Below are 113,620 nucleotides of genomic sequence, written 5' to 3'. Positions count from 1 at the left end.
ACGGTGACGCCGATGTAGGTCGATAGCTGACGCACCGCTTCGTCCCGTGCATCGAGCAGGTCGTTGGGCTGCTGGCCATTAGCCGAAGCGATCGCGATCGCATTGTTCAAGCTGCCGATGCTGCCTGCAAGACGGTTGACCTGATCGGTAACCGCCGCCATTTGCTTGTTGGTAAAGTCGTTCTGCTCGGTCAATCGATCAGAGACCGTATTGAATCGACGCGCCAGGCCTTCCGCCTCCGCCAGTACCAACTGACGCGCAGGGATGTTGGACGGATCCTCCGCTGCCGTTTGGAAGGCCGAAAAAAACTGCTGCAACGAAGGCGTAATACCCGTCGTGCTGCCGGCCAGAAGCGAATCGAGCTGGTCGATCTGGCTTTTATAAGCTTCGACATCGCTACTTAACGAGGTGCTGCTGCGCAGCTGGCTGGTCAGAAACTCACTGTAGCTCCGGCGAATCTCCACCAGCGTCGTACCCGAGCCAACGTAACCCGCCCCACTGAACTGAGGAACGCGGGTAGCCTGGGATGCGTCCTGCCGGCTGAAGCCGGGAGTATTGACGTTGCTGATATTGTGGCCGGTGATCGACAGCTGGCTTTTGCTCGCGCTCAGCCCCGACAGGCCAATGTTCAGTAGGTCAGCCATGATTAGCCTCTAGTCCGTACCGCAGGCGCCGAACTCGCGTCGGCGATTGTCTGATATGTCTGCACTTTGCGGGCGATCTGGTTGATTTTGCTCGCGTATTGCGGGTCGGTCGCGTAACCGGCTCGCTGCAATTCCTTGACGAAGCGTTCGGAGTCGCCGGACGCACTGGCCACCTGAATGGCTGGCTTGTAACGATCGTTGTTCTCCAGCAACCGGACGTAGTCATTGAAGCTGTGCTCGAACGAGTCATACGCTCGGAAACCTGCGACCTGCTTGGTCGCCTTGCCATTCACGTACTCGGTGGTAGTGACCTTCGCGGCTTCACCTTCCCAACCAGTGGACTTGATGCCAAACAGGTTGTGGCTGTTTGTGCCGTCCTTCTGCTTGATGATCGATTTGCCCCAACCGGTTTCCAGCGCGGCTTGTGCGACGAGGAAACGTGGCTCGACGCCAAGGCGCTTGGCCGCTTTTTCCGCCATGGGCAGCATGGTTGCGATGAACTCGGCGGGTGAGCTGAAGCGCGTCTTGCTCGGTGCGCTCGGGACGGTCGCCTCCACGCCGTTGATGATCAACGGCGCGTCCGTGGGCGCCGCGAACGCGGTGGCCGGCTTCCAGTCGATGTTGACCAGCGGCTGAACGACACCGCTCTGGTTGGCCTGTTCGCTCTGGGAATTTGTGGTCGCAACCTCCTCCGACGCACGTTCGGCCAGTCGGCCCGGCAGCGCTAGACGACGCTGGTTAAGCAGCTGAGAATCATTGCGCGTCGGGTCCACTGGAGCAATCTTCGAGTTAGGGTTGCTCGACCACTTCGCGCCCTCGGTCTGTGCCACCTGAGCGAAGGGATTCGGCTTCTCGCTGGGCTCCTTCTGTTTGGCCAGCTGGCGGACCAGTACATCGGCCAGGCCAATGCCACCGCCCTCCTTCGACAGGGTCACGGACAGCTGCTGATCATGCATGTCCTGGTACTGCTTGCTCGCCTGGCTGTTCAACGGGTTGTCCTGAGCGATGACCTCAGTGGCCGAACGCATCGACTTGAGCATCTCATTCATGAACAGGGACTCGAACTCCTGCGCGACCTTGCGCACGTTTTCGGCGCCGTCCCGATCCTTGCCCACCTTGAGCTGGTTCAGACGATTCAGGTCGGAGTAGCTGCCACTGTCAGGCGTGCGGCGCCCGAGCCCCAGTCGATTTTCCATCGGGTCGTCCTCAGATCACGATCAGGTCGGCTTGCAGTGCGCCGGCTTGCTTGAGGGCTTCGAGGATAGCCATCAGGTCGCTGGGCGCTGCGCCCACCTGATTCACCGCTCGAACGATTTCATCCAGCGTGGTGCCTGGACCGAACTTGAACATCGGTTTGGCTTCCTGCTCCGCCTTGATCTTGGAGTTGGGCACAACCACCGTCTGCCCGTCCGACAGCGGGTTCGGCTGGCTCACCTGTGGGTCTTCGGAAATGGTTACCGTCAAACTGCCGTGCGTGACGGCAGCCGGCTGAACACGGACGTTCTGGCCGATCACGATGGTGCCGGTACGCGAGTTGATGATTACCTTGGCGACTGCTTGACCCACATCGACTTCGAGATTTTCCAGGATCGACAGGTAATCGACGCGCTGGCTCGGGTCCAGAGGCGCGGTGATACTCACCGAGCCGCCGTCGAGCGCCTGGGCCACGCCTGGACCGAGCAGCTCGTTGATATGGTCGACGATGTTCTTTGCGGTGGTGAAGTCCGGGCGGTTGAGGTTCATGGTCAGCGTCGTGCCCTGATTGAACGCGCTCGGCACCGGCCGCTCGACCGTCGCGCCACCGGGGATGCGGCCGGCAGACGGAATGTTGACGGTTATGCGCGAACCGTCCGCACCGCCAGCATCGAAGCCACCCACGACGAGGTTGCCCTGAGCGATGGCGTAGACGTTGCCGTCGATACCCTTCAGCGGTGCCATCAGCAGGCTGCCGCCGCGCAGGCTTTTGGCATTGCCAATCGACGAAACGGTGATATCGATGGTCTGTCCCGGCTTCGCGAAGGGCGGCAGATCGGCGTGAATCGACACGGCCGCCACGTTCTTCAACTGAACATTGCCACCCGCCGGTACCTTGATGCCGAACTGCGCCATCATATTGTTGAAGGTCTGCACCGTGAACGGCGTCTGGGTGGTCTGGTCGCCGCTACCGTTAAGGCCGACCACCAGGCCATAGCCGATCAACTGGTTGCTACGAACACCCTGGATGGTGGCGATGTCCTTGAGCCGCTCGGCTTGGGCCGGAATGGCAACCAGGCACAGCAAGGCAACTACGATCGAGCTGAACAGTTTCATTACCTGCACCTGCTTAGAACGGCCACAACGGGCTGATGAAGAAACGATCCAACCAACCAGGCTGGCTAGCATCAGCGAACGCGCCGGTACCGGAATATGTAATGCGCGCATCGGCGATACGGGTCGATGGCACAGTGTTGTCTGTGGCGATATCGTCCGAACGCACCAGGCCGGCAATCCGCACCAGCTCATCGCCCGTGTTGAGCGTCATCCACTTTTCTCCGCGGATCGCGAGGATACCGTTGGGCAGGACGTCCGAGACGGTCACGGTGATCGAGCCCGAGAGGCTGTTGCTCTGCCCCGCCTGACCGGAACCGGAAGTATCTCGAGATGCATCGTATTCGGCGCCCAGGCTCATGCTGTTGCCTGTGAGCGGATTGGCCATCGAAACGGCCCCGCCGAACAGCGAGCCGAGGCCGATATTGGCACTGCTGTCCTTGGAAAGTTGTGAGCTGGCGTTCTTGCTCGCCTGCGTCTTCTCGTTGAGGGTGACGGTGATGATGTCCCCGACCCGATACGCCTTGCGATCGTCGTACAGATTGGTTTCGAAGCCCGCCTGATAGATCGCACCGTTGTTCTGCGCAGCCGGGAGCGGCGTACGCGGCAACACTGGCGCGTAGTAGGGATCATTGGCCTTGGGCGCAGGCGCCATGCAGCCGGACAGGATCACGACGGGCATCAGGGGGAGGACGGACAACAAACGGCGCATATTCACCTCAATCCAGCGGCTAACAACTGTTACAGCTGCTGGGTTACGAAAGACAGCATCTGATCGGCCGTAGAGATGACTTTGGAGTTCATCTCGTAGGCGCGCTGGGTGGTGATCATGTTCACCAGTTCCTCGACGACGCTGACGTTGGAGTTTTCCAGTGTGTTTTGCAGTACGGTGCCCAATCCGTTGAGGCCGGGAGTGCTGACCTGTGGCGCGCCACTGGCAGCCGTTTCCAGGAACAGGTTGCTGCCCATGGCCTGCAGACCTGCCGGGTTGACGAAGTCGGCGGTCTGCAGGTTGCCGATGATCTGCGGCGCCGGGTTCCCGAGCGTGGTCACCGATACGGTGCCGTCCTCGCCCACGGTGAAGGTCTGGGTTTCCGGTGGCACGACGATGGCCGGCTCCAGCGCATAACCATTGGAGGTCACGATCTGGCCGTCGGCGTTCAGATGGAAACTGCCGTCACGGGAGTAGGAAACGGTGCCGTCCGGCAACAGAACCTGAAAGAAGCCGCGGCCGTTGATCGCCATGTCGAGCGGCTGCTCGGTGGTCTGCAGGCTGCCAGCGGTGAACTGTTTCTGGGTTCCGACGATGCGAACACCGGTACCCAGCTGTAGCCCTGAAGGCAACTCGCTGTCCTGAGTGGATTGGCCGCCCGGCTGCCGACGAATCTGATAAAGCAGATCCTGAAACTCGGCACGGTCTTTCTTGAAGCCCGTCGTCGAGACGTTGGCCAGGTTGTTGGAAATGGTGGTCAGGTTCATGTCCTGAGCGGACAAACCGGTCTTACTCACCCACAGTGCTGGAAGCATGTTCTTCTCCTCGTACGCCGGAATTCGGGCGCGACGCGTTGTTTACTAGCTGATCTGCAAGACTCGGGCCGCAGCGGCACCATCTTCCTCGGCAGTGCGCATCATTTTTATGTGAAGCTCGAACTGCCGGGACAGCGACAGCATCGAGGTCATCTCAGCCACCGCATTGACGTTGCTTGCTTCAAGAAAGCCCGAGGTCACGCGCACCGCGGCATCGGCCTCGACGGGCTGCGCATCTTTCATTCGAATAAGCCCGTCAGTGCCCTTCTCCAACTGCTTCGGATCGGGGTTGACCAGCTTGAGACGATCGACCGTCACCACCACGTTCGGATCTTCGCCAAGCGCTCGAATGCTGATGGATCCATCGGCGCCGATTTCAACTTTCTCTTCCGGCGGCACGGCAATCGGCCCGGCATTGCCGAGCACCGGCAAACCATCGCCGGTCCTGAGCATGCCAAGCGTGTCAATGTTCAGGCTGCCAGTGCGGGCGTAGGCCTCGCTGCCATCGGGTGCCTGCACCGCGATCCAGCCGTCGCCTTCGACTGCCACGTCAAGATCCCGACCGGTTTCTTGAAGCGTGCCGGAACTGAAATCCGTCCCCGGACGTTCGGACATCGCATAAACCCGCGCTGGAAAGCTGTCACCAAAAACCTGCATTGAGCGTGCTTGTTCGAAATCGCGTCGGAAGCCCGTAGTCGAGATGTTTGCCAGATTGTTGGCATGCGCCTGTTGGGCGCGAGAGTTCTGGCTCGCCCCCGTCATTGCCACATAGAGCATCTTGTCCATGGAACCTCCGTAATACGCTAATTGACGCCAATTGCATCTGTACAAAGAGATTCAGCAAGACACATGCCAATCAAACTAAATAAATATAACCTATTGAAAAATAATAAAATTTCCCCATTAAAAAAGGCCCCGAAGGGCCTTGGAAAAGCGAGGCGGCAGTTTCCCGCCGCCTCTACTGAACACCTGTCAGCGCAAATTGATAATCGTCTGAGTAATTGCACTCTCGGTTTCGATGGTCTTGGCGTTCGCCTGATAGTTGCGCTGCGCCACGATCAGGTTGACCAACTGGTCCGACAGCTCGACGTTTGAATCCTCGAGAGCGCCGGCCTGTAGCGACCCCAGCGTGCCGCTACCTGGAGGGTTGCGCACCGGCTCACCGGATTCGAACGATTGCACCCATTGTGTCTTGCCAACGGGAGTCAGCCCTTGAACATTGGCGAAGTTAGCCAGAATGATCTGGCCTTGCACCTTGGATTGGCCGTTGGTATAGCGGGCGAAAATTTCCCCACTCTCACTGATTTCGAGGCCCGCCAGCTCGCCGGTGGTGTAACCGTCCTGGCTTACGCTATTGACTGCGAACGCACTGGCGTACTGGGTCGAACCACGCATATCGATCTCCATGTTCAGCCCCGCGGCTGGCGCCGCGTTGTTCAGCGACCAGGTCCCGTCAGTGTTCTGAAGAGCAGGCTGCCAGCCGGCTATCGCGGTGCTACCGCTGGCCGGGGTTAGCAGGCTTCCGGTTGGGCTGAATTCAAGTGCCGTCGTGCTAGGCACCGTGCTATTGACCGGATCGGTCGGGCTACGCCCATCCACCAGCACATGCATCTGCCATGTATTGGCGGTGCCGGTTTTGACGAAATATTGCGTCATGACGTGGGCATTGCCCTGCTCGTCATAGATGTTCGTCGACGTCGATGAGTTATAGCTCAGAGGATCGGCTGGATCGAACGGCGTGTTTGCCGGCTCAGTGTTGGTCGAATTGAGGTTGAAACCTTGAGTGACCTTAGTAGTAGCCTTCGGCTCCTGGCTGGAGGTCTGAATTTTCAGATCACTTACTTGCCCGGTCTGAATATTGCCGTTGCCATCAACCGAATAACCTTGAAGGTTGTAGCCGAAGTTATCGACAAGATTGCCTTCCTTATCCGTGCCGAAATAGCCCGCACGGGTATAGCTCAGCGCACCGTTATTGCTGACTTGGAAAAAGCCGTTGCCATTAATCGCCAAGTCCAAAGCATTCTGCGTGTAATTGACGTTGCCTTGGTTAAATTGCTGCGACACGTTGGCCAGCAATACACCACTACCCTGCGGATTCTTGCCTGTACCGAGCACCGAAGAGGCGTAGACATCAGCAAACTCCGCGCGCGACTGCTTGAAACCTACAGTGCCGGCGTTGGCAATGTTGTTACCCGTGACATTAAGGTCTTTGCTAGCGGCACGCATGCCGCTGAGGCCAATATTGAACGACATGAAATACTCCTGTTACCGGGTGTGCCGGTACTTACTGACCAATAACCTGGACTTGCGACAGCCCGATGCTGCCTACACCGGCCAGGTTGAGCATCAGCTCACCGCCGTTCTGTCCGAGAGTGACGCTGTCTACGTTGGCGGGAAGCATGGTATAGAGGCCCTTGGTCTCGCCTTCGTAGGTGGCTTGTGCTTCGAATCGGTAGGTTCCCGGCGGCAAGGTGTTGCCGCTCGAATCCTTGCCATCCCACATGAACGAAACGTTGCCGGCTTCCTGCTGCCCCATGTTGATCCGGTTCACCACCGTACCGGCGCTGTCATAAACGTTGACCGATACGTTACTGCTGCTAGTGGGTAGTACCAGGCTGGCCTTGAAGGTTTCGCTGGTATCAACCACCGCCTTGTCTGTTGGCACAATTACTTTGCGACCAACTAGCGATGACGCCTGTAGCGCCTGGGATGACTGATACCCCGACAAGATGGTTTCCATGCTCGAGTTCAGCTTTTCAACCCCTTCAACCGTGCTGAATTGCGCCAATTGCGCAATGAACTCGCCGTTTTCTTGAGGCTCCAGCGGGTTCTGGTTGTTCAATTGAGTCACCAGTAGCTCGAGAAACTCGTTCTTGCCGAGATCGTTGCTTTTTACTTCGCGATCCTGGATCTGATATTGATCAAGTACCGAACCGGTACCGCTGACGCCGCCTGTTGTGCTCATGGCAATCTCTCGTAAGGGTTACTGGCCCAGGGTCAGAACTTTCTGCAGCATGGTCTTGGCCGTGTTCATCAGCTCGGCGTTAGTCTGAAACGAGCGACTCGCGGAGATCATGTCCGCCATCTCTTCCACCACATTTACGTTCGGGTAATACACATAACCTTCTTCGTTCGCGGCTGGATGATTAGGCTCGTAGCGCGCCTGCAACTCGCTTTGGTCCTCGATAACGCCGAGCACCTGTACACCAGCGCCGGCCTGATCCTGTTCAGCGAAAAGTGACTGATCCGGCTGTCCGTTGGCGTTCTGAAGCATGGTGGCAAATACCGGGTGGCGCGCACGATAGGTTTGGTCAACGCTGGACGAGACTGTCTCGGCGTTGGCGATGTTGCTGGAGATAGTGTTCAGGCGAGTGCTTTGGGCACTCATACCACTACCGGCAATATTGAATACGCTGCTAAGGGACATGAGCTCCGCTCCTTTTATTCGCCACGCAGGGCGCTCATGAGCCCCCTGAATTTGCTATTGAGCATGGTAAAACTTGCTTGAAAATCGATGGCGTTCTTGGCGTAGGCGGCTTGTTCTACCTGAGCATCGACGGTGTTCTGGTCTAGAGAAGCGTGCGCGGGGGTGCGGAATCGAAGGCCCGGGTCCGCAATCTCCATGCCCTCAGCAGCAATGTGCTTGTTGCTGGTAACGGCAATACCGAACCCGCCTTGGTTTTTGCTGTTCTGAGCGGCAAGAACAGCGCTGAAATCCAGGTCACGAGCCTTGTAGTTAGGCGTGTCGGCATTGGCGATGTTATTGGCCAGCACCTCGGCACGCTGTGATCGAAACCCAAGCGCTTTCTCGTGAATACCCAGTGCACTATCAAAACTGATGCTCATGATCTGGCCCTCTGCCGGATACAAGTCTGCTTAGCAAAACAGCAGCAAAGGCCGTGCCATAAATTCAATCTATTGATTTATAAGGACTTTAACCAAGGCGGTCACGAGCAAGCGTCAAAAGCGGCAAGCCTTTTCCAGGCTTTGCCGCCTTCTTCACTCGTAACCGACAGATTTCTGCCGCTACCTCGTCGCGAATCGGGCCAGGTAGCTATTTCGCTTTATAGATGATGCCCGGACTGCACTGAACCATCTGATATAGCTCGGGGAGTCCGTTCAGCGCTTCGGACGCACCCAGAAACAGGTAGCCGCCAGGCTTTAAAGTCGCGTGGATACGCTTGAGAATGTCTTTCTTCACGTCTGCGGAAAAATAGATAAGGACGTTGCGGCAGAATACAACGTCGAATTTTCCGAGTACCGCGTAACTGTCGAGCAGGTTCTGCACACGAAATTCAACACGACTGCGAATAGCCGGCTTGACCACCCAACGGCCAGGCGTCTTGACATCGAAATAGCGCTGCAGTCGCTCGCTGGATAACCCTCGAGCAATAGCTAGGCTGTCATATTCAGCCGCTTTGGATGCGGCAAGCATAGTCCCCGACAATTCGGTGGCCACGATCTGTACAGCCGGCTTCGGCTGGCTAGGACTGCTGCGCTCGTATTCGTCGATGGACATCGACAGCGAGTAAGGCTCCTGCCCCGATGAACAGGCCGCCGACCATATGCGCAGGCGCTGACTTGGCGCGCCTTTCAACAGCTCCGGCAGAATACGATTTCTAAGCACCTCAAACGGATAAGTGTCGCGAAACCAGAGCGTTTCGTTGGTCGTCATCGCATCCACGACCTGCTCGCGCAGACCACTGCGTGGCTGGGCCTGAATCTTCCTGACCAGCTCCCCCAGACTCTTGAGCCCTTGCTGCTCCATCAGCTTATTCAGCCTGCTGGACACTAGATACTGCTTGTTTCCGCCCAGCAGGATGCCGCAAGTCTTCTCTAGGAATACTCGGAACTGATCAAAATCCGGATCACCTGACACTAATAATGCCCACCAGTCGTATTGAGAGGACGACGCCTCAATTGTTATCCGAAGTCCGGATCCGTTCTATTACTCGGTTGGCCAGATCGTCCGCCTGGAATTTGGCAAGAAAATCGTCGGCGCCGACTCGCTTGACCATGCTCTGGTTGAACACGCCGGAAAGCGAAGTATGCAGCAGAATATGCATATCACGCATTGACGGATCTTGGCGCACCTCGGTGGTCAGCGTGTAGCCATCCATCTCCGGCATTTCGATGTCGGAAATCATCATCACGAATTCCTTCGATGGTTTTTTACCGTCTGCCACCAGCTTTCTCAGGTAGGTCAACGCCTGACGACCATCGTTTTGTGCCACAACCTCAATCCCCAGATTCTGTAGACAACGAATAATCTGTTTTCGCGCAACAGAAGAGTCATCGACGACCAAGACCCGGCTGATGGACGCTTTGCTACTGGTTTCCTCGTCGACAATGCCAACCGACAGCTGCTCGGATACAGGCGCCACCTCTGCCAGAACTTTTTCGACATCGATGATCTCAACCATTTGCCCTTCCACATGGGTCACGGCAGTCAAATAATGATCATGCCCAACACCTTTCGGAGGCGGCAGGATAGCCTCCCAGTTCATGTTGACGATTCGCTCGACGGAGCGCACCAGAAAGCCGAGCACCTTGGTGTTGTATTCGACAATGATGGCGAAGCTGTTCGGCAAATCCTGTAGCGCCGGTTTCCCGGTAGCAAGGGACAGGTCGAGAATGGAAAGCGTATTGCCTCGTATGTTCGCGACCCCACGAACAACCGGACTCGACCGTGGCATGACCGTCAACCGCGGGCACTGCAAGACCTCTTTGACCTTGAATACGTTGATGCCATAGAGCTGCTTGTCGTCCAGTCGGAATAGCAGCAGCTCTAAGCGATTTTGCCCGACCAGCTGGGTACGCTGGTTAACCGAATCCAATACACCGGCCATGCCAGTTTCCTCTTGCGTGCAAAATGAGCGTCAGCTGCCATGCAAGCTCGGGCTAACGGCACGTCCCTTGCTTCTGCCATGACATGAGCAAACAGATGACTTTTTTCCGGCGTCCATGCAATACGCTTTTCCGAGCGATCCTGTTACCGGTTTTGTGCGGGCTGAGCCAATTTGCTGACTCGGCTAGCGTGACACGGCCTGAACAGCTTATCGACGCGACCCGCGAATTTCTTGAGCGTGAAGTGACCGACTATTTGCAGCGTAGTCAAATTCGAGCGCGCCATGAGATAGAGATCAATAGGCTAGATCCGCGTCTGCGTCTGGCGGCTTGCGACCGCTCATTGACGGTCAAGCTCGAAAGCCCCGCGCAGCCGGTCGGCCGCACCACTTTGCGGGTCAGTTGTGAAGGCGCTGCACACTGGTCCGTTTTTGTTCCGGCACAGGTCCATTTGTTCCGCGAGGTAATTGTCGCTCGACGCCCGCTGGCCCGTGAAAGCATTGTCGAGCTGGCGGATGTTGCACTGGCCGAGCGGGACGTTAGCTTGCTAACTCAGGGTTACCTGACCGCGTTCGATCAAGTGTTGGGTAATAAGATTACCCGTAGCGCCCTCCCCGACCAGGTGCTGCCGCCCACTTATATTTCCGCTGCCGAGATAGTCCGCAAAGGCGATCAGGTAGTAATCAGTGCGAAAAATTCGACGATAAATGTCAGAATGCCGGGCGAAGCGTTGTCCGATGGCGCACTCGGCACCCAGATTCGGGTCAAAAACCAGCGATCAGGACGAACGATCAAGGCTCGCGTAATTGGTCCTGGTCAGGTGGAAGTCAATATGTAGCCGAAAGCTGACTGTCGACGCTGCCACTGTCAAAAAAAGGCTAAAGTTTTCTGTAGCATTGCCGAAAAGCAGGCAAGCGTCCTGACTTATTCGAGGTTTCGATCATGGCTATCGATTTCAACCGGCCCAACAGTGCCGTCAATTCAACAAATAGTGGACGCAGTGCCAGCGTCCAGAACACCGAACGCCCAGCGGCTCAGCAGGCGCCTGCTGAAGCATCGAAGAGCAGCAGCGCAGCGGTATCCGGCGAGAGCGTCCAACTAAGCCCGGAAGCACAGCGCCTTCAGCAAACCACGGAGCAGCTGAATCAGCAGCCCGTCGTTGATCAGGAACGTGTAGCTCAGATCAAGCAGGCTATCGCCGACGGCAGCTATCAGGTAGATGCTCAGCGAGTAGCATCGAAGTTACTGGCGTTCGAAAGCCAACGTTGAGTCTGGCGGTAGAAGGTAGCCAGGCGTCAACGCGTTAGAGGCCACTATGCAAGATACCGAATTGCTTCAGCAGCTCGTCGATGATATCGGCACCGCCCGTAAGCTTCTTGAGCTCACCGACGCCGAATACCAGGCACTTGCCGAGCGCGATCTCGCAAGCCTGGAACAGCTGCTCACGCAGAAGCAGACGCTGCTGGCGTTATTGAGTCAGCATGGCTCCCTTCGCAGCCAAACGCTTGCCAAGGCCCAGTTGAGCGCCGACAAAAGTGGGCTATCGACATTTGCCGCAAGCTCGACGGTAGGCGCCGAGATTGTTGAGCAGGCAGAAAAACTTGATGGAATTCTCCAAGCTTGTCGAAGTGCCAATGAGCGCAACGGCAGGCTCATCCGCGTCAATCAAAATGCTGTTGGAAGCATGCTGCAAGTATTGCAGGGCACCAACCAGACACCCGATCTCTACGATCGGCGAGGCGCTGCTGCCAGAAGCGCCAATCATCGCCCGCTCAGTCAGGCTTGAAACACGCGCAGCCACGTAGAGTCAAAATGCTATCATGCGGCTGACGTCGTTACATGCCGGAGAGCAGAGCTAAGTGTCTAATCCCTTTACCGAGGATGAAGGTCCCCAGCCTCCTCAGATACTCAAAACCGTAGGCGAGGTTCATACGAACCTGCGGCTCCTGATGGATAATCGAATACCGCTGTTGGTTCGCTTTGCCGAACGCAATCAGCGGTATCAAACCTATTTGATCGAGGTAAACCGCGAAAAAGGTTGGATTGCCTTAGACGAGCTGATACCCAGCGATGGCGAAAGAATGATGACCGCCGGAGAGCCGTTTCAGATCGAGGGCTATTACGAGGGCGTACGTATCGCCTGGAGTAACGAGCACGCTGCGCACCTTGGCGAACTGGACGATGCACGCTGCTACTGGATTCCCCTACCCGACCAGGTTATTTATCACCAGCGGCGTAACGCTTACCGCGCCCACCTGAGCGGACAGCCTATCGTTGCCGAGCTGAACGGCAAAGCAATCAAAAAGCCTCTTGAAGGCAAAGTGCTGGACATGTCGGCTACTGGCTGCAAGCTGAGCTTTCAAGGCAACGTACAAAGCGGGCTACAAACGGGCCGTGTGTACGAGCAACTGTCTGCCAGACTGCCCTTCGGCACCATTACAACCGCAGCCGAACTACGACACGTTATCTTCGACGAGAAGCTGGACTTAACGTTTTGCGGGATGCGCTTCTATCGCATTAGCGGCCTGACACAGCGGCACATCGAGCGATTCGTCTATCAACTCCAACGTGAAGCACGACGAGACCAAGCAAGCGACCGTTTTAGCTGACGCAGACCACGCGCTCCGTCATCTATCGTGCGACGAGACGTCACCGCAAGCGCTTTAGTACCCAACCAGCCGAGCCGAATCGCCCCTTACTGGGATCGATGCATCTTAGCGCTCCCACTGCGGCCTAACGGCAGTCATAACCGACAGCGACGGCCACCGCTTCACTCACGTGAGAATTGGTGTCCCAGGCGAGGTTCGAACTCACAACCTTCCCCTTAGGAGGGGGACGCTCTATCCAATTGAGCTACTGGGACGCACGGGCGGCAGCATGTTAGCGAGCCTTGGCCCATTTGTCATGCTCGCTGCATCGCCGACTCATCAGCCAAATATCGAATTGCCGAGAGCGATCGCGAACTAATCGACGATATTGCAATCTGCACGACAAAGTTTCCCGGCATCATGCAAAGCGCATGAACACTCACAGCTAGCGACCTATAAGTCTTTGTAATATAAGGGATTTTTTTCTAAAAATGCTGGCACGGCGAATGCTTAACTTATCCAGACCATTACGCGAAGGAGACGCCGATGCTACGCCTAACCTGCCTGTTCAGCACCGCGGTTCTGGCTGCAGTCGCCTCAATCCAGCCGCCAGACGCGATGCATGCCCCAGATTATTTACCCGCGACGTTGAAGCAGCCCAGCGCATTAACTACTCAAAAGCTGTCAGCCCCGGCGCAAATCATCAGCCAGGAAGTGAGCAACCCTGTACAGCCGCAACGCTGGATCTTCTAGAGATCCGTTTTAGCCGCCACAGGTTCCATCGGAGATAACAAATGTCTATTTATGGTTGCTTCTTCCTCTTTTTCAGCGTTGTCTGCGGTGCGCTAAGCATCGGTATCAGTCTCCCAGAGCCCTGGGGTGCGCTTGTTGACGGAGGCGCCGTGCTTTTTGGAATGCTTTTTGTCATATCCCTAGTGCTTGGACGACGGATCAAATTCGACCCCATCTTGCGCTAGTAGCGGCGGTTTTTCGGCTAGATCAGCGGTAGGTCACAGTAAAGGCTATTTGCCACCACTGAAATCCTTTACTGATTATTTTGTCGTCGTATAATTGACGTCATTAAGTCGTCTAGCATCTTTTTTGTAGGTCGTGGAACAGCAAGCGCTGTTTGGTGTCAGACCGGTGACTAGAACGGCAATAAGCCACCATCGCCCACCTGACTAACCGGTTTACTATGCGCCCAATGAAGCAGGCAGTTTATTCCAGCCGCACGGCTGACAAATTCGTGGTTCGGCTACCAGACGGGATGCGCGAGCGTATCGCCGAGGTTGCACGCAATCATCATCGCAGCATGAACTCGGAAATCATCGCCCGGCTGGAGCAAAGCCTCCTTCAGGAAGGTGCGCTCGATGACGATTCGGCCATGCGTCTAGACAGTCCGGAACTGACACTTCACGAGCGCGAATTGCTTCAGCGTTTTCGCCAGCTCGCCCACCGGCAACAAAACGCTCTAATTTCATTGATCGCGCAAGATACCGAGTCCGCAAAGGACGAAGACTGACATTTGCCGGTAGCCTGCGGCAGGTTTCAAACGCCTCGACTTCAGTCGGGGCGTTGTTGTTTGTTTAACTTGGCAGGCTGAGTTGCTACCCAACGCGTCTGGAATGCCTCGCCCTCGTCTTCCCAATGACCGAGCGGCATCTACGATTTGAAAAACCTGTATCACATCGATACAGGCATCATTCTCAGCGCAGCAGGCGTGGCGATAAGCAGAGCGTTTCGCCTAACCTACAAAACTCAGCAGTACCCCCGCCGCCACCGCCGAACCAATCACCCCTGCCACATTGGGCCCCATGGCGTGCATGAGCAGGAAGTTCTGCGGATTCGCTTCGAGCCCTACCTTGTTTGACACCCGCGCTGCCATTGGCACGGCCGATACGCCTGCGGAGCCAATCAGCGGATTGATCTTGTTCGAACTGAACATGTTCATCACCTTAGCCATCAGCACGCCCGCAGCGGTGCCTCCGCAAAACGCGACCATCCCGAGCAATAAAATCCCAAGCGTCTTCATTTGCAGAAAGGCTTCGGAAGACAGCTTGGAACCCACCGTCAGCCCCAACGCAATGGTAACGATGTTGATTAGTGCGTTACGTGAGGTGTCAGCCAGGCGATCAACCACACCAGATTCACGCAACAGATTACCAAAGGCGAACATGCCCACCAGCGGGGCTGCATCGGGCAGTAAGAAACCAACCATCAAAGCAAGCATGAGCGGGAAGACTATCTTTTCCGCCTGCCCGACATGGCGCAGCTGCGTCATGACGATGGCGCGCTCTTCCTTGGTCGTCAGCGCGCGCATGATCGGAGGCTGGATCAACGGGACCAGCGCCATGTAGGAGTAGGCAGCCACGGCGATCGGACCCAGGAGATGCGGCGCAAGCTTCGCAGTGACGAAGATTGAGGTCGGGCCATCGGCACCTCCGATGATGGCGATCGAAGCCGCCTCACGCAAGGTGAACTCCATACCCGGAATCCCCATCGCCGCCAGCGCCAACGCACCGAGCAGGGTGGCGAAGATGCCGAACTGCGCCGCAGCGCCGAGCAAGAGGGTTTTGGGGTTTGCCAGCATCGGACCGAAGTCTGTCATCGCCCCTACGCCCATGAAAATCAGCAGCGGAAACACGCTTGTCGGCAGACCGACTTCGTAGAACAGATGAAGGATGCCAGCACCCTCGGCCATGTTCGCGACCGGAATATTGGCAAGCACGCCACCAAACCCGATCGGGATCAACAGCAAAGGCTCGAACCCTTTGCGAATCGCCAGATAGATCAATGCCAGGCACACCACGATCATCAGCAGCTGACCGGGCTCCAGGTGATACAAGCCGGTGCTGTGCCACAGCTTGAGCAACTTATCCATGCAGCACTCCTTAAGCGATGGTCAGCAGGCTATCGCCTACGGACACCGCATCGCCGACCTTGACGTTCACACCGGAGATGGTGCCGGCCTTGAAAGCACGGATTTCAGTTTCCATTTTCATGGCTTCGAGGATGATCACGAGATCGCCCTCCTGCACCAACTGACCGGGCTGTACGAGCACCTTGAAGATATTGCCAGCCAGCGGTGCGGGCTGAGGCTCGCCCGCGCCAGCGGCAGGTGCGGAAACGGTTGCGGACGTCGCGCCCGGCATATCACCGAGCGGCTTGAGTCCCTCGATGTCGCCGCCTTCGTTGACCTGCACGACGAATGACCGACCATTGACCTCGACGGTATAGACCTCAGGGGCGCCAGGCTCGCGTGGCGCCTGCTCGCTACCAGTTGGCATTGGCTCGAAGGCGGCAGCATTGCCCCGGTTCTCGAGAAATTTGAGACCAATCTGAGGAAACAGCGCGTATGTCAGAACGTCGTCAATTTCATCCTTAGCCAGCGTAAGGCCTTTGTCCTGCGCCAACCCTTTCAGCGCTGCAGTCAGCTTGTCCATTTCCGGTTGCAGTAGATCGGCAGGACGGCAGGTGATGACTTCGGAACCATCGAGCACGCGCCGCTGCAGTTCGGTATTGAAAGGGGCCGGAGCAGCGCCATACTCGCCCTTTAGGATGCCTGCAGTTTCCTTGGTAATGGACTTGTAGCGCTCACCGGTCAGCACGTTGATTACCGCCTGAGTGCCGACGATCTGCGAGGTCGGCGTTACCAGCGGGATGAAACCGAGGTCTTCACGCACACGAGGGATTTCCGCCAGCACCTGGTCGAACTTGTCGAGGGCACCCTGCTCCTTCAACTGACCTTCCATATTGGTCAGCATGCCTCCTGGCACCTGAGCGACCAGGATCCGTGAATCGACGCCCTTGAGCGTACCTTCGAACGCGGCGTACTTCTTGCGCACCCCGCGGAAATACGCAGCGATTTCTTCCAAAAGCGCCAAATCGAGCCCTGTATCGCGCTCGGTTCCTTGGAAAATCGCCACCACCGACTCGGTCGGCGAATGCCCGTAGGTCATCGAAAGTGAAGAAATCGCGGTATCGACATTGTCGATCCCCGCCTCGACGGCCTTGAGAATCGCCGCGGTCGAAAGGCCTGCCGTCGCATGACACTGCATATGAATCGGAATGGACAGGCTCGCCTTCAGCCGCGTGACCAACTCGTAGGCCGTATATGGCGTAAGGATGCCGGCCATATCTTTGATCGCCACGGAATCGGCGCCCATGTCTTCGATCTGTTTGGCCAGATCGACCCACATTTCCAGGCTATGCACCGGACTGGTGGTGTAGGAAATAGTGCCCTGGGCGTGCCTGCCCTGCCGCTTGACAGCGCGTAGCGCAGTTTCCAAGTTGCGCGGATCGTTCATCGCGTCGAACACGCGAAACACGTCGACTCCGTTGACGGCCGCCCGCTCGACGAACTTCTCCACCACATCGTCAGCGTAATGCCGATAGCCGAGCAAGTTCTGACCCCGTAGCAGCATCTGCTGACGGGTATTAGGCATCGCTTTCTTAAGTTCGCGAATACGCTCCCAAGGGTCTTCACCGAGATAGCGAATGCAGGCATCGAAGGTTGCGCCGCCCCAGGATTCAACCGACCAGAAGCCAACCTGATCGAGCTTGCCGGCGATCGGCAACATGTCTTCCAGGCGCACACGAGTGGCGAGAATGGATTGGTGGGCATCACGTAGCACCACATCGGTGATGCCGAGCGGCTGTTTTGCAGAAGTCATGAGCGGGAACTCCTTGTTCTGAATCACCCGCGACGTGCGCGGTGCTGATGAATAGCGGCCTGAATGGCTGCAAGAACATCGGCGTCCATTTCAGCCGTGACAGCGGTCGACTTAATGGAGGCAGGCTGAGGCGTCGGCGCGCTACCAAAGCGGCCGATCATGAAAGACATCAGACGGATGCAGATAATTAACAAAACAAGGAAAAGGAAGACGGAACCTAAGCCGAACAGCATAAGTTCGACACCTTCAAGCAGGAGTTCGCTGGGGGTCATCGGGTTTCCCTTTAATCAGCAGCTCGGGCCGCCTGTTATTCGCATCGGGTTCAAAGCTTCGCCGGAGCGAAACTTACAAACAGTAGCCCGAATAACAGGCGCAAGGCAACGCCAGGTCGCCGCAGTTGGCAGGGATCAGAGGAGAAAAAGAGTCGCCAAGCCGAGAAAAATAAAGAAACCGCCACTGTCGGTCACAGCTGTGATCATGACGCTGGAACCCAGCGCAGGATCCCGGCCCATACGGGCCAGCGTCACGGGAATAAGTACGCCCATCAATGCGGCCAGCAGCAAATTGAGCGTCATCGCTGTGGTCATCACGACCCCCAGGGACCAACTGCCGTATAGCCAATAGACCACGATACCGATAACGCCGCCCCATATCAGGCCATTCAGCATGCCGACACCTGCTTCCTTGCGCAGCAAGCGAGCGCTATTACCGGTCCCCATCTGATCCAGCGCCATCGCCCGAACAATCATCGTGATGGTCTGATTACCAGAATTACCGCCGATGCCGGCAACTATCGGCATCAAAGCGGCCAGCGCGACCAGTTTCTCGATCGAACCGTCGAAAAGTCCGATTACCCGCGACGCTATAAAGGCGGTGATGAGATTAACCGCCAGCCAGGCCCAGCGGTTACGCAATGACTTCCAAACCGATGCGAAGATATCTTCCTCTTCGCGCAGGCCCGCCATGTTAAGCACTTCACTCTCACTTTCTTCGCGGATGAGGTCGACCATTTGGTCGATGGTCAGACGCCCGATTAGCTTGCCGCCTTTGTCCACTACCGGGGTGGAAACCAGGTCGTAGCGCTCAAACGCTTGCGCCGCCTCGTAGGCGTCCGCATCTGGATGGAAGGTTACCGGATCGCTAGCCATGACCTCTGAAACGTTCCGCTCCGGATCATTGACCAGCAAACGCTTGATCGGCAGGACACCTTTGAGTACGCCGTCGTAATCAACGACGAACAGCTTGTCGGTATGCCCCGGCAATTCCTTCAGGCGCCGCAGGTAGCGAAGAACCACTTCAAGGCTCACATCCTCGCGGATCGTGACCATCTCGAAGTCCATCAACGCCCCTACCTGATCCTCTTCGTAGGACAGCGCCGAGCGGACACGCTCACGTTGCTGCGCATCAAGGGTTTCCATTAACTCATGCACGACGTCGCGAGGCAGTTCTGCGGCCAGGTCCGCCAGCTCATCGGCATCCATTTCCTTGGCCGCCGCAAGGAGCTCGTGATCATCCATGTCGGCAATGAGCGTCTCGCGGACCGCGTCGGAGACCTCAAGCAGGATATCGCCGTCGCGGTCCGACTTAACCAGCTGCCATACCGTCAAACGATCATCGAGCGGTAGCGCCTCGAGGATGTGGGCGATATCCGCAGGGTGCAGCTCTTCCAACTTGCGCTGCAATTCGACGAGGTTCTGGCGATGCACCAGGTTCTCGACCACCGCCTGGTGCTGCCCGTCCTGGCTCTGGCGATGAGCCAGGTCTTCCACGATCTTGTGGCGATGTAGCAGCTCGACGACTTGCGCCAGACGATCCTGGAGACTTTCTTGCGGCTTTTTTACTTCTACTTCAGTCATGGCGCACTCCACCCCCAGCGGTCGGAGCGCACCAGGGGATCAATCATTCGAAACGTGATTGGCAAGCGAGAGTTTTGTACGACTACTGGGCAAATCCATGAAGGGGGATCCAGAAGCCCAAAGGGGCAGACCACGTGATAATACCACCGCAACCGCCAAGCCAGACCACAAATGCAGGCAATACAATTGCTTGCATCGAAGCCCTGAGAGGCAATCGCCTGTTATCAGTGTCGACGCATTCACGTTGCGAGAAGGCACGACTGCGTGGCAAGAAATTATTGGCTAGGCTGGTCCGACCCATCGTCAAGGAGGACGACTATGAACAAGCTATTCGCCGCAAGCTGCTGTGCCCTGCTTTTCAGCACTACCCCAACGTTCGCGACCAGCGTCTATCGCTGCGTCGATGAAGCAGGCAAACTCACGTTCAGCCAACAGGGCTGCCCAGTGAATCAAACCGCTCAGATCCAGGAGGCGTTAAACCCAACGCCAAGTTCCGGTAAAGCCGTACCCATGGCCAAGCTAAGAGCGCAACGCAAACTCTCCAAGGAACAAGCAGTCAGAGCGCTTACCGTCGTGGGCGAGCAGGACGACGGATGCGGAAACCGTCTTACAAGTAATGCGAGGCGTAATGCGATGATCAGCCAGCAGATCCGTCCCGGCATGACTCGCGCAGACATCGAAAGCACCTTCGGCACGCCCGACACTGTCACAAGTCGCAATGGACAAGTGCAATATCGCTACAGTAGCGACAAAGGCCGGACGCGAACCGTCAGCTTCGACGAACACGGCTGTGTCGGCGGCAAGCGTTGAATCGAAAACAAAAAAAAAGGCCTGCATCGCTGCAGGCCCTTTTCCGATTCTGGTGCACTCAGGAGGATTCGAACCTCCGACCGCTCGGTTCGTAGCCGAGTACTCTATCCAGCTGAGCTATGAGTGCATGGGCGCTTGATAAACCAGATCACCGCTGGTCATAACACCGAACAGCATTTCTGCAGCTCGTTGCAATATGGTGCACTCAGGAGGATTCGAACCTCCGACCGCTCGGTTCGTAGCCGAGTACTCTATCCAGCTGAGCTATGAGTGCACTGAGGGTGCGCATTATAAGTTTGTAAATGTGTTGGTCAAGCTCTTTGATTCAATGATTTTCCATCAAACCACAACGCCCAAACCGACTCAAAAACCTATTATGCAAAATGGCGGAGAGGGGGGGATTCGAACCCCCGACACCCTTTTGAGATGTACTCCCTTAGCAGGGGAGCGCCTTCGGCCACTCGGCCACCTCTCCGCAACACGGGGCGCATGATACCCATCTTCGCCCCGCTTGCAAAGCCAAAAATCACATAAATATTAATGGCTTGGTTCTTGATCTTTTTCTTTCTGGATCCGTTGATAAATCTCCTCTCGATGCACCGCTACCTCTTTGGGTGCATTTACTCCTATGCGCACTTGATTTCCTTTGACACCCAGCACAGTGACAGTCACATCGTCACCCACCATCAGGGTCTCTCCGACCCGGCGAGTCAGAATCAGCATTCCTTTCTCCTTAAAAACGGATTCAATTCAGTAAACAGTCTGCAAAGATAAAAACGGATAATGTTCCGTGAAACATCGACCCTAGAGCCGTTCACCAGCTATTGACCAGCAGGGGCGACTCTAAAGTTCCTTTTTGCCCCATCTAATCGACGGAAGGCGCGAATTAGTCGCAATTCTGCCGAGTCACTCCCCTTTCCCGGCGGGAGCATCCAGTTCGAACGCGGTATGTAGAGCCCGCACCGCCAGCTCCAGATATTTTTCCTCGATTACTACCGAGACTTTGATTTCCGAGGTGGAGATCATCTGTATGTTGATGTTTTCCTTCGCCAGCGCCTCGAACATCCGGCTGGCGACGCCTGCATGCGAACGCATGCCGACGCCAACTATCGACACCTTGGCAATATCCACATCGCCGATAACTTCCCGAGCGCCCATATCCCGCGCAATGCCTTCGAGGACTTGCAACGCGTTATGGTAGTCGTTCCGGTGAACGGTGAAGGTGAAATCCGTGGTGTTATCGTGCGCGACGTTCTGCACGATCATATCGACCTCGACGTTCGCCGCGCTGATCGGGCCGAGAATCTTGAAGGCCACCCCGGGCGTATCCGGCACACCACGAATGGTCAGCTTGGCTTCGTCACGATTGAAAGCGATGCCGGAAATGATGGGCTGTTCCATGGATTCCTCTTCATCAAGGGTAATGAGGGTCCCCGGACCCTCTTGAAAGCTGTGCAGCACGCGCAACGGCACACTGTATTTGCCGGCGAACTCGACGGCGCGGATCTGCAGCACCTTGGAACCGAGACTCGCCATCTCGAGCATTTCTTCAAACGTGATTTTATCGAGGCGCTGAGCCTTGGCCACAACGCGAGGATCGGTTGTGTAGACGCCGTCGACATCGGTATAGATTTGGCATTCATCCGCCTTCAGCGCAGCGGCCAGCGCCACACCGGTGGTATCCGACCCGCCACGCCCGAGCGTGGTGATGTTGCCGTCCTCATCCACACCCTGGAACCCAGCCACCACGACGACACGGCCAGCCTTGAGCTCCTTGTTGATGCGCTGCGAATCGATCTGGAGAATGCGCGCCTTGGTATGGGCGCTATCGGTCAGGATGCGGACCTGACTGCCGGTGAAAGACACCGCCGGCACGCCAATTTTGGTCAGCGCCATCGCCAACAAGGCAATGGTGACCTGCTCGCCAGTCGAGACCATGACATCCAGTTCGCGCGCAACGGGCTGCTCGCTGATCTGTTTCGCCAGATCGATCAGGCGATTGGTTTCCCCGCTCATGGCCGAGACCACCACGACAATGTCGTCGCCGCTGTCACGGAATTTCTTGACCTTCGCCGCCACTTGCTCGATGCGCTCGACGGAGCCCACCGAAGTACCGCCAAACTTCTGTACGATCAAAGCCATTTCATCGCCGCCTAAGCCCATCTCGGGCGCTTATTAAACAATCTTCCCAAGCACCGCAATGCACACGCCCGGTCAGCGGGCCTGCCAGCTCACACCCCACCATCAACGTGACCGCCGCCCACGCTGATCAAAGGCTAAGCCGCCTCGTCGTCGCTCTGGTTACAAGCTTTGCTCAACGAATACCTGGGCAAGCCCCAGAGCTTCTTCGAGCCGGGCCGCGTCGCTGCCGCCACCTTGCGCCATATCCGGACGCCCGCCACCCTTGCCGCCTACAACCGCAGCCGCTTGCCTCATGAGATCGCCCGCTTTCAAACGGCCGGTGAGATCTTGCGTCACGCCAGCCACCAACACGACTTTCTCATCCTGCACACCGCCGAGCAGAATCACGCCGCTGGCGAGCTTGTTCTTCAGCTGATCGACCAAGGCGAGCAATGCTTTGCCGTCCAGGCCATCCACGCGAGCTGCCAGTGTTTTCACACCCTTCACATCGACAGCGGAGCTGGCAAGATCATTGCCGGTGGCACTGGCTGCTTTGGCCTTGAGCTGCTCAAGCTCCTTTTCCAGCTGTCGGTTGCGTTCGAGCATCGCGCCCAGCTTTTCCAGCAGGTTTTCGCGGCTGCCCTTGACCAGTGCAGCCGCGTCCTTCAACTGCTCCTCGGCACCGTTCAAGTACGCCAAGGCCTGTTCGCCCGTGACCGCCTCGATACGTCGCACCCCAGCGGCCACGCCGCCTTCACTGATAATTTTGAACAGGCCGATATCACCCGTCCGCTTGACGTGGGTACCGCCACAGAGCTCGACCGAGAAACCGCTGCCCATGGTCAGTACGCGCACCTGATCACCGTACTTCTCACCGAACAAAGCCATGGCGCCCTTGCTCTTGGCCGTTTCGATGTCGGTTTCCTCGATTTCCACCGCCGTGTTGCTGCGAATCTGGGCGTTGACCTGGTCTTCCAGCGCTCTCAGCTGCTCGGGCTTGATTGCCTCGAAATGACTGAAGTCGAAGCGTAGCCGCTGACTGTCGACCAGCGAACCCTTCTGGGTCACGTGCTCGCCGAGCATCTGGCGCAATGCGGCGTGCAACAGATGCGTTGCGGAGTGGTTCAGCGCGGTGGCCTGACGAACCGACGCGTCGACGGTGGCGTCGACGGTCGCCCCGATTTGCAGGCTTCCGCTATCGAGGATGCCATGATGCAGAAACGCGCCACCCGCCTTGCTGGTGTCGCTCACATCAAAGCGCATGCCTTCCGCGGACAGATAACCACAGTCGCCGATCTGCCCACCGGACTCGGCATAAAACGGCGTCTCGTCGAGAACGACTACGCCCTCCTCCCCGGCCGAAAGGCTCTGTACGGACATGCCTTCCTTAAACAACGCCAGCACCTTGCCGCTGCCGGAAGTGCCCAGATAGCCGGTGAAGCGTGTTTCCCCCTCGACCTTGACCAGGCTGTTGTAGTCCATGCCAAAGGCGCTGGCCGAACGCGCGCGCTCACGCTGGGCTTCCATTTCTCGCTCAAAGCCTTCCTCATCCAGCGTCAGCTCACGCTCACGTGCGATATCGCCAGTAAGATCGACCGGGAAGCCGTAGGTATCGTAAAGCTTGAAGATAACCGCGCCAGGGACGACACCGCCTTCCAGCTCTGCCAGGTCCTGCTCGAGAATCTTCAGCCCTTGCTCGAGGGTCTTGGCGAACTGCTCTTCTTCGGTTTTCAGCACGCGCTCGATATGCGCCTGCTGCGTTTTCAATTCCGAGAAGGCATCACCCATTTCTGCCACCAACGCTGGGACGATTTTGTGGAAGAAGCTGCCCTTCGCACCCAGCTTGTTACCGTGACGACAGGCACGACGAATGATCCGCCGCAGCACATAGCCACGCCCCTCGTTCGACGGCGTCACGCCATCGGCGATGAGGAAACCGCAAGAACGGATGTGGTCGGCCACGACCTTGAGCGAAGCTTGGCTCTCATTACTGCAGCCAATGGCCTGGGCGGAGGCTTTGAGCAGGTTCTGAAACAAGTCGATTTCGTAGTTGGAGTTGACGTGTTGCAACACCGCACTGATCCGCTCTAGTCCCATGCCGGTGTCCACGCTCGGTGCCGGCAGCGGGTGCATGACACCGTCTGCGGCGCGGTTGAACTGCATGAACACGTTGTTCCAGATCTCGATGTAGCGATCACCGTCTTCCTCGGGCGAGCCGGGTGGGCCGCCCCAGATATGCTCGCCGTGGTCGAAGAAAATTTCAGTGCAGGGACCACACGGGCCGGTATCACCCATCGCCCAGAAATTGTCCGAAGCGTAAGGTGCGCCCTTGTTGTCGCCGATACGCACCATGCGCTCGGCCGGCACGCCGACTTCTTGGGTCCAGATGTCGTAGGCCTCATCGTCACTGGCATAGACGGTGACCCATAGCTTGTCCTTGGGCAGGTTCAGCCATGTGTCGGAGGTCAGGAATTCCCACGCGTAGCTGATGGCGTCGCGCTTGAAATAGTCGCCGAAGCTGAAGTTGCCGAGCATCTCGAAGAACGTGTGATGCCGCGCGGTGTAGCCGACGTTCTCCAGATCGTTGTGTTTGCCGCCGGCACGGACGCATTTCTGGCTGGTGGTGGCCCGGGTATAGGCGCGCTTTTCCAGACCGAGGAAACAGTCCTTGAACTGGTTCATGCCGGCATTGGTGAACAACAAAGTCGGGTCGTTCGCCGGAATCAGCGAACTGGAGGCCACACGTGTGTGGCCCTTCTCTTCGAAGAAGCGGAGGAAGGCTTCACGGATTTCTGCGCTTTTCATAGATTTCTTCCAGAGGACTGCGGCCGAACGGCTGCAAAACGACACGGCGAGGCGGCACCGGGAGCCGGTTCGCAGCTATCCAAACGGATAGCCGGCAAAGGGCCGCATTATATCGGGCCCACGCCGCGCGCATAGAGGATAAATAAGATTGAATCAAGCTATTCGACAGCGATTCAGGCCTATGCGTCGACGAATGCGGCGAAGCTCTCGAGGATCGGATCGACATGCTCGGGCTGCACATCCAGATGCGTCACCATCCGCAGCCGCGGCGCCGCGGTCAAGCGTACGCCACGCTCGGCGCAGAATGCCTTCAGCGCCCCAGCGCGATCACCCATCTGTACGTAGACCATGTTCGTCTGCACCGGCTCGACGGCATAACCCAGGGCTTGCAGCCCCTCCGCAATAGCCCGCGCGCGCTGGTGATCCTCTGCCAGACGCTGTACCTGGTGCTCCAGCGCATAGAGTCCTGCAGCCGCCAGCACACCGGCCTGACGCATGCCGCCGCCGACCATCTTGCGCAAGCGACGAGCCTTGGCAATGAAAGATACATCGCCGCAAAGCACCGAGCCGACCGGCGCGCCCAACCCCTTGGACAGGCACACCGAAACGGAGTCGAAGTGGCGACTGATGTCCCGCGCTGAGCAACCCAGCCTGACTACTGCATTGAACAATCGAGCACCGTCGAGATGCAGGGCAAGCCCCCGATCGTGTGTGAACGCACGCGCCTCGGCCAGATATTCGAGTGGCAGAACCTTGCCCTGCATGGTGTTTTCCAGCGCCAGCAAGCGGGTACGGGCGAAATGAAAGTCGTCCGGTTTGATCGCTGCTGCGACACGATCAAGGTCCAAAGAACCGTCCGCTTCCACCTCGATCGGCTGTGGTTGAATCGAGCCGAGCACCGCAGCGCCTCCGGCCTCGTATTTATAGGTATGCGCCAGTTGACCGGCGATGTACTCATCACCACGTTGGCAATGCGACATGAGCGCCAGCAGATTGCTCATGGTGCCGCTGGGCACGAACAGTCCGGCGTCCAAACCCAATTGCGCCGCCAGCGTCTGCTCCAGCCGACGAACCGTTGGATCCTCGCCGTAAACGTCGTCTCCGGTGGGGGCGCTTAGCATGGCGTCACGCATGCCAGCCGTAGGCTGGGTAACCGTATCGCTGCGAAGATCAATAAGACTCATGGAAGTTCCTTGCTTGAATGACACCCGTCGTACCGGAAACGGAAGCCGCAGATCGCACCCTAGCGTTTAACGTAACAGACGAACATCCAGGACTTTCGAGCCGCCACCCAGCAGTGTTTCAGTGATAGCGATAAAGTCCTCAGTCGTGACCTTATCGAGGCGCATCAAGCCGCGTGCGACGTCGTCCAAGGAGTGGCGGCTCTTGCTGCGCTGGCGGATTTCCTTGTCGAGATCCTGAAGCAGCAGTACGGCCTTCGCGGTAACCGGGCCAGTAGAGTGCTCGGTGCGCAGGCTGTCCACCTTGCGGCTCCATTTGGTCAGGTGCTCCCGAACCGCCTGGTAGCGATCCTCGCTCATGCCACCGGCACGACGAACCAACTCGATGGCGTAATACTCGGCTAAGCCTTCGCTGATCCAGTCGCTGCGATCGGCGTCTGTGATCCGGCTGAATACATGTACGAGCTCATGCACCAACGAACTGGTCCCGTTTTCACTGACGAGCGGACGGTCAGCGTGCATGAACAAAGAATTCGGACCGGACAGGCCACCTCGCCACATCGGATCGCCCGCGCCGACGACCAGCAATTTCTTGGGATCACGCGGAAAAACGTTCTGCACTTCAGGCCAGACGAAGGTGAGCAACGTGAGAATATCCATCCGCCGCAACCCTTCGCCCACAGGCCCCGCGACCGTCACATCGGTTTCTCCCAGCTTGGCGCGGCGACTACCAAGCTTGCCAGCAAGTATCCAGCCGGTCGGGCGGTCGAAAAGGCGTTCACGGTTATCGATACGAAAGCGATTCTCGCCAATACGCGGCCAACCCGTCTCGACGCTCTTCCAACCCTCGGGCAGCTCGATACTCAGTCGGGAAATCAGCCTGACGCCATCCTGCTGGCTGACACGACCGGGAGGTATCAGATCATCACCACGAAGCAGTACCCAGTCATCCGTCATTCGCGCATCGAAGCGGCCGCTTTTACGCTGATGACTGACCTTTACCCGATAGCTCAGCCGTGCCTTCCCAGCGGCGGGCCGCCAGACGCCGCGGCCGCCTGCTGCCTGCCAGTTGCCTTGGGCATCGGTTTCGAAATCGCTATAAAGGCCCTCGTCACCAAGATTGAAGTCAAGCTGTGTGACCGCGGTGCCCTCCTCAAGCAGCAGCTGGATCTCAGCAAGGTCCTGCTCTGGAACGAATTTGACGGTGAAATCCAAATCGACTTGCTTGGCCGCATGGGCCGGGGAGATGAACAGCAGCAAAATAACGGCTAGCAGCGGTAACTGACGGTGGGACATCGAGCAGCTCCAAATTGGGGGCCTTGCTAAGACGACGCGGTCAGCGGTTGATTCAACCGGCTCGGAAAATCAGGTGATCCTCCCAATCCGCGTCCGCGATAGAGCCCTCAGCGATCATTCGGCCGGACTGGGAAATGCGTTCGGCATGGACTGCATCCGGATCACCACAGACCAGATGGTGCCAAAGCGGGAGGTCTTTGCCTTCAGCCACGAGGCGATAGCCACAGGTGGACGGCAGCCATTTGAATTGTGCAGCGTCCACCGCGTTCAACTGAATGCAGTCGGGTACGCTGGCCCGCCGGTTGGGGTAGTCGGTGCAGCGACAGGTGTTCAGGTCGAGCAGTTTGCAGGCGACACGGGTGTAATAAACGCTGCCGTCCTCTTCGTCTTCGAGCTTTTGCAGGCAGCACAACCCGCAACCGTCGCAAAGGGATTCCCACTCGGCCGAGTCCAGCTCGGCGAGGGTCTTGCGCTTCCAAAAGGGTTCGACTTTTGCCGCCATGGAAATAGTCATCTCGAATAAAGATGCGAGTCTAGCCACTGGCTCGCAGTGAACCAAGTCTGACTGCACGTGGAACCATCAGCGCTCAGCGGCCAATCGATTGCACATAGCACTAAACCGGGTCGTTGCGACGCAGCAACTCCTCGGGCAGATGTTCGATGTACTCGTCCTCAGGCGGCGGCATCTGAAGGTGGTAACCCTGTTTTTCCAGGTTATCCAGCACCGTCGCGATGTCTTCGCGTGCCAGCTTACGCTCTGGTGTCAGGACCATGTCGAAGGCATGCTGCGGCGGCCCGAAGGCAGCAAGCAACGCTTCTGGCACCCGCGCCAACGCCTCGCTGCGTTCGACGTACAGATACATTTCGTTCTTCCGCGGGCTTCTGTAAATGGAGCAGATGCGTTTCATGATTTCGCTTCCAGCACGTCTAGAAGGGCTTGGCCCATCCGCTCGCGACGCCAACCGCGCAGCGAATCGGGCAACTCATATGGGCCATCCGGATATCCGGTTTTCAGCAAGGCTTCGAGCACTTTCTTGCGCAACATCAGCTCAGAGGCGATGCCCAGGACTTGCGCTTCATGCTGACCGACAGCACGCAGCTTCTTCAACAGCCCCGACGCCTCCAACGGTAATGGCTCCGGCAACGGTTCCGGATAATCCTGCTCAGCCGTGGCGGCAGCGGTGCGGATCAGCTCGAGCAAGGTTTCGCCATCCTGGCGCACGGTGCGAGGATGCATGTCGTCGATACGCGCCAGGCTAACCAGATCGGTTGGCTGAGTACGCGCCAGCGGCCACAGACTGTGCTCGCGCAAGATCCGATTACGCGGCTGATTGCGTGCCCGCGCCTCACGTTCTCGCCAGGCGGCCAGCACCCGCAACACTGCAAGCTGTCGCGGTTTGAGTCGCCAGGCCTGCTTGACTTCACGGTACGCCTCATCGGGATCGGTTTCGCGCTGCAGATTCGCGACCAGTTCGGCACCGTCTTCCAGAACCCAGGCGCGCTTGTCATCGGACAGCTTCGGCAGCAACGCCTCGTACAGCTCTGCCAGATGCTGCGCATCTTCGGCGGCATAACGCACCTGCATCTCGCTCAGCGGTCGCTGGAGCCAGTCGGAGCGTGTTTCACCTTTGGGCAGCTCGATGTCCAAAACGCTCTGCACCAGACGCGAATAGCCCATGGAGAAGCCGATATTCAAATAGCCGGCGGCAAGCTGTGTATCGAACAACGGCGCCGGCAGGCTGCCGGTCAAGCGCCACAGTACTTCCAGATCCTCGCTGCAGGCATGCAGTACCTTTGCCACGCTCCGGTCTTCCAGCAACCCGGCAAAAGCCGCCCAGTCGGTAATCAGCAATGGGTCGATCAGATAGGCACAACGCCCGTCACCCACCTGCAGCAGAGCGGCGATCGGGTAGAACGTATCGACCCGCATGAACTCCGTATCCACCGCTACGTAAGGCAGCTGGCGCCACTCGGCACAAAGGCGGGCCAGATGTGCATCATCCAGCACCCATTGAGTTTCGATGGCCACTAGGCCCTCCTTGTTATTGGGTATGACGACCGGCGGGCGGGCGAAGAGGCGCGCAGTATATATCGCGCCCCGCTATTCGCAGCGCATTCATCGGGCGTGTCGATTGGCGTGATAACGTTTTGTCGATAATCCGAACGGGGTCCTACCATGCCGCTTGCTCAACTGATCGATGCTGAACAACTGTCCGCGCGTCTGCTACAGCCCAACCTGCATATCATCGACTGCCGTTTTGCTCTGGAAGATCCAGCTTACGGCAGGCGCAGTTACGAGCAGGCTCATATTCCGGGCGCAGTGTTTCTCGATCTGGAACAGGATCTGTCGGGCCCGGTAGTACCCGGCCAGGCCGGCCGACATCCCCTACCGCAACCGGCTGCACTGACCGCACGCCTGCGCGCTGCGGGCCTGACTGATGACAGCGTGGTGGTCCTCTACGACGATGGCTCCGGCGCCTTTGCCGCGAGAGCCTGGTGGCTGCTGGCATGGTTAGGCAAGCGCACCGGCGTGTATCTGCTGGACGGCGGTTACCGGGCGTGGTGCGACGCCGGCGGGAGCGTAACGAGCAGTCCGGCCGTTACTTTACCGGGAGACTTCGAAGGCACTCCGGACGACAACCTGCTGATCGATGCACAGCAACTGCTGACACGCCTGGAGCAGCCCGATCTGACCTTGCTCGACGCGCGAGCCTTACCCCGCTTTCTCGGCGAGCAGGAACCCATCGATCCGGTGGCCGGACACATTCCGGGCGCTCGCTGCATGCCATTCGCCGAAAACCTCGACGCCACCGGGCGCTTTCTCTCGCCCGACCAACTGCGCTCGCGATTCGATCAACAACTGGCGGGCCGACACGCGGACACGCTGGTGGCCTACTGCGGGTCTGGCGTAACGGCGTGCCATAACCTGTTTGCGCTATGCCTCGCCGGATATCCACTCGCCAAACTTTACGCTGGCTCGTGGAGCGAGTGGATCACAGATCCAAGTCGACCTGTCGCCTGATCTAAAACCGACAAAATATGACTTATCGGTCAAGATAAGCCCAGGTGGTTTTATCTGCTGTTCCACCGCTTATCGCCGCCGATCGTCGTTCTTTACGAAAAATTGCACTCTTTCGTTTGCGATGGATCAGAGAAGCTTGATAGGGTCCGAGCCGCTTTTTCCCCTGGAGTACAACAATGAAAACAACTTGGTTGAAGACCGCCATTGCCGTAGCTGTAGGCGCCCTTTCCACTCAGGCCATGGCGTCCGGTTTCGCCCTCAATGAGCAGAGCATCAGCGGCATGGGTACCTCGTTCGCAGGTCGCTCCTCTTCTGCCGATGACGCCAGCACCCTGTTCGGCAACCCAGCCGGCATGTCGCGCCTCAAGCGTGAAGAAGTCAGTTTCGGAATAGCGGCGATCAATGCCAAGACGGATATCAAGAATTCCAGTGGCGCACCAGGTAGCAATGATGGAGATATGGTTCCGGTCACCGCTGTGCCGATGGGCTATTACGTCAAGCCGCTCGACGAGAAATGGGCTGTCGGCGTAGGCGTATATGTCCCGTTCGGCTTGATTACCGATTATGAAAGCGGGTTCTCCGGCCGTTATCACGGCGATTACAGCGAAGTACGTGTCATCACCGTACAGCCTACCGTCAGCTATCGCTTCAATGAAAAGTTGTCGGTTGGCTTTGGCCCGACGATTAACCGTATCGATGGGCAGCTGGAAAGTGCAGTGCCCACAGGAACTTTTCCTGATAGTCGCGTAAAAATTAAAGGTGACGACACAGCTCTCGGTTTTAACATCGGTGTGCTGTATGAAATTACCCCTCAAACGCGGACCGGTCTTACCTACCACTCCAAGGTGGACTACAAGCTTGAAGGCGACACAAGTTTTTCCGGTCTTGCATTTGGCCCGCTCGCAGGGAAATACGATGCGTCGCTTGACCTGGAAACGCCGGAGTCGATTGATCTGTCTGTTACCCACGAGCTGAATGATCAATGGACTCTGTATGGCGGTGCCACATTGACTCGCTGGAGCCGGCTTGAGTCCATCGTTGTTGAAAACGAGGGAGCTCCGGTGCGAGTTATTGCCGAAGAACAAGACTGGCACGACACCTGGTCCTACGCCTTGGGCGCAGCCTACAAGCTGAACAAGCAGTGGACTCTGCGTACTGGCGTGGCCTTGGATCAAAGCCCGACCAACAATACCCACCGCTCGCCACGTATTCCGACAGGCGACCGTACCGCGGTGAGCTTTGGCCTGGCCTGGAATCCGAGCGACGATGTGACTGTCGACCTGGCTTATTCCTATCTCTGGGAAGAAGACACCAAGATTCGTCAGGCATCCTACAACGCCACCTACGAAAACAGCGCACACGGTTTCGGCGCTGCCATGACCTACCGCTTCTGATGCATCCCGCCCCGACCGTTCGGTCGGGGCATCTCTACTGCTCGCTACTTTTCCAACGCCTTTTCGACCGCCGCGATCAGCTCGGGATCGTCTGGCTCGACCTTGCTGGAAAAGTAGTCCACCACCTTGCCGTTGCGATCGACTACGTACTTGTAGAAATTCCAGCGCGGCGCTGCCCCCGCCTGCTCGGCCAGTTCCTTGAACAGCGGTGTCGCATCACTGCCTCTGACCGGCTGCGTTTGTGCCATCGGGAAGGTCACGCCGTAATCGACATAGCAGACCTTCGCTGTCTCGGCAGCGTCGTCCGACTCCTGAAAGAAATCGTCGGAAGGTACGCCCAGCACTGCCAGGCCCTGATCCTTGTACCGCTGATATAGCGTCTCCAGACCTTTGAACTGTGGGGCGAAGCCACAGAAACTGGCGGTATTCACTACCACTAGCGCCTTGCCTTTGAATTGCTGGCACAAATCAATGGTTTCTTTTGAACGCAGCTTCGGCAGTTCGTGTTGCAGCAGGGCCGAACACTCTTGCGCGGCTACTGGACCGGCCAGCAGCGCCAAAGCGAGCGCGGCGGCATAAAGACGAGTTCTCATTGAAAGTCTCCGAGCGGGATCGCGATCACGCTACTCCCGCCGTGGCGGTCCAGCAACGCTTGGCCTCAGGCCTGCATCATTTTTTTAATATCGCTATATACAACTCTATATAACGATTGCCAGAATGGCCGAGACTGACAGGAGCCAAACATGAGCGATCCGAAACATTTCGAGCCGCTGCGCATCGACGGACAACTCTGGTTCAACCGCGGCGAGAAAGGCTACCTCGGCGGCAAGCGCATCGAGCTACTGGAGCAGATCGAGGCGACGGGCTCCATCAGCCGCGCGGCGAAGGCGATCAGCCTCAGCTACAAGGCTGCGTGGGACGCCGTGGATGCCATGAACAATCTGTCGGAGCGCCCTCTGGTGACTCGAGCGGCCGGCGGCGCCAAAGGTGGCGGCACCCAGCTAACCGACTTCGGCCGTGAAATGCTCCACGTCTGGCAACGCATGCAGCACGAGTACGAACGCTTCCTCGCACATGTGGCGCAAGGCATCGAAGGGTTCGAGGACATCGACAAACTACTCCGAGCGATCGCTATGAAGACCAGTGCACGCAACCAGTTCCGGGGCCGCATCACCCGTGTCGAAAAAGGCGCGGTGAACGGCAGCCTGAGCCTCGATATCGGTGAAGGCCAGACCATCACCGCCACCCTGACTAATGACAGTATCGACGAGCTTCAACTGGAAATCGGCAAGACCGCGATTGCCTTGATCAAAGCCAGCTTCGTGCTGCTGTCACCAGACCCAGCCGTGCAGATTAGTGCGCGCAACCGTTTGACCGGAACTATCAGCGCCCTCACCCCAGGGGCGGTGAATTGTGACGTCAAGCTCTTGCTACCCGGCAACCGCACGCTGGGGGCCGTCATAACCAACGAAAGCGCCGAGGAACTGTGCCTGACGCTCGGACAACCCTGTACGGCGCTGATCAAGGCGTCGCACGTCATCATTGCCGTGGACTAAGGAGCCTCCATGAAACCCCTGCGTACGATTGCCACCGTGCTGACTTGCCTTCTGCCCTTCGCCAGCCAAGCGGCTGAGGTGCAGGTCGCCGTTGCAGCGAATTTCACTAAACCGATGCAGGTGATTGCCGAGCGGTTCGAGCGGGACACCGGACACAAAGCGCTGCTCGCCTTTGGCTCGACAGGAAAGCTCTACGCGCAAATCCGCAATGGAGCGCCGTTCGACGTCTTGTTGTCCGCGGACGAAGAAGTGCCCACCAAGCTGGAGCGCGAGGGGTTGGGTGTCAGCGGGAGCCGCTTCCCTTACGCCATCGGCACGCTGGTGTTGTGGTCGCCCCGAGAGGGTTACGTTGACGGCGCCAAGACGCTGACCGAGCAACCCTATCGCCACCTCGCTATCGCCAATCCGAAAACCGCGCCTTACGGCGCAGCAGCCATGGCGACGCTGGCCAAGCTTGGTCTCGCTGAGTCCGCGCATGACCGATTGGTGCAAGGCGAGAACATTGCACAGGCGCACCAGTTCGTGGCCAGCGGCAATGCCGAACTTGGCTTCGTCGCCCTCTCCCAGGTCGTGGATAAGGGTGCGATCGGCCAAGGTTCGGGTTGGATAGTTCCGGGGGATTACCATCCACCGATTCGTCAGGATGCCCTGATATTGCAAAAAGGCAGTGAGAATCCGGCGGCACAGGCGTTGATCGACTACCTCAAAAGTGAGAAAGCCGCCGAGGTGATCAAGGCTTACGGCTACAACTTGGAATGAGGCCGTCATGATGCCGCTGGACGACATTGGCGTGGCGGCCATCCTGCTGACGCTCAAGCTCGCCGCGACAACAACCGTGCTGCTACTGCTGATCGGCACTCCAATCGCCTGGTGGTTAGCACGGACGCGGTCGCGCCTGAAGGGTCCGATCAGCGCCGTGGTGGCGCTGCCTTTGGTGTTACCGCCAACGGTGCTGGGCTTCTACCTGCTGGTGGCCATGGGGCCGAACGGCCCGGTTGGGCAACTCACCCAGAGCCTCGGGCTGGGCACCCTGCCCTTCACCTTTGCCGGTCTGGTCGTAGCGTCGGTGTTCTATTCCATGCCCTTTGTCGTGCAGCCCCTGCATAACGCGTTCGAGGCTATCAATGAAGGTTCTCTCGAGGCTGCCGCCACATTGCGCGCCGGGCCGCTGGACCGATTCTTTTCGGTCGTCTTGCCACTGGCTCGCCCGGGCTTCATCACCGCCAGCATTCTCGGCTTTGCCCATACCGTGGGCGAGTTCGGCGTGGTCCTGATGATTGGCGGGAACATTCCGGAGAAGACACGGGTGCTGTCGGTACAGATCTATGATCACGTCGAGGCAATGGAATACGCTCAGGCGCACCTGTTGGCGGGGGGCATGCTGCTGTTCTCATTTCTGGTGCTATTGGCGCTGTATAGCAGCCGGCTGAAACAGGGGTGGCGCGGATGACGAGCAGCCCAAACGGCATCCAGGCCAGCCTGCAGATGGACCATTCCAAATTCACGCTGGACGTGCAACTGGAACTACCGGGCCGGGGCGTCAGCGCGTTATTTGGGCCTTCAGGTTCCGGCAAGACCAGCTGCTTGCGCTGCATCGCCGGGCTCGAGCGTAACGCGACCGGACGGGTCAGCCTCAACGGCCAGTGCTGGCAAGATTCGGCGAGCGGCCTGTTCGTGCCACCGCACCTGCGAGCCATCGGCTACGTCTTTCAGGACGCCAACCTCTTTCCTCACCTCTCGGTGAAGCGCAACCTCGAATTTGGCATGAAGCGGGTCGCGCGTAACGAGCGGCGCGTGGTCTGGGATCAGGCTGTGGAACTGCTCGGCATCGGTCATCTCCTCGAGCGCATGCCTGAACGCCTGTCGGGCGGCGAGCGGCAGCGCGTTGCGATCGCCCGCGCCCTGCTGACCAGCCCGCATTTGCTGTTGCTGGACGAGCCCCTGGCCGCGCTGGATTTCAAGCGCAAACAGGAAATCCTGCCCTACCTTGAACGCCTGCATGACGAACTGGAAATTCCAGTGGTCTACGTCAGCCACGCCCCGGATGAAGTGGCGCGGCTGGCCGATTACCTGGTCCTGCTCGATGAAGGTCGTGTGGTGGCCCAGGGCGGTCTACGCGAAACGCTGGCGCGCCTCGATCTGCCCACGGCGTTTGGCGAGGAAGCGGGTGTGGTGATCGACGCGGTGGTGGCCGAGCACGACACGGACTATCACCTGACTCGGCTGGTGTTTCAGGGCGGCGAGGTATTGGTAGCCAGGCGCGACGAAGCCATCGGGCAGCGTTTGCGGTTTCGCGTTCATGCACGGGACGTCAGCCTAGCCCTGGCCAAGGCCGAAGGCACCAGCATCAGCAACCTGTTGCCAGCCTGCGTCGAGCAGGTTGTACCTGCCGACACGCCCGCTCACGTACTGGTGCGTTTGAGCGCTCAGGGCACGCCCCTGCTGGCACGCATCAGCCGTCGCTCGGCCGATCAGCTGGATGTTCGCAGTGGCAAGCAGTTATGGGCGCAGATCAAGACCGTCGCGCTGCTCAGCTGAGTCAGAGCTGCAGCGCCAGTGCAACCAGAACGCCGCATTCGGTCAGTTCCAGCAAGGCGCCTGCCGTATCGCCAGTGGTGCCGCCAATGCGACGAGACATCGCCCGGCGTGCCAGCACCCCAATACCCGCAGCTATCAACAGCGCCAGCCAACCCCTCTCGCCAAGCAGAAGACACAGAACGGCCAGCGCAATCAGAACCCCGCGAACCGCTGCACGGGGCAGGTGCTCCGCCAGGGCCTGACCCAGACCGCCGGGACGCACATAAGGCGTCGTTAGCAACAAACCCAGCAAGGCAGCCCGCCCCAACACAGGGGCCAGTAGCAGGACCTGCAGCTGGCCTTCGTCGAGGAGTGACCAGAGCGCAACGAACTTGAGCAACAGGACCAGCACCAGCACCACTACAGCTATCGGTCCGCTGCGCGGGTCCTTCATGATGGTCAGGGTGCGCTCTCGGTCACCGAAACCACCCAGCCAGGCATCAGCGCTGTCCGCCAGGCCATCGAGGTGCAGGCCGCCGGTCAGGGCAACCCAGACGGTGAGCAACACCGCCGCTTGCAATGGTGTCGCCGCGCTCTCGATCACCTGAGCGACGCACCACAGAAGCGCGCCGATGATCAGCCCCACCGCGGGGTAATAAAGCAGCGACCGCCCAACCTGCTCAGGCCGCGGCATCCCGCTCAGGCGTACCGGCAGGCTGGTAAGGAACTGCAGTGCGATCAGGAATGGCTGCATGCTTCTTCCAGCCAGAGCATGGCGTCGGTAAAGCCGGTCTTCAGCCCGAACATGGCGCCGTGGCCAACCTCTACTTGCAGCAGCTGCTCGCGCGGCAGCCCGCGTGCCTCGGCCAGTAGCAGGCGCATCACGCCGCCGTGAGTGATTAGGAGAATCCGATCGCCGGCGTAACGGTCGGTCAGGCGTTCGATGGCCGTCAGGATGCGCGCTTCGAAATCGAGCAGCGGCTCGCCACCCGGTGGCGTGAAACTGTACGGGTTCTCCCAGAAGCGACCTAGCGCTTCGCTCTGATCAAGCATGAGATCGGCTGCGGTGCGCCCTTCCCATTCGCCGAAATCAAGCTCGCGCAGGTCCGGTTCCAAGTCCAACGGCAGATCACGCTGCTGCGCCAATTCAACTGCTAAGGCGGCGCAACGGCGTAATGGAGAGCTAACTATCCGATCCCAGGGGCGTGCATGCACGACTGCCTGGCGCATCTGCTGCCAACCGATATCAGTCAGCTCATCATCCAGGCGTCCGCGAAAGCCACCGCTGGAAACTGTTTCGCCATGACGCAGCATGTCCAGATGAAGGCTCATTCGCCCTGCCTCGCAACAGCCGCTTCGGCGAAGGTCGCCATCCCATTGTGCAGCGCACAGGCCAGACGTAGCAGAGGCACCGCCAAAGCGGCGCCACTACCCTCACCCAGCCGCAGGCCGAGATCCAGCAGCGGCTCTGCATCCAGCGCCTCCAACACGGCCAGATGTCCAGGCTCCGCCGATCGATGCGCGAACAGCAGCCAGTCACGGCAACCGGGATTCAGGCGCACCGCACAGAGCGCCGCCACGCTGCAGATGAATCCATCCACCAGCATCGACGTGCCCTGCTGAGCACAGGCCAGGTAAGCGCCAGTGAGCGCTGCCAGTTCGAATCCGCCGAGCCGCTGCATCCAGCCCAGCGTGTCGTGCGGACCGGCATGAAAGGCAAGCGCACGCTCGATCACGGCGCGCTTGTGCGCCACTCCCTGCGCATCCAGGCCGGTACCCGGCCCTGCGAGGCGGTGCGGTTCGCATCCCAGTAACGCGCAGGCCAGTGCAGCGGCGGTTGTGGTATTGCCGATGCCCATTTCCCCACCGATGAATAAGGCGGACTGCTCGGCATGGGCACGCAGCGCGCTGTCCCGTCCGGCCTGCATCGCCTGTAGGCAGACATCCATGCTCATCGCAGGCCCCGTGGCGAAATTCTCCGTACCTGTGCCCAATGCCAGATGCCGCACACCGGGCAATGGACCGACCGGCGTCGCCGTGCCGAGGTCGATCACCTCGAGCCTGGCGCCCAGCTGACGGGCCAATACGCTGATCGCTGCCCCGCCGCTGACGAAGTTGGCAAGCATCTGCCCGGTCACCGACTGCGGAAAGGCCGAGACGCCCTCCGCCGCAACCCCATGGTCGCCTGCGAATATGCTGATCCAGACGGGGTCGACGCCTGGCCGCCCCTGGCCGCGCATCGCAGCCAATTGCGGGACCAGTGCATCGATACGCCCCAGCGCGCCGCCGGGCTTGGTCAGTTGTGCGTCACGCTGTACGGCGGCCTGACGCGCTGCCTCGTCCAGTCCATGACACGGGGCCTGCCACCAATGCTCGGTCAAAGCGGTTCTCCTTTCAGAATCATCGGCAAGCCGGCCACGGTGAACACCACGCGCTGGCAGCGCTCGGCCAGGGCTTGGTGCAGCCAGCCAGCTTCATCGACGTAACGACGGCTGAGTTCACCCAGCGGCACCACGCCCATACCGGTTTCATTGCTGACCAGCAGAATGCGGCCTGGCAGCTCGGTCAGGCATTCGAGGAAGGCGTCGCGCTCATCGGCCAATCGGGTCGGGTCATCCAGCATCAGCAAATTAGTCAGCCACAGCGTCAGGCAGTCGACCAGCAGACAGCGATCGTCGCTGGCGTGGTCGCGCAGCACTCGGGCCAGTTCCAGCGGCTCTTCCAACAGCATCCATTCGCGCGGTCGGCGGGCGCGGTGATGGGCGATGCGTTCGCTCATCTCGCCGTCCAGCGGCTGGCTGGTGGCGATATAGGTGACGGCCAGGCCACTGTCACTGGCGAGGCGCTCGGCCAGCCGACTCTTGCCGGAGCGGGCACCGCCAAGAATGAGTTCGATCATTCGCCTGTCTCCGCTGGCAGTCCGCAGAGTGCGCGCAGAGTCGCCGCGTCCAGATGCGCTTCGACCAGATCGGCGAGACGTTCAATGTCGCGTTCACGCAAGGTCTGATAGTCGACCCGTTGCACATCCTCCAGGCCCGCCCAGCACAGCAGCGCCTGGCAGGCCTCCGGTGACTCGAATAGACCGTGCAGGTAGGTGCCGAGCACTTGCCCGTCCTCGCTGATCGCACCGTCGCAACGGCCATCGTCGAGTCGTACTGCGGCGCCCTCAAGTGCCGGCCCGGTGCTGACACCCGCATGAATCTCATAACCACTGACCTCAACATCGCCCACGACCAGGCGGCCACGAACGTTACGCAGCTGCTTGCTGGACATGAGCGTTGTGGAAAAATCGAGCAGCCCGAACCCATCGCTCAGCCCCGGCGCGCCTTCCAAACCAAGCGGATCGGCGATTCGCTCCCCGAGCATCTGCAGCCCCCCGCAGATACCCAGCAGCTTGCCGCCGTAGCGCACATGCCGCGTGATCGCCTGCTTCCAGCCGTTTTCACACAGCCAGGCGAGATCGGCACGTACGCTTTTCGAGCCCGGCAGGATGATCAGATCGGCGGCCGGAACGGACTGCCCGGGGCCAACGAAATGCAGATCGACCTGAGGGTGCAAACGCAGCGGGTCGAAGTCTGTGTGGTTGCTGATACGCGGCAGCACTGGCACCACAACCTTGAGCGTCTGCTCGCCCTTGGCCGACTGGCGCACATCGATCGCATCTTCAGCTTCGAGGTGGAAATCCATCAGATAGGGCAGCACACCGAGAACCGGCTTGCCCGTGCGCCGTTCCAGCCAGTCCAGGCCTGGCTGCAGCAGTGCGATATCACCGCGGAAGCGGTTGATCACGAACCCCCTCACCCGCGCCTGCTCGCTCGGGCTGAGCAGTTCAAGCGTACCGACCAGATGGGCAAAGACACCACCTTTGTCGATGTCGGCAATCAGGATCACCGGGCAGTCCACCGCTTCGGCAAAGCCCATGTTGGCGATATCGTTGGCGCGCAGATTGATCTCTGCAGGCGAGCCGGCACCTTCGACCATCACCACGTCATACGCCGTGCTCAAGCGTTGATGTGACTCGAGCACAGCCGTCATCGCCACACGTTTGTAGTCATGATAGGCCGCTGCATCCATGTTGGTGACGGCTCGCCCGTGGATGATCACCTGTGCGCCAATATCGCTGTTGGGCTTGAGCAGAATCGGATTCATGTCGGTGTGTGGCGCCAGCCCGGCGGCCTGTGCCTGTACGGCCTGGGCCCTGCCGATCTCGCCGCCATCAGCGGTCACCGCGCTGTTGAGCGCCATGTTCTGCGGCTTGAACGGCACAACCCTCACGTCTTGGCGCCGCAGCCAACGGCACAGCGCTGTCACCAGCGTGCTCTTGCCCGCATCGGATGTCGTGCCCTGAACCATCAAGGTGCCCATGCATCGATCTCCCTGAAGGCGGCCAGCGCGCTGGCAAGACGAGCCCAGCCCGCCTCATCCGCCGGAAGGCCGAAACGCAGGCTCGACGGATCGCGATAGCGGCGCGTGAGAATGCCCCGCTTAGCGAGGAATTCGTACAGCCGGTTCGATTCCTTCGTAGCCACCCACTGAAACAGCCCGCAGCCGCCAGCCGGAGGCAGGGCATGAATCGTCAGCAGTTGCGCCAGGCGCTCAGCATCGGCCAGCAGCCGCTCGCGTTGATGGCATTGCGCGCGGCGATCCGCCAACAGCGCGATACCCATGAACCGAGAAGGCCCCGCAATCGGCCACGGACCCAAGGCCTCGTCGAGCTGACCGAGCAGTTCCGCTTCAGCCAGCACGAAGCCGAGCCGCGCCCCCGCCATGGCGAAGAACTTGCCGAACGAACGCAGCACGATCAGCCCCGGAAGATGGCTGTGCATGGCCAGGCTTTGCGCCGGGGTCGGGTCGATGAATGCTTCGTCGACGATCAGCCAGCCCCCGCGCGCAGCCAGATGTGCATGCCAGTCGAGCAGTTGCGCGGGTGGCAACAGCCGTCCGGTCGGATTATTCGGGTTGACCACTACTAGCACATCGAGCTGATCGAGCGCGCGCGGTACGCCGCCTTCGCTAAATTCGATCAGACGGTGCCCACCACGGCGCCAAGCCTCGGCGTACTCGCCATAGCAGGGCGAAATGATCCCGACCTGCAGCTGGCGACGCAGCTGCGGCAAGATCTGGATCGCCGCCTGGGATCCAGCGACCGGCAACAGCGATTCGGCGCGGTAATAATCACGCGCAGCAACTTCCAGCACGTCGTCGGCTTCGGGCAGACGCATCCAGGCGTCCGCCGGAATGGTGGGTAAATCGAAGCCATAGGGTGCAATTCCAGTGGACAGATCGAGCCAATCCGACAGCGGGACGCCGAAGTCACGCGCTGCCGCACGTAGACGGCCACCATGCTCAAGCATCCAGCCAACCTCCCAGAAAAAAAAGCATCAGCAGCCAGACGCCCACGCCGGCCCAGACCATATCCAGGGCACGCTCGATATCGCGCGCGCCGGGTACTTCACCCTCACCGAGCGTGGGCCGCTCGTGCAGCGCGCCATGATAGATCGCCGGCCCGCCCAGCGTGACGCCCAAAGCGCCCGCACCAGCGGCCATGACCGGACCGGCGTTGGGGCTGTCCCAAAGCGGCGCCTGGCGCCACCAGCAGCGAAGGGCGAGGCGCGTGCGGCCAAGCAGCGCGTAAGTCAGAGCCACCAAACGGGCGGGAACGAAATTCAGTGCATCGTCGATCCGCGCGGCCGCCCAGCCGAAGCGCTCGAATCGCGCATTGCGGTAGCCCCACATCGCATCCAGGGTGTTGCTCAGGCGGTACAACACGACGCCCGGGGCACCGGCGATGGCGAACCAGAACAGCGCGGCGAATACCGCGTCGCTGCCATTTTCCAGCGCCGACTCGGTCGCGGCGCGGGCCACGCCGTGCGCGTCCAGGTCACGAGTGTCACGACTGACGATGAAGCCTACTCGCCGACGTGCTTCGGTGAGGTCGTACTTGCGCAGGGCGAGCGCGACTGGAATCAGGTGCTCACCCAGGCTGCGCAGACCCAGCGCGACATACAGCAGGATGACTTCGACCAGCCAGCCGATCCCTGGCAGCAAGCTCAGCAACCAGGCGGCTACTGTGAGCGGTACTACGGCCAGACACCAGGCCGTGACGCCATGACTACGCCAGCCGCGTCCGTCGGGACCGTTGAAGTGCTGTTCCAGACGGTCCGCCAATCGCCCGAAGGCCACCAATGGATGGCCTCGACGAGCCTCGCCGAACATCCCATCCAGGCCAACGCCAGCCAGGCAACTCAGGGCCACGCTCACTCAGTGGTTCCCCAGCCGTTGTGGAACAACAACTCATCCAGCGGTCGCGGCTGGGCCCAGCCTTCCAGCGCCAGCATCGGCGCCGGATAGAACTTCGCCACCGGCCCCAGGCAGATCACAGCGACCGGTTTTGCACCTGCGGGCATTTGCAGGAGTGTCGCCAGTGCTTGCGGCTCGAACAGCGATACCCAACCCATCCCCAGACCTTCGGCGCGCGAGGCGAGCCACAGGTTCTGAATCGCGCAGGCGGCCGAGGCGAGATCCATTTCCGGCAACGTGCGACGGCCGAACACGTGGGCGTCCCGACCATCCATCAGCGCGACCACCAGCAATTCGGCGCAGGCTTGAATCCCTTCGACTTTCAGTTGCATGAACGCGCTACCGCGCTCGCCCAATGCCTCGGCTGTCAATACACGCTCCTGCTCGACCCGCTCGGCAATGGCCGTGCGCAGGTCGGGCCGGGTAATGCGGATGAATCGCCACGGCTGCATCAGGCCGACACTGGGTGCCTGATGCGCGGCCTCGAGCAGGCGAGCAAGCAGCTCCGGCGCCACTTCGCCCCCAATGAAATGACGCATGTCGCGGCGTTCGGCAATTGCGCGGTAGACGCCGAGTCGCTGTGCTTCGGTGAAGGCATGCTCGCTCATGGTTTAAACAGCGCTGCGGCTGCCTCGGGAGCGGAAGGCAGGTAGAAATGAATGTAGGAGGCGGTCAGTCGGCCCTCTCGATAGACCGCTTCGGCCGTGCGTTTGTAGTTTGGGCACTCGCCCCGAGCCAGAGGCTGCAACAGGGAATCCATCGATGAGTGATGGAAGGTATGACCTCGCAAACGCCCTTCCGGCAGCTCGACCTCCTGCAGTGCCAGCGCCGTGAGGCGCTTTTGCATCCTGGCTTCGCCGGGCAGCAGACCGAGCATGACCTCGCGCGTACCGGCCTGATCGGTCAGTCCGTCGAGCAGATAGAGCATGCCGCCGCATTCGGCCAGCAGCGGCTTGCCCGCTTGATGATGCGCGCGGATCGCGTCAACAATTGCCCGGTTGCCTGCCAGCGTGTGCATATGCAGCTCCGGATAGCCACCCGGCAGGTACAGGCTGTCCACCGTGGGCAAGCGGGCATCATGCAGCGGCGAGAAGAACAGCAGCTCGGCGCCAAGCGTTTCGAGCAATTCCAGATTGGCCTGATAGATGAAGGCGAAGGCGGCATCGCGCGCCACACCGATGCGCACGCCCTGCAACAGCGGTGGCAATTCGGGCATACGCGACGGTGGAAAGCTCACTGGCGCCGGCATCTGGCTGTTGGCGCTCGCGGCCAGCGCATCGGCAGCAGCGTCGAGCCGGGCGTCCAGATCCGCCAGCTCCTGTGCCTGCACCAGGCCAAGGTGACGGCTCGGCAAGCTGACGGCCTCGCTGCGTGGTAGCGCACCAAACCAGTCGATATGACTCGGCAGACAATCGCGAAGAATCTCCCCATGCCGACTGCTACCCACCCGGTTGGCGAGCACGCCAGCGAACGGCAGATCCGGCTGATAGCTGGCCAGACCATGGGCCAGCGCACCGAAGGTCTGCGCCATGCCGGAGCCATCCACCACCGCCAGGATCGGAATGCCGAAATGCCGCGCCAGATCGGCGGCTGACGGTGTGCCGTCGAACAGACCCATGACCCCCTCGATCAGGATCAGATCGGCCTCGCCCGCCGCCTCCCACAGCAAACGCCGGCTGTCCTTTACACCGACCATCCACAGATCGAGTTGATAGACCGGGCTGCCACTGGCGCGCGCCAGCACCATCGGATCGAGAAAGTCTGGCCCACACTTGAATACCCGTACTCGCTTGCCCTGGCGGCTGTGCAAGCGAGCAAGGCCCGCCGTAACGGTCGTCTTGCCCTGGCCCGAAGCGGGTGCGGCGATCAGTAATGCCGGGCAATGGCGTGGGCCTTTCATCATCAGGTTGCGCTCCTGGCGGAGATCGGTTGACCGGCAACGGACGCGGCACCGTAGGGTGGATGACGCTCCACCCATCCACCAAAAACGACCTCAATGCCAACGCCAACGCCAACGCCAACGGTGGATGAAAAAAGCGTCATCCACCCTACGTGGCTCCGGATCGCAGGCATCAGAACTCCACCCCTTTCTGCGCCTTCACCCCGGCCTTGAAGGCATGTTTGACCAGACTCATTTCCGTTACGGTGTCGGCCGCTTCAATCAACCCTGGCGGCGCGCCTCGTCCAGTAACCACCACGTGCTGCGGCATCGGTCGCGATTCGATATCAGCGAGCACGGGGTCGAGGTCGAGATACCCGTATTTCAGCGCGATGTTCAGCTCGTCGAGCACCACCAATCCAATGCCCGGATCGGCCAACAACTCGGCCGCCACCGTCCAGGCTTCACGTGCCTTGGCGATGTCGCGCTGGCGATCCTGGGTTTCCCAGGTAAAGCCTTCACCCATCACGTGATAGCGGACCTCGTCAGGAAAGCGCCGAAAGAAGGTTTCCTCACCAGTGCTCGCAGCGCCCTTGATGAACTGCACCACCCCGACCTTGATGCCGTGGCCGAGCGCACGGGCGACCATGCCGAAGGCCGAGCTGCTTTTGCCCTTGCCGTTGCCGGTGTGCACCAGCAACAGGCCGTACTCGTCCTGCGCCTCGGCGATTTTCGCGTCGATAACCGCCTTCTTGCGCTGCATCCGCGCTTTGTGTCGCTCGTCGCGCCCTTCCATCAGTGCACCTGCCGCGTGCGACTCAGGCGCAGCGCCGAAACGATGCCAATGTGCAGGACCAGCGCCGTACCCGTGTAGAAAGCCATGTTGATCAAATGACGCGGGAAGTACTCACCGATACGGGGCAGGAAGCCAGTCAGCGTCGGCTCGGGGTAGCGACCGGAGAAGAAGTAGAAGCCGCCGCCAGAGATCAGGTAGGCGACGAAGGTCGCCGCCACCAACGTCATCACCAGCAGCGTCAGGCTACGCAGGTCGTCGCGCTGCCAGCTGGCGAACAGCCGCCCCGCCAGCCACAGGCTGCCATAGGCAGGCACCAGCGCCCAGTAAGCCGGCGACAGACACCAGTCGCTGATGCTGCCGCTGGCCAGTGAGCCGAAATCCAGCACGGACGCCTCGGCGAACAGCAGCACGAACATCCAGCGCGGGCGCAGATAGAAGCCGGCCAGGAAGAAGATCGACCAGCTGGCGCTGGGCAGATTCTCGACGCTGGCGAAGTGCTGACCACGGGTCATGGCCATCAGCAGGATCAGCGCGGCGCCTATTGCCAGCTGTGCGCGCGTGGAAAGGACGTGCATGGAAGTGCTCCTTGGGTGGGGTTGTCGGTCACAGGGCCTGGTAGCGGACGGTGAAGTACACCGCGCGGCCGGGCTGCTCGTAGGTTTGTGTCGTTTCGTATTCGCGGTCGAACAAGTTCGCCAGCTTGGCCTGCAGGCGCCAGGCCTCGTCGATGCGGTATTCGCCGCGCAAGTCCATCAGTGCGTAGCCGGGCATGCGGGAATCTTCGACATTGCTTACCTTGTCGAAGCGCTCGCTCGCCGCATACAACGAAGCGCCCAGGCCGATGGCGCCGAATTGGCGATCCAGATCCAGGTTGAACTGGCGCTTGGCGCGGCGCTGCAGCAAGTGGCCATGGTTGGCCTTGCTGCGGTCCTGTGGATCCATGAAGGTCAGGTTGGCGGCCACGTTCCAGCCGGCCAGCACGGTGGCGACGGTGGTTTCGATACCACGGATGCGCGCCACATCGACATTCTCCGGACGCATCGGGCTGCTGCCCGCCCAGACGATCAAATCCTCGATCTGGTTTTCATAGGCGTTGACGCTCCACTCGCCCCAGCCGTGGCTGCCGCGGACGCCGATCTCGTAGCTTTCCGACTCTTCCGGTTGCACGTCCGGGTTGCCGGCAGTAGACGCGCTGGCCGGGTAGTACAGGTCGTTGAAGGTCGGCGCGCGATAGGCCGTCCCGTAGGCGGCGGTTAGCGTCAGCGCGTCGCTCAGGTCGAAGCTGTAGCCCAGGCTGCCGGTATCGTGCGATCCGAAAAATTCGTCATCGTCGCGGCGCAGGCCGGCCTGCACGCCATGACGACCGAAAGCGGCCTGATACTGGATGAAATAGCCTTTGTTGTAGCGGCTGTCCTCAGCATAGTCGCCGCTGCTGTCGATGCGGTCCGTCTGGTAGTCCATGCCGAGGCTCAGCACCTGCGCCTCGCCGAGACGCAGGTCGTTCTGCCAGCTCAGGCTGTCGCGGCGAGTGTCGAAGCGCGAAAAGAAGTTGCCGTCCTGGAAGTTGTCGCTCAGGTCCTCGCTATGCGCCGCTTGCAGAGTGACGTCCCAGAAGGCCAACGGTGAGAAGCGCGCGCGGCCGCTGATCGCTTGCAGGGAGCCGTCGCTATAGGCGTCGCGACCGCTGGCACCGCTGCTTGAACGACTGTCGAAGTCGCTGTGGTTCTCGCTCTGCAGCCAACTGCCGTCGAGTTCCAGACCGTTGTCGAGGCGATAGCCCGCACGCAGCAGAGCGGACAGTTCACGATAGCCGTCAGCGTCCGGCTCAAAAGCATTGGGCGCAGTGCTGCGGTAGGCGCGGGCATTGATGCCATCAGTGGACTCGCTGGCCACGCCGAGGTTGAACCAGCCATTGCCATGGCCGCCGGCCACGCCGGCCGATCCGCTATAGCTCGAACGCGAACCGGCGCCCACTGAGAAGTATGGTTTGACACCATCGGCACCGCCGCGGCGGGTGAATATCTGGATCACGCCGCCCATCGCCTCCGAACCGTACAGGCTGGAACGCGGCCCACGCACGATCTCGATGCGCTCGATCTGCTCCACCGGAATGCTTTGCAATGCGGCGCTACCGGAGGTGGCCGAACCGATCCGGACGCCGTCGATCAGTACCAGTACATGTTTGTCGCTGGTGCCGCGAATGGACACCGAGGTGCTTTTGCCGCGACCGCCATTGCTGGTGATGCTGACTCCGGCCAGACGCTGCAGCAACTCCGGCACGTTCGTGGCTTGCTGGCGTTCGATTTCGTCGCGAGTGATGACACTGCTGGACGCAATGGACACCGGCGAACCACCGGTGCGGCTGGCGGTGATCAATTGCTGGTCCAGGTGCAAGGCAGCGCTAGACTCGGCAAGTACATAGGTAGGGAGGCCCAGCAGGACGACTGCCAGGGAGAGGGGACTTCGCATTGGTTAGGGATTCTCCGTCGTGCCCGCCGCACGACATACAGTCGATAAAGGCAGACGGAGAGAATGAAAGAGGTGCAGGTGCAGGCAGCCGCACCCCGATCAGCGCCCGCCGCACTGCCGTGGAATGCGACAGGCCGGTCTCCGGGCTTGCGAGCGGACGCATGAAGCATCCCGAAACCACGCCTTCCCATGCCTGTGGCACAGTGGCTGTGAGCGGTTTCTTGTCTCGCCTACCGTTGCGGGGGCAGCGCCGGAATTTTCGTGAGAATGGACCGGCTTCCCTGTTTCACCCAACTGGCTTTTCGCCAGGGGGCACCTGAAGCAGCGCGGAGGTTAGTCCAAGGCTCTACGCAGCGCAACTGGAAGCGAGCCAGCCAGTGCCTCGGCACACTCGAATGCACTTCGCTGGCGATTTACCGGAACGCCAGACGCTGATCGGCTTCGAATGCAACAATGATCCACTCGCCATCGGCCCACTAACCGAGAAACGCCAGCCTAATGACGACCATCGTGCAGATCTCTGACACCCATTTCGGCACTGAGCAACCGGCCGTGGTACAGGCCATGGAAGAACATGTGCGCGAGCACCGCGCCGACCTGTTGATCTTTTCGGGCGATATTACCCAGCGCGCCAGAGCCGAGCAGTTTGCTGCGGCACAAGCATTCGTCCAGCGATTGCACGGTCATGGCATAGCCGAAACGCTTGTAATCCCAGGCAATCACGATATCCCGCTGTACAACATCTTTGCGCGCTTCCTGACACCTTACCGAAACTACCGCCGACACTTCGGGGACGATCTTGAGCCCACGTTCGAAGATGACGAAGTGTTGATAATCGGGCTCAACACCACGCATCCGCGGCGGCACAAGGATGGGTTGGTCACCGAAGAGCAGGTTCTAGCAGTCACGCAGCGGCTCAAGCGGACCGACCCGAACAAGCTGCGCATCGTGGTCGCGCACCAGCCATTCGGTGCGATGGTCCTGAGCGATCTGAGCAATCTGCAGCATAACGCTGATGATGCGTTGCATCGCTGGGCTGACGAGGGACTGGACCTGGTAATGGGCGGGCATATCCATCTGCCCTACGTATTGCCGTTATCCAAGCAGTACCCCGGACTTTCGCGGGAGATATGGATGGTGCAGGCCGGCACTACGCTGTCGTCGCGGGTCCGCGGCACCTCACCGAACTCCTTCAACCGCCTGAAGCTCCATCCCGGCACTGACAAGAAAGCCTGTGTCGAGCGCTGGGATTTGCTGGATGACTGCTTCGTGCTGGGTTCGCACTTCAATCTGCACTGGTAGTGCGCAGCGGGCCGCCCGTTGCAGGCACCCGCTGTGAACGAATGACCTCAGCCGATTGCGCCTGCCACTGCCAGCCCGGTGAGGTACACACCAGCAAAGCCCAGATTGAACGCAACGAACAGATATAGGCTGTACCTGAGGTAACTGCCAAAGGTCAGTCCTTGCACCTTGCTCATGGCGACGATCCCGGCGGCGGAGCCAATCACCAGCAGCGAGCCGCCAACGCCAACCGAATAGGTCAGCACCATCCATTCGGCGATGCCCATTTCCAGACCGGACTTGAGCAACGCGGCCGTCAGCGGGACGTTGTCGATCGAGGCCGACAGCACGCCCATCAGGTAGTTGGCCAGCACCGCCGGAACCTGGTCATAGATGCGTACCAGCCCGTCGAGTACATGGATCTCCTTGAGCATGCCGACCAGCAGCAGAATGCCGAGGAAGAACAACAGGGTTTCGAATTCAACCTGGCGAACGTACTCCAGGATCGGATCGGTTTCGATGTCGTCGCTGAAGAAGCGCGCCACCAGGAACATGATCGAAAGACCGGTGAGAAAGGTCAGCACCGGCGGTATCTGAAAGAAAAAGTTGCCGGCAATGGTGCACAGAATGGTGCCAAGGAAAATCAGTGCAATGGCGATATCGACCCGGCGCACGTCGGTACGGTGGCTGTTCACCACCACCTGTCCGTTCATCCCGACCGAAAGCAATGCCGCCAACAGCAAGACCGCTAAAAACGCCGGGAATGCCAGCAACAGCAATTGCAGTATTTTTACCTTGCCGGCAAGGAAGATCATCAGGGTGGTGACATCACCGGTGATCAGCGCCACGCCGCCGGAGTTGACCGCAAACACCACCAGAGCGGCGTACTTAATGGTCTTCTCTGCGCTGAGTTTGAGCGACATGATCAGGGTTATCGATACGAGAGTCGCGGTGATGTTGTCCGCCAGTGAAGAGAATACGAAGCAGAATGTCGCGGTCAGGAACAACAGCGCGCGCTCACTGATTCGCTTGGGCAATACCAGATAGATCAGATTCTCGATCATGCCCTTCTTGTTCAGGTAGGCGACGAAGGTCATCGCAGCCACCAGAAAGATCCAGAGCCCGGCAATTTCCGCGATGTTCTCGTTGAGGCTGTCCAGCACCAGATCGCGCTCAGCGCCTTCGGGCGAAAAAATGAACAGCAGCATCCAGGCCAGGGTGCCGAAGAACAGCGTGACCTTGGCTTTGTTTACATGGGTTATTTCTTCCAGAACGACACCAAGCAGAGCGGCCACAGCGAGGCCGATCAGCAGGTACTGAAGTACTACAGGCATGGGGCACCAAATGTATAAGAGGGAACGGTTCGTGCGCGGCTAGCGCACCCGAGAAGTTGGGGCGCGGATCATAGCCAAAGCGCGACAATTCGACAGCTGGCAGATGTCAAATACGGTGTATTTCCAGATATTCCATGTGGAATCAATGACGAGGCACGAATCCGGCAGGCTTGCTAGACAGCCAGTCAACGAACGTGCGCAAGCGAGGATCGCTCAACAAGGCGTCGCGACTGTTGAAGGTGAGCGCCAGCTCCTTCTCGCTGAACAGGCGATGGATCTGGTTATGACAGGGTCGACAAACCCACAAGGTGGCGGTGATCCGCGCTTCCCGTCCGAAGCGCTTGCGCACGTAGGTTTTGCCATGCAGAGCTTTGGGAATCAGATGATGGCGAGTCAGCGGCGCCTGACGGAGGCAGAGCTCGCAGGCATCAGGCTGGTCCGGAAGTCGCATGATCGGCGCCATTGAAAGAGCCTCGAGTCGCAATGCCAAACGCGACCGCCGTCAAGGTTTGCTAGCCCTGTCCGCCGGCACGCAAGAAGTGCCCCGCTCCGGGCTCCCATCCCGATCAGCCGCAGGCAGCTACGGATTGCGAGCGAGGCGCTCGCTGTCGAGAACGCGCTTGGCACTGAGGTAGTTTTTCTGCCAATAACGGTTGGAAAGACTGTCCAGGCGTACGGTTCCACCGGTCGATGGCGCATGGACGAAACGTCCTTCGCCCACATAGATTCCCGCGTGGCTGACATGGCGCCCACCACTGGTAGCGAAGAACAGCAGATCGCCCGCTTTCAGCGCATCGCGCTTGACGGCCTGACCGTGCATGGCGTTCATCTCACGCGTGGTCCGTGGTAGCGCGACACCCGCCGCTCCTCGGTAGACATAACCGATCAAACCGCTGCAATCGAAGCCGCCGTCAGGTGTATTACCGCCGTAGCGATAAGGCGTGCCGACCAGACCCAAGGCGGTGAACAACACCTCTTCGGCCGTTCCGGGATATTGCTGCGTCGGCCGGGGTGCAACGACCGTCGGCTCGACCGGCGCCCGACTGGAGCAGGCAGTTACCAGGACGGCAGTTACCAAGACGGTCAGGAAACGGGCCAGAAGGAGCATGACAGAGCGGTCCAGGCAAATGAGCCATCACTCTGCCGGCATGCGTTTGCGGATGCAAGCCCGACGCAACGCTCTTTCAGCGGTCAATGATGAGTGGGAACCGCGCTGGAATCGTGCGCCAGCGCCAGGACACGCTTGGCCTGCATGAAACTGGTGCGCCAGTACTTGTCGTCCAGGCTATCGACACGAACGCCTCCGCTGCGGCGACTGGCCGAGTGAATGAACTGATCGTTGCCGATGTAAATGCCGGTGTGGCTGACACGCCCGCGGCCGCGATTGTTGAAAAACACCACATCGCCGGGCTCGAGGTCGCTGCGGGCAATCTTCGGCGCGTCCAGATTGATCATTTCGCGAGTCGAACGCGGCAGGTCGATTCCCGCTTCCTTACGAAACAGAAAGCCGACGAAGCCGCTGCAATCGAAGCCCGTCTTGGTTGAGCTGCCCCCGTAGCGATACGGTGTGCCAACCAGCTTGAAGCCGAGCTCCAGCACGCTATCGGCCAGTGCCGGGAGTTCGTAGCTTTGTTCGTCGGCGAGTTCACGCAGTTGCTGTTCCGTGGGCTCTTCCGACTCGGACTGGGCACCGCTCTGCGCGTCGGACATATTGTCAGAAAAGTCGAATGCGAAGCCCTGCGGCACGACCGGAACTTCGGACTGCTCTGGATGAACGGCACAGGCCGCCAACAGTATGATCAGAGAGATGGGCAACAGCGGTGCGAGGCGTTGGCGCATGGCACTAGACATGTCGGGAAGTCAGAAGTGGCGGAACTATGCCTGCCGACGCCCCGTGACAGCAAATTTAATCAGTGTAAATGTGACGAACTAGCCGCGGCAAAACGTCTGAGGCGGCCTCGGCTATATGAACATCGACCAGGAGCGACAGCTCGCTGGCGGCCGGGTCGATCTGCGCCGTAAAGCCGCCACTGTTTCGGACGCGAAGTAACGGTTCGACAATATAGGCAAAACTTGCCGACGTCCCCACCGCCACCACGACGTCAAAGCCTTCGAGCAACTGAGCCTGCAAGCGCCCCAGCGCCAAGTCCGGCAGCATTTCTTCGAACAGCACCACTGGCGGTCGCAGCACCCCACTGCAATTTGCGCAGCGCGGAGGCAAGGGGCGGATGAGATGGCTCGCCAGTTCAGCACCTTCCTGACCGCACACCATGCAGAACAGCGGTGCGAACGTGCCGTGAATTTCGATCAGACGCTGTGGCGGGCTTCCCGCCGCCAGGTGATAACCGTCAACGTTCTGGGTCAATACCCAACAGTCCGGTTTGCGCCGCTGCAGTTCAGCGATGGCAAGGTGACCGACGTTGGGCTTGGCGGTCATGCAGGCGCGGCCGATTTCAGCCAGGTATTTCCAGCACAGCGCTGGATCGAGATCGAGCATCGGCCCGGACAAGGCGGCTTCGATCGGCAGGCCATCTTCGGTGTGACCGTTATAAAGTCCGCCCACGCCACGGTAGGTCGGTAATCCGGAGTCAGCCGAAAGCCCGGCGCCGGTGATGATCAAGATGCGCTCCGCTTGTCGCAACGCCTCGCCGACTTGCTGAATGCCCCCGTCCAACCCTGCCCTCCTCCGCCATCGACTTTTGCGCTTCGACCCGCCCTGCATGCTTTTCACGAGGTCCTCGATAACGCTTCGACTCGAAACGCATCGACCTTAATGATTGACGGTAAACGCCAGCATAGCCGACAGCTGGCACATGGGCCGACCGCTGTCGTTGTGCCATTGATTGAATAGCGCTTGTACCGCCGCCTGATCGCGCTGACTACTGGGAACCTTGTCGACCACCTTCTGCGCTTTGAGCGCCGCGACCACGTCGTTGCTGGGGATGAAGGTATCCTTGCCCGCCATGCGCAGCAGGCGCGGCGCCGATAATCCGCCGAGCTGGCTGCCGTGCTTGGCCAGGTAACGCCACAGCCCGACGATATCGGTTACCGGCCACTCGGCGATCAGGTTGCCGAAGCTGCCGTGCTCCTTGGCCACGTCGAGCACGAATTGCGCGTTACGCGGCACGCTCTTGAGCTTGCCCAGGTGCCGGATGATGCGGGCGTCTTGCATCAGACGCTCGATGTGCTCACCGCCCATGAGTACCAGCTTTTCCGGATCGAAGCGGAAGAACACCTCCTCGAAGGCCGGCCACTTGGCATCCACCAAGCTGTGCTTGAGTCCGGCGCGGAATATTCGCAGGCTGATCAGCGACAGGTAACGGTCATCGGGAACGGCCCGCAACTCATCGGGGCTGTTCGGTTGCGGCAGGCGACTTTCCAGAGCCGCGGCTGAACCGAAACGATTGAGACAGTATTCGTGCAGCCATTTGTAATCGTGCATGCGGATCCTGAAACTTGAATCAAAACGAGCCGCACAGGGTGCCCTTGGCAATCCGGCCCCGCAAGCCCGACCGTCGCGGTCGGGCTTGCGGAGTTATCCGCGTAGGCGCACCGCGGCTTGGCGCAGCATCCGCTCGGTTGCCACCCAGCCTAGGCAGCCATCGGTGATGGAGACGCCATAACGCAGGCTTCCGGCCAGAGACTGACAGCCATCGAACAGGTGACTTTCTAGCATCACCCCGCGCAGGCTCGACTCTCCAGCCAGGCGCTGATCGATGACAGCGTCCAGCACTGCCGGCTGACGCAACGGGTCCTTGCCGCTGTTGGCATGGCTGCAATCGACCATGATCCGCGGCGCGATGCGCTGGCGTAGCAACACTTCGCGTGCCAGGGTGACGCTCTTTTCGTCATAGTTCGGCCCAGCGTGCCCACCACGCAACACCAAATGGGTATCCGGATTACCACGGGTCTGCACCAACGCCGGATGCCCAAGGTCGTCGATGCCGAAGTGCTGGTGCGCGTGCTCGGCCGAGCGCATGGCATCGCAGGCGATTCCAAGGCTGCCGTCGGTGCCATTCTTGAAGCCCACCGGCAGATCCAGGCCGCTCACCAGTTCCCGATGAATCTGCGATTCGCTGGTACGCGCGCCAATGGCGGCCCATCCCAACAGGTCCTCGAAATAGCCGGCTGCCAAGGGCTGCAGCAATTCGGTGGCGATCGGCAGACCGCGCTCGAGAATGTCCATCATCAACCGACGTGACAGGCTCAGGCCTTCGGCCATATCGCCACTGCCGTCCAGGTGGGGATCGTAGACCAGCCCTTTCCAACCGATCGTGGTCCGCGGCTTTTCCACGTAGGCCCGCATCACCAGCAGCAGCCGATCATCAACCTGAGGCGCCAGCTCAGCGAGGCGCTCGGCGTATTCAAGTGCGGATTCAGGATCGTGCAGCGAGCACGGGCCGACCACGACGAGCAGCCGCGGGTCGCTGCCATCGAGCACGGCGCGGATGGCGCTGCGGTCGGCATGGATGCGTGTGGCGAGCGCGGCACTGAGCGGCAGGCGCTGACGCAGAACGGCGGGACTGGGCAACGGATGAGCGCTGCGTTTAGACGGGGCAGCGTGGGGATTGCAATCGACGAGTTGAGCGGAAATCGGTGCGTTCATGATCTGGCGGTCCTTTGGCCGGCGCGGCATCTTTGCCGCGTCGGCGCTAGCGAAGTGTTCGGTCTAGAGGTTTCGGGGTGGCAGCGTTGAAACGGCTAAATCGCCAGTCATCGCGGTAGGTGCGGTAAGCGTTGCGGTAGCTGTACATGATGGTGTCCTCGGCTCGAGTGGCCTTTTCAGGCCGGAAAAAAACAAACCCCCGGTCGGGTGGCCGACCGGGGGTTCGAAAACTGTCTGGTGGCGACCCTGCTTGCTAGGGCGCCGGAGGGGGATCAGGCGCGCCTATGGCTAAACCAATACCCAAAGTAATAACCATCAGCCGCGATCACTTGGCCACGCAATTGCGCGGCGCGCGCGGCACCGACGTTTGCATGAGAAAGGGAGGCGAGGCTGAGGGACATATTGAACTCCTGAATGGCGCTTACCTTACTGCTGCAAGCTGCTCGCCGCAAGCATATAGCCTGGATCAGCAGCGTTCCGCCTAGAACCCCAAGCCAAGTCATGGGCGCGATTCACACGGCGGGTGGGCTGAAGCCCGCCCTATATCAAGAGCAGCGGCTGGTTCGAGCTACAGCCGCAAGCATAAAAGCCGAGCAGCGTATCGGCGCCAGGCCGCACGCATCCTTGCGCTATCAACTGGTAGGGTGGGCTTCAGCCCACACAACGGTGCGGGCATAAGTCATTGGCACTGATGGGCGAAGCCGAACGCCGCCCGGCCCACTCCGTCAAGTGACATATCTCAGGCTTTACGCCTCTACTTGCATCTGTGACTCGAAGCTTGCCGCCGCTTTTACAGACTCATCACATCGAGGAAGCGCGGCGTCGCGGCGTCATCGATACGCAGGCTGGTGAAGTCGAAAAGATTGCGATCGGCCAGTTGCGAGGGCACCACGTTCTGCAATGCACGGAACATGATCTCGACGCGCCCTGGCGATTTTCGCTCCCACTCCTGCAGCATTTCCTTGACCACCTGGCGCTGGAGGTTTTCCTGCGAGCCGCAGAGGTTGCACGGAATGATCGGAAATTCCTTCATCTGCGAATAGGCTTCGATGTCCGCCTCACTGCAATAGGCCAATGGTCGAATCACCACGTTGCGGCCATCGTCGGACAGCAGCTTCGGCGGCATGGCCTTGAGCGTGCCGCCGTAGAACATGTTGAGAAAGAAGGTTTCCAGAATGTCATCGCGATGGTGACCCAGCGCCATTTTCGTTGCGCCAATCTCGTCGGCGAAGGTATAGAGGGTGCCGCGACGCAGGCGCGAGCACAGCGAGCAGGTGGTCTTGCCTTCCGGAATCTTCTCCTTGACTACCGAATAGGTGTCCTTCTCGACAATGTGATACGCAACGCCGATGGATTTGAGGTACTCGGGCAGAACGTGGTCGGGGAAGCCAGGCTGCTTCTGATCCATGTTCACCGCGACAATCTCGAACTTGATCGGTGCGACCTTCTGCAGATACAGCAGCACGTCGAGCATGGTGTAGCTGTCCTTGCCGCCGGACAGGCAAACCATGACCTTGTCCCCGTCCTCGATCATGTTGAAATCGGTAACGGCTTCGCCGGCGAGGCGGCGTAGACGCTTCTGCAGTTTGTTCTGGTTGACCGAGAGGTTGCCCATTTCAGGAGTCCGGTGAGAATGCGAAAGGCGCGCATTTTACGCGCAAAGCACGCCGCGCCCTACCCCATTGCCCAGCGAATTGACTACTGGCGCTATGCTAGGCTTGCCGGCATGAACGATGACCTCGAACCCGAAATGGACCTGGCCGAGCAGGTGTACGTGTTGCTAGGCGAACAGCCGCAGGGCTGTAGCGAATATCAACTGATCCAACAGCTCAAGGCCCGTCACAGCACTCATATCCCCAACCTGCCGCTGCTCGACAAGTTGGTGCTGTTTCGCACCCATTTTCTCGTGTTCAACGCCCTGTACCGCCTGCGGGATCAGCTCTGGGGCGAGCGCCGCCACAATCTGCAAATCTCACCACTGTGCGTCCAGCTTCAACCCTACGAGCCTGGAGCCAGCGGAATCATTGAGAATGACCCGCTGCGCATGTACTACCTTGACCTGAGCAACCTGCGCGACACCGATGAAAGCGAGGTCGAGCGTCTGCTGGCAAGCTTCTGGTCGCGAATGCGGGGGGATCAGCGCGGCGAGCCCGGCGTTGACTGGGATCCGGAGCAAAAACGCGCAGCCCTCGAGTTGTTCGAGCTGGACCAGGAATCCGCTTCGCTGAGTATCCATACCATCAAACGTCGCTATCGCCAGCTGGTCAGCATCCATCACCCTGACCGAGGCGGAAGCACCGCTCGGATTCAGTCAATCAATCTGGCGATGGAAATACTGCAACGCTATTACCGCTGATCGCATAGCTTCCAAACGCTCTAACAGTGCCCGGTGCGCCGTACCGTCAACTTCCTATACTGCGACTTAAGGTCGCACGCCCGTCCAACTGACGGCACGCCAGGCGAAGCGACCCTCCAAAACCGAGGAGACGCTGGCATGATCAATCACGTTTGGGGACTGTTTGCTCACCCTGGCCAGGAATGGCAGGAAATCACCGGCGAAGAACGCAAAGTCGGACATCTGCACCTTGGGGAGGTAATGGTGCTGGCGGCGATACCCGCCATATCGGCATTCATCGGCACCACCCAGGTCGGCTGGAGCATCGGCGGTGGGGAAGCGGTGAAGCTGACCGAAAGCAGCGCCATGCAGCTTACCCTCATGTCCTACCTAGCGATGCTGGCCGGCGTCGCGGTAATGGGCGGATTCATTCACTGGATGTCGCGCACCTATGACGCCAACCCGACGTTGGTGCAGTGCATCGTGTTCGCGGCTTACACCGCCACCCCGCTATTCGTCGGGGGCCTGGCCGCGCTCTACCCGCACATCTGGCTGGGGATGATCGTCGGTACGGCAGCGATCTGCTACACAACCTACCTGCTCTATGTCGGCCTACCGACATTCATGAATATCCCCTCGGATGAGGGTTTCCTGTTCTCCAGTTCGATACTTGCGGTCGGCCTGGTGGTACTGGTGGCAATCATCGCGCTGTCGGTGATCACGTGGGGTATGGGCGTCGGCCCCATCTACGTACGCTGATCTGTTCGTCAACTCAGCCGGCGCGCCCCATTCCGCGCCGGCTATACCTTTGCAAAAATTCCCGCAGCACCTTGCCTTTCCTGCTTCGTCAGCGGCCATGGATTTGAATCCCTGTCGCGCTTGAGCGTCTACATCAACAACAGCAGCGCTCAAGCATCGGCATCAGGAGGCACCATGACCCCAGAATTCATCAGCTTGTTCACCCGGCCGGACCGTGCCTGGGAAATCATCCGTCAAAAGGAAGATGCCCATAACCTGCATTACGTGATGCACCTGCTGTTACTGGCGCTGATTCCCAGCGTCTGTCTATTCATCGGAATCACCGTTGTGGGTTGGAGCCTCGTGGATGAAGAGCGAGTGAGGCTCGACTTCGCCAGCGCCTTGCAGCTATGCCTGCTGTTGTACGTCACCATCATCATCGGCACGGTGATCATGGGCTTCTTTGTCCGCTGGATGGCCCGTGCATTCGAGGTGCGACCGAACTTGAACCAGTGCATCGGGTTCATCGCTTACGTCATCACCCCCTTCCTCGTCGCAGGCATCACCGGGCTGTATCCGAACCGGTGGTTTGCCGCCATCGTCTTGCTGATCGCCGGCATCTATTCCACCTATCTTCTGTTTACCGGTCTACCCGCGTTCATGCGTCAGCGCAGCTCGCAGAGTTTTCTCTATGCCAGTTCGATCTGGGGCGTCGCGTTGCTCGTATTGGTTACCGTGCTGGTCAGCATGATTCTTTTCTGGACGCTTTCGCTGGAACCCAACTACGAGCGCACCGTTGAGCAAAACCAGAGTTACGGCACGCAGGAGGAACGGCCCCAGGAGGAACCCGGCGGTCTCTGAACGGTTGCCAGCCTGGCACATTGCGGCATAATTCCGGGCTTCTTCGGAGGCCCCTATGCCCGAACAGCTACATGCCCGTGTCGAAGCCTGCTATCAGTTGGCCGAGACCTTTTTCAACCAGCGATTCGAACGCCCGCAAGTCAGTTTCAAATTACGCGGGCAAAAAGCTGGCGTTGCGCATCTGAACACCAATCTGCTGCGCTTCAACCCGCAGTTGTACCGAGAAAATCGCGAACACTTTCTCAAGCAGACCGTCGCCCACGAGGTCGCGCATCTGATTGCACACCAAATGTTCGGCGGCCGGATTCGCCCTCATGGCGAAGAGTGGCAATTGATTATGCAGGGCGTCTACGAACTGACACCTGACCGCTGCCATAGCTACGAGATCAGCCGTCGGCAGGTCAGCCGCTACATCTATCGCTGCGCTTGTGCCGGTCAGGATTTCCCCTTCACTTCGCAACGTCATGCGCTGGTGCGCAAGGGCCGCCGGTACTTCTGCCGCAGCTGTCGCGCCACTCTGGTATTCAGCGGCGAGCAACGGATTGAGTAAGCCGGTCGCACGCTATAGGCTCCTGGCCCGCCAGGCCGCAAGCACCAATAGCGCCGCGAGCACCGCCATCAGCGGCAGCCAGCCCGCATGTTCCCAGACGTAACCGGCGGCATAGCCCACCACACTCGATCCCAGATAATAAGCACAGAGATACAGCGCGGAGGCCTGCGCCTTGGCACCTTTGGCGTGTACGCCGATCTGGCCGCTGGCCACGGCATGCGCGGCAAAAAAGCCCAGCGTAAACAGTGCCAGCCCGATAACGATCGCGACCAGCCAAGGCGTTGCGCACAACCCGATACCCAGCAACATCAGCCCGATACCACATTGGAGGACGGCTCTAGCGCCCCAGCGCGGCACCAGCCGTCCCGCCCAGCCAGCACTCAAAATGCCTGCCAGATAGACCACGAACAGCAGACCAATGACGGTCGAAGACAAACCGAACGGTGCACCGGCCAGCCGGAAACCGATGTAGTTGAACAGCGCGACGAAGCCGCCCATCAGCAGGAATCCCTGCAGAAATAGATTGCGCAGGATCGGGTTGCTCAAGTGCTGAGCGAAATTGGCCAGCAGTCCGCGCAGCGAAAGAGGCTGCGCCTTGAAATGACGTGACGCCGGTAGTAGCCAGACGAACAACCCCAGCGCCACCAGCGCCAACCCGGCGATTCCACCCAGCGCTAGCTGCCAGCCGCCAATATCGCTCAACAGGCCCGACAGTAACCGGCCCAACAACCCACCAAGAGCGGTCCCGCCGATGTACAAGCCCATCGCTGCAGGTAACGATTCGGGATCGAACTCCTCACCGACGTACGCCATTGCCAATGCCGGCAGGCCGCTGAGCGCAAGCCCCAGCAAGGCCCGCAGGACAAGTAACAGCGACCACGATTGCACCGTTACGCAGGCAAGACCAAGCAGGCAAGCCAGCGTCAGCGCCAGCCCCATGACAGGTTTGCGCCCCCAGCTTTCCGCCAGGCCACCCGACACCAGCAAGCAGAGCGCCAGCGACAAGGTGGTCAACGACAACGCCAGGCTGCTGCTGGCTGCCGAGACGGCGAAATGCGACGCCAGCAGCGGCAGCAATGGCTGTACGCAGTACAGCATGGCGAAGGTGGCGAACCCCGCGCAGAACAGCGCGAGCGTTGCCCGGCGATAGGCAGGAGTACCGCGCTTGAGGTGGGAGGAACCGAGCGAATCAGAAGACATGCGTTTATCCATACACCCGGGCTCTTGAGCGAGCCCAAAAAAGCCGCGCAGGCTAGCACAACCACGGCGAGCCATGCGCCCGGACCGTTGAGCCGATTACTGCATAACGGTCATTTACGAGCCCTAAGGTTTGGATTACGACGACCAGCCTCCGGGCGAACTGGGCCGCAAGAATGCTAATTAGCTGAGCCAGATCTATAGAGGCGCTATCAGTCGCTATAACCACGCCAGCAACCTGGTCACCGCCCCGGAGGTGACTGCGCTTAAGTGGGAAAAGCAGCAGGCCGCCGCTGCTTATTTTCCCTCACGTGCCGTACGCCCGATGCGGCGTCTTACAGAGTGCCGTTATCTGATCGCGCCGTTATCGATCGGGTCCCGAGACGAGCCGAACAACCTTGTTGCACATGAGTCGAACTACCGCTATTCATTTGGATCGCTCGACCCGTCGACTACAACAAGGAGTCCCCCATGCGTTATCCCCTGCTCGGCGCACTGATGACAGTCAGCGCCTTCGCCCACGCTGAAATCCAGACACAGGAAATCCCCTATACCGCCGCCGATGGAACCGAGATGATCGGATACTACGCCTATGACGACGCCGTCGAGGGCAAGCGTCCCGGGGTTGTGGTGGTGCACGAGTGGTGGGGCCTCAACGATTACGCCAAAAGCCGCGCTCGTGATCTCGCCGAGCTTGGCTACAGTGCGCTGGCAATCGATATGTATGGCGAGGGCAAGAACACCGAGCACCCCAAAGATGCGATGACCTTCATGAAAGCCGCACTGGCCGATGCCGACGCCGCTAAGGGTCGCTTCAATGCCGGCCTCGACCTGCTCAAGCAGCAACAGCAGACCGATGCCGACAAACTTGCAGCGGTCGGTTATTGCTTCGGCGGCAAGGTGGTGCTGGACATGGCTCGTCAGGGCGTCCCGCTCGAGGGCGTGGTCAGCTTCCACGGTGCGCTGGCCACGCAAACCCGCGCCGCGCCCGGTAGCGTCAAGGCCCGCGTGCTGGTCGAGCACGGCAGCGCAGACAGCATGGTCAACGCCGAAGACGTGGCGGCGCTGAGCTCGGAAATGGTCGCGGCCGGTGCCGATTATCAGCTCGTCAGCCTGCCCGGCGCTAAGCATGGCTTCACCAATCCCGGCGCGGATAAGTTCCAGGAAAAAGGCGTGGACGTGGCCTACAACAAAGCCGCCGATGAGCGTTCCTGGAACGACATGCAACGCTTCCTCACCGAAACCTTCGCCGGCACTCAGCCATAGCGGCCGCCGCCTGCGTCGTGCCTAGTGGCGATAACGCCCTTTTCGGATCAAGCTTGCCGGTAACCCCGGCAAGCACCGAAATCTTCAAGCACAAGCAAACGCGTTCGATACCGACATATCGCAACGCTTATCTCGCTTCACCCGCCTCAGGTACCTCCAGCTCGCCGCCGTGCTAGCATTGCCCCCCGCGCAATTCCCCCCTCACTCCAATCGATCGCGAGTCATGGCCGAACACGATTTTCGCTACACCCTGCTCAACCCCGGACACACACTGACCGAATGCCGCGCCTTGGCACCGGGCCGCTACCAAGTCACCGGCAATGGCGGCAACGTACGCGCCGGCGACGTTCTGATCGTCACGCTCAAAGGCAGCCGGGACCTTTCCCAGCGCCTGGCCGTAGACAAGGTTCGCCATTTGATCAATCCGCCGGGACAATGGATGGCCGTGGCGAACGGACCGGTCTTTCGCGAACTGGCGATCCTCAATTGGCAGGTCGACTGCGACGGCTGCGGTAAACAGCTCGATTTCGAATTCGCCGTGGATGCCGCCAAAGGCAATGCCGCACGCGCCCCGGCGGCCGAAGCGCGTATCGCCGAGCTGGGCTGGAAGAACGACGCGGGCCAGCATCGGTGTCCGGCCTGCCAAGAGGGCAAGCAATGAAACGACTGGCCCTGGCCGGTGTGGCCGTCTTGTCCGTCAGCGGCTGTTCAGTCGAACCGCTCACGCTTCAACACGATGTCACCTACATCGCCGAATGGATTGGCGACGAGCCCGTAATCGGCCGCAATCCGGTCTCGCTGACCTTCAGCGAAGACCGCGCCTATGGCAATGCCGGTTGCAATCACTGGTTCGCCGATTACCAGCTCGACGACCAACAGATCCACTTCAGCGAAGTGGGTAGCACAAGGAAAATGTGCGCTGAACACATCATGAAGCAGGAGCAGCGGTTCCTGGAGCTGCTATCACAGGTCGAGCGATGGGACGTTTCCAAGATCGATCAGCTGCGCTTCTGGCCCGCTGACGGTGCCCCGCTTCGCGTCTGGCCGGAACAGAACTGAGCTGCGCCAAAGCTGGGCATTGCAACCAGCGCAAACACTTCAAACAGACTGAAACAGTGCAGAAAACCGGGCGCCCCGCGCGCCCTCCCTGCTCGATGCGTCGATGCGCTGCCTCCGACGTTCCCGTTACTGATCCAATCAAATCGGTGCAGGCGGCCTAACTACTGGGCATGTGGCTGCAGGAAGATCATTCAGTCGCACTCGATGAGTCAGCCAGGCACCGCGCGGCAAACCAGCGTTCCGAAACTGGCACGCCCCATGCAAATATCCAGGTAACCGGTTTCGGGGGCCCTGGTACAGGCAGGCCAGGGATCCCCTCTTTTACACCCAAGCAGAGGGCCGCTCAGTGAGCGGCCCTGCTTATTTCTGACGGTAGGTTTCGTCGCGGAAGATCGCTCAACAGGGCCTTCGCAAATGCCGGAGTCGACATCGACCAAGGCAAACCCGCGCAACGAACGACTTAGAACAGGCGCAGTTGCTCGAAACCGCTGCGCAGGTCGATCAAGCGAACCCCGACGCCAATCAGCCGCACCGGGCGCTTGCCTCGCGCAAAGGCGCCAGCAAGAAGGTCGGCATAATCCTCTAGCTCAAGGCCGGCCCCCGCCTGTTCGAGGGTCGTCTGGGTGAAGTCGTGGAATTTGAGCTTGACGAAGGGTTTGCCCGGCCGATAGCCACCATCAAGTCGCCCCATCCTGCCGGTGAGCTCTTCAAGCAGCTCGGGCAATCGCTCAAGGCAGGCCGCGAGGTCCGGCAAGTCGCGATCGTAGGTGTTCTCGACGCTCACCGATTGGCGCCGGCTCTCGATCTGAACCAGACGCTCGTCGATTCCATGCGCCAGCCCCCACAGCCTTTCACCGAACGAGCCGAAGTCCCGAACCAGATCCAGGCGTTTCCAGGTGCGTAGATCAGCGCAGGTGTGAATGCCCAGCCGCTTCAGCTTGTCAGCGGTGACTCGGCCGACCCCATGCAGCTTGGTGACCGGCAGTGCCAACACGAAGTCGTCAACCTGATCCGGGGTGATCACGAAAAGCCCGTCCGGCTTTTTCCAATCACTGGCGATCTTGGCCAGAAACTTGTTTGGCGCAACGCCCGCCGACACCGTGATACGCAGCTGTTGCCAGACCCGTCGACGGATATCCTGGGCAATACGCGTGGCGCTACCGGCGAAATGCTTGCAGGCACTCACGTCAAGGTAGGCCTCATCGAGGGATAGGGGTTCGATCAGATCGGTATAGGTCCGAAAGATCCCATGGATCTCGCGCGAAGCTTCCTTGTAGGCGTCCATGCGGGGCCGCAGGATCAGCAGATCCGGGCAAAGCTTCAACGCGTGCCCCGACGCCATTGCCGAGCGCACTCCATAGGCACGTGCTTCGTAATTGCAGGTGGCTATGACACCACGACGATCGGCGAGCCCACCTACCGCGATGGGCCGATTCGCGAGGCTGGGGTCGTCACGCATTTCGATGGCTGCGTAGAAGCAGTCGCAATCGACATGGATGATTTTGCGTGAAGTGTTAACGGGTGGGATTCCTTGGCTCTGCACCGAATACGGCTCATTGGCACCGCTCTGACATAACTGCAAATTTTTAACGCTAACCACGGTGCGAGCGTGATTATCGTTCATCTACCGATCGCAACGCAGCCATTTGTCGAGATACGTTCGGCACGGACCCAAGGCGTGGCAAATCAACCATTCGGAGATTGCCAGAGACCGAATCGCCACCGAAGTACGGCATTATTCTGCAACAACGAATGATGTCATTTTGATATGTAAATCAGCTGAAGATTGTTAGAATCCCGTCCGTCTTTCACGGACGGAGCCGCATCAATGCCGGAATATCGAGACGACAAGCGGCAGTTTCATGCGCTACGCAAACATATCGAAGAACTGCTGACGTCCGGGGCGGTGATCACCGCACGGAACCCTCTGACGCTGTCTCAGGCAGGCCAGACGTCACGTGTAAGGCATGGAATGCTGGTCAGCTTCCACGTGCAGCCCGATATATCCGAACGATCCGTCGGCCACCGATAATCCCGCCAGCTACCTGCGCACGTCCAAACCACTTTTGGGCGAACGAATCCTGCATACGCCGAGTCGGAATCAGAGAGATCTGAACATATTCCACCAGCCGAGGATTGCCTATGAAAACCCCTCTACCCCTGGCCGCTGCAGTCTTTGCCAGCATTATTGCAACCAGCGCGATAGCCAATCAGGACGATATGCATGACGGCACGCACGGCGCTGCCGGCGACACTCAAGGCAGCGCCATGAGCGAGACCCATCAGCGCGCCAATACCGCCAACGTCGGGAAAGACGGCAAAACCATCGACGAAAAAATGAAGAACGAAGTACAAGATGACTGGCGCGAAGACGCCAAAGAGCGCCGCGACGCCGATACCAGCAAACCGGAACAGCGTTGATCTGTGGTGCGTTAGTGCTCGAGGGGATAAGGCTGAATCAAGGCCTTGCCGTACCCCTCCACGAACTCCGCCGGCATCCGCTTGGGCTTCCCGGTCGACAGCTGGATGCAAACGAAGGTGGTCTGCGCACGTAGCAGCGTACAGCCATCGCCGGACCTGACCAGCTGGAAATTACGTTTCATCTTCAATCGCTGATCGGAGTCGACGATCCAGGTCGCCAGCTGCAGGCGGTCGCCTTGATAGGCCGCTGCCAGGTAATCGATTTCATGCCTGAGTACCGCCATGGCGCGATCCAGCCGGCGATAGTCCTCCAACCCCAGCCCCAGGCTCTGTGAGTGTTGCCAGGCGCACCGCTCCAACCAGGATACGTATACCGCGTTGTTTGCGTGGCCCAGCTCGTCGATATGCTCGGCCTCGACAGTGAAATCGATGATGAACGCGTCGCTCTGGTCCCAGATCATGCCTACCCTCGCTGTGCAGTGCGTCGTCAGATTGCGGTCCTGGTCTATTGGAAGCCAGACGCCAATGGATGTCACGTACGTGGCGATCATCTATGACGAACCATTCAGCACTCCGCATCGTTTCAGCCTGATGAAGATCACTTAGCAACGCCGGCAGCAACTGAAATGGCGCCCAAAACAAAAAGGGTCATTTCGTGAGAAATGACCCTTTGATGCCCAAAAGGGGCAAAAAAAATGGCGTCCCCTAGGGGACTCGAACCCCTGTTACCGCCGTGAAAGGGCGGTGTCCTAGGCCACTAGACGAAGGGGACGAAACCTTCGATGAACAAACCGTAAGCCGCTACGTTCTGTCGTGGATTGGTGGAGCTAGACGGGATCGAACCGTCGACCTCTTGCATGCCATGCAAGCGCTCTCCCAGCTGAGCTATAGCCCCGGATTTAACGTCTCCCGACTCGCACCGCTTACGCGCCGCGATCTGAATAATGGCGTCCCCTAGGGGACTCGAACCCCTGTTACCGCCGTGAAAGGGCGGTGTCCTAGGCCACTAGACGAAGGGGACGCAAGCCCTTCAAAGGCGACTGGTCGAAACGACCAGTGTGGCAATCGAGATTTGGTGGAGCTAGACGGGATCGAACCGTCGACCTCTTGCATGCCATGCAAGCGCTCTCCCAGCTGAGCTATAGCCCCATCTCGAGGACGGGGCGCATATTAGGTGCGGTCCCGCACAGTGTCAACGATATTTTTGCTCCGGCTCGAAGATTTTCTGACATCAGAACAAATACTTACCGCCGACGAGTGGCGACAGCCAAACCTGACGAAGCGGTATCAACCGCTTGCCGCCAACCCAGCGCAGGTCAGGCCATCGATGCGTACAGCTTTTCCCACTCCTTCACTTCTTTCTTCGAGGCACCACCCAGCAGTTCGAGTGCCTGGCGCAAACGGAAGCGGGTCAGGTCCGGGCCGATGATTTCCATGGCATCGAGCACCGAGACCGAACTCGCCTGCCCAGTGATCGAGGCGAACATCAGCGGCATGACATCGCGCAGCTTCAGTTCCAGATGCGCCGCGACGGCTTGGATGCAATCGGTGATGCGCGCCTTGTCCCACTGCCGCAGCGCTTCGAGCTTCCACAGCGTCAATTGCAACACCTGACGAACCTGGGTCGGATCGAGTTTCTTGTGCTCGAACAGCGCCGGGTCCAAGTTCAGCGCGCCGGAGAAGAAAAATCCGGCGAGCGGCGCGATCTGGCTGAAGGTCTCGACGCGCTGCTGCACGTGCGGCGCTATCTGCATCATGTAGTCGGGGTTGAATGCCCATTTCTGTACGGCAGCGGCAAACTGTTCAACCGACAGTTCGCGCAGCCACTGGCCATTGAGCCACGACAGTTTCTCGACATCGAAGATCGGCCCCCCCAGCGATACGCGATTGATATCGAAGTGCTCGATCATTTCGGCCAGCGTGAATTTCTCGCGCTCGTCCGGCATGGACCAGCCCATGCGACCCAGATAGTTGAGCATCGCCTCGGGCATGAAGCCCATGCGCTCGTAGAAAGTCACCGAGGTCGGATTCTTGCGCTTGGAGAGCTTGCTCTTGTCCGGGTTGCGCAACAGCGGCATGTAGCACAGCTGCGGCTGTTCCCAACCGAAGTACTCGTAGAGTTTGATCAACTTGGGCGCCGACGGCAGCCACTCCTCTCCGCGCAGCACATGGGTGATGCCCATCAGGTGGTCGTCGACGACGTTGGCCAGGAAGTAGGTCGGCAGGCCATCGGCCTTCATCAGTACCTGCATGTCCATGCGATCCCAGCCGATCTCGACCATACCGCGCAGCATGTCATTGACCTGACAGACGCCCTCGCTCGGTACCTTCATGCGAACTACATGCGATTCGCCCGCGGCGATGCGCTGCTGCGCCTCTTGCGGCGCGATGTGCATGCAATGCCCGTCATAACGTGGCGTTTCCTTGTTGGCCATCTGCTCGGCGCGCACCTGATCCAGGCGTTCGGCGCTGCAGAAACAGGGGAAGGCGTGGCCCTTGTCGACCAGCTCGTCAGAATATTTCTTGTAGATCTCGCCGCGCTCGCTCTGCCGATACGGGCCATGCGGACCTCCAACGTCCGGACCCTCGTCCCACTCGATGCCCAGCCAGCGCAGCGCGTCATAGATCTGCTGTTCCGATTCGCGCGTAGAGCGCAGCTGGTCGGTGTCCTCGATACGGAGGATGAACTGGCCGCCGTGCTGACGCGCGAAACAGAGATTGAACAACGCGATGTAGGCGGTGCCGACGTGCGGATCGCCAGTGGGAGAGGGTGCGATGCGGGTGCGAACGGTGGTCATGATGTTCTCGGATCAATGCACAGGAAGACACGGCGGCTGCGATAGCCGGCGCGATCGGCTGAGTCAGCGCGTATAAAGGCGCGATGTTAGCAGGCGTGCCTCCACCGGCTCCACCAGGCGACCGTCCATGACAGGCAATGATTGCATCAGGAAGTCGAGAAAGGCTTTGACTTTCATCGCCTGGAAACGCCGCGAGGGATAGACCGCATAGACGTCGCCGGTCGGCAATTCAATGTCCGGCAGCAGCTCGACCAGATCGCCATTACGCACCTCCTGATCGGTGATCATGGTAGGCAGTACCGCGATACCGGCACCGGCCAGCGCCGCTTCACGGGCGAAGGTGATGTTGTTGCAGCTCAGCACACGACGGCAATTGACGTTCTGCTCGAGTATCGGCCAATAACGCACCGGTTCACGCGACAGAGTGATCGCACGATGCCCGGCCAGGTCGGCCACCAAGGAAGGAACGCCGTGTTGCCTCAGATAGGCCGGGCTCGCACAAAGCCGTCGACGGGTCTCGAAGAGCTTACGCGCGATCAGGCTGGAATCCTGCGGTTGTCCGACCGAGATGACGATATCAACGCCCTCCTCAACCGGATCGACATACCGCGAAGCCAGCTCGACCTCGGCATTGATGTCCGGATACAGCCGCATGAAGTCACCCAGCACGCGACCCAAAATCCATTGGCCGAACTCGATCGGCGCGGAGATCCGCAGCAGCCCGGCCGGCGCCTGCTGCAGCTGCATGACGACCTGCTCGGCTTCGGCGAAATCGAGCATGATCTGCCGGCAACGCTCGTAGTAGGCCTGACCGACCTCGGTCAGGCGCAGACGCCGCGTGGTGCGGTTTATCAGCCGCACACCGAGCCGCTCCTCGAGCTGAACGATCCGTCGGCTCACGGTGGACTTCTGCATACCCAGGCTTGAGGCCGCTTGGGTGAAGCTGTGGCATTCGACCACCCGGGTAAAGATCAAGGCGTCGTCGAGGCCCACGGATTGTTCCCTGCATGCAACAAAGTTTAGCGATTGTAACGGCTTATTTCGCAACGGGAACACTGGTAGATTGGCCGGCTCACCTTCGGTCACGAGCGACGACATGCCTGCCAAGCTGCAACGCCGACTCTTCATCTTTATCGCCCTGCTATTGCTGGTCGCAGGCGCTTTTTTTGCCCATTGGTTTTTCGTCGGTCGCCACTACGAGCACACCGACAATGCCTATGTACAAGGCGAAATTACCCGGATTTCCAGCCAGCTCGCGGCGCGGATCGAGCAGGTCCACGTCCAGGACAACCAGCATGTGAAGCCCGGCGATCTGCTGGTGACCTTGGAGCCTGGCGACTTCCGCTTGGCGCTGGCCCAGGCGCGGGCCAATCTGGCGATCCGCGAAGCCGAGCTCGCCCAGGCCCGTAGCCGCCTCGCGCAGCAATCCAGCCTGATCGCTGCCAGCCAGGCGTCGCTCGGCGCGGCACAGGCAAACCTCCAGCGCAGCCAGGTCGACCTGTCGCGCGTCGAAGCGCTGCGCAAACCCGGGTTTGTCTCTGAGGAACGGGTCACCACCCTCTCCGCCGACGCCCAGGTTGCTCGTTCACAGCGGGAGAAAGCCGAAGCCGACCTGGCCGCCCAGCGCCAGCAGATCGACAGCCTGCAAGCCGATATCGAACGTCTGCAGGCGCAGATCGACGGCGCACGTGCGGAAATCGAGCGAGCCGAACTGAACGTCGATCGCACCGAAATCCGCTCGCCCATCAGCGGCATCGTCGGCCAGCGCTCTGCTCGCAATGGACAGTATGTCCCGGTCGGCGCCTACCTGATGTCGATCGTCCCGGACGAGGACATCTGGGTGCAGGCCAATTTCAAGGAAACCCAGATTGGCCGCGTGCAGGTCGGTCAGGGCGCCGAGCTGACGTTCGACACCTTTCCCGATACGCCTATCGAAGGTCGCGTCGAAAGCCTCTCGCCGGCCTCGGGTGCCCAGTTCAGCCTGCTGCCGCCAGACAACGCCACCGGCAACTTCACCAAGGTGGTCCAGCGCATCCCGGTCAAGCTGACCTTTGCTGGCGACAACCCGCTCAAGGGCCGCATCCGTCCCGGCATGTCGGTGGACGTGAAGATCGACCTCCGTGGCCGCTGATGCGTTGATTCGTCCGGTTGGCGAACCCAGCCGGCGCGACTGGATCGCCGTGATGAGCGCCATGCTCGGCGCGTTCATGGCGGTTCTTGATATCCAGATCACCAACTCGTCGCTCAAGGATATCCAGGGCGCGCTGTCCGCCACGCTGGAAGAAGGCTCGTGGATTTCCACGTCCTATCTGGTGGCGGAAATAATCATGATTCCGCTGACCGCCTGGCTGGTCCAGCTGCTCTCGGCTCGGCGCCTGGCGGTGTGGGTATCGGTCGGATTTCTGTTCTCCTCCCTGCTCTGCTCCTTCGCCTGGAATCTGGAGAGCATGATCGTGTTCCGTGCAATGCAGGGCTTTACCGGCGGCGCGCTGATTCCGCTGGCCTTCACCCTGACGCTGATCAAGCTGCCCGAACACCATCGAGCCAAAGGCATGGCGCTGTTCGCCATTACCGCCACCTTTGCGCCCTCGATCGGGCCCACCCTGGGTGGCTGGCTCACCGAAAGCTGGGGTTGGGAATACATCTTCTACATCAACATACCGCCCGGTTTGCTGATGATCGCCGGCCTGCTGTACGGCCTGGAAAAGAAGCCACCGCACTGGGAACTGCTGAAAAGCACCGATTACGCCGGCATCGTCACCCTGGCCATGGGGCTCGGCTGCCTGCAGGTGTTTCTCGAAGAAGGCCATCGCAAGGACTGGCTGGAGTCGACCCTGATCGTCCAGCTGGGCTCGGTGGCGCTGATCAGCCTGATCCTGTTCGTCATCCTGCAGTTGTCGCGCACTAACCCTTTGATCAACCTGGGGATCCTGCGCGAGCGCAACTTCGGCCTTACCAGTATCGCCAGCCTGGGCATGGGGCTCGGCCTCTATGGTTCTATCTACCTGTTGCCGCTGTACCTGGCGCAGATCCAGAACTACAACGCGTTGCAGATTGGCCAGGTAATCATGTGGATGGGGATTCCGCAGCTGTTCCTGATTCCGCTGGTGCCCAAGCTGATGAAGATCATCGCGCCCAAGCTGCTCTGCGCGGCAGGCTTCGCCCTGTTCGGCCTTTCCAGCTTCGCCTCCGGCGCGCTCAATCCGGACTTCGCCGGCGATCAGTTCCATCCGATCCAGATCATCCGCGCGCTGGGCCAGCCGATGATCATGGTCACCGTCTCGCTGATCGCCACGGCCTATATCCAGCCGAAGGATGCTGGCTCAGCATCCAGCCTGTTCAATATTCTGCGAAATCTAGGCGGCGCGATCGGCATCGCCCTGCTCGCCACGCTGCTGGACAGCCGCACGAAGATCTATTTCGACTACCTACGCGAGTCGGTAGTGCCGAGCAATCCGGCGGTGGCCGAGCGCCTGACCGCCCTGACCCAGCAATTGGGCAGCGAGCAGGCCGCGCTGGGACGGCTCAGCGAGATCACACACCAGCAGGCCATGATCATGGCCTACAACGATGCGTTCCATTTCGTCGGTATTGCCCTGGCGATCAGCATGGTCGCCGTGCTGCTGACGCGCAAACTGCCCGAGGACATCAAGGGCGGCGCGGCACACTGAGCCTGCGCCAATCCTTTAGCCTCTAAACCTGCAGCAGGCGCTCGCGCAGCTTGTGAATCTCGTCCCGAGTCTGCGCGGCGGCCTCGAACTCAAGATCGCGCGCATACGCGAGCATCTTCTCTTCGAGCTGACGAATCCTCTTGGTGATTTCGCTCGGCGAACGCAGTTCATTCTCGTAGCGCGCCGCCTCTTCCGCCGCCTTGGCTTCGCCGCGACGCTTCTTGCTGCGCGAGCCGGGTACGGTGGCTCCTTCGAGAATGTCCTTCACATCCTTGAATACGCCCTGCGGGACGATGCCATTGGCCTCGTTGAAGGCGATCTGCTTGTTGCGTCGGCGCTCGGTTTCGCCGATGGCCCGCTCCATGGACCCGGTCATGTTGTCGGCATAGAGAATCGCCCTGCCGTTGAGGTTACGGGCCGCGCGGCCGATTGTCTGGATCAGCGAACGCTCGGAGCGCAGGAAGCCCTCCTTGTCCGCGTCGAGGATCGCCACCAGCGATACCTCCGGCATATCCAGGCCCTCACGCAATAGGTTGATGCCCACCAGCACATCGAACACGCCAAGGCGCAGGTCGCGAATGATCTCCACCCGCTCCACCGTATCGATATCCGAATGGAGGTAGCGCACCCGCACGCCGTGGTCGCCCAGATAGTCGGTCAGGTCCTCGGCCATCCGCTTGGTCAACGTGGTGACTAGCACCCGCTCTTCCTTGGCCACGCATTTGGTGATCTCGGACAGCAGATCATCGACTTGAGTCAACGCCGGCCGCACTTCGATCTGCGGATCCACCAGCCCTGTAGGACGCACCACCTGTTCGATGACGCGCCCGGCGTGTTCCGCTTCATAAGGGCCCGGTGTCGCCGAGACGAAGATGGTCTGCGGGCTGATGGCTTCCCATTCGTCGAAACGCATGGGCCGGTTATCCAGCGCCGAAGGTAGGCGGAAGCCGTATTCGACGAGGGTTTCCTTGCGCGAACGGTCGCCTTTGTACATGGCACCGACCTGCGGCACGCTGACGTGGGACTCGTCTATAACCAGCAGCGCATCAGCGGGCAAATAGTCATAAAGCGTCGGCGGCGCCTCACCCGACGCGCGACCCGAGAGATAGCGCGAGTAGTTCTCGATACCGTTGCAATAGCCCAGCTCCATGATCATTTCCAGATCGAAGCGTGTGCGCTGCTCGAGCCGTTGCGCCTCCACCAGCTTGTTGTTGGAACGCAGGTAGTCGAGACGATCCTTGAGCTCGGCCTTGATGTTCTCGATGGCGTCCAGCAGCGTCTCGCGGGGCGTCACGTAGTGGCTTTTGGGATAAAAGGTGAAGCGCGGCAGCTTGCGGATCACCTCGCCGGTCAGCGGATCGAAGGCGGACAGGCTCTCGACTTCGTCATCGAAGAGCTCGATGCGCACCGCCTCGAGATCCGATTCCGCCGGGAAGATATCGATCACATCGCCACGCACTCGGAAGGTGGCGCGGGCGAAATCCATGTCGTTACGGGTGTACTGGAGCCCAGTGAGGCGACGCAGCAGCTCGCGCTGATCGAGGCGGTCACCCCGGTCCACGTGCAGGACCATTTTCAAATACGACTGCGGATCACCCAGACCGTAGATGCAGGAGACGGTCGTAACGATGATCGCGTCCGGCCGCTCCAGCAACGCCTTGGTCGCCGACAGCCGCATCTGCTCGATGTGATCGTTGATCGAAGCGTCCTTTTCGATGAAGGTGTCCGAGGACGGCACATAGGCTTCCGGCTGGTAGTAGTCGTAATAGGAAACGAAGTACTCCACCGCATTGTTCGGAAAGAACGCCTTGAACTCGCCGTAGAGCTGCGCGGCCAACGTCTTGTTCGGTGCCAGCACCAAGGTTGGCCGCTGCACGTGGGCAATGACATTGGCAATGCTGAAGGTCTTGCCGGAGCCCGTCACGCCCAACAAGGTCTGGTGTGACAGACCGGCCTCGATGCCTTCGATCATCTGCCGGATAGCTTCCGGCTGGTCCCCGGCGGGCTTGAAGCGCGTGATCAGTTCGAACTTCGACATATCGACCTCTTCAGATAGCGTGACGACCCGAAAGCCGAACGGTAGAGCCTGCCAGGCGGCAACTTTTAAGGCGTATCGAGCCGTTGCGGACAAGGCGAACAGCTGACACGGCCCCTTTCAATGCGGTCGCTCTCGACAATATCAAGTGCCCGGCCAGAGAGACAGACGAAGCGAGGCAGAATGGCGACCAGGCGAGCGTGAATCGGTTAGAAAAAACAGCCCCAGCATATCGCGACCCAGAGCCAGTCTCGCTATACTCTTGCCCCGTTTGCGCACCGCCCTCAGCGCGAAGCGAGGGTGCTGCATCAGTCACCTCCTCTCTTCGAGCCTCCCCATCATGAGTTTGTTCTCCGCTGTCGAAATGGCGCCGCGCGATCCGATCCTCGGCCTCAATGAAGCCTTCAATGCCGACACGCGGCAGAACAAGGTCAACCTGGGGGTGGGCGTCTACTACAACGAAGAAGGCCGAATTCCCCTGCTGCGCGCCGTCGCGGCCGCCGAGAAGGCACGCCTGGAACTCAACGCCCCACGAGGCTATCTGCCCATTGACGGTATCGCCAGCTACGACATGGCCGTTCAGGGCTTGCTGTTCGGTGCCGATTCGGCGTTGGTCGCCGACGGCCGGGTGGTGACCAGCCAGGCGCTGGGCGGTACCGGCGCGCTGAAGATCGGTGCGGATTTCCTCAAGCGCATGCTGCCCGACGCGGTCGTGGCGATCACCAATCCGAGCTGGGAAAACCATCGCGCACTGTTCGAGAGCGCCGGCTTCCCCGTGCAGAACTACAGGTACTATGACGCCGCCAGTCACGGGATTGACCGCGACGGCATGCTCGAAGATCTGAAGAATCTGCCGGCTCGTTCGATCGTCGTGCTACACGCCTGCTGCCACAACCCGACCGGCGTCGACCTGCAGCCGGAGGACTGGAAGCAGATCCTAGAAGTGCTTCGTGCCAACGACCACGTGCCGTTCATTGATATTGCTTACCAGGGCTTCGGCGACAACATCGAAGAAGATGCCGCCGCCGTGCGGCTGTTCGCCGAGTCAGGCATGAGCTTCTTCGTTTCCAGTTCGTTCTCGAAGTCATTTTCGCTGTATGGCGAGCGTGTCGGCGCGCTATCGATGGTGACCCAGAACCGTGATGAGTCGGCGCGCGTGCTCTCGCAGATCAAGCGTGTCATCCGCACTAACTACTCCAACCCACCAACTCATGGCGCCACCGTGGTTTCCGCCGTGCTAAACAGCCCGGAGCTGCGTTCGATGTGGGAAACCGAGCTGGGTGAAATGCGCACTCGCATTCAGGACATGCGCCTGACTATGGTTCGCCAACTGGCCGAGAAAGGCGCCAAGCAGGACTTCGGTTTCGTCGCCAAGCAGCGCGGCATGTTCTCCTATTCCGGCCTCACCGCCGCTCAGGTCGAACGTCTGCGCGTCGAGTTCGGCGTCTACGCAATCAGCACAGGACGTATCTGCGCAGCGGCGTTGAATCACAACAACCTGGACCATGTCACCGACGCAATCGTGCAAGTCCTCTGATCCGCAAGGTGTTGACTTTCCTTTAGTTAACAGTAGGATACGCACCGCTGTTCCGCGATAGCTCAGTCGGTAGAGCAAATGACTGTTAATCATTGGGTCCCTGGTTCGAGTCCAGGTCGCGGAGCCAACTTCAAAGCCTCAGGTGAAAACCTGAGGCTTTTTTGTGTCCGCCGGACTTTCACCAGGGACCATCTCCCAGGTGATTCGCTTCGCTCACCCCTTCGGGGCCGCGCTGAAGCGCGTTCTGCTGCGCAGTCGAGTCCAGGTCGCGGAGCCAACTTCAAAGCCTCAGGTGAAAACCTGGGGCTTCTTTGTGTCCGCCGGACTCTCACTAGGGACCATGTCCCTGGTGATTCGCTTCGCTCACCCCTTCGGGGCCGCGCTGAAGCGCGTTCTGCTGCGCAGTCGAGTCCAGGTCGCGGAGCCAACTTCAAAGCCTCAGATGAAAACCTGGGGCTTTTTTGTGTCCGCCTAACTCTCACCAGGGACCTATCCCAGGTGATTCGCTTCGCTCACCCCTTCGGGGCCGCGCTGAAGCGTTCGCTGCGCGTAACAGGTTCGCCATGTAACAAGACTTTCATGAGCAGAAACGAAAACGCCCCGCATAGGCGGGGCGTTCGATTTAGCCGAAAAATTACTGAGCGTTGCCTTCTTCGGCAGCCTCAGGCTCGGCTTCTGCAGCCGGAGCCGCTTCGCTCTCGTCGCCCTTGATGCCCAGCAGCTCCAGATCAAACACCAGCACCGAGTTGGCGGGGATCAGCGGACTCGGGCTCTGCTCGCCATAGGCCAGTTCGCTCGGGATATACAGCTTGTACTTCTCGCCGACGTGCATCAGCTGCAGGCCTTCGACCCAACCCGGAATCACACCGCCGACCGGCAGGTCGATTGGGGTGCCGCGCTTGATCGAACTATCGAAGACGGTGCCATCGGTCAGGCTGCCTTCATAATGGACGGTAACGACGTCGTCCGGACCCGGCTGAGGACCGTCAGCCTTCTGGACTACTTCATATTGCAGACCGGACTCGGTGGTTTTCACCCCGTCACGCTTGGCGTTGTCTTCGAGGAATTTCTTGCCCTTCTCCGCAGCTTCCTTATTCATCTCGACCATGCGCTCTTCGGCACGCGCCTGCAGGGCGGAGAACGCCTCCATCAGCTGCTCGTCGGTCAACTTCTGCTCTTTCTTGCCAATGGCATCGTCGATGCCCTGCGCAACCGCGTTCGAATCGAGATCAGCCATGCCTTCCTGAGCCAGGCTCTTGCCCATGTTCAGGCCGATACCATAGGAAGCTTTCTGTGCCGGAGTATCCAGCTTGACGCTGGTTTCTGAATCACAGCCCGCCAGGACTAGGCCAATCAGGGCTATCGCAGACGCCAAACGTTGATGTCTCATTCTGTTTCCTTAAATACGCTTGAAGGGGTGAAGCAAATGGATTGCCGGAGCTTAACAGTCACCCCCAGCAGTGGCTACCGAGCGGACCGAGGTAATAGGTAAAGACAATGCAAAGTCAGGAAGTGCCGCACGAAAGATACAAAGAGTGCGAACGGGGTGAAAAACCCAAATCGGAGGCGAAAAAAAAAGCGACCCTAAGGTCGCTTTTTTTCGAGCTATCAAGGCGTTCAGTGGTCCTTGATGGCGAATATGGCGCAGCGGACGGGACTCGAACCCGCGACCCCCGGCGTGACAGGCCGGTATTCTAACCGACTGAACTACCGCTGCGCTAAACCTCGAGTGGTGGGTGATGACGGGATCGAACCGCCGACCCTCTGCTTGTAAGGCAGATGCTCTCCCAGCTGAGCTAATCACCCGTTTGCTCTCGAAGTGGGGCGCATTCTAGAGAGGGTTCCTGACCTTGGCAAGCCCCTTTTGAAAAAAAAATTGAAGAACTTACAAAGACTTAGGAACCCCTCTGTTTATTGGCCGTTTTTGCGGTTTCCATCGGCATTGCGGCTCGGCAGGGTTGGCCTGGCTTGCCGGGACGGGAATAATGCGCCCTTTGCTTTTACCGGAGTTTCAAATCGCCATGTGGTTTCGTAATCTGCTCGTCTACCGTCTCACCCAGAACGTGCCTTTCGATGTCGAGACACTTGAAGCTGCATTGGCCGCCAAGCCCGCCCGCCCCTGCGCCAGCCAGGAACTGAGCACCTACGGCTTCGTCGCGCCCTTTGGCAAGGGCGAAGACGCACCGCTGGTGCATGCCAGCCAAGGCTTCCTACTGATCTCCACGCGCAAGGAAGAGCGCATCCTGCCTGGCAGCGTGGTCAAGGACGCACTGAAGGAAAAGGTCGACGAGATCGAAAACGAGCAGATGCGCAAGGTCTACAAGAAGGAACGCGACCAGATCAAGGACGACATCATCCAGGCCTTCCTGCCCCGCGCCTTCATCCGTAAGTCCGGCACCTTCGCCGCCATCGCGCCCGATCAGGGCCTGATTCTGGTCGACGCATCCAGCCCCAAGCGCGCCGAAGATTTGCTGTCGACCCTACGTGAAGCCATCGGCTCGCTGCCGGTGCGCCCGCTGACCGTGAAGATCGCGCCTTCGGCCACTATGACCGACTGGGTCAAGACGCAGAAAGCCGCGGACGATTTCTTCGTGCTCGACGAGTGCGAACTGCGTGATACCCACGAAGACGGCGGCGTAGTGCGCTGCAAGCGTCAGGACCTAACCAGCGACGAGATCCAGCAGCATCTGGAAGTCGGCAAGCAGGTCACTCAGCTGTCGCTGGGCTGGCAGGACAAACTGTCCTTCGTGCTCGACGACAAGCTTGTGATCAAACGCCTGCGCTTCGAAGAGCTGCTGCAGGACCAGGCCGAACAGGACGGCGGCGATGACGATCTCGGTCAGCAGGACGCCAGCTTCCTGCTGATGATGCTGACCTTCAAAGAATTCCTGCCCGCGCTGTTCGAGGCACTGGGTGGTGAGGAGATCCCACAGGGCATCTAAACTGCTCTGGCCGTCAGCCCAGGCTGACGGCGCCTCTTCCATAACTACAAGGTAAGCCCGATGCGTGCCCTCGCCGCCCTTAGCCGCTTTGTCGGCAACACGTTCGCCCTCTGGGTCCTGCTGTTCGCCATCCTCGCTTTCTTCCAGCCCAGCTGGTTCCTGCCGGCCACCGCCTGGATCGTCCCGTTGCTCGGGCTGATCATGTTCGGTATGGGCCTGACGCTGAAAGCGGCGGATTTCGCTGAAGTCGCGCGCCGTCCGCTCTGGGTGGCGTTGGGTGTCGGGTCGCAATTTCTGATCATGCCTGCCCTCGCCTGGCTGCTCTGCCAACTGCTGGGGCTGCCTGCGGAAATTGCGGTCGGTGTGATCCTGGTCGGCTGTTGCCCGGGCGGTACCGCTTCGAACGTGATTGCCTGGTTTTCCCGCGGGGACGTCGCGCTGTCGGTGGCGATCACCGCTGTCACCACCCTGCTTGCTCCGCTGGTCACACCCGCACTGATCTGGCTGCTGGCTTCGGCCTGGCTGCCGGTCAATTTCGGCGCGCTGTTCATGTCCATCGTGCAGATCGTTCTGTTACCGATCGCCCTCGGCCTGATCGCTCGCCGCCTGTTGGGCAACCGGGTGCATCAGGTGGTCGATATCCTGCCGCTGGTTTCGGTGGTGAGCATCGTGATCATCGTGGCCGCCGTGGTCGCGGCCAGCCAGGCCAAGATTGCCGAATCCGGCTTGCTGATCATGGCCGTTGTCGTGCTGCATAACACCCTGGGGCTTGGCATCGGCTACCTTGTCGGACGCCTGTTCGGCCTGCCACTGGCGCAGCGCAAAACGCTGTCAATCGAAGTCGGCATGCAGAACTCAGGACTCGGGGCGGCCTTGGCCAGCGCTCACTTTTCACCGCTGGCAGCGGTGCCCAGCGCGCTATTCAGCGTCTGGCACAATCTGTCCGGAGCGCTGCTGGCGACGGTCTATCGCCGCATGAAGGAGAAAGGGCCTGACGCGTCCTGATACATCCACCGGTCCGGGCCACTTGCCCGGACATTTTCACTGTGCACAATAGCGTCCGCTGAGGACGACCTCAGGCGGCACCAACTCACCGGGGACGGCCCCACCCAATTACCGTCCTATCGAGGTGCGCATGTCTTGGATCATCCTGTTTTTTGCCGGCCTGTTCGAAATCGGCTGGGCTGTCGGACTGAAGTTCACCGATGGCTTCAGTCGCCCGCTTCCCACCCTGCTCACCGTTGCTGCGATGGCAGCCAGCCTTGGCCTGCTAGGGCTTGCCATGAAGGAGTTGCCACTGGGCACCGCCTACGCCATCTGGACCGGAGTAGGCGCGGTGGGCACTGTGATCGCCGGCATCATATTGTTCGGCGAGTCGATGAGTCTGTTTCGCCTGGGCAGCGTGCTGCTGATCTGCATCGGTTTGCTTGGTCTGAAGCTTAGTCACTGAAGCCGCCACGGCAGCTGGTCGAGCGCCAGCTGCCGGAGGGCGGTCAGCCGAACAGTGCCGGCTCTCGATAGTGCCGACCACAGGCCTGACCATCGGCGCGGAACAGGTGGCATTTGCTGGCCAACAGTCCGGTTGTGTAGACCTGGCCCACCGCAACACGGCGATTGCCGTCGCTGGCGACCGCGACCATCTCGTCCACACCCTCGAAGTTCAGATGCAGCAGGTTGTGATCACCGAGTCGCTCGGCGACTGCAATCTCGCCGTTGAAGACGAAATCCGCCTGCTCGGCATCGACGAAGTGCTCAGGGCGAATACCCAGGGTCAAGGCATCTCCAGGGCTGACCTGGCGGCCATCCACCGGCAATCGTAACGCGCTGCCACCTGGCATCGACACCTCCACCGAATCGGCGTCCGTTCGCAGCACGCTCACCGGCAGAAAATTCATTTGTGGCGAGCCGATGAAGCCGGCCACGAACTGATTGCTCGGGTAGTGATACAGCTCCAGAGGCGGCCCGACCTGGGCGATGCGCCCGGCGTTGAGTACGACGATCTTGTCGGCCAGGGTCATGGCCTCGACCTGATCATGGGTCACGTAGATCATCGTCGCCCTGAGACGCTGATGTAGGCGCGAAATTTCGATTCGCATCTGCACACGGAGGAAGGCATCGAGGTTAGACAGCGGCTCATCGAACAGGAAGACCTTGGGTTCGCGCACCATGGTCCGGCCGATGGCCACACGTTGGCGCTGCCCGCCGGAGAGATCCTTGGGCTTGCGATCGAGCATCCGGTCGAGCTGCAGGATCTTCGCCACCGAGTCCACTCGGCGATGAATCTCGCCTTTGTCGACCTTCGCCAGTTTCAGGCCGAACGCCATGTTTTCCGCGACATTCATGTGCGGATAAAGCGCGTAGGACTGAAACACCATTCCCACCGAGCGATCCATCGGTGGCAGCTCGTTGACCCGCTCACCGTCGATCTGCAATTCGCCGTCAGTGATGTCCTCGAGGCCGGCAATCAGCCTCAACAACGTCGACTTGCCGCAACCGGATGGGCCGACGAATACCACGAACTCACCATCGGCGATATCCAGATCGATGCCGCAGGTGATGGGCACCTCGTCATAGCTCTTGCAGATATTCCGCAGGGTTACGCTGGCCATTATTGTTGTTCTCCTTCAAAACAATCGCTGCGACGCATCGCAGCGAGCGAAGCGGCGGAAGGCGGCCGGTCGAAACGAAGCGTCAGCCTCGTCTCGACCCGAGCAACTCACCCGAGCCGACGCGCAAATCCGAATCCATGCGCAGGCAAGTGTACCCCGTGGCCCTCGAAGACAGCCGATGCCGAGGGCACGTCGAGGCCTTCGACCGGGGCCGACAGGTCAAAGTGCCGTGCGCTGTCGCCCATATTGAACAGGCATACCCAGACCTCGTCATTCAGGCGGCGTTCGTACACCAGCAAGGCGTCGTCGTGGTAGACGGTGCGAATGCCGCCCTCGATCAGCAGGCGCTGATCCTGGCGCCAGGCGAGGAAGCGCCGGTAGATGTTGAGCATCGAGTTCGGGTCCGGCTCTTGCGCGGCGACCGAGAGAAGCAAGTGTTTGTCTGCCATCGGCAGCCAAGGCGGTTCCTGACTGAAGCCGCCGTGCTGATCCTGATCATGCCAAGGCATCGGCGTACGGCAACCGTCGCGGCCTTTAAATTCAGGCCAGAAACGGATGCCGTAAGGATCGACCAGCTGATCGAATTGCAGCTCGGCTTCGTCCAGGCCCAGCTCTTCGCCCTGATAGAGGCACACGCTACCGCGCATGGTCAGCAGCATCGCCATGAACATCCGACCGCGAGCATGATCCGGCTGATTGGCCAGCGCCCAGCGACTCATCACGCGCACCACATCGTGATTACCGATCGACCAGCAGGGCCAGCCATCGACCAGCTCGCGCTCAACACAATCGATGGTGTGCCGCAGGAAGGCTGGGCTGCACTGCTCGGTGAGCAGGTCGAAGGAATACGCCATGTGCAGCGTGTCGCTGCCGCCGGTGTAGGCGGCCATGGTGCGCAGCGAGTGGTCGCAGCCGATTTCAGCCACGGTGGCGCTGCCTGGGTAGCGCTCGAGCAGCTGGCGAATGCGGCGGAGGAAGTCGAGGTTTTCCGGCTGGGTCTTGTCGTAGACGTGCTTCTGAAACGCGTAAGGGTTGTCAGCGCGCACGCCGATGCTGCCTTCGCGAATGTCGTGGTTTGGCGGATTGTCGCGCAGCTCGCGGTCGTGGAAGTAGAAGTTCGCCGCGTCCAGACGGAAGCCGTCGACGCCCAGCTTCAGCCAGAACTCCATGTCGTCGAGCAGCTGCTGCTGGACTGCTTCGCAGTGGAAGTTAAGGTCCGGCTGGCTGGAAAGGAAGTTGTGCAGGTAGTACTGCTTGCGGCGGCTGTCCCAAGTCCAGGCCGGGCCGCCGAATACCGAGAGCCAATTGTTGGGGACGGTGCCGTCATCCTTCGGATCGGCCCATACGTACCAGTCAGCCTTTGGATTGTCGCGGCTGGAACGGCTTTCCTTGAACCAGGCGTGCTGATCGGATGAATGATTGAGCACCTGGTCGATAAGGATGCGAATGCCGCGCGCATGGGCGACATCGATGACCTGCTTGAAATCTTCCAGCGTGCCGAACAGCGGATCCACACCGCGATAGTCGGACACGTCGTAGCCGAAATCTTTCATCGGCGAGGTGAAGAACGGCGATAGCCAGATGGCGTCGACATTGAGGCTGGCGATGTAGTCGATCTTCTCGACCACACCGAGCAGATCGCCGACCCCATCGCCATTGCTGTCATAGAAGCTGCGCGGGTAAACCTGATAAATGACGCCGCCGCGCCACCAGTCGTTGCGATTCATACAACCAACCTTCGATGTTTGGGGGAACACGCCACCACTTTAGGTGCGGCAACCCGCCGCAACATCCTCCCGCCCCTGTATTAGCGAGGCGTATGGCGCGGGCGTAGAGACGGACCGATCAGGGGGCGTAGGCAGCGGTCCAGGGTTGGGCCCGATCCCGTAGCGTCGCGATCAGCACGCCCAGGCGGATCGCCATAAAACCGTCAACAAACAAACGAATCGACACTTATTTGTCACGAGCAACTTCTAGGATCGATGCAGTTCCGGGACTGACTCTGCAGTAGCAGCCGCGCCAGCAACTCCCCGCGCCGCCGCGCCAGCCAGGAGCGACACGCATTCACACATCCATGGAGAGATGACAATGTTCAAGTGCAAGCCCCTCGCAGCCGCCATCATCGCGATCCTCGCCACCCAGGCCTACGCCGACGACAACAGTGCAGAACAGAGCCAATCCGGTGCCGACAACATTGTTGAAGTCACTCAGATCGGCGGCCAGGACAACCTGTCCTACCAATCGCAGATCGGTGCCGGCAACGATGGCATGGTCACCCAGAACCAGGCCACCTTGTCGGATGCCGTCCAGACCCAGACCGGCAACCTGAACCGCGCCGACATCGTGCAGAACTCGACCGAGCAGAGCGAAGCGATCCAGCTGCAGCAAGGCGACAATCACGACGCCAGCATCGTCCAGAGTGATTCCTTTGGTGCTAGCGCTCGCCAGTATCAGGACGGCAGCTTCAACACCGCGATCACCGAGCAGACCGCGGCCGACCTGAGCACCGCCATCACCGAGCAGGACGGCACCGACAACTTCGCCGAGGCCATCCAGAGCAACACCGAATCGAGCCTTGCCGAGCAGCGTCAGGTAGGTAACGACAACGTCTCGCTGGTGTGGCAGGAAGGCGGCGCGCGCAACGACGGAGTGGTCAGCCAGATCGGCAATGGCAACGACGCGACCATCTATCAAATGAACGTCTCCGATTCGAGCGCCGAGATCGAGCAGCAGGGTGATTCGCAGGTCGCATCCGTGATGCAGGAAGGCGCGGATCACAGCGCCAGCATCCAATCGATGGGCCTGATGAACGAGGCGTACATCGACCAGAGCGGCAACCTGCAGACCGCTTCGATCTACCAGGACGGTACCTCCAACAGCGCCGACATCTTTCAGGCTGGCGAGAGCAACACTGCCAGCGCCGAGCAGACTGGCGATAACAATTACATCACTGTCGACCAGCTGGACGGCAGCTTCCAGACCGCCTCGCTACAGCAGAACGGTGAATACAACGAAGCCTATGTCACTCAGGCAGGCACCGATCACCTGATCGACTTCGCCCAGGACGGCACCGACAACCTGCTCACCGTGACCCAAACCGGGAATGGCAACGAGCTGACCGGTTCCAGCTACGGCGACAACAACCGTGTGGACGTGATGCAGGGCGGCGATCTCAACGTCGCTGACATTCAGCAAATCTACGGATCGGACAACGAAGTCAGCCTGACGCAAGATGGCCAGGCCAACCTGGCGACCGTCATTCAAGGCGGCGTAGGTAACCAGGCAATGCTGATGCAGAGTGGCATGAGCGACTCGGCAATGGTGTCGCAGATGGGCTCGGGCAACGTGGCCACCGTAACTCAGCAGTAAGCGGTACCGGCAGCCGGTCCAGCGCTGGCTGCCATCCCATCATCCTTCAGCGTATACGGGCCGGGTTACCTACCGCCGTCGCGCCCGGTGCCACATCTCGTGTCACGACACTGCCCGCACCGATAACCGCATCATCGCCGATGGTCGCGCCCGGCAGGATGATCGCGCCACCACCGATCCAGACATTTTTGCCGATCACTACCGGGCGCCCGAATTCCAGACCGCTGCGGCGTTCTTCCGCGCCACGTGGATGGTCCGCTGCATAGATCTGCACGGCCGGACCGATCTGCGTGCCGCTGCCGATGCGTACCTCGACGACGTCCAGAATCACGCAGTTGAAGTTGAAGAACACATCGTCGCCGAGATGGATGTTGTAGCCGTAATCGCAATGAAACGGCGGCCGCACCACGGCGCCTTCGCCCACGCTCCCCAACAGTTCCTTCAGCAAGGCTCGACGCACCGCCGGCGTCTCGGCGAGCGCTGCGTTGTAGCGCACCATCCACGCCTTGGCCAAGGCGTGATCAGCCTGCAGCTCGGGGTCGCCCGGTCGGTAAAGTTCGCCGGCGAGCATCTTCTGTTTTTCGTTCATCGACATGTCGGGCTCCACTGGGATGAAAAACGCCTCCAACCTTGGACTGGCCGGAGGCGTAATCGCTCGTGCCATCGCGCGCTATTCGCCCTGGATCTTGCTCAAGAGGCTGCGGGCCAATTGCACGGCCTCGTTGCGATGGGTGATGTTGAGCTTCTGGTACAGGCTGCGAATGTGCGTCTTGATGGTGGTCGGCGCGACATTCAGGTGTTCGGCGATCTGCTCGTTGGACTGTCCGGCGTGGATCAGGCTGAGCACCTGCCACTCGCGTCGGGTCAGCGGGGAATGACGGATCAGCTCAGGCACGTCCGGACGGTTGATGATGTCCTGAATAACCGCCTCGTCCAGGGTGATGCGAATGGCCCGGCTGAAATCGCGTTGCTGCTGCGCCAGCTGAATCAGGCGATCGGCGCGTTGCGCCTCCAGCTCGTCGAGCCGGCGTTCGTGTTGCAGGGCCTTGAGCATGGCGATCAGCAGCTTGCCGGTGCGCAGGAAGCTGCCAATGGCGCCCGTACTGCTGGCCAGGGTCAACGCCAGCTGCAGATGATCCAGCGCCTGTTGGCGCTCTTCGCGCAGCCAGTGCAGCTGTGCGAGCAGAATGTGGTTACGGTTCAGATCCATGACCAAACCGTGCTGCTCGGCATCGACCTGCAACTGCCGAAGAATCGGCAGCGCTTTTTCCGTCTGTTTCAGCGACAGGTAGGCGCGTGCATGGTTGCGAGCGTTGTACTGGGCGAAATGATTGAGGCCGCGCTCGACGGCTGGAGCGGTGAGCAGCCACTGCTGGATTGCGGTCTTGTCCTGGGTCGAGTCCCAGTAGCTGAGCATCACCGCATGAGCATTGGCGAGCCAGTCGACGTGGTAGTTATCGTCGGCCAGCATGCTCTGCATCTTGCCGATGTAATCGGCGCAGGCGCTCTGCTGGCCCCGTGCATGGGCGATTCCAGCGAGCAGCGCGTAGCACTGCAGCAGCCAACGATCGCCGACATCCTCGAGAATCTGTATGCCTTGCAGCGCGCACTGCTCCGCCGCGTCCAGATGATGCCATTCGAGCAATACCTGCCCGCGCACCCGATAGATGAACTCCATGATGGGCGTGGCCTGGAGATCGGCCTGCTCGACGTATTGGATGGCCCGCTCCTGGAGCGAATAGGCTTTTTGCAGGTAACCCTGAGCAATGGCGATTTCCGAGAGCTGTCCCAGGTTCCAGACCACCAGGTGCGAGGCGCGGATCTCCCGCGCACGGCGCTCGGCCTCTTCGTATTGCTTCTGCGCCTGAGGCAGCAGCCCTTGAACGAAATGCGCCTCGGCCAGGCCGGACAGCGCCGCCACCTTGGAGGTACGCATGATCAGCGGCTCACGCACCAGGGCTTCGCGGGCCAGGACGATCGCCTGCTGCTCGTCGCCGCGATTCATCGCCACCTGCGCGCGCACGGCGTTGAATTCGCCGACGATGCGCGCCCAGTCCTCGTCCGAACAGCTGTGTTGCAGGGCTTGCTCGCCAGCCTTGAACCAGCGCTCGACCTGATCGAACTGATAGGAATTCTGCGACACCCAGGCCTGCAACAGAGTCAGCAGCGGCGAGCCGGCGATGACCGCTTCCGGCAAGGTTTCCAGACACTGCTGCAGTAAGCCGAGACGGCCCTGACGGTAAAACTGCCGGCCATGACGCTCCAGCACCTCGCCGACCCGCGTCGGACAGCCGGCCAGTACCGCGTGGCGCGCCGCCTCCTCCGGCAGGCTTTCGGCCACCAGCGCTTCGGAGGCACGCAGGTGCAGTTCGGAGAGCCGCTGCGGCTGGCGGGTGCGCAACTCGCCCTGCATGAAGGTGGCGAACAGCGGATGGTAGGCATACCACTGGCGCAGGCTGTCCAGGGGCTGCAAAAAAAGCCCGCCGCGCTCCAGCTGCTCGAGCATGTCACGGGCATTGCTGCCCTGGGTCAGGTGATCGGCCAGCGGGGCATTGAAGCGTTCGAGCAAGCAAGTCGCCTGGAGGAAGTCCAGCGTGGTTGCGCCCAGGTTGGCGATCACCTGCTCGCGCATGTAATCACGAACATAGGGATGGCCGAGCTGCAGGTTCTCCAGAAACAGGTCCATGCCGCGTCCGGTCTGTACTTCCTGCAATACCAGCTGCAAGGCGCAGGGCCAGCCGCCGATACGCCGGTTGAGGCGCTCGACCTGCTCGCGGTTGATCGACACCGGCAGGCCCAGATCCAGCAGCGCCTGCACCTCGTCGGTCTCGAAGGCCAGATGCTGGGTATCGACAGTGAGCAACTGATGTTTGACCCGCAGATCAGCGACGCCCAACTCCGGCAGGCCTCGACTGCACACCAGCAGCGTCATCCAGCTCGGCATGTTGCGCAGGAAAAATCGCAGCGCGGCGATCACTTCCGCGTTGTACAGCGTCTCGAAGTCATCCAGCACCAACAGCACCGGCTCATGCTCACCGGGCAACTCGGCCAGCAGGTGCGTGAGCAGGGTATCGAAGGCCTCCCGGCCCTGCCCGGCCAGCAACAGGCTGCGCGGACAGCCGTGTTCCAACCGCGCATCGAGCACATTCAACAGGTAGCGGCCCAACTGCAGCGGATCGTTGTCGCTTGGGTGCAGTTGCAGCCAAGCGACCTGGCCGTCGAAGGCCCGCGCCCATTGGCAGGCCAGGGTCGTCTTGCCGAAACCGCTGGGCGCATGCAGCACTGCGAGGCGCACCTCACCGAGGCGTTGGAACCATTCGTCCAGACGCGGCCGCGCCAGCAGACCGCGCGGCAACGGCGGCATGCTCATCTTCGCGGGTATCAGTGGCAGCGGTGCAGGCATTGCGGCATTCATGTCTGGCTCTCCATGGCTCACCCGTTCGGGTCGTCCTTATCCTTTAACACCCCCGGCGGTCAGCCCGCCGACGATCCACTTCTGGCAATAGAGGAACACCGCGGTGATCGGCAGCCCGGAGAGCACCGCCGCCGCGGCGAAATCGCCCCAGAGGTAGTTCTGGTCATACAGGTATTGCTGCGCCCCGACCGACAGCGTGAGCTTGTCGACGTCCATCAGCAGCACCGAGGCAATCGGGTACTCGGTGATGCTGGTGATGAAGGCGAGGATGAACACCACCGCCAGGATCGGCACGCTCATCGGCAGCAGAATATGCACGAAGGCCTGCCAGGTGGTCGCCCCGTCGACGATGGCCGCTTCTTCCAGCGAGCCATCAATACTTTCGAAGTAGCCTTTTATGGTCCAGATGTGCAGCGCCATGCCACCCAGCGAGGCGATGATCACCGCGCCATGGGTGTTTACCCCGAGCCAGCCGACGTGCTTGCCGAGCTGGTCGAACAGCGCATATATCGCAACTAGCGTCAGTACCGGCGGGAACATCTGGAAGATCAGCATGCCCTTGAGGATCGGCCCCTTGCCACCGAAGCGCAGGCGCGCGAAGGCGTAGGCGCTGGTGGTCGAGAGCATGAGGATCAGCAGCGAGCTGATCAGCGCGATCTTCATCGAGTTCCACAGCCAGGTCAGCACCGGGAACGGCGGGTTGCTGATGTCACCGTTTTCGTGAACGTAAGGGATGCCCAGCGCCAGCGACCAGTGCTCCAGCGTCGGGTTATCCGGCAGCAAACTGCCGGTGGCGAAGTTGCCTTCTCGAAATGAAATCGACACCACCATCAGCAGCGGAAACACGATCAGCGCGACGAAGGCGAGCAGCCCGGCATGAGTGAGCCAGACGCGGTATTTGACGGATTTCGGTTGGACCATGGCCATATGCGAGTTCCTCAGACCTTCACTTTCGAGAGTTTCAGGTTCAGCCAGGCCATGGCGCCGACGACGATGAAGATCAGCGTGGCGATGGCGGCGGCCAGGGCAAAGTTCTGCCCGGAATCCTGGAAGGCGATGCGGTAGGTGTAACTGACCAACAGATCGGTGGTGCCCGCTGGTGTGGTGGTGCCGAGAATGTCCGGTCCGCCACGGGTCAGCAGGGTAATCAGCACGAAGTTGTTAAAGTTGAACGCGAAGCTCGCGATCAGCAGGGGTGCCAGTGGCTTGATCAGCAGCGGCAGCGTGATTTTCATGAGGTTGTCCAGCGGCGTGGCGCCATCCATCGCCGACGCTTCGTACAGATCACGCGGAATCGCCTGCAGCAGCCCCATGCACAGCAGCAGCATGTAGGGATAACCGAGCCAGGTGTTGACCATCAAAATCATGCTGCGCGCCAGCGTCGGGTCGCTGAACCAGTCCGGGCGCATGCCGAACAGGCTGTCGAGCATCAGATTGATCTCGCCGAAGCTCTGGTTGAACAGACCTTTGAACACCAGGATCGAGATGAACGCCGGCACCGCGTACGGCAGGATCAGCATCAGCCGGTAGAAGGCTTTGCCGCGCACCATTTCCCACTGCAGCAGGCTGGCCAGCACGAGCCCGACGGCGAGCGTGAAGATCACCGTCATCGCGGCGAAGCACACCGTCCAGACAAAGATCTGCAGGAATGGGCCGCGGATCTTCGGATCGGTCAGCACCTTGGCGAAGTTGCTCCAGCCGGCGTAGACGGTGTAACCGGGCGCCACCGCCTGCCCATCGCCATCGATGTAAAAACCGATCTCGTCGTTGGCGGTCAGGCGCTCGCCGGTCTGGTTATTGGTCAGCGAGCCGTCGTCCCGCAACCGATACAGCGGCTCCACCGCGGCGACTTCGCGCAACCCGTAGAGACGCAGCAGCTGCCCCTCATGGCCGCGCATGACCCACTGTTCCAACTGCTTGCGCTGGCGAATCACGTCACGCAGCGGCAAGGCCTTGCCCAAGTCGTCGACGTCCGCTTCGAGGGTCATGCCCAGCGGCTCGCCTTCGACCGGCTCCCCCTCCAGCGGAGCGGAAATCCAAACGCCCTGCTCGCCACGATCGACGCGCAAGCGCATCTGACCCTCATCGTTCTGATGCAGGCTGAAGCCGAAGCGCTCACCTGCCAGGTAAGTCTGGTTGAGGTGATAACGCTGCGCCTGCTCGAAGCTCAACAGGTTGGTGCCGCTGTAATTGGTGAAGCCGATCCCCACCGTGTACAGCAGCGGGAAAATGACGAACACCAGCATCCCGGCCACCGCCGGGAAGATGTAGCGATGGGCATAAGCGCGGCGACTGATGAAGACGAAACTGGCGATCCCCGCGAGAACCAGCCCGAGCAGGGCGAACACGGTTTGCCCCTGGGCATACAAGGCGATGATGAGGTACAGGGCGAAGGCATTGCACAGCAACCACAGGCCCCAGCGCATCGCGGCTGGCAGCTTGGGAATCGATAGTTTTGGCATGACGCGGCCGGGCATATCGGCGGGAACATTCACAGCGGACATCGGAATCTGAGCCTCAGGGCGCGCAGCCGAAGACGCAGGCGTCTCCAGCGGCGGCTGCGGGTTGTCGTTACTTGACGATGCGTTTGGCGGCGTCATCCAGGGCGGCATCCACGGTTTGGCGACCTGAGGTAATGTTGGTCAGGGCGGGCTCCATGGCCGACCAGAACACGCCCATCTGCGGAATGTTCGGCATCGGACGGCCTTGCTGCGCGCTCTCGAAGGTCGCCTTGATCATAGGATCGTCGGACAGCTCGGCCATGAATTCCTTGTTCACCACCGCACCGAGCGACACGTCGGCATTCACCGTCTTAAGCCCCTCGACCTGCAGCAGGTAGTTTTCCAGGAATTCCACCGCCAGCGCCTGGTTCGGACTGGCTGCGCTGAGGGTCGCCGCCATCACGCCCGAGAACGGCTTGCTCGGGCCGTCGCCCACCGCCGGGATCGGCGCTACGCCGAAGTCGATGCCGCTCTTCTTGATGTTCGACCAGGCCCAGGGCCCGCTGATGAACATCGCCGATTCGCCCTTGTTGAAGGCGGCTTCGGCGGCACTGTAATCGGCGCCCTTGGGCATGACGCCCTCATCGATCAGCCGCTTGAGTACGGTTGCGCCCTGCTTGGCGCCCTCGTTGTTCACGCCGGTTTTGCTGACGTCATAACCCGCGTCACCGTCGGCAAAGACGTAACCACCATTGGCCGCCAGCAGCGCCCAGGTGAAATAGGTGTTGTTGTAATCCCAGAGAATGGCGCGCTTGCCATCGGCGGCGAGCGTTTTATTGAGGGCGAAGACCTCATCGAAGGTCTTTGGCGGAGTCGAAACGAGGGCCTTGTTGTAGATCAGCGCGGGCGCTTCCACCGCCATGGGGTATCCCCACAGCTTGCCCTGGTAGCTCACCGCGTCCCAGGCAAAGTCGGCGATCTCGCCCTTGGTCTTGGCGCTCGGCGTGATAGGAGAAAGCAGACCGCTCTGCGCCCACTCGCCAAGCCGGTCGTGCGCCCAGATGAAAATGTCCGGACCGTTACCGGTGGCCGCCGCCTGCTGGAACTTGTCGGTCGCCGCATCCGGATGAGCGACTTCGACGGTGATGCCGGTTTCTTCAGTAAATTTGTTGCCGACCTCAGCCAGGCCTTTATAACCCTTGTCACCGTTTATCCAGACGACCAGCTTGCCTTCTTCGATGGCGGCCTGCACGGACAGCGGCAGGCTCAGGGTTGCGGAGAGACCGATGGCGGCCGCTGCAAACAGCTTTTTATTCATTTGGGTATTCCCTCGTGGCTTCTTATTTTTTATCCACAACGTTCTGCGTGCCGCCTGGCGGTCTCGCAGTGCATCCATAGTCACCCTGCCCGAGCGCTAAAACATCCTCCTCCAATGGAGGATAAGGGGCGTAGAAGCAGGGCGTAGTTTCGCCTTCTGACAACGGCTACCAGCCGCATCAATCCGCCTTTCTCAGCCTGCACAAGGCCGCCAAAACCCGCTTGAATACAGGAACATTCTCGCCTAGCCGGAGCCGGACATGCGCCCTCTTCCGCCCCTTAGTCCATTCATCCTAGCCCTTTGTTGCAGTCTGCTCTCGCCTGCCGTGCAAGCCGAACCGATAGTCGACATTCGACTCGATGGTCAGCCATTGCAGCCGACCTGGGAATCGCTCTCCGAGGATCGTTTCGCAACGGAGCTGGACCTGTCAAAAGGTCGCCTGCAGCTGGGCCCCGACGAGGCCAGGGCTCAATCGCTCGAGCCGTTCCAGCGCCATGACATGAATGCCCATAGCCGCTTCGATTTCCATGTGACAGAACCGGGGCGCTATCGCCTGCTGATAAAGACCGGCGATGACGCCAACCTGCGGCTGGTGCCGATTCGCCAGACGAGCGAGCCCGTCGAGCAGGCCTGCCGGCCATGGGCCGGCGAAGCCGTACAGGTCCCGGTTGCCGGTGTATTCGACAACGGCCAGCAGTTGCGCGATGCCTACAGCGGAAACATCGCCACCGTCCAGAACGGCAAGGTCGAGCTGACACCGGCACCCGGCAGCGACGGCTTGCTACTGATCGAAGCAGCCGAGTCGCGTTCGAAGCCGCCCCGCGACTGGCGCAACGCGACCGTCTATTTCGCGCTGACCGACCGCTTCGTCAATGGCGACCCGAGCAACGACCGCAGCTACGGCCGCGAGCCGGACGGCGCGCAGGAGATCGGCACCTTCCACGGCGGCGATCTCAAGGGCCTTACGAACAAGCTCGATTACCTCGCCAAACTGGGCATCGACGCCCTGTGGATCAGCGCGCCGTACGAGCAGATCCACGGTTGGGTTGGCGGCGGCGAGAACGGCGACTTCCGCCACTACGCCTACCACGGTTACTACGCGCTCGATTACACCCAGCTGGATGCCAACATGGGCAGCGAAGACGACTTGCGCGAGCTGATCGAGCAGGCGCACGCGCGCGGCATCCGCGTACTGTTCGACGTGGTGCTCAACCATGCCGGCTATTCGACGCTGGCCGACATGCAAGCCTTCGGCTTCGGCGGCCTGCGCGACGGCATGGCGCAGTACCTGCCCGAACGCTGGAGCGACTGGCAGCCAGAGCCGTACGAGACCCTGCACGCCTACCACAACCTCGTCGACTACGATCACCCCGCCTGGTCCCGCTGGTGGGGCAAGAATTGGGTACGCGCCGGCATCGCCGACTATCCCGCGCCACCGAGCGTACTGGTGGATCCGCGCAAGGGCTCGCTGGCGTTCCTGCCGGACTTTCGCACCGAGTCAGACGCGCCGGTCGGCTTGCCTGAATTCCTTCGTCACAAGCAGCCCACCCGAGCCGTTGAACGTGACGGCTATCGGGTGCGTGACTACCTCAACGAATGGCTGACCAACTGGGTGCGCGAATTTGGCGTCGATGGCTTTCGCGCCGACACCGTCATGCACGTCGAACCGGCGGCGTGGGCACAGCTGCGCCAGCAGGCGAATCAAGCCCGCCGCGATTGGTCAGCGGCTAACCCGGACGACCCGCTGGCCGGTGAGCCGTTCTGGATGGTCGGCGAAGTTTTCGGTCACGGCCCGGAGACCAGCGACTATCAGGCCAACGGATTCGACGCGCTGATCAATTTCGCCTTCCAGCAGGAAATCGCCGGCGCGGCCAGCGATTGCTTGCGTCTTGCCGACAAGGGCTACAGCCATTACGCGGAACTGCTAGCCGACAATCCCGGGCACAACTTCATGAGCTACGCCTCGTCCCATGACACCGCGCTGTTCAGCGCACAGCACGACGGCGATCTGCAGCGCCAAGGCGGCCTCGCCAACGCGCTTCTGCTGAGCCCCGGCGCGGTGCAGATCTATTACGGCGACGAGAGCGCACGGGCCTTCGGTCCTACCGGCTCTGACCCTTTCCAGGGCACACGCTCGGACATGAACTGGGGCGATCACGCCAGACCGGAGATCGCCTCGTTGATCGAGCACTGGCAGCGTCTCGGCCAGTTCCGTGCGCGCCACCCGGCGGTCGGCGCCGGTAGTCATCGGCAGCTGTCCGAGTCGCCTTATGCGTTTGTCCGCCAGCACGGCGAGGACAAGATCATCGTGGCGCAGGCTCGTTGAGCCGTACAGCCGCAGAGGAATCGTCATGACACCTGAGCAACAACGTCACGCCGCCCAGCTCGATTTCGTCGCCAACGGGGCCGAGCTGGAAATCGGCACGCCTGCAGACTGTCCGCTGCCCCTTGAGCAACTGGTCGCCACCCAGGGCGACGAGCCCTATGTACGCGAGCGCTTCAGCGCGGGCCTGACCGCTCACGTCTATCGCATCCATGCCGACGGACAGGACTGGACGCTCAAACGCGCCCGCAGCCAGTGCAAGGTGCAGAACATCGACGGGCAGACCAGCTTTCTCAACGAGATCCAGCGGCGCGCCGACCTGCGTCAGCTCAAGCGCGACCCGCTGCTCGGCGAGCGGTTGAGTGCCATTGTCGATACCCGCTACGGCAGCTTTCGCCAGGGTGTGCTGCTGTCGCCATGGATTGATGGGCTGCCCGTCCAGGCGTGGAACGAGCGCCAGCTCACGCAGCTCTTCGACACGCTGGTGGCGCTGCTGCTTGGCGGGCTGTTCGAGTGGGACCTGTGCCCCGGCAATACCCTGGACGATGGCCAGGTGCGGCTGTTCGACTTCGGCTACATGTACCGCTTCGACCCGCTGCGCCAGTTCAACAGCAACGGCACCGCGATGCCGCAGTTCCACGCCGCCGAGCGATTCGAGACGCGTCAGTACTTCGCCCACCTGCTGGGGCTGGAGGAACAAGGCGAACAGCTCGCGCTCGACGCGTTCTCGCTGGAAAAGTGCATCGCACTAGAGGCATACCAACGCCTGCGGGCGGAGCTTGATGCACGCGGCGCCAGCTCGACAGTGCTCGACTGGCTGAACGGCATCATCACCGGTTGGCGACAAGCGCTGACAGGCAATACAGAAGCACTGTACCTGCAGGAAGCCTGGCGCTCGCACTGGCTCGACCTGCACGACGACCTCGGCGGCCAGACCTGCTCGCCCTCCACCCTGGCGCGCATCGACTGGCTGAAACAGGCCGTCCGCGAGCGTCACCGGGATCTGCAGCGCCTGACAGCTGCGGGGCCCGCCGCGCCCCTGCTGGCTGAGCTGCACGAAGCTCGGCGCCTGGCGACGCAATGGCAGGTGGCGTGACATGACTCGAATCGTTCGATTAATGCCAGCTTCAGATCGGCATAAAACGACGCCCGGCGCGTCTTTGATATGGCACACGTGCTCCGGCGGCATCAACCTCGGGCCGCAGTGCGGCATCTCGCGGGTGTCACCGATTTAAAACAGGAACGGCGCAACCACGGTCGCCTCTCGGCACGCCGTGGCTTGGGTCGGATCGGCTATCGCTCCTGCAACGACTCCACGCCCAACTCGTCGTAGACTTCCTCGGCGAGATGGAAGGTCGCGTTGGCGGCAGGAATGCCGCAGTAGATGGCGCTTTGCAGCAGAACCTCCTTGATCTCGTCGCGGGTCACGCCGTTGTTCTTCGCCGCCCGCAGGTGCAGCTTCAGCTCCCCTTCGCGATTCATCCCGATCAGCATGGCGATGGTCACCAGGCTGCGGGTATGCCGCGGCAAACCGGGACGCGTCCAGATATCGCCCCAGGCATGACGGGTGATCATCTCCTGGAACTCTTCGTTGAACGGCGTGACGTTTTTCAGGCTGCGGTCCACGTGAGCATCGCCCAGCACCGCGCGGCGCACTTGCATGCCGGCTTCGTAGCGTTCTTTCTCATCCATCGTATTTCATTCCCGTGTGGGTGGTTGATCAGCGCTGCATGCACGCAGCCGCGGATAGAAGCAAAAAATCAGATCGCCTGGTGCTCGGCCACGGCGCGCTCGACCCAACGCCGCGCCTGTCCCAGGTAGCAGGCCGGATCGAGCAGACGATCGAGCTCGGCGTCGTTCAGCTCGTTGCGCACCGCTGCGGTCTCGCCCAGTACCCCGCGCAAGTGACGACCTTCGGCCACGGCGCGCTTGCAGCACTGTTCGACCAGATGATGTGCGGCGTCGCGGCCAATACGCTGCGCCAGGGCGATGCTCACGGCTTCGGCGAGCAGCAGTCCGCGGGTCTGTTCGAGATTGCCGCGCATACGCTCGCTGTCGACTTCCAGCTCGGCCAGCGCGGTCAACGCCTGCTGCAGCGACCCGGACACCAGGCAGCACAGCTCCGGCAGGGTTTCCCACTCGGCGTGCCAGAGACCCAGGCTGCGCTCATGCTCCTGCGGCATGGCGCTGAGCAAGGTGGCGACCAGTCCGGGCGCGCGGGTGGCTGCGCTGATCATGACCGCACTGCCGACCGGGTTGCGTTTGTGCGGCATGGTCGATGAGCCGCCCTTGCCCGGCGCGGACGGCTCGAACACCTCGCCGACATCGGTCTGCATCAGCAGCGACAGGTCCCGCCCGAGCTTGCCGAGACTGCCGGCGATCATGCCCAGCAGTGCGGCGAACTCCACCAACCGATCGCGCTGGGTATGCCAGGGCTGTTCGGGCAGCGTCAGCTGCAGCTCGTCTGCCAGCGCCTGAGACACCGGCCAGCCCTGCTCACCCAGCGCCGCCAGCGAACCGGAGGCGCCGCCGAACTGCAGGCTGAGCAACCGCGGCTTGATTGCCTGCAGTCGCTCGCGATGGCGCGTCACCGCGCCCAGCCAGCCGGCAATCTTCATTCCCAGGGTCACCGGTGTCGCGTGCTGCAGCCAGGTGCGACCGGCCATGGGCGTATCGGCGTGACGTTCGGCCTGCTGCGCCAGCGTCGCGCCCAGGCTCGCCAGATCCTGCTCCAGCAGGCTGATGGCCTGACGCAGCTGCAAGACCAGGCCGGTGTCCATCGCATCCTGGCTGGTGGCGCCGAAGTGCACATACTTCTCCGCCTCGGCGTCGTCTTGCGCGATGCGCTTGCCCAGTGCCTTGACCAGAGGGATGGCCGAATTGCCGGCGATGGCGATCGCCTGAGCCAGGGCAGCCGGATCATAGAGTTCGGCCTTGCAAGCCGCCTCGATGGGGCCGACCGCCGTTGGCGGGATCACCCCGCAACGCGCCTCGGCGCGGGCCAGTGCGGCCTCGAAATCGAGCATGCCCTGCAGCCGACCATCGTCGGAAAACACCGCACGCATTTCGGCACCGGTGAAATAGGCATCGAAGAGTTGATTGCTGGGCCGATTCAAAACCTGTGCTCCTGCTCTAGAAATGGTTTCCAACATCGACGTTTCGCACGCCGCTGCTGGTCGATCAAGTTAACGCCCGCCCCTAAGCGCGTGAATCGATAAAGCGAGCCATGGCGCGGTTATCGAACGGTTTTCGCTGCATCCGTCAGGTCATCGCCCACAGGAAAAAACTGATGCTCAGGAACGAAACGATGGTTGCCGCCACCAGTGCCGCGGCACAACGCCCTTCCAATCCGTAACGCGCCCCGAGGATCGGATAGATGCTCATCATTGGCGCTGCGGCCATCAGCACACCCGCCGAGGCCAGCACCGGATCGGACACCGGGATCACGGCGAAACACAGCAGAATCATCAGCGGATGGACGATCAGCTTGCCAATCGCCATCTGCCCCACGTCCATTCCCAGGCCACTGACTTTCATACCGTAGAGACTGGCTCCGATCACGAACAGCGCCACGGGCGCGGAGGCCAGCGCCAGCATGTCGATCACCCGCATCAGCACCGCGGGCGGGCGCAACTCGAACAGCGCCAGCAGCAACGCGAGCGTGATGGCTATCAGAATCGGATGGCGGACCAGGCTTGCCAGCGTGCCACGCAGCGCAGGCCAAAAACCGTTCGCGCTCTGCCGTCCCAGTTCGGCCAGCGTGAGCGCCAGGGGAATCATCAGCAGATTCTCGACCATCATCCCCAACGCCAGCGCCACGGCGGCCGGCGAACCAATTGCCATGGCCACGATGGGGTAACCGACGAAGCCGCTATTGGATACCGACATGCCCAAGCCGACCAGCGCACTTGCGCTGAGGCTGTCCTTGCGCACCCACCGCGCAAACGCGTAGCCCAGACCAAACACCAGCAGCGAGCCAAGGCCATAGCCAACCAGGTAATTCCAATCGACCACCTCGGTCAGTGGCCGGTCCAACAGCGCTTTGATCACCAGCGCTGGCAGCGCGAAAGTGATGACGAAGCGTCCCATGCCTGCAGCCTGGTCACGACTGACCAGCCCCGCGCGGCAGGAAAAAAACCCGATCGCGATAAGGATAAAGATCGGCGCGGTGATACCAAGGATCGAGAGCATTCAGTCACTCATCCTGTCGAAGAGAGCCCCCAAGGGGCAGAGCTGCCGCAAACGACTGCGGGTACGCGCGAAGTCCACATGCCCACCGACACTGAGCAAGTGCTCGGGGCTCGCTTCGGCGACCAGCAGCAGCCGTACGCCACTGTCATACAGGATGTCGATCAGATTGAGAAAACGCTGCTGGACGTCGATGCCTTCGCGGTCGAGGGCCGTCACGCCGGTCAAGGCCAGCCGCTCGAACTGACGGGTCAACCACAGAAAGTCCGCACTGGAGCGCGGCAGCCGGCAAAGCTCGTCGAAATCCAGCCAGGCCTGCCCGTTCTCGCGAGCGCGCAGGCGCAGCGGGCGATGATTGACCTCGACGGTCACCTCGCGCTCGGCCTCCGCAGACAACGGCAAGTGCGTGGCGATCCATTCGGCCAGATCGCCACGCGGCATCGGCGCATATTCGCCCCAGACGTACCCGCTCTCGACCCGCAATCGATAATCTTCGCCGCCCTCGAGGTTGTAGACATCGAAACGCTGCTCGATGAGTTCGATGGCAGGTTTGAAGCGATCCCGATAGAGCGGGTTCGGACACAGGTCGCAAGGCGGGTAATTGGAGGTCGCGACCAGCCCCACGCCCTGCCCCACCAAGTGGTCCAGCAAGCGCCCCAGCAACATCGCATCGCCGATGTCATGCACGTGGAACTCGTCGAAACAGAGCAAACGCGTGCGTTCGGCAATCTCACGGGCAATTACCGCCAGCGGATCGGGCTGGCCGCTGATCTGCTTCAGGCGCAGCTGCACTTCATGAAGAAAGGCATGGAAATGCACCCGCCGCTTGGCCTCCAGCGGTGCCGCGGCAAAGAACGCATCCATGACGAAACTCTTGCCGCGACCGACTCCGCCCCATAGATAAACGCCGGCCTTCGGTGCGCGCAGCCAGCCACGCCGACCGCGCAGCCAGGCATCCAACCAGCGAGCGAGGCGTTCGATGGCTAATTGTTGGGACGAGTCGGGGCTGTAACCGCGCGCCGCGAGCGACGCCCGAAAGCCTTGGTGAATCTGCGCAGCAACAGTCTGCGCAGGCGGTTTGTCGATCATTGGCCGCGAATCAGAAGTCAAAGAAAACGGTTTCTCCCTCACCCTGCAGACGAATGTCGAAGCGATAGGCCAGCTTCCCATCGACTTCGCAGCGCCGGGCGACCAGCGTTTCGCGCCGCTGAACCCATTCAATGGAGTTGAGCACCGGATCCTGCGTATTGGCGCTGACTTCGTCGTCGAAGTAAAGGCGCGTGTGCAAATGGATGTTGATACCACGGGCGAACAGGGACAGGTTCACATGCGGCGCCATCATCACGCCGGCGCGATCCATCACCGAGCCGGGCTTCACCGTTTGCATCGTCCATTCGCCGCTTTCGAACATCGTGGCCGTACGGCCAAAGCTGTTGAACGGCTGCTCCGGGTCGAAGCGACTGTGGTACACGCCGGCGTGGTCGGCCTGCCAGAACTCCAGAAAAGAGTCACGCACCAGCTGACCCATGCCGTCAAACACCTGCCCGATCAGCAGAATGTGCTCACCGGGGGCACTCGGCTTGGCCATCTCGTTCCAGATTTCCAGCTCGCGAACGGGGTTGCCAGCAGCGGCTGACGCCAGGCCGATATGAACGTAGGGTCCAGCCGTCTGGGAAGGGGTTTCCGATAGCAGTGATACTGGCATGTTCTTCTCCTTCTCAGCGGGTTTCGAAATGGGTTTTACGCTGGCCACGCAGCACGATATCGAAGCGATAGGCCAGGCAATCCATGGGATTGGCCATGCCCATGTCGAGCTTGGCGATAAGGCTCTGCACCGCCTCCGGATCACCGAGGGTCTTGACGATCGGACACAGCGGGATCAGCGGGTCGCCTTCGAAATACAGCTGCGTGATCAGGCGGGTGGAAATCGACGGACCGCTGATGGATACGTGGATATGCGCCGGGCGCCATTCGTTCGGGCCATTACGCCACGGATACGGGCCAGGCTTGATGGTGCGGAAAACATAGTTGCCTTCGCTGTCGCTCAGCGTACGACCGACGCCGCCGAAGTTCGGATCGAGGGGCGCGACGTAGCGATCGTTCTTGTGCCGATAGCGCCCGCCTGCGTTGGCCTGCCACATTTCCACCAGCGTATGCGGAATCGGCTTACCGTACTGATCCATCACCCGGCCCGAGACGATGATGCGCTCGCCGATAGGCAGCCCGCCGTTATCGAAGTTGAGCAGCAGGTCGTTGTCATGCTTGCCGAATTTAAGGTGCGAGAAATCCGGTCCGGTGGTCTCGGAAATCGAAGGCGCCAGGGTGATCAGCGCCTGTTGCGGGGAGCGGGCCACCGACGTCTTGTAGTCGGGCGTCAGCGCCTTGGGATGCCAGTTGCGGTCTCGCGCGACGAACAGGCTGGTGTCCAGATCGGACATGGCAATCTCCTTTTCTTGGAATTGGAAGGCGTTCTAGCAGGCGAGCTCCAGTGTGCGGCAGGCTGCCGCAGGCGAACACTGAAAAGCTGTCTTATATCCATAACCATACGGTTATGGATGATCACGAAAACCCGCTGCGGCTTCTCTCAGCGCCTCACAGCACCATTGCATCGCCAAGCTGGCCGGAAGGGTCGGATTGGTGCAGATGCCAACGGAGCCGCCCGGCTCTTTCAAACCGAGCTCCAGCTCCTGAAGCTGCCCCGTCGACAGGTCCTCGCGCACCGCGTCGAGCGGCGCTACCCAAACCGCATCGCTGAGGCGCACGTACTGCCTGCTGAGTGCAACCGACAGGGTTTCGAGCCGCCGCGGCGGCGGGCTGATGCCGAGCTGGATGAACAGGCTGTCGGCATGCCGCCGAATGGTGGTGCCGCTTTGCGGCAGGACCACCGGAAACTCGCCCAGACGACCGCGATCACCGTCGAGCAATTCGTGTCCCGGGCGAACCACCAGGGTCATGGATTCGCTATATAGATGTTCGAAACTGAGGCCCTCGATCTGCGGCGCATCGGTCATACGCCCGACCACCAGATCCAGCTCGCCGCCGCGCAGCTGGCCCAGCAGGTAGGCGCTGGGGCCGGTTATCACGCTCACCACCAGCGCCGCGTGCTGATCGTGGAGCCGCCGTACCACCTCCGGCAGCAGCGAGCTTTCCACGGTAGACAGTGCACCCAGACGCACCGCGCCGGCCTCGTGCTCGCCGGCGCGCAGGCTGCGCACGCCCTCGCGCAACGCCTGCACGCTCGGACCGGCGTAACGCAAAAAAGCCTGCCCGGCCGCTGTCAGGGTCACGCCCTGCTTGCTGCGGTCGAACAGGCTCGCCTCGAGCAGCTCTTCCAGTTCCTTGAGCGTCTTGGAGATTGCCGGCTGGCTGACCGACATGACGTCGGCCGCACGCGCCAGACTGCCTTGCCGGGATACCTCGATGAAGCACAACAGATGACGAAACTTGATGCGGCTATCGAGATTCACTGTGATCGGCCTTTGGTTCGCGACGGAAACTACCAAAGGCCATTGTCCACAAAGCCCGGCCGGGTGTCAGAACAAAACCGGCGGTCAGCCACAACCTGACGTGTGCGCTAACAGGCCGTTGGAAATCTAGACAAGGCAGCCGAGCTTGTTTTCAACGCAACATCGGCAACGCAGGTGGTTATCTCAACGGCCTGCCGATCAGAAGCGGCCGCTGGTGATTACCCCCGCCGCGGTCGTGGCCGTGTTGTTTCCGCCTGGCTGCCAGCGCTTCACCTCCGTCGGATTGGTTTCGCTGCGCACAATGCATTTCCATTCCAGTGCCTGCTGGGCCGGCAAATCGATGCTTCCCTTCCAGGTCGGATAGCTGCTGACATCAGTCAATCGCACCGCGTTGGCCGGAGCCCAACCACCGAGCTGAGTCAGGTTGCCGACGGCATACACGCTGTCGCCAGGTTGGGTGATGCCGTTGTCGCAGCGAAAGTTGATGCTGACCAGGCTGCCGCCTTCGCCGCCTCCGTTGTCGCCATCTCCGCCGCCGGTACTGCCGGTGGTCCAGATACGCAGTTGGCCACTGTCCTGGTTCAGCGCCTGGTTGAAGCTACCGCTACTGACCTGGGCAGGGTCGATCAGGTCCGAGCCCAACGCGATCACCAGCGTTTGCGCGGTGCCGTGGACGGTTGCTACCAGGCCGGAATAACCATTGTGGAACTCGATCGCCGAATCAGCCCGCACACCTGCGGCGCGGCGGATCTTAATCAACTGACGAATCAGATCGCCGTAGCCCCAGTCATACATATGTGACCAATACACCACTGGCGTGCCGGGGCTGGAAAGGATGTAGGCGTAGGCCTGGCGCACCAGATCATCGCGCAGCGCCCAATGGTGCTGCCCACCGTTCTGCCCGGGCGAATAACCGGTGTCGTGGTTGTCAACGAAGGTCACCGCCACCTCGCGCCAGCGCGGGTCCGGGTTGCCATTCAGACCGTTCTTCCAATCGGCGATCGAGCCGTTCTGCATGCGTTCCTTGAGGGCGAAATCGAACACGGGGCACTTGGCCCGATCAGACCAGTCCTTGATCACCTGCTGCCAGCTGGCCGTGTTGCGCCAATCCCAACTCGGATACTCGGCCGGCGCTTTCCACAGTTCACCGACGCAGAAGGCGTTGTCGTGGGCGGCACCCATCCAGCTATCAACCCGTTCACCGGCGTAACCGCGGACGAAATCGAAGCGGAAGCCACCGGCTCCATATTGGCTGCGCAGGTTGGCGAATTCGTCCCGGAACATCCCATAGACCTGCGGATTGGCGGTATTTAGATCGGCATCGCCGCCGATGAAACGATCGCCATCGTCGCAATCGTTGGGGTAGTTGCCCGGGTCGGCGCAATCGTTGCGCCAGAAGCCCTGGCCGGCCGGCAGGTTGATTTCCTTGTCTGGGTAGCCCCGGTTCATGTGGTTGGGCACCACGTCATACAACACTTTCACCTCAGCGGCGTTAAGCGCGGCGGCCGCCTGCTTGAGCTGGGAGTCAGTGCCGTAGCGACCGTTCTTATTGAAATCTTGCCAGAAGTAACCTTCGCCACCACCGGAATTGGCGCCGTCGCTCCAGCTGGAAAAGTCGCGCCAGGGCACCGGCATCCAGATCGCGCTGAAGCCGTCGGAGGCGATCGTCGGTGCCATGCTGCGCAGTCGTTGGGCGATTCACGAACCACATTCCAGTGAAAACCCTGGAGGATGATCTCATCGCCTCCGTGATAACGGACTCCAGCCGGGCTTTTGCTCGCGAGATCGGCCGCCTGAGCGCTGCTCAGGGTCAATAGCAGGGAAGAAACCGCCAGGGTAAGGCGGGCGGAAGACAGAGCGTGTTTCATCGAAGTGGCTCCACTTTTGTAATTGTTGTGAGCACCCGACTACGGGAACCAGCTCCCCGGATGACAGGGCGCAGATGGTGTTGCGAACACCACCTACCGGGCCAGACTGCCGCGCCAGACGCCCCCGCCATACCTCCCTCCTGGATTTTTCCCGGGCTTAGTGGCCAGGCGTAGTGCGCCCGGCGATGCATGCCCATCTCCCTCCTCCCCCGCTACGCCCTGCCGCTCCGCCTCGAAAAAAAACGGTCGGGAGGATGTTGCGATCGTCGCCGATCCGCAGGCTTTCGTTCACCGCCAGCCCGATCCGGCAATCGACCGGGGCGATGTTGGCGCTGCGGCTGGCAGTCCCTCGCCGGCGGTACCAGACCAACAAAAAGAACAAAGGACTTTCGCGATGAACCGGCAACAATCCGTACGTCTTCTGCAACCCACCCTGCTTTGCGCGGCCATGATGGCGGCCATGCCTTCACATGCGGTGGATTTCCACGGCTACATGCGCTCCGGCGTCGGCGCCACTGCTGGCGGCGGCGACCAGGCCTGCTTTCAGGCTGCGGGCGCACCGGCCAAATATCGCCTCGGTAATGAGTGCGAAACCTATGCCGAAATCGGCCTGGGTCAGGAGGTCTGGAAAGAAGGCGAACAGAGCTTCTACGTCGACAGCATGATCGCCTACAACTCGCGCCAGGCTAACGACTGGGAAGCGACCCGCACCGACACCAATGGCGATGCCAACAACCCCTTCGATGAAGGCGGGGACGTCGCGATCCGCCAATTCAACGTGGTCGGCCACAACCTGATCGAGAGCCTGCCGGGCGCCGACATCTGGGCCGGCAAGCGCTACTACAAGCGCCACGACGTACACATCAACGATTACTACTACTGGGACGTATCCGGTCCGGGCGCGGGCATCGAGGACATCGATCTGGGCTTCGGTAAAGCCAGCATCGCCTGGATCCGCAACACCGACGGTGATTGGACCTACCAGGGTTCGGGTACCGGAACCAACATCGCCAACGATACCCTCGACTTCCGCCTGGCCGAGATCGACGTCAACCCCAACGGCAAGCTCGAAATCGGCTACGACTACGGCAAGGCCAACCTCACCGACGAGCAGGAAAGCGACCCGGGGTACACCGATCAGAAAGGCCACCTGGTCACCCTCGAACACACCCAGGCCAACTGGTTCGGTGGCTACAACAAGCTGGCGCTGCAATACGGCACCGACGGGATCATCGGCAGCAGCGGGCGCAACAGCACTGGCAACAGCGATGGGGACATGCTCCGTCTGGTCAACCAGGGCGTGGTCGGCATCACCGACAACATCGAGATGATGTACGTGCAGATTTACGAAGACCGCGACTTCGACAACGACTCCGGCCAGAAATGGCTCTCCTTCGGCGTGCGCCCGGTCTACAAGTGGACCGACACCATGAGCACCGCGCTGGAGTTCGGTTACGACCGCATCGACCCGCAGGCCGACGGCGAGCGCAGCCGTGATCTGAAGAAACTCACCCTCGCCCAGCAGTGGTCGGCCGGCCGCAGCTTCTGGGCCCGTCCGCAGATTCGCGTATTCGCCACCTACGCCCAGTGGGATGGCGGCCGCTACCAGGCTGCAAGCGAATCCATAGACGCGGGCGAAGACGATGGCATTACCTTCGGCGTCCAGGCTGAAGCATGGTGGTAAGCGCCTGAGCCCGGCGCGCCGCAGCGGTACTCCTCCCGCTGCGCCCGCCGACCAGTGCATTGCTCGACTTCCGCTCCCACCGTTCCGGCGGTGTTTTTAACCCCGACCGTGGCTGGTCGGGGTCTTTTTTCGATTGGCGACTGGAGTTGCCCTTATGAGCAATCTGAGATTTTCCCTGCTTGGCCTCGCCGTGCTGCTGGTTGCCGGCTGTGGCAGTGATCCCCTGCGCCGGGTCGATGCCTTGGCGCATACGCCTGCGCCACTGGAGCAGTCAGTAAGCAGCGCGCGTCAGGCATTGGCAGATGCGTCGATCTGCTGCGACGCGATCGCGGACTTTCCGTTCCAGCCGATTCCCGTGACCTTCAGCGGTGACGTAATGCTGGATGCCGCGGCCCCGGCCTACCGCTTCGACAGCGGCAAGAGCTTCTTCCGGGCCTTCGCCCTACCCAAGGACAGCAAGTCCTTCGAGATTCGCCTCTACAGCCAGGCCGGCAAGACCGTGCTGGCCCCGCGCGCCATGCTGCTTGACAGCCGCTTGCGCCCCACGCGCATCCTCGATGCCGACGACTTCATCTATGCTCCCGCCGCCGGCCTGAAGGGCGACAGCCTGGATGCGCGCCTACGCGTCGATCGCACCTACCTGGATAACCCCGGCAATGAGTATTACCTGGTGCTTTTCACCAGCGCAGACCAACTCTCGGGCCAGACCACCCTGGAACACCCCGCCAAGGCCTATGCCAAGGCGCTGGGCAACGAGCCGCCGAGTCTACCCGACCCGGTTGCGCAGCATTCACCCACTGGTGTGATCAAGATGGTGCTGATCGAGGACAAAGCCGCGGGACAGCAGGCCAACACCTATGTACCGGCGTATAGCACCGGTCGCGAAATGGGCAACGATCTGCCTTCCGTACCCGCGCCCGCGGTGCTGCCGGAAACCCAGGCCTACTATCGCCAGGGAATCGATGCGGCGCTGGCCAGCAAGGACCTCGAGCGTGCGCTGCGACTGGCCGACGAAGCCGCGCGGATCGGCGATTCGCAGGCCAAGGCCTATCTACTCGAACGCATCGAGATCAAGTAAAAACAGCGTGGCGACCAGCATTCAGCGTCGGTCGCCACGCAGCAGACTGACCTGCGCCTGTAGCTGCTGGCGAGTGGCCTCGCTCGCTGCGACAGGCGCGCTGGCGAACAGGTCGACTCGCGACCAGACTCGCCGGAAGAACCCCTTGTTCGGATCGCGACTGAAGAAACTCCCCCACAGCCCGCGCAGCGCCATGGGCACCACCGGCACCGGATTCGCCTCAAGAATGCGCTCCACCCCGGCCTTGAATTCGTTGATCTCGCCATCGGTGGTGAGCTTGCCTTCCGGAAAGATGCAAACCAGTTCGCCATTGCGCAGGTAGTGGCTGATGCGCTCGAAGGCCTCGGTGTAAATGGTTTCATCCTCGTGCCGAGCGGCGATAGGCACCGCACCCGCGGTACGGAAGATGAAATTCAGCACCGGGATTCGGAAGATCTGGTAGTACATGACGAAGCGCACCGGCCGGCGTACTGCTCCGGCGATCAGCAGCGCATCGACGAAGGACACATGGTTGCAGACCAGCACCGCCGGGCCTTCCTCAGGTATCGCGTCGAGCCCCTGCTGACGCACGCGATACATGGAGTGGCCGAGCAGCCAAACCAGAAAGCGCATGCTGAATTCCGGCACGATGCTGAAGATATAGGCGCCGACGGCCACGTTCATCAGCGATACGACGAGGAACAGCTGCGGAATCGACAGCCCGGCGACAGTCAGCAGCAGGATAGCCACCAAGGCCGACGTGACCATGAACAACGCATTGAGAATATTGTTCGCCGCAACCACCCGCGCCCGCTCCTGCTCGGCAGTGCGTGACTGAATCAAGGCATACAGCGGCACGATGTAGAACCCACCGAACACACCGATCCCCAGCACCGATCCGAGGATCCACCAGGCCTGCCCGAACCCCAGCAATTCCAGCCAGTCATGCGGCATCGCGCCCTGCGGGAAGCCACCGGAATTCCACCACAGCAATAGGCCGAACAGCGTCAGGCCGAAGGAGCCGAACGGCACCAGCCCGATTTCCACCTTGTGCCCGGAGAGGCGCTCGCAGAGCAGCGAGCCGAGCGCGATACCCACCGAAAAGACGGTCAGAATCAGCGTGACGACGGTTTCATCGCCATGCAGCAAATCTTTCGAATAGGCCGGAATCTGGGTCAGGTAGGTCGCACCGAGAAACCAGAACCACGAGTTACCGATCAGCGAGCGAGACACCGAGAGACGCTGCCCCAACCCCATGCGCAAGATGGCGCCGGTCTGGCACAACAGGTTCCAGTCCATCTGCAGGGAGGGTAACGAGGCGCCCGTTGCGGGCACTCCACGGCTGGCGAGATAGCCGGCGACGGCCACCAGCACCACGCTGACCGCGATCAGCTGGGCATAGCCCTCACTGGCCATCATCACTCCGGCGGTGATGGTCCCAGCGAGAATCGCCAGAAAGGTCCCCATTTCCACCAGCGCGTTGCCGCCGACCAGCTCGTGATCTTCGAGCAGCTTGGGCAGTACCGAATATTTGACCGGACCGAACAGCGCCGACTGGGTGCCCATGCAGAACAGCACGGCCAGCAGCAGTGGCAGGTTGCCCAGCAACATACCCGCCCCACCGGCAAGCATGATGAAAATTTCGCCGGCCTTGATGGCACGGATCAGCCGCTCTTTGGGATATTTCTCGCCCAACTGCCCGCCAAATGCGGAGAACAGAAAGAACGGCAGGATGAACAACAGCGCGCACAGGTTGATCAGCAGGCTGGCATCGGCATTCGAGCCGATCTTGTAAAGGATCGCCAGGATCAATGCCTGCTTGAACAGGTTGTCGTTGAAGGCGCCCGACAGCTGGGTCAGGAAGAACGGCAGGAAGCGCCGCTTGCCGAAAAGGGTGAACTGCGAATGTGGAGCGGTCATCGATCCGGTTCCGTGGAAAAGACGTCAACGATTGGAGCATGGCGAACGGCGCCAGGGAATATCAGGCCGTTGCCAGCACGGCAGCCTGGGCGCCTGATCACAACGGCAACTGACCAAGCCCCCAGCGCAATAGGAAGAAGCACAGCAAGCCGCCGGCGATGGTCGCCAGCAGATTGCGCGTAACCGCCGCAACGACGATCGCGAGTATGCCCGCAAGCAGATAAGCGTTATCCCAGTTCAGCGCCCATTCGCCGGCCGGCATCAGCATGCCCGGCACCACGATGGCGGTCAGCACGGCAACCGGCACGTAATGCAGCCCCTGCTCCACCAGCCGGGGAAAACGCAAATCGGGCCAGGCGAAGAAGCTGTAACGAATCACGAAGGTGATCGCCAGCATGCCCAGAATCAGCAGCCAGGTTTGCATGGGTTCGCCTCCTCCCGCCGACGCTCGGCCCGCTGTTCGAGCCAGACGCCGACGACGATGCCGGCCAGCGCCGCGGCGATCAGGCCCAGCTTGTACGGCAGCTCCCAGGTCAACAACGCCACCACCGCGGCCACCAACGCCGAAGCCACCTGCGGGCGGGTGCGCATCATCGGCACGGCAATGCCAACGAAGGTCGCGATCATGGCGAAATCCAGGCCCCAGCTGGCGATATTCGGTACCGCCTGGCCGAAGGCGATGCCCGCCAGTGTCGCTAGCTGCCAGCTCAGGTACATGGTCAATGCCGCCCCGAGGAAGAACCAGTGTTTGTACGGCGACGCGTCATTGCGGGCATAGCGATGCTGGATGACAGCGAAAGCTTCATCCGTCAGCCAGAAGGCCAGCGGCACCCGCCAGCGGCTCGACAGATGCCGCACGAACGGCTGCAACGCCGCGCTGTAGAGTGCATGGCGCAGGTTGACCACAAAGGTTGTCAGCAATATCACGGCGGCGCCAACGCCACCGGTGATCAAGGTGACGGCAATGAATTGAGCGGAGCCGGCGAACACCAGCGCCGACATGCCGATAGCCTGCCAGGTGGACAGCCCGGCGCCGATCGAGAGCGTGCCGAAGATGATGCCGAATGGAATCGCGCCGACGATCAGCGGAAGGATATCGCGGCAACCGTGCAAGAACTCCTGCAAGCGGGACATCAAGGCTCCTTAGGTGTGCACCGCAGACGATGAAGCGCTACACACCGCCATGGCGGCCGGCGCGTAGAACAATATGAAGACGGATTCATGACCGCGGGACGATCCGCCCGTGGAAACGACAGACATTACCTTATGTTGGCCCCGACAGCGACGGGACCCCGCTTGGGTGAGCGCTGCACTCGTCGGGGCCTCAGGCGTCCGTCCCAGGTCGACCACGGCTGTGCACAGGGTCGTGATCACGCACCCGACGCAGCCCGATAGTCATGTGTTCGCCCGCGCCTCCAATGTGTCTTTGACGGCTGGCCATTCACGGTCGGTAATGCTGTAGAGGACGGTGTCGTCCAACCGCCCATCCGCGAGGCGGCGATGATTACGCAGCAGCCCTTCACGTTGAGCGCCGAGTTTTTCGATAGCGCGTTGCGAGCGCAGATTGCAGGCAGCGGTCTTCAGCTGCAGGCGCACCAGTTGCCATTCCTCGAAGGCGTGCCTGAGCAACAGATACTTGATCGAGGTGTTCAGGCCGCTGCCGTGCTCGGCCTGGTCCAACCAGGTCCAGCCGAGCTCAGCGGCCGGTAGCGCGGGATTGAAATCGGCGAAGCGCGTGGTCCCGACGATGCGATCAGCCATGCGCAAGGTAAAAACCACCGCGTGACCATCGCGTTGCTCGTTGAGCGCAAAGCGATACCAGTCGGGGCGCAGGGGCCCGCTGAGGTAGATCAGCTCGTCGCGGTTGCGCTCGGCCAGCTCCACCAGGGTCGGAATGTCGGCTTCTGCAAGCGGCTCCAGGCGCAAGGCGCCTCTGTGCAAAGTGACCGGGCACGGCGTGAACATCGAATATCCTCCAGATAGGGCTGGGTCGCTGTTGTGATCATTGCGCAGGCGGGAAGTGCCCCGCGACTGCTCCGCCTGTGTGACCCTGCTCACCTCGAGAAGCGCCTGGCCTTGACCATTCATACGATCGACACCGAACCTGCCATCCTGCACGAACGGCCAAGCCTGCCAGGCAACCGTCTAGCGCGGCGCTTTCACCCGTGCCGCCCGCAGCGACCCACCTCATGCGACCATGGTCGCAGCCGTAACACGCGCAGGCCTTTTACTGCGAAACTTTGCAACGTCATCTACCAATAGGCGGCAGCCTCCGGATAGCGGAGCCCGCCGAGCCTGAGCGGCGGCCTGAACGGTATGCCGGTCGCATAAACGGCACGCTCGGGCCACCATACCGGCTTACGCGAGCACTGCCTGGCCGGCACGTTCAGCCATTGCGCAGCCATGGCCAAAGCTGAAGTCCGCTTTCTATGTGTTGTATGGAGTTCAAATGTCGTTGTCCGGTGGGCTGATCGCGCTGGTCGCCTTTGCTTATATGGCCGTACTGTTTGCCATCGCTTTCTATGGTGATCGCAACAGCGAGCCGATGTCGCCACGTGTGCGCGCCTGGGTCTACAGCCTGTCGCTGGCGGTCTATTGCACCAGCTGGACCTTCTTTGGGTCCGTCGGCCAGGCCGCCGAGCAACTCTGGTCCTTCCTGCCGATTTACCTCGGGCCGATCCTGCTAATGCTGCTGGCGCCACAGGTGATTCAGAAGACCATCATGATCAGCAAGCAGGAGAACATCACCTCCATTGCTGACTTCATTGCAGCCCGCTACGGCAAGTCGCAGTTGCTGGCGGTGATCATCACCTTGATCTGCCTGGTCGGCGTGCTGCCCTACATCGCCTTGCAGCTCAAGGGCATCGTACTGGGCGTGAACCTGCTGATTGGCAATCACGGCGAGGCGGCCGCCGGATCCGGAACGCGGGACACGGCCCTGATCGTCTCCATTGTATTGGCGTTGTTCACCGTGCTGTTCGGCACGCGCAACCTGGATGTCACCGAGCATCACCGCGGCATGGTACTGGCGATCGCTTTCGAGTCGCTGGTCAAGCTGTTCGCCTTCATCGCGGTCGGCGTCTTCGTCACGTTCGGCCTGTATGACGGCTTCGGCGACCTGTTCAACCAGGCCTACGATTCCTCCGAGCTGACCGGCTACTGGGAAGAAACGGTGAACTGGCCATCGATGCTGGTGCAAACCACCGTGGCGCTGATGGCCATCGTCTGCCTGCCGCGGCAGTTCCACGTGACCGTGGTGGAGAACATCGAGCCGCGCGACTTCCGGCTGGCGCGCTGGGTGTTCCCGCTGTATTTGTTGCTCGCGGCGGTGTTCGTCATCCCGATCGCGCTGGCCGGGCAGATGCTGCTGCCGAGCGGCGTCACGCCCGACTCCTTCGTGATCAGCCTGCCGTTGGCCGAAGCGCACCCGGCGCTGGCGATGCTGGCCTTCATCGGCGGCGCCTCGGCGGCCACCGGGATGGTCATTGTTGCCAGCGTGGCCCTGTCGACCATGGTGTCTAACGACATGCTGCTGCCCTGGCTGCTGCGCCGCAAGGAGGCCGAGCAACCCTTCGAGGTGTTCCGCCACTGGATGCTCTCGGTGCGCCGCATCAGTATCGTCGCCATCCTGCTGCTGGCCTATGTCAGCTACCGCCTGCTCGGCTCCAGCGCCAGCCTGGCCACCATCGGCCAGATCGCCTTTGCCGCGCTGACCCAGCTGGCCCCGGCGATGGTCGGCGCGTTGTACTGGAAGCAGGCCAACCGGCGCGGCGTGTTTGCCGGCCTCGCCGCCGGCGCGTTGATCTGGGTCTATACGCTGATTCTGCCGCTGCTTGGCTGGCCGTTGGAGATGTTTCCCGGTCTGCAATGGATGTACACCACCGAACTGCCATTCAACACCAGCGCGCTGACGCTGGGCGTCACGCTATCGTTGGTAGGCAATGCAACGCTGTTTTTCTGGGTCTCGATTCTGTCGCAGACCCGCGTCGCCGAGCATTGGCAAGCCAGCCGCTTCATCGGCCAGGAAATCCATGCCACACCCAATGCCCGCCGGCTGCTGGCCGTACAAGTCGAGGATCTGCTGTCGCTGGCCTCGCGCTTCGTCGGTGCCGAGCGCGCGGGGCTCAGCTTCCAGCGCTTCGCCCGGCGTCAAGGGCATGACTATTCACCCAAGCAGCAGGCCGACGGCCAATGGATTGCCCACACCGAGCGCCTGCTCGCCGGTGTTTTAGGCGCTTCATCGACCCGCGCGGTAGTCAAGGCCGCCCTGGAAGGACGTGATATGCAGGTCGACGACGTGGTGCGCATCGTCGGCGAAGCGTCCGAAGTGCTGCAGTTCAACCGCGCATTGCTGCAGGGCGCAATCGAAAACATCACCCAGGGCATCAGCGTCGTCGATCAGTCGCTGCAGCTGGTGGCCTGGAACCACCGGTATCTGGATCTGTTCGAGTACCCGGACGGGCTGGTTTACATCGGTCGACCGATCGCCGACATCATCCGCTACAACGCTGAGCGCGGCCTCTGTGGTCCCGGTGATCCGGACACCCATGTGGCCAAGCGGCTGTACTGGATGCGCCAGGGCCGTGCACACACCTCCGAACGGACGCTACCCAACGGTCGCGTGGTCGAATTGATCGGCAACCCGATGCCCGGTGGCGGCTTCGTCATGAGCTTCAGCGACATCACGGCCTTCCGCGAGGCCGAACGCGCCCTCAAGGAAGCCAACGAAGGTCTGGAGCAGCGCGTCAGCGAACGGACCCAGGAATTGTCGAAGCTGAACAAGGCGCTGACCGCAGCCAAGAGCACCGCCGAGGCTGCCAACCAGTCGAAGACGCGCTTTCTGGCGGCGGTCAGCCATGATCTGATGCAGCCATTGAACGCCGCCAGGCTGTTCTCAGCCGCCTTGTCGCACCAGCATGACGCCCTGCCGAGCGAGGCGCGGGATCTGGTCCGTCACCTGGACAGTTCGTTGCGCTCGGCCGAAGACCTGATCTCCGATCTGCTGGATATCTCACGACTGGAGAACGGTCGCATCACCCCGGATCGCAACCCCTTCCCGCTGGCAACGCTGTTCGACACGCTGAGCACCGAGTTCACCATGCTGGCCGCTGAACAGGGCGTCGACTTCAAAGTGCATGGCAGCCGGCTGCGCGTCGACAGCGATATCCGCCTGCTGCGCCGTGTGCTGCAGAATTTCCTGACCAACGCCTTCCGCTACGCCAAAGGCCGCGTGGTACTGGGCGCGCGCCGTCAAGGTGCCTTTCTGCGCCTTGAGGTCTGGGATCGCGGCCCCGGCATCGCCGAAGACAAACTGCAGGTGATCTTCGAGGAGTTCAAACGATTGGACAGCCATCAAACCCGTGCCGAGAAAGGTTTGGGGCTGGGGCTGGCGATCGCAGACGGCTTCTGCCAGGTGCTCAACCATCCGTTGTCGGTTCGCTCCTGGCCAGGACGGGGCAGCGTGTTCAGTGTGACGGTGCCGATCGCCAGCCAGGCGATCCGGCCGGTCAGCGCCAATGGCAACGCTGAGGCGCAGCAGACCGCGCTAACCGGCATTCAGGTGCTGTGCATCGATAACGAAGACAGCATTCTGGTCGGCATGCACAGCCTGCTGTCGCGCTGGGGCTGCCAGGTCTGGACCGCCAGCAACCGAGCCGAATGCGAGGCATTGCTGAAGGAAGATGTTCGGCCACAGCTGGTGCTGGTCGATTACCACCTGGACCATGGCGAAACCGGTTCGCA

Annotated in this window: 105 protein-coding genes, 11 tRNA genes, 1 pseudogene and 1 riboswitch (2 of these 118 only partly in view); of the genes and pseudogenes, 36 read left to right on the top strand and 81 right to left on the bottom strand. The window is 60.7% G+C overall.

The annotated features are described in order from the left end of the window. From flgK to CH92_RS07755, 12 genes are all read right to left on the bottom strand, one after another. Window positions 1–644 carry the 5' portion of a flagellar hook-associated protein FlgK gene (flgK, locus tag CH92_RS07810; RefSeq protein ID WP_025241213.1) on the bottom strand. 1,345 nt of this gene lie to the left of the window's left edge, so 644 of the gene's 1,989 nt are visible here — the first part of the coding sequence; it begins with the start codon at window positions 642–644; the stop codon falls past the left edge of the window. A gap of 2 nt (window positions 645–646) precedes the next feature. Further along, window positions 647–1,840, bottom strand: coding sequence for a flagellar assembly peptidoglycan hydrolase FlgJ (flgJ, locus tag CH92_RS07805; RefSeq protein WP_025241212.1), 1,194 nt, complete (start codon window positions 1,838–1,840; stop codon window positions 647–649). Between the two features lie 10 nt (window positions 1,841–1,850). After that, complete coding sequence (locus tag CH92_RS07800) at window positions 1,851–2,954, bottom strand: flagellar basal body P-ring protein FlgI (RefSeq protein WP_025241211.1); 1,104 nt, start codon at window positions 2,952–2,954, stop codon at window positions 1,851–1,853. Window positions 2,955–2,967: 13 nt separating this feature from the next. Continuing rightward, window positions 2,968–3,663, bottom strand: coding sequence for a flagellar basal body L-ring protein FlgH (gene flgH / locus CH92_RS07795; protein ID WP_025241210.1), 696 nt, complete (start codon window positions 3,661–3,663; stop codon window positions 2,968–2,970). A 29-nt stretch (window positions 3,664–3,692) separates the two neighbouring features. Next, window positions 3,693–4,478, bottom strand: coding sequence for a flagellar basal-body rod protein FlgG (gene flgG, locus CH92_RS07790; protein ID WP_025241209.1), 786 nt, complete (start codon window positions 4,476–4,478; stop codon window positions 3,693–3,695). Window positions 4,479–4,523: 45 nt separating this feature from the next. Then, complete coding sequence (flgF, locus tag CH92_RS07785; RefSeq protein WP_025241208.1) at window positions 4,524–5,264, bottom strand: flagellar basal-body rod protein FlgF; 741 nt, start codon at window positions 5,262–5,264, stop codon at window positions 4,524–4,526. A gap of 186 nt (window positions 5,265–5,450) precedes the next feature. Continuing rightward, window positions 5,451–6,731, bottom strand: coding sequence for a flagellar hook protein FlgE (gene flgE, locus CH92_RS07780; protein ID WP_025241207.1), 1,281 nt, complete (start codon window positions 6,729–6,731; stop codon window positions 5,451–5,453). 31 nt (window positions 6,732–6,762) lie between these two features. Next, window positions 6,763–7,443, bottom strand: coding sequence for a flagellar hook assembly protein FlgD (flgD, locus tag CH92_RS07775; RefSeq protein WP_025241206.1), 681 nt, complete (start codon window positions 7,441–7,443; stop codon window positions 6,763–6,765). Between the two features lie 18 nt (window positions 7,444–7,461). Continuing rightward, entirely contained in the window at window positions 7,462–7,905 is a 444-nt protein-coding gene (gene flgC, locus CH92_RS07770; RefSeq protein ID WP_025241205.1) for a flagellar basal body rod protein FlgC, read from the bottom strand. Window positions 7,906–7,919: 14 nt separating this feature from the next. After that, on the bottom strand, window positions 7,920–8,324 hold the full coding sequence (gene flgB, locus CH92_RS07765; protein WP_025241204.1) for a flagellar basal body rod protein FlgB: 405 nt from the start codon (window positions 8,322–8,324) through the stop codon (window positions 7,920–7,922). A 208-nt stretch (window positions 8,325–8,532) separates the two neighbouring features. Continuing rightward, a complete protein-coding gene (gene cheR / locus CH92_RS07760) occupies window positions 8,533–9,357 on the bottom strand; it encodes a protein-glutamate O-methyltransferase CheR (RefSeq protein WP_025241203.1) in 825 nt (274 codons plus the stop codon). 37 nt (window positions 9,358–9,394) lie between these two features. Beyond that, window positions 9,395–10,327, bottom strand: a complete 933-nt coding sequence (locus CH92_RS07755; RefSeq protein ID WP_025241202.1) for a chemotaxis protein CheV — start codon at window positions 10,325–10,327, stop codon at window positions 9,395–9,397. 83 nt (window positions 10,328–10,410) lie between these two features. Here CH92_RS07755 and flgA point away from each other — a divergent pair, with 83 nt between their 5' ends. The 4 genes from flgA to CH92_RS07735 all read left to right on the top strand — a co-directional run bounded on the left by flgA (window position 10,411) and on the right by CH92_RS07735 (window position 12,934). Then, window positions 10,411–11,163 (top strand): flagellar basal body P-ring formation chaperone FlgA, encoded by a 753-nt coding sequence (flgA, locus tag CH92_RS07750; protein ID WP_200869645.1) that lies wholly within the window; start codon window positions 10,411–10,413, stop codon window positions 11,161–11,163. Between the two features lie 104 nt (window positions 11,164–11,267). Next, complete coding sequence (gene flgM, locus CH92_RS07745) at window positions 11,268–11,594, top strand: flagellar biosynthesis anti-sigma factor FlgM (protein WP_025241200.1); 327 nt, start codon at window positions 11,268–11,270, stop codon at window positions 11,592–11,594. A gap of 46 nt (window positions 11,595–11,640) precedes the next feature. Continuing rightward, window positions 11,641–12,111, top strand: coding sequence for a flagella synthesis protein FlgN (locus tag CH92_RS07740; RefSeq protein ID WP_025241199.1), 471 nt, complete (start codon window positions 11,641–11,643; stop codon window positions 12,109–12,111). 73 nt (window positions 12,112–12,184) lie between these two features. Beyond that, window positions 12,185–12,934 (top strand): flagellar brake protein, encoded by a 750-nt coding sequence (locus CH92_RS07735; RefSeq protein WP_025241198.1) that lies wholly within the window; start codon window positions 12,185–12,187, stop codon window positions 12,932–12,934. A 177-nt stretch (window positions 12,935–13,111) separates the two neighbouring features. Here the strand turns inward: CH92_RS07735 and CH92_RS07730 are convergent. Beyond that, window positions 13,112–13,188, bottom strand: a tRNA-Arg gene (locus tag CH92_RS07730). A gap of 519 nt (window positions 13,189–13,707) precedes the next feature. On the opposite strand from CH92_RS07730, the gene CH92_RS22485 reads away from it, so the two are divergent. Next, complete coding sequence (locus CH92_RS22485; RefSeq protein WP_025241196.1) at window positions 13,708–13,890, top strand: PA3371 family protein; 183 nt, start codon at window positions 13,708–13,710, stop codon at window positions 13,888–13,890. A gap of 218 nt (window positions 13,891–14,108) precedes the next feature. Next, entirely contained in the window at window positions 14,109–14,435 is a 327-nt protein-coding gene (locus CH92_RS07715; protein ID WP_025241195.1) for an Arc family DNA-binding protein, read from the top strand. Window positions 14,436–14,657: 222 nt separating this feature from the next. Here the strand turns inward: CH92_RS07715 and CH92_RS07710 are convergent, their stop codons facing one another. The 4 genes from CH92_RS07710 to mgtE all read right to left on the bottom strand — a co-directional run bounded on the left by CH92_RS07710 (window position 14,658) and on the right by mgtE (window position 19,442). Next, a complete protein-coding gene (locus CH92_RS07710) occupies window positions 14,658–15,794 on the bottom strand; it encodes a sodium ion-translocating decarboxylase subunit beta (RefSeq protein WP_025241194.1) in 1,137 nt (378 codons plus the stop codon). A gap of 10 nt (window positions 15,795–15,804) precedes the next feature. Next, window positions 15,805–17,586: a sodium-extruding oxaloacetate decarboxylase subunit alpha gene (gene oadA, locus CH92_RS07705; protein WP_025241193.1), complete on the bottom strand. Its 1,782-nt coding sequence runs from the start codon at window positions 17,584–17,586 to the stop codon at window positions 15,805–15,807. A 23-nt stretch (window positions 17,587–17,609) separates the two neighbouring features. Further along, the gene (locus CH92_RS07700; RefSeq protein ID WP_025241192.1) at window positions 17,610–17,858 is read right to left on the bottom strand and encodes an OadG family protein; all 249 of its coding nucleotides are present in this window, start codon (window positions 17,856–17,858) and stop codon (window positions 17,610–17,612) included. Between the two features lie 135 nt (window positions 17,859–17,993). Further along, on the bottom strand, window positions 17,994–19,442 hold the full coding sequence (mgtE, locus tag CH92_RS07695) for a magnesium transporter (protein ID WP_025241191.1): 1,449 nt from the start codon (window positions 19,440–19,442) through the stop codon (window positions 17,994–17,996). Window positions 19,443–19,760: 318 nt separating this feature from the next. On the opposite strand from mgtE, the gene CH92_RS07690 reads away from it, so the two are divergent. Further along, window positions 19,761–20,252: a DUF4124 domain-containing protein gene (locus CH92_RS07690; RefSeq protein WP_025241190.1), complete on the top strand. Its 492-nt coding sequence runs from the start codon at window positions 19,761–19,763 to the stop codon at window positions 20,250–20,252. A 50-nt stretch (window positions 20,253–20,302) separates the two neighbouring features. On the opposite strand, the gene CH92_RS07685 is transcribed toward CH92_RS07690, so the two are convergent. From CH92_RS07685 to rnd, 11 genes are all read right to left on the bottom strand, one after another. Further along, window positions 20,303–20,379 (bottom strand) — tRNA-Arg (locus CH92_RS07685). A gap of 70 nt (window positions 20,380–20,449) precedes the next feature. Next, window positions 20,450–20,526, bottom strand: a tRNA-Arg gene (locus CH92_RS07680). Window positions 20,527–20,636: 110 nt separating this feature from the next. Further along, window positions 20,637–20,727, bottom strand: a tRNA-Ser gene (locus CH92_RS07675). Between the two features lie 62 nt (window positions 20,728–20,789). Next, the gene (gene csrA / locus CH92_RS07670) at window positions 20,790–20,975 is read right to left on the bottom strand and encodes a carbon storage regulator CsrA (protein WP_003283978.1); all 186 of its coding nucleotides are present in this window, start codon (window positions 20,973–20,975) and stop codon (window positions 20,790–20,792) included. A gap of 183 nt (window positions 20,976–21,158) precedes the next feature. Then, window positions 21,159–22,394, bottom strand: a complete 1,236-nt coding sequence (locus CH92_RS07665; protein ID WP_025241189.1) for an aspartate kinase — start codon at window positions 22,392–22,394, stop codon at window positions 21,159–21,161. A gap of 159 nt (window positions 22,395–22,553) precedes the next feature. Then, window positions 22,554–25,178, bottom strand: coding sequence for an alanine--tRNA ligase (gene alaS / locus CH92_RS07660; protein ID WP_025241188.1), 2,625 nt, complete (start codon window positions 25,176–25,178; stop codon window positions 22,554–22,556). 179 nt (window positions 25,179–25,357) lie between these two features. Continuing rightward, on the bottom strand, window positions 25,358–26,362 hold the full coding sequence (ltaE, locus tag CH92_RS07655) for a low-specificity L-threonine aldolase (protein WP_025241187.1): 1,005 nt from the start codon (window positions 26,360–26,362) through the stop codon (window positions 25,358–25,360). A gap of 66 nt (window positions 26,363–26,428) precedes the next feature. Next, on the bottom strand, window positions 26,429–27,655 hold the full coding sequence (locus CH92_RS07650; RefSeq protein ID WP_025241186.1) for a hypothetical protein: 1,227 nt from the start codon (window positions 27,653–27,655) through the stop codon (window positions 26,429–26,431). Window positions 27,656–27,707: 52 nt separating this feature from the next. Beyond that, on the bottom strand, window positions 27,708–28,157 hold the full coding sequence (locus CH92_RS07645; protein WP_025241185.1) for a YcgN family cysteine cluster protein: 450 nt from the start codon (window positions 28,155–28,157) through the stop codon (window positions 27,708–27,710). A gap of 112 nt (window positions 28,158–28,269) precedes the next feature. Further along, complete coding sequence (locus CH92_RS07640) at window positions 28,270–28,563, bottom strand: YcgL domain-containing protein (RefSeq protein ID WP_025241184.1); 294 nt, start codon at window positions 28,561–28,563, stop codon at window positions 28,270–28,272. Next, window positions 28,560–29,684 carry a ribonuclease D gene (gene rnd, locus CH92_RS07635; protein WP_025241183.1) on the bottom strand — a complete coding sequence of 375 codons (1,125 nt, stop codon included), beginning with the start codon at window positions 29,682–29,684 and terminating at the stop codon, window positions 28,560–28,562. Before rnd ends, CH92_RS07640 begins: the two co-directional genes overlap by 4 nt. A gap of 147 nt (window positions 29,685–29,831) precedes the next feature. On the opposite strand from rnd, the gene CH92_RS07630 reads away from it, so the two are divergent. Together CH92_RS07630 and CH92_RS07625 are read left to right on the top strand one after the other, a co-directional pair. Then, on the top strand, window positions 29,832–30,677 hold the full coding sequence (locus tag CH92_RS07630) for a sulfurtransferase (protein WP_025241182.1): 846 nt from the start codon (window positions 29,832–29,834) through the stop codon (window positions 30,675–30,677). Window positions 30,678–30,853: 176 nt separating this feature from the next. Continuing rightward, the gene (locus tag CH92_RS07625) at window positions 30,854–32,071 is read left to right on the top strand and encodes an OmpP1/FadL family transporter (protein ID WP_025241181.1); all 1,218 of its coding nucleotides are present in this window, start codon (window positions 30,854–30,856) and stop codon (window positions 32,069–32,071) included. 44 nt (window positions 32,072–32,115) lie between these two features. Here the strand turns inward: CH92_RS07625 and CH92_RS07620 are convergent, their stop codons facing one another. Continuing rightward, window positions 32,116–32,664, bottom strand: coding sequence for a glutathione peroxidase (locus CH92_RS07620; protein WP_025241180.1), 549 nt, complete (start codon window positions 32,662–32,664; stop codon window positions 32,116–32,118). 150 nt (window positions 32,665–32,814) lie between these two features. On the opposite strand from CH92_RS07620, the gene CH92_RS07615 reads away from it, so the two are divergent. From CH92_RS07615 to modC, 4 genes are read left to right on the top strand one after another with little or no spacing between them, the layout of a single operon-like run. Then, window positions 32,815–33,627, top strand: coding sequence for a TOBE domain-containing protein (locus CH92_RS07615; RefSeq protein WP_025241179.1), 813 nt, complete (start codon window positions 32,815–32,817; stop codon window positions 33,625–33,627). Between the two features lie 9 nt (window positions 33,628–33,636). Then, on the top strand, window positions 33,637–34,386 hold the full coding sequence (gene modA, locus CH92_RS07610) for a molybdate ABC transporter substrate-binding protein (RefSeq protein WP_025241178.1): 750 nt from the start codon (window positions 33,637–33,639) through the stop codon (window positions 34,384–34,386). A 10-nt stretch (window positions 34,387–34,396) separates the two neighbouring features. After that, window positions 34,397–35,077 (top strand): molybdate ABC transporter permease subunit, encoded by a 681-nt coding sequence (gene modB, locus CH92_RS07605; RefSeq protein ID WP_025241177.1) that lies wholly within the window; start codon window positions 34,397–34,399, stop codon window positions 35,075–35,077. Further along, a complete protein-coding gene (gene modC / locus CH92_RS07600; protein ID WP_025241176.1) occupies window positions 35,074–36,165 on the top strand; it encodes a molybdenum ABC transporter ATP-binding protein in 1,092 nt (363 codons plus the stop codon). The genes modB and modC overlap by 4 nt, the downstream gene beginning before the upstream one ends. Before the next feature lies 1 nt (window position 36,166). Here modC and CH92_RS07595 read toward each other — a convergent pair whose 3' ends face one another. The 12 genes from CH92_RS07595 to btuB form a co-directional block, all read right to left on the bottom strand. Next, on the bottom strand, window positions 36,167–36,898 hold the full coding sequence (locus CH92_RS07595; protein ID WP_025241175.1) for an adenosylcobinamide-GDP ribazoletransferase: 732 nt from the start codon (window positions 36,896–36,898) through the stop codon (window positions 36,167–36,169). Next, window positions 36,883–37,476: an alpha-ribazole phosphatase family protein gene (gene cobC, locus CH92_RS07590; protein WP_025241174.1), complete on the bottom strand. Its 594-nt coding sequence runs from the start codon at window positions 37,474–37,476 to the stop codon at window positions 36,883–36,885. The genes CH92_RS07595 and cobC overlap by 16 nt, the downstream gene beginning before the upstream one ends. Continuing rightward, on the bottom strand, window positions 37,473–38,525 hold the full coding sequence (gene cobT / locus CH92_RS07585; protein ID WP_025241173.1) for a nicotinate-nucleotide--dimethylbenzimidazole phosphoribosyltransferase: 1,053 nt from the start codon (window positions 38,523–38,525) through the stop codon (window positions 37,473–37,475). The genes cobC and cobT overlap by 4 nt, the downstream gene beginning before the upstream one ends. Then, a complete protein-coding gene (cobU, locus tag CH92_RS07580) occupies window positions 38,522–39,043 on the bottom strand; it encodes a bifunctional adenosylcobinamide kinase/adenosylcobinamide-phosphate guanylyltransferase (RefSeq protein ID WP_025241172.1) in 522 nt (173 codons plus the stop codon). The genes cobT and cobU overlap by 4 nt, the downstream gene beginning before the upstream one ends. After that, entirely contained in the window at window positions 39,040–40,509 is a 1,470-nt protein-coding gene (locus CH92_RS07575) for a cobyric acid synthase (RefSeq protein WP_025241171.1), read from the bottom strand. The genes cobU and CH92_RS07575 overlap by 4 nt, the downstream gene beginning before the upstream one ends. Next, window positions 40,497–41,498, bottom strand: coding sequence for a threonine-phosphate decarboxylase CobD (gene cobD / locus CH92_RS07570; protein WP_025241170.1), 1,002 nt, complete (start codon window positions 41,496–41,498; stop codon window positions 40,497–40,499). The genes CH92_RS07575 and cobD overlap by 13 nt, the downstream gene beginning before the upstream one ends. Beyond that, window positions 41,491–42,405: an adenosylcobinamide-phosphate synthase CbiB gene (gene cbiB, locus CH92_RS07565; RefSeq protein WP_025241169.1), complete on the bottom strand. Its 915-nt coding sequence runs from the start codon at window positions 42,403–42,405 to the stop codon at window positions 41,491–41,493. Before cbiB ends, cobD begins: the two co-directional genes overlap by 8 nt. Continuing rightward, window positions 42,402–43,052: a 5,6-dimethylbenzimidazole synthase gene (gene bluB, locus CH92_RS07560; RefSeq protein WP_025241168.1), complete on the bottom strand. Its 651-nt coding sequence runs from the start codon at window positions 43,050–43,052 to the stop codon at window positions 42,402–42,404. Before bluB ends, cbiB begins: the two co-directional genes overlap by 4 nt. Continuing rightward, a complete protein-coding gene (locus tag CH92_RS07555; protein ID WP_038623345.1) occupies window positions 43,049–44,344 on the bottom strand; it encodes a cobyrinate a,c-diamide synthase in 1,296 nt (431 codons plus the stop codon). The genes bluB and CH92_RS07555 overlap by 4 nt, the downstream gene beginning before the upstream one ends. 172 nt (window positions 44,345–44,516) lie before the next feature. Beyond that, window positions 44,517–45,119: a cob(I)yrinic acid a,c-diamide adenosyltransferase gene (cobO, locus tag CH92_RS07550; RefSeq protein ID WP_025241166.1), complete on the bottom strand. Its 603-nt coding sequence runs from the start codon at window positions 45,117–45,119 to the stop codon at window positions 44,517–44,519. Then, on the bottom strand, window positions 45,119–45,694 hold the full coding sequence (locus CH92_RS07545) for a hypothetical protein (RefSeq protein WP_025241165.1): 576 nt from the start codon (window positions 45,692–45,694) through the stop codon (window positions 45,119–45,121). Before CH92_RS07545 ends, cobO begins: the two co-directional genes overlap by 1 nt. A gap of 28 nt (window positions 45,695–45,722) precedes the next feature. After that, window positions 45,723–47,588: a TonB-dependent vitamin B12 receptor gene (gene btuB, locus CH92_RS07540; RefSeq protein ID WP_025241164.1), complete on the bottom strand. Its 1,866-nt coding sequence runs from the start codon at window positions 47,586–47,588 to the stop codon at window positions 45,723–45,725. A 115-nt stretch (window positions 47,589–47,703) separates the two neighbouring features. Then, a riboswitch (cobalamin riboswitch) is annotated at window positions 47,704–47,923 on the bottom strand. A gap of 163 nt (window positions 47,924–48,086) precedes the next feature. Here btuB and CH92_RS07535 point away from each other — a divergent pair. Then, window positions 48,087–48,890, top strand: a complete 804-nt coding sequence (locus CH92_RS07535) for a metallophosphoesterase family protein (protein WP_025241163.1) — start codon at window positions 48,087–48,089, stop codon at window positions 48,888–48,890. Window positions 48,891–48,937: 47 nt separating this feature from the next. On the opposite strand, the gene nhaD is transcribed toward CH92_RS07535, so the two are convergent. From nhaD to ttcA, 8 genes are all read right to left on the bottom strand, one after another. Continuing rightward, on the bottom strand, window positions 48,938–50,203 hold the full coding sequence (nhaD, locus tag CH92_RS07530; protein WP_025241162.1) for a sodium:proton antiporter NhaD: 1,266 nt from the start codon (window positions 50,201–50,203) through the stop codon (window positions 48,938–48,940). A gap of 142 nt (window positions 50,204–50,345) precedes the next feature. Then, window positions 50,346–50,666: a hypothetical protein gene (locus tag CH92_RS07525; protein WP_025241161.1), complete on the bottom strand. Its 321-nt coding sequence runs from the start codon at window positions 50,664–50,666 to the stop codon at window positions 50,346–50,348. 117 nt (window positions 50,667–50,783) lie between these two features. Beyond that, window positions 50,784–51,311, bottom strand: a complete 528-nt coding sequence (locus CH92_RS07520; RefSeq protein ID WP_025241160.1) for a C40 family peptidase — start codon at window positions 51,309–51,311, stop codon at window positions 50,784–50,786. Between the two features lie 83 nt (window positions 51,312–51,394). Further along, window positions 51,395–52,042 carry a C40 family peptidase gene (locus CH92_RS07515; RefSeq protein WP_025241159.1) on the bottom strand — a complete coding sequence of 216 codons (648 nt, stop codon included), beginning with the start codon at window positions 52,040–52,042 and terminating at the stop codon, window positions 51,395–51,397. Between the two features lie 67 nt (window positions 52,043–52,109). Further along, entirely contained in the window at window positions 52,110–52,877 is a 768-nt protein-coding gene (locus CH92_RS07510) for an NAD-dependent deacylase (protein ID WP_025241158.1), read from the bottom strand. Window positions 52,878–52,973: 96 nt separating this feature from the next. Next, on the bottom strand, window positions 52,974–53,645 hold the full coding sequence (locus tag CH92_RS07505; protein ID WP_025241157.1) for a DNA-3-methyladenine glycosylase I: 672 nt from the start codon (window positions 53,643–53,645) through the stop codon (window positions 52,974–52,976). 93 nt (window positions 53,646–53,738) lie between these two features. Then, window positions 53,739–54,809 (bottom strand): 3-deoxy-7-phosphoheptulonate synthase, encoded by a 1,071-nt coding sequence (locus CH92_RS07500; protein ID WP_025241156.1) that lies wholly within the window; start codon window positions 54,807–54,809, stop codon window positions 53,739–53,741. 790 nt (window positions 54,810–55,599) lie between these two features. Next, window positions 55,600–56,424 carry a tRNA 2-thiocytidine(32) synthetase TtcA gene (gene ttcA / locus CH92_RS07495; protein ID WP_025241155.1) on the bottom strand — a complete coding sequence of 275 codons (825 nt, stop codon included), beginning with the start codon at window positions 56,422–56,424 and terminating at the stop codon, window positions 55,600–55,602. Window positions 56,425–56,535: 111 nt separating this feature from the next. Here ttcA and CH92_RS07490 point away from each other — a divergent pair, with 111 nt between their 5' ends. The 4 genes from CH92_RS07490 (at window position 56,536) to CH92_RS07475 (ending at window position 59,293) form a co-directional block, all read left to right on the top strand. After that, complete coding sequence (locus CH92_RS07490) at window positions 56,536–57,165, top strand: DNA-J related domain-containing protein (protein WP_025241154.1); 630 nt, start codon at window positions 56,536–56,538, stop codon at window positions 57,163–57,165. 138 nt (window positions 57,166–57,303) lie between these two features. Further along, complete coding sequence (locus CH92_RS07485) at window positions 57,304–57,903, top strand: Yip1 family protein (protein WP_025241153.1); 600 nt, start codon at window positions 57,304–57,306, stop codon at window positions 57,901–57,903. A 174-nt stretch (window positions 57,904–58,077) separates the two neighbouring features. Further along, entirely contained in the window at window positions 58,078–58,743 is a 666-nt protein-coding gene (locus CH92_RS07480; RefSeq protein ID WP_025241152.1) for a Yip1 family protein, read from the top strand. Between the two features lie 55 nt (window positions 58,744–58,798). Then, window positions 58,799–59,293 carry a SprT family zinc-dependent metalloprotease gene (locus CH92_RS07475; RefSeq protein WP_025241151.1) on the top strand — a complete coding sequence of 165 codons (495 nt, stop codon included), beginning with the start codon at window positions 58,799–58,801 and terminating at the stop codon, window positions 59,291–59,293. A gap of 12 nt (window positions 59,294–59,305) precedes the next feature. Here the strand turns inward: CH92_RS07475 and CH92_RS07470 are convergent, their stop codons facing one another. After that, on the bottom strand, window positions 59,306–60,493 hold the full coding sequence (locus tag CH92_RS07470; protein WP_025241150.1) for an MFS transporter: 1,188 nt from the start codon (window positions 60,491–60,493) through the stop codon (window positions 59,306–59,308). A gap of 468 nt (window positions 60,494–60,961) precedes the next feature. Between CH92_RS07470 and CH92_RS07465 the strand changes: the two genes are divergently transcribed. The 3 genes from CH92_RS07465 to CH92_RS07455 all read left to right on the top strand — a co-directional run bounded on the left by CH92_RS07465 (window position 60,962) and on the right by CH92_RS07455 (window position 62,815). Further along, the gene (locus tag CH92_RS07465) at window positions 60,962–61,756 is read left to right on the top strand and encodes a dienelactone hydrolase family protein (RefSeq protein ID WP_025241149.1); all 795 of its coding nucleotides are present in this window, start codon (window positions 60,962–60,964) and stop codon (window positions 61,754–61,756) included. 223 nt (window positions 61,757–61,979) lie between these two features. Next, window positions 61,980–62,417 carry a hypothetical protein gene (locus CH92_RS07460; RefSeq protein WP_025241148.1) on the top strand — a complete coding sequence of 146 codons (438 nt, stop codon included), beginning with the start codon at window positions 61,980–61,982 and terminating at the stop codon, window positions 62,415–62,417. Next, complete coding sequence (locus CH92_RS07455) at window positions 62,414–62,815, top strand: META domain-containing protein (RefSeq protein ID WP_025241147.1); 402 nt, start codon at window positions 62,414–62,416, stop codon at window positions 62,813–62,815. Before CH92_RS07460 ends, CH92_RS07455 begins: the two co-directional genes overlap by 4 nt. A 460-nt stretch (window positions 62,816–63,275) precedes the next feature. On the opposite strand, the gene dinB is transcribed toward CH92_RS07455, so the two are convergent. After that, the gene (gene dinB / locus CH92_RS07450) at window positions 63,276–64,274 is read right to left on the bottom strand and encodes a DNA polymerase IV (protein ID WP_235206205.1); all 999 of its coding nucleotides are present in this window, start codon (window positions 64,272–64,274) and stop codon (window positions 63,276–63,278) included. 369 nt (window positions 64,275–64,643) lie between these two features. On the opposite strand from dinB, the gene CH92_RS07445 reads away from it, so the two are divergent. Continuing rightward, window positions 64,644–64,847 (top strand): hypothetical protein, encoded by a 204-nt coding sequence (locus CH92_RS07445; protein ID WP_025241145.1) that lies wholly within the window; start codon window positions 64,644–64,646, stop codon window positions 64,845–64,847. A 110-nt stretch (window positions 64,848–64,957) separates the two neighbouring features. Next, complete coding sequence (locus CH92_RS07440; protein ID WP_025241144.1) at window positions 64,958–65,236, top strand: hypothetical protein; 279 nt, start codon at window positions 64,958–64,960, stop codon at window positions 65,234–65,236. Window positions 65,237–65,247: 11 nt separating this feature from the next. Here the strand turns inward: CH92_RS07440 and CH92_RS07435 are convergent, their stop codons facing one another. The 7 genes from CH92_RS07435 to CH92_RS07405 all read right to left on the bottom strand — a co-directional run bounded on the left by CH92_RS07435 (window position 65,248) and on the right by CH92_RS07405 (window position 69,027). After that, window positions 65,248–65,697 carry an acyl-CoA thioesterase gene (locus tag CH92_RS07435; RefSeq protein WP_025241143.1) on the bottom strand — a complete coding sequence of 150 codons (450 nt, stop codon included), beginning with the start codon at window positions 65,695–65,697 and terminating at the stop codon, window positions 65,248–65,250. A gap of 235 nt (window positions 65,698–65,932) precedes the next feature. After that, window positions 65,933–66,008, bottom strand: a tRNA-Glu gene (locus CH92_RS07430). Window positions 66,009–66,055: 47 nt separating this feature from the next. Beyond that, window positions 66,056–66,131 (bottom strand) — tRNA-Ala (locus CH92_RS07425). Between the two features lie 50 nt (window positions 66,132–66,181). Beyond that, window positions 66,182–66,257: transfer RNA gene (locus CH92_RS07420), tRNA-Glu, on the bottom strand. Window positions 66,258–66,309: 52 nt separating this feature from the next. Continuing rightward, window positions 66,310–66,385 (bottom strand) — tRNA-Ala (locus CH92_RS07415). A 167-nt stretch (window positions 66,386–66,552) separates the two neighbouring features. Further along, window positions 66,553–68,034, bottom strand: coding sequence for a glutamate--tRNA ligase (gene gltX / locus CH92_RS07410; RefSeq protein WP_025241142.1), 1,482 nt, complete (start codon window positions 68,032–68,034; stop codon window positions 66,553–66,555). Between the two features lie 63 nt (window positions 68,035–68,097). Then, entirely contained in the window at window positions 68,098–69,027 is a 930-nt protein-coding gene (locus CH92_RS07405) for a LysR family transcriptional regulator (RefSeq protein WP_025241141.1), read from the bottom strand. Window positions 69,028–69,130: 103 nt separating this feature from the next. Between CH92_RS07405 and CH92_RS07400 the strand changes: the two genes are divergently transcribed. Both CH92_RS07400 and CH92_RS07395 read left to right on the top strand, forming a co-directional pair. Further along, the gene (locus tag CH92_RS07400) at window positions 69,131–70,165 is read left to right on the top strand and encodes an HlyD family secretion protein (protein WP_025241140.1); all 1,035 of its coding nucleotides are present in this window, start codon (window positions 69,131–69,133) and stop codon (window positions 70,163–70,165) included. After that, complete coding sequence (locus CH92_RS07395; protein ID WP_025241139.1) at window positions 70,155–71,705, top strand: MDR family MFS transporter; 1,551 nt, start codon at window positions 70,155–70,157, stop codon at window positions 71,703–71,705. Before CH92_RS07400 ends, CH92_RS07395 begins: the two co-directional genes overlap by 11 nt. A 22-nt stretch (window positions 71,706–71,727) precedes the next feature. Here the strand turns inward: CH92_RS07395 and uvrB are convergent, their stop codons facing one another. Then, the gene (uvrB, locus tag CH92_RS07390) at window positions 71,728–73,743 is read right to left on the bottom strand and encodes an excinuclease ABC subunit UvrB (protein WP_025241138.1); all 2,016 of its coding nucleotides are present in this window, start codon (window positions 73,741–73,743) and stop codon (window positions 71,728–71,730) included. Window positions 73,744–74,080: 337 nt separating this feature from the next. Between uvrB and CH92_RS07385 the strand changes: the two genes are divergently transcribed. Together CH92_RS07385 and CH92_RS07380 are read left to right on the top strand one after the other, a co-directional pair. Continuing rightward, window positions 74,081–75,277: an amino acid aminotransferase gene (locus CH92_RS07385; protein ID WP_025241137.1), complete on the top strand. Its 1,197-nt coding sequence runs from the start codon at window positions 74,081–74,083 to the stop codon at window positions 75,275–75,277. A gap of 51 nt (window positions 75,278–75,328) precedes the next feature. Beyond that, window positions 75,329–75,404 (top strand) — tRNA-Asn (locus tag CH92_RS07380). Between the two features lie 507 nt (window positions 75,405–75,911). Here the strand turns inward: CH92_RS07380 and CH92_RS07370 are convergent. The 3 genes from CH92_RS07370 to CH92_RS07360 form a co-directional block, all read right to left on the bottom strand. Beyond that, on the bottom strand, window positions 75,912–76,667 hold the full coding sequence (locus CH92_RS07370) for an FKBP-type peptidyl-prolyl cis-trans isomerase (protein WP_080689981.1): 756 nt from the start codon (window positions 76,665–76,667) through the stop codon (window positions 75,912–75,914). A gap of 250 nt (window positions 76,668–76,917) precedes the next feature. After that, window positions 76,918–76,994 (bottom strand) — tRNA-Asp (locus CH92_RS07365). A gap of 13 nt (window positions 76,995–77,007) precedes the next feature. Continuing rightward, window positions 77,008–77,083, bottom strand: a tRNA-Val gene (locus CH92_RS07360). A 215-nt stretch (window positions 77,084–77,298) separates the two neighbouring features. Between CH92_RS07360 and rdgC the strand changes: the two genes are divergently transcribed. From rdgC to sugE, 3 genes are all read left to right on the top strand, one after another. Next, window positions 77,299–78,219 (top strand): recombination-associated protein RdgC, encoded by a 921-nt coding sequence (gene rdgC / locus CH92_RS07355; protein ID WP_025241134.1) that lies wholly within the window; start codon window positions 77,299–77,301, stop codon window positions 78,217–78,219. Window positions 78,220–78,279: 60 nt separating this feature from the next. Continuing rightward, window positions 78,280–79,224: a bile acid:sodium symporter family protein gene (locus CH92_RS07350; RefSeq protein ID WP_025241133.1), complete on the top strand. Its 945-nt coding sequence runs from the start codon at window positions 78,280–78,282 to the stop codon at window positions 79,222–79,224. A 130-nt stretch (window positions 79,225–79,354) separates the two neighbouring features. Continuing rightward, window positions 79,355–79,669 carry a quaternary ammonium compound efflux SMR transporter SugE gene (gene sugE / locus CH92_RS07345; protein WP_025241132.1) on the top strand — a complete coding sequence of 105 codons (315 nt, stop codon included), beginning with the start codon at window positions 79,355–79,357 and terminating at the stop codon, window positions 79,667–79,669. 43 nt (window positions 79,670–79,712) lie between these two features. Here sugE and malK read toward each other — a convergent pair whose 3' ends face one another. Together malK and CH92_RS07335 are read right to left on the bottom strand one after the other, a co-directional pair. Further along, window positions 79,713–80,828, bottom strand: a complete 1,116-nt coding sequence (gene malK, locus CH92_RS07340) for a maltose/maltodextrin ABC transporter ATP-binding protein MalK (protein WP_025241131.1) — start codon at window positions 80,826–80,828, stop codon at window positions 79,713–79,715. Window positions 80,829–80,935: 107 nt separating this feature from the next. Further along, window positions 80,936–82,555, bottom strand: a complete 1,620-nt coding sequence (locus CH92_RS07335; RefSeq protein ID WP_025241130.1) for an alpha-glucosidase — start codon at window positions 82,553–82,555, stop codon at window positions 80,936–80,938. Window positions 82,556–82,916: 361 nt separating this feature from the next. Between CH92_RS07335 and CH92_RS07330 the strand changes: the two genes are divergently transcribed. After that, window positions 82,917–84,197, top strand: coding sequence for a hypothetical protein (locus tag CH92_RS07330; protein ID WP_025241129.1), 1,281 nt, complete (start codon window positions 82,917–82,919; stop codon window positions 84,195–84,197). A gap of 46 nt (window positions 84,198–84,243) precedes the next feature. On the opposite strand, the gene CH92_RS07325 is transcribed toward CH92_RS07330, so the two are convergent. From CH92_RS07325 to malE, 5 genes are all read right to left on the bottom strand, one after another. Next, complete coding sequence (locus tag CH92_RS07325; protein WP_025241128.1) at window positions 84,244–84,792, bottom strand: sugar O-acetyltransferase; 549 nt, start codon at window positions 84,790–84,792, stop codon at window positions 84,244–84,246. Window positions 84,793–84,867: 75 nt separating this feature from the next. Next, window positions 84,868–87,612, bottom strand: a complete 2,745-nt coding sequence (gene malT, locus CH92_RS07320; protein ID WP_025241127.1) for an HTH-type transcriptional regulator MalT — start codon at window positions 87,610–87,612, stop codon at window positions 84,868–84,870. Between the two features lie 36 nt (window positions 87,613–87,648). Next, complete coding sequence (malG, locus tag CH92_RS07315; protein ID WP_025241126.1) at window positions 87,649–88,539, bottom strand: maltose ABC transporter permease MalG; 891 nt, start codon at window positions 88,537–88,539, stop codon at window positions 87,649–87,651. Window positions 88,540–88,550: 11 nt separating this feature from the next. Then, on the bottom strand, window positions 88,551–90,089 hold the full coding sequence (malF, locus tag CH92_RS07310) for a maltose ABC transporter permease MalF (protein WP_235206218.1): 1,539 nt from the start codon (window positions 90,087–90,089) through the stop codon (window positions 88,551–88,553). A gap of 94 nt (window positions 90,090–90,183) precedes the next feature. Further along, window positions 90,184–91,371 carry a maltose/maltodextrin ABC transporter substrate-binding protein MalE gene (gene malE / locus CH92_RS07305; protein WP_025241124.1) on the bottom strand — a complete coding sequence of 396 codons (1,188 nt, stop codon included), beginning with the start codon at window positions 91,369–91,371 and terminating at the stop codon, window positions 90,184–90,186. A gap of 259 nt (window positions 91,372–91,630) precedes the next feature. Between malE and CH92_RS07300 the strand changes: the two genes are divergently transcribed. Then, window positions 91,631–93,697: an alpha-amylase gene (locus tag CH92_RS07300; protein ID WP_025241123.1), complete on the top strand. Its 2,067-nt coding sequence runs from the start codon at window positions 91,631–91,633 to the stop codon at window positions 93,695–93,697. Window positions 93,698–93,722: 25 nt separating this feature from the next. Further along, a complete protein-coding gene (locus tag CH92_RS07295; RefSeq protein WP_025241122.1) occupies window positions 93,723–94,790 on the top strand; it encodes a hypothetical protein in 1,068 nt (355 codons plus the stop codon). Between the two features lie 197 nt (window positions 94,791–94,987). Here the strand turns inward: CH92_RS07295 and pcaC are convergent, their stop codons facing one another. From pcaC to CH92_RS07255, 8 genes and pseudogenes are all read right to left on the bottom strand, one after another. Next, entirely contained in the window at window positions 94,988–95,386 is a 399-nt protein-coding gene (gene pcaC, locus CH92_RS07290) for a 4-carboxymuconolactone decarboxylase (RefSeq protein ID WP_025241121.1), read from the bottom strand. A gap of 68 nt (window positions 95,387–95,454) precedes the next feature. After that, window positions 95,455–96,810, bottom strand: a complete 1,356-nt coding sequence (locus CH92_RS07285; protein ID WP_025241120.1) for a 3-carboxy-cis,cis-muconate cycloisomerase — start codon at window positions 96,808–96,810, stop codon at window positions 95,455–95,457. Window positions 96,811–96,955: 145 nt separating this feature from the next. Next, window positions 96,956–97,885 carry an AEC family transporter gene (locus tag CH92_RS07280; RefSeq protein ID WP_025241119.1) on the bottom strand — a complete coding sequence of 310 codons (930 nt, stop codon included), beginning with the start codon at window positions 97,883–97,885 and terminating at the stop codon, window positions 96,956–96,958. Continuing rightward, window positions 97,886–98,971: a cell division protein ZapE gene (gene zapE / locus CH92_RS07275; RefSeq protein WP_038622901.1), complete on the bottom strand. Its 1,086-nt coding sequence runs from the start codon at window positions 98,969–98,971 to the stop codon at window positions 97,886–97,888. It lies immediately after the preceding gene. Window positions 98,972–98,981: 10 nt separating this feature from the next. Then, window positions 98,982–99,587 (bottom strand): protocatechuate 3,4-dioxygenase subunit alpha, encoded by a 606-nt coding sequence (gene pcaG, locus CH92_RS07270; protein WP_025241117.1) that lies wholly within the window; start codon window positions 99,585–99,587, stop codon window positions 98,982–98,984. Between the two features lie 13 nt (window positions 99,588–99,600). After that, window positions 99,601–100,320, bottom strand: a complete 720-nt coding sequence (gene pcaH / locus CH92_RS07265; RefSeq protein WP_025241116.1) for a protocatechuate 3,4-dioxygenase subunit beta — start codon at window positions 100,318–100,320, stop codon at window positions 99,601–99,603. 111 nt (window positions 100,321–100,431) lie between these two features. Beyond that, on the bottom strand, window positions 100,432–101,349 hold the full coding sequence (gene pcaQ, locus CH92_RS07260; protein ID WP_025241115.1) for a pca operon transcription factor PcaQ: 918 nt from the start codon (window positions 101,347–101,349) through the stop codon (window positions 100,432–100,434). Between the two features lie 198 nt (window positions 101,350–101,547). Beyond that, a pseudogene (locus tag CH92_RS07255) lies at window positions 101,548–103,217 on the bottom strand (glucan 1,4-alpha-maltotetraohydrolase domain-containing protein). Window positions 103,218–103,665: 448 nt separating this feature from the next. Here CH92_RS07255 and CH92_RS07250 point away from each other — a divergent pair. Both CH92_RS07250 and CH92_RS07245 read left to right on the top strand, forming a co-directional pair. After that, a complete protein-coding gene (locus tag CH92_RS07250; RefSeq protein ID WP_423833167.1) occupies window positions 103,666–104,901 on the top strand; it encodes a maltoporin in 1,236 nt (411 codons plus the stop codon). A gap of 154 nt (window positions 104,902–105,055) precedes the next feature. Then, a complete protein-coding gene (locus CH92_RS07245; protein WP_025241113.1) occupies window positions 105,056–105,979 on the top strand; it encodes a MalM family protein in 924 nt (307 codons plus the stop codon). A 21-nt stretch (window positions 105,980–106,000) separates the two neighbouring features. Here CH92_RS07245 and CH92_RS07240 read toward each other — a convergent pair whose 3' ends face one another. The 4 genes from CH92_RS07240 to CH92_RS07225 all read right to left on the bottom strand — a co-directional run bounded on the left by CH92_RS07240 (window position 106,001) and on the right by CH92_RS07225 (window position 109,843). Continuing rightward, complete coding sequence (locus tag CH92_RS07240; RefSeq protein ID WP_025241112.1) at window positions 106,001–107,878, bottom strand: MFS transporter; 1,878 nt, start codon at window positions 107,876–107,878, stop codon at window positions 106,001–106,003. Window positions 107,879–107,975: 97 nt separating this feature from the next. Beyond that, the gene (locus tag CH92_RS07235) at window positions 107,976–108,302 is read right to left on the bottom strand and encodes an AzlD domain-containing protein (protein WP_025241111.1); all 327 of its coding nucleotides are present in this window, start codon (window positions 108,300–108,302) and stop codon (window positions 107,976–107,978) included. Continuing rightward, window positions 108,284–109,012 (bottom strand): AzlC family ABC transporter permease, encoded by a 729-nt coding sequence (locus tag CH92_RS07230; RefSeq protein WP_025241110.1) that lies wholly within the window; start codon window positions 109,010–109,012, stop codon window positions 108,284–108,286. The genes CH92_RS07235 and CH92_RS07230 overlap by 19 nt, the downstream gene beginning before the upstream one ends. Window positions 109,013–109,273: 261 nt before the next feature. Then, complete coding sequence (locus CH92_RS07225) at window positions 109,274–109,843, bottom strand: GNAT family N-acetyltransferase (RefSeq protein ID WP_025241109.1); 570 nt, start codon at window positions 109,841–109,843, stop codon at window positions 109,274–109,276. Window positions 109,844–110,327: 484 nt separating this feature from the next. On the opposite strand from CH92_RS07225, the gene CH92_RS07220 reads away from it, so the two are divergent. Continuing rightward, a protein-coding gene (locus CH92_RS07220; RefSeq protein ID WP_025241108.1) for a hybrid sensor histidine kinase/response regulator crosses the window boundary here: on the top strand, window positions 110,328–113,620 show its 5' portion. The gene runs 178 nt beyond the window's last position; only the first 3,293 of its 3,471 coding nucleotides appear in the window; its start codon is at window positions 110,328–110,330; the stop codon falls past the right edge of the window.

Source organism: Stutzerimonas stutzeri (assembly GCF_000590475.1).
GTDB lineage: Bacteria > Pseudomonadota > Gammaproteobacteria > Pseudomonadales > Pseudomonadaceae > Stutzerimonas > Stutzerimonas stutzeri_D.
The sequence above is the reverse complement of the archived record's forward strand: the minus strand, read 5'-3'. Positions and strand labels throughout refer to the sequence as shown.

Bases quoted from the DNA above. Each gene is read 5' to 3' on its own strand.
- CH92_RS07650 (WP_025241186.1), bottom strand. From the start codon at position 27,655: ATGTCCCACCGTCAGTTACCGCTGCTAGCCGTTATTTTGCTGCTGTTC.
- flgJ (WP_025241212.1), bottom strand. From the start codon at position 1,840: ATGGAAAATCGACTGGGGCTCGGGCGCCGCACGCCTGACAGTGGCAGC.
- CH92_RS07250 (WP_423833167.1), top strand. From the start codon at position 103,666: ATGATGGCGGCCATGCCTTCACATGCGGTGGATTTCCACGGCTACATG.
- CH92_RS07740 (WP_025241199.1), top strand. From the start codon at position 11,641: ATGCAAGATACCGAATTGCTTCAGCAGCTCGTCGATGATATCGGCACC.
- btuB (WP_025241164.1), bottom strand. From the start codon at position 47,588: ATGCGAAGTCCCCTCTCCCTGGCAGTCGTCCTGCTGGGCCTCCCTACC.
- CH92_RS07755 (WP_025241202.1), bottom strand. From the start codon at position 10,327: ATGGCCGGTGTATTGGATTCGGTTAACCAGCGTACCCAGCTGGTCGGG.
- CH92_RS07480 (WP_025241152.1), top strand. From the start codon at position 58,078: ATGACCCCAGAATTCATCAGCTTGTTCACCCGGCCGGACCGTGCCTGG.
- CH92_RS07535 (WP_025241163.1), top strand. From the start codon at position 48,087: ATGACGACCATCGTGCAGATCTCTGACACCCATTTCGGCACTGAGCAA.
- sugE (WP_025241132.1), top strand. From the start codon at position 79,355: ATGTCTTGGATCATCCTGTTTTTTGCCGGCCTGTTCGAAATCGGCTGG.
- CH92_RS07330 (WP_025241129.1), top strand. From the start codon at position 82,917: ATGTTCAAGTGCAAGCCCCTCGCAGCCGCCATCATCGCGATCCTCGCC.
- CH92_RS07445 (WP_025241145.1), top strand. From the start codon at position 64,644: ATGCCGGAATATCGAGACGACAAGCGGCAGTTTCATGCGCTACGCAAA.
- ltaE (WP_025241187.1), bottom strand. From the start codon at position 26,362: ATGAGTCTTATTGATCTTCGCAGCGATACGGTTACCCAGCCTACGGCT.
- modC (WP_025241176.1), top strand. From the start codon at position 35,074: ATGACGAGCAGCCCAAACGGCATCCAGGCCAGCCTGCAGATGGACCAT.
- CH92_RS07225 (WP_025241109.1), bottom strand. From the start codon at position 109,843: ATGTTCACGCCGTGCCCGGTCACTTTGCACAGAGGCGCCTTGCGCCTG.
- cobC (WP_025241174.1), bottom strand. From the start codon at position 37,476: ATGAGCCTTCATCTGGACATGCTGCGTCATGGCGAAACAGTTTCCAGC.
- flgG (WP_025241209.1), bottom strand. From the start codon at position 4,478: ATGCTTCCAGCACTGTGGGTGAGTAAGACCGGTTTGTCCGCTCAGGAC.
- pcaC (WP_025241121.1), bottom strand. From the start codon at position 95,386: ATGGATGAGAAAGAACGCTACGAAGCCGGCATGCAAGTGCGCCGCGCG.
- mgtE (WP_025241191.1), bottom strand. From the start codon at position 19,442: ATGACTGAAGTAGAAGTAAAAAAGCCGCAAGAAAGTCTCCAGGATCGT.
- ttcA (WP_025241155.1), bottom strand. From the start codon at position 56,424: ATGGGCAACCTCTCGGTCAACCAGAACAAACTGCAGAAGCGTCTACGC.
- CH92_RS07470 (WP_025241150.1), bottom strand. From the start codon at position 60,493: ATGTCTTCTGATTCGCTCGGTTCCTCCCACCTCAAGCGCGGTACTCCT.
- alaS (WP_025241188.1), bottom strand. From the start codon at position 25,178: ATGAAAAGCGCAGAAATCCGTGAAGCCTTCCTCCGCTTCTTCGAAGAG.
- CH92_RS22485 (WP_025241196.1), top strand. From the start codon at position 13,708: ATGTCTATTTATGGTTGCTTCTTCCTCTTTTTCAGCGTTGTCTGCGGT.
- CH92_RS07230 (WP_025241110.1), bottom strand. From the start codon at position 109,012: ATGTCCCGCTTGCAGGAGTTCTTGCACGGTTGCCGCGATATCCTTCCG.
- flgE (WP_025241207.1), bottom strand. From the start codon at position 6,731: ATGTCGTTCAATATTGGCCTCAGCGGCATGCGTGCCGCTAGCAAAGAC.
- flgA (WP_200869645.1), top strand. From the start codon at position 10,411: ATGAGCAAACAGATGACTTTTTTCCGGCGTCCATGCAATACGCTTTTC.
- CH92_RS07460 (WP_025241148.1), top strand. From the start codon at position 61,980: ATGGCCGAACACGATTTTCGCTACACCCTGCTCAACCCCGGACACACA.
- CH92_RS07300 (WP_025241123.1), top strand. From the start codon at position 91,631: ATGCGCCCTCTTCCGCCCCTTAGTCCATTCATCCTAGCCCTTTGTTGC.
- dinB (WP_235206205.1), bottom strand. From the start codon at position 64,274: ATGCGTGACGACCCCAGCCTCGCGAATCGGCCCATCGCGGTAGGTGGG.
- CH92_RS07520 (WP_025241160.1), bottom strand. From the start codon at position 51,311: ATGCTCCTTCTGGCCCGTTTCCTGACCGTCTTGGTAACTGCCGTCCTG.
- malE (WP_025241124.1), bottom strand. From the start codon at position 91,371: ATGAATAAAAAGCTGTTTGCAGCGGCCGCCATCGGTCTCTCCGCAACC.
- cobO (WP_025241166.1), bottom strand. From the start codon at position 45,119: ATGGAAGGGCGCGACGAGCGACACAAAGCGCGGATGCAGCGCAAGAAG.
- flgF (WP_025241208.1), bottom strand. From the start codon at position 5,264: ATGGACAAGATGCTCTATGTGGCAATGACGGGGGCGAGCCAGAACTCT.
- CH92_RS07490 (WP_025241154.1), top strand. From the start codon at position 56,536: ATGAACGATGACCTCGAACCCGAAATGGACCTGGCCGAGCAGGTGTAC.
- CH92_RS07525 (WP_025241161.1), bottom strand. From the start codon at position 50,666: ATGGCGCCGATCATGCGACTTCCGGACCAGCCTGATGCCTGCGAGCTC.
- CH92_RS07800 (WP_025241211.1), bottom strand. From the start codon at position 2,954: ATGAAACTGTTCAGCTCGATCGTAGTTGCCTTGCTGTGCCTGGTTGCC.
- CH92_RS07400 (WP_025241140.1), top strand. From the start codon at position 69,131: ATGCCTGCCAAGCTGCAACGCCGACTCTTCATCTTTATCGCCCTGCTA.
- CH92_RS07615 (WP_025241179.1), top strand. From the start codon at position 32,815: ATGAGCGATCCGAAACATTTCGAGCCGCTGCGCATCGACGGACAACTC.
- malK (WP_025241131.1), bottom strand. From the start codon at position 80,828: ATGGCCAGCGTAACCCTGCGGAATATCTGCAAGAGCTATGACGAGGTG.
- CH92_RS07350 (WP_025241133.1), top strand. From the start codon at position 78,280: ATGCGTGCCCTCGCCGCCCTTAGCCGCTTTGTCGGCAACACGTTCGCC.
- flgC (WP_025241205.1), bottom strand. From the start codon at position 7,905: ATGTCCCTTAGCAGCGTATTCAATATTGCCGGTAGTGGTATGAGTGCC.
- CH92_RS07665 (WP_025241189.1), bottom strand. From the start codon at position 22,394: ATGGCTTTGATCGTACAGAAGTTTGGCGGTACTTCGGTGGGCTCCGTC.
- CH92_RS07700 (WP_025241192.1), bottom strand. From the start codon at position 17,858: ATGACCCCCAGCGAACTCCTGCTTGAAGGTGTCGAACTTATGCTGTTC.
- pcaH (WP_025241116.1), bottom strand. From the start codon at position 100,320: ATGTCCGATCTGGACACCAGCCTGTTCGTCGCGCGAGACCGCAACTGG.
- modA (WP_025241178.1), top strand. From the start codon at position 33,637: ATGAAACCCCTGCGTACGATTGCCACCGTGCTGACTTGCCTTCTGCCC.
- CH92_RS07515 (WP_025241159.1), bottom strand. From the start codon at position 52,042: ATGCGCCAACGCCTCGCACCGCTGTTGCCCATCTCTCTGATCATACTG.
- gltX (WP_025241142.1), bottom strand. From the start codon at position 68,034: ATGACCACCGTTCGCACCCGCATCGCACCCTCTCCCACTGGCGATCCG.
- zapE (WP_038622901.1), bottom strand. From the start codon at position 98,971: ATGATCGACAAACCGCCTGCGCAGACTGTTGCTGCGCAGATTCACCAA.
- CH92_RS07280 (WP_025241119.1), bottom strand. From the start codon at position 97,885: ATGCTCTCGATCCTTGGTATCACCGCGCCGATCTTTATCCTTATCGCG.
- malG (WP_025241126.1), bottom strand. From the start codon at position 88,539: ATGGCCATGGTCCAACCGAAATCCGTCAAATACCGCGTCTGGCTCACT.
- CH92_RS07370 (WP_080689981.1), bottom strand. From the start codon at position 76,667: ATGAGACATCAACGTTTGGCGTCTGCGATAGCCCTGATTGGCCTAGTC.
- oadA (WP_025241193.1), bottom strand. From the start codon at position 17,586: ATGACTTCTGCAAAACAGCCGCTCGGCATCACCGATGTGGTGCTACGT.
- bluB (WP_025241168.1), bottom strand. From the start codon at position 43,052: ATGAGCGAGCATGCCTTCACCGAAGCACAGCGACTCGGCGTCTACCGC.
- CH92_RS07325 (WP_025241128.1), bottom strand. From the start codon at position 84,792: ATGTCGATGAACGAAAAACAGAAGATGCTCGCCGGCGAACTTTACCGA.
- flgB (WP_025241204.1), bottom strand. From the start codon at position 8,324: ATGAGCATCAGTTTTGATAGTGCACTGGGTATTCACGAGAAAGCGCTT.
- malF (WP_235206218.1), bottom strand. From the start codon at position 90,089: ATGCCCGGCCGCGTCATGCCAAAACTATCGATTCCCAAGCTGCCAGCC.
- CH92_RS07630 (WP_025241182.1), top strand. From the start codon at position 29,832: ATGCCGCTTGCTCAACTGATCGATGCTGAACAACTGTCCGCGCGTCTG.
- flgM (WP_025241200.1), top strand. From the start codon at position 11,268: ATGGCTATCGATTTCAACCGGCCCAACAGTGCCGTCAATTCAACAAAT.
- CH92_RS07485 (WP_025241153.1), top strand. From the start codon at position 57,304: ATGATCAATCACGTTTGGGGACTGTTTGCTCACCCTGGCCAGGAATGG.
- csrA (WP_003283978.1), bottom strand. From the start codon at position 20,975: ATGCTGATTCTGACTCGCCGGGTCGGAGAGACCCTGATGGTGGGTGAC.
- CH92_RS07500 (WP_025241156.1), bottom strand. From the start codon at position 54,809: ATGAACGCACCGATTTCCGCTCAACTCGTCGATTGCAATCCCCACGCT.
- CH92_RS07690 (WP_025241190.1), top strand. From the start codon at position 19,761: ATGAACAAGCTATTCGCCGCAAGCTGCTGTGCCCTGCTTTTCAGCACT.
- CH92_RS07555 (WP_038623345.1), bottom strand. From the start codon at position 44,344: ATGAAAGGCCCACGCCATTGCCCGGCATTACTGATCGCCGCACCCGCT.
- malT (WP_025241127.1), bottom strand. From the start codon at position 87,612: ATGAATGCCGCAATGCCTGCACCGCTGCCACTGATACCCGCGAAGATG.
- uvrB (WP_025241138.1), bottom strand. From the start codon at position 73,743: ATGTCGAAGTTCGAACTGATCACGCGCTTCAAGCCCGCCGGGGACCAG.
- CH92_RS07710 (WP_025241194.1), bottom strand. From the start codon at position 15,794: ATGGATAAGTTGCTCAAGCTGTGGCACAGCACCGGCTTGTATCACCTG.
- CH92_RS07625 (WP_025241181.1), top strand. From the start codon at position 30,854: ATGAAAACAACTTGGTTGAAGACCGCCATTGCCGTAGCTGTAGGCGCC.
- modB (WP_025241177.1), top strand. From the start codon at position 34,397: ATGCCGCTGGACGACATTGGCGTGGCGGCCATCCTGCTGACGCTCAAG.
- CH92_RS07475 (WP_025241151.1), top strand. From the start codon at position 58,799: ATGCCCGAACAGCTACATGCCCGTGTCGAAGCCTGCTATCAGTTGGCC.
- CH92_RS07505 (WP_025241157.1), bottom strand. From the start codon at position 53,645: ATGCACGATTACAAATGGCTGCACGAATACTGTCTCAATCGTTTCGGT.
- CH92_RS07575 (WP_025241171.1), bottom strand. From the start codon at position 40,509: ATGGGCACCTTGATGGTTCAGGGCACGACATCCGATGCGGGCAAGAGC.
- cobD (WP_025241170.1), bottom strand. From the start codon at position 41,498: ATGCTTGAGCATGGTGGCCGTCTACGTGCGGCAGCGCGTGACTTCGGC.
- CH92_RS07640 (WP_025241184.1), bottom strand. From the start codon at position 28,563: ATGAAACGCATCTGCTCCATTTACAGAAGCCCGCGGAAGAACGAAATG.
- CH92_RS07455 (WP_025241147.1), top strand. From the start codon at position 62,414: ATGAAACGACTGGCCCTGGCCGGTGTGGCCGTCTTGTCCGTCAGCGGC.
- cobU (WP_025241172.1), bottom strand. From the start codon at position 39,043: ATGATCGAACTCATTCTTGGCGGTGCCCGCTCCGGCAAGAGTCGGCTG.
- CH92_RS07620 (WP_025241180.1), bottom strand. From the start codon at position 32,664: ATGAGAACTCGTCTTTATGCCGCCGCGCTCGCTTTGGCGCTGCTGGCC.
- CH92_RS07245 (WP_025241113.1), top strand. From the start codon at position 105,056: ATGAGCAATCTGAGATTTTCCCTGCTTGGCCTCGCCGTGCTGCTGGTT.
- nhaD (WP_025241162.1), bottom strand. From the start codon at position 50,203: ATGCCTGTAGTACTTCAGTACCTGCTGATCGGCCTCGCTGTGGCCGCT.
- CH92_RS07465 (WP_025241149.1), top strand. From the start codon at position 60,962: ATGCGTTATCCCCTGCTCGGCGCACTGATGACAGTCAGCGCCTTCGCC.
- CH92_RS07235 (WP_025241111.1), bottom strand. From the start codon at position 108,302: ATGCAAACCTGGCTGCTGATTCTGGGCATGCTGGCGATCACCTTCGTG.
- pcaG (WP_025241117.1), bottom strand. From the start codon at position 99,587: ATGCCAGTATCACTGCTATCGGAAACCCCTTCCCAGACGGCTGGACCC.
- CH92_RS07645 (WP_025241185.1), bottom strand. From the start codon at position 28,157: ATGGCGGCAAAAGTCGAACCCTTTTGGAAGCGCAAGACCCTCGCCGAG.
- CH92_RS07385 (WP_025241137.1), top strand. From the start codon at position 74,081: ATGAGTTTGTTCTCCGCTGTCGAAATGGCGCCGCGCGATCCGATCCTC.
- CH92_RS07335 (WP_025241130.1), bottom strand. From the start codon at position 82,555: ATGAATCGCAACGACTGGTGGCGCGGCGGCGTCATTTATCAGGTTTAC.
- flgD (WP_025241206.1), bottom strand. From the start codon at position 7,443: ATGAGCACAACAGGCGGCGTCAGCGGTACCGGTTCGGTACTTGATCAA.
- rdgC (WP_025241134.1), top strand. From the start codon at position 77,299: ATGTGGTTTCGTAATCTGCTCGTCTACCGTCTCACCCAGAACGTGCCT.
- CH92_RS07440 (WP_025241144.1), top strand. From the start codon at position 64,958: ATGAAAACCCCTCTACCCCTGGCCGCTGCAGTCTTTGCCAGCATTATT.
- CH92_RS07435 (WP_025241143.1), bottom strand. From the start codon at position 65,697: ATGATCTGGGACCAGAGCGACGCGTTCATCATCGATTTCACTGTCGAG.
- CH92_RS07295 (WP_025241122.1), top strand. From the start codon at position 93,723: ATGACACCTGAGCAACAACGTCACGCCGCCCAGCTCGATTTCGTCGCC.
- flgH (WP_025241210.1), bottom strand. From the start codon at position 3,663: ATGCGCCGTTTGTTGTCCGTCCTCCCCCTGATGCCCGTCGTGATCCTG.
- CH92_RS07240 (WP_025241112.1), bottom strand. From the start codon at position 107,878: ATGACCGCTCCACATTCGCAGTTCACCCTTTTCGGCAAGCGGCGCTTC.
- CH92_RS07595 (WP_025241175.1), bottom strand. From the start codon at position 36,898: ATGCAGCCATTCCTGATCGCACTGCAGTTCCTTACCAGCCTGCCGGTA.
- CH92_RS07715 (WP_025241195.1), top strand. From the start codon at position 14,109: ATGCGCCCAATGAAGCAGGCAGTTTATTCCAGCCGCACGGCTGACAAA.
- CH92_RS07545 (WP_025241165.1), bottom strand. From the start codon at position 45,694: ATGCACGTCCTTTCCACGCGCGCACAGCTGGCAATAGGCGCCGCGCTG.